This is a genomic window from Sedimenticola hydrogenitrophicus (assembly GCF_025175675.1).
In the GTDB taxonomy this organism is placed as follows: Bacteria; Pseudomonadota; Gammaproteobacteria; order Chromatiales; family Chromatiaceae; genus Sedimenticola; species Sedimenticola hydrogenitrophicus.
On record NZ_JANIOA010000014.1, the window covers coordinates 1 to 107,453 of the forward strand.

The window sequence follows — 107,453 nt, forward strand, 5'->3', positions numbered from 1 at the left end:
CGCATCCATGTACCACTCCTCACCGCGGCAATGGTGGATGCGCCTACCGGCTTATCCACCCTACGAAACTACTCCGGAGATGTTCAAGAACCATAGGGCGGGCCGTGCCCGCCTGCCGGTCTCCACATGCCCGGGTGGCTTCCCGACCTATTGCAATGACCGGCTGTAGGGTGCTGGTGAGGCACGAACCGCACCAATCATCACTGGAAGCGAAGCCTCCGTCTTGATGCGGTTCGTTCCACTCACCGCATCCTACAAAAAACCACTGTGGAAGAGCCGCCCCTGAGCGGGCTTTTGCGGTGCTAATTCCCCTCAGCGATCGAACTCCAGCCGCTGGCCACGCACCGCGTCGTTGACCCGGCCGTTGTGATAGGCGATCTGCCCGTTGACGAAGGTGGCAACGATGCGCGAACGCAGCCGCTCCCCCTCCATCGGTGACCAACCGCACTTGTAGAGCACGTCGCGACGCTCCACGCGGGTCGGATCGTTCAGGTCCACCAGCGCCAGGTCCGCCCAGTAGCCTTCACGCAGGTAACCGCGCTGACTGACATTGAACAGGCGCGCCGGGGCGTGGCTGGTCTTCTCCACCAGCTGTTCCAGCGTGATCAGGCGGTCGTGGTAGAGCTCGAACATCATCGGCAACGCCCACTGCACCAGCGGCAGACCGGCCGGTGACTTGAAATAGCTTTCGAGTTTTTCGTCCAGGGTGTGAGGGGCATGATCGGTGGCGACCACGTCGATGCGGCCGTCCGCCAGCGCCTTGCGCAGCGCGTCCCGGTCGGCCCGGGTCTTCACCGCCGGGTTGCACTTGATGAAACTCCCCTTGCGCGCGTAGTCCCGGTCGTCGAAATAGAGGTGATGCACGCAGGCCTCGGCGGTGATGCGCTTGCCGTCCGGCGGTCCCGGCTGGAACAGCTCGAGTTCCCGCGCCGTGGTCAGGTGCAGCACGTGCAGCCGGGTATCGTGTTTTTTGGCCAGCTCCACCGCCATGGATGAGGATAGGTAGCACGCCTCGGCGCTGCGAATCTGGGGGTGGCACTCCATCGGCACATCCTCCCCGTACTTCTCCCGGTAGCTCTCCTCCAGGTGCTGGATGGTCGGAGTATCCTCGCAGTGGGTGGCGATCAGGATAGGCGCATCCCGGAAGATCGACTCCAGCGCCTGTTCGCTGTTCACCAGCATGTTGCCGGTGGAGGCCCCCATGAACACCTTGATGCCGCAGGCCTGCTTCGGATCCAGGGCCACCAGCTCATCCAGATTATCGTTGGTGGCGCCCAGGTAGAAGGCATGATTGGCCAGCGCCCGGTCGGCCGCCAGGACATACTTCTCCTCCAGTGCCCGTCGGGTGGTGGTCTGCGGGTTGGTGTTTGGCATATCCATGAAACTGGTGATGCCGCCGGCAACCGCCGCCCGGGACTCGCTGTGCATATCCCCCTTGTGGGTGGCCCCCGGCTCCCGGAAGTGGACCTGATCATCGATCATGCCGGGAATCAGGGTGCGGCCTTCGGCGTCCAGCACCCGGGTCTGTGCGGATGCGGAGATCTCGGGAGATATCTGCTCGATCCGTCCGTTGCGGATCAGCAGATCGCCCTCCAGGATCCGTCCGTCATTCACCATGGATGCGTTTTTGATCAGGATTTGTTCGGCCATAGATTACTCGATTCAATAGTTGATACTATCGCTGGATCCCACGGGGTCGGAGTCAAATTGGTTCAGGTCTTACGGTCAATCTCGACCGATTAACTCAATTTGACTCCGACCCCTGTGCCCCACACCACGAAACTATCGTTGCATAAACGACAGGGGGATATTTAATCATACTCCCGGTCCTTCCAGCGGCGGATTGCGGTAAATACCTCGGCCCCACCGCCCAGGGCGTGGCCGACATAGCGCTCGGCCGCCGCCTGAACCGCCGGTGTGTCCACCCGCAGGAACGGATTGGTATCCAACTCGGTCTGCAAGATGGAGGGAACCGTGTTCTCCCCCTGCGCCAGCAGCGCCTTTACCTCCTGTTCCCGCCGCAGGATAGCCTCGCTGTCCGGTTCCACCCACTTGGCGAAGCCCAGATTGACCAAGGTGTACTCATGGGCGCAGTAGACCCGGGTATCGGCCGGCAGTGCCGCAATCCGTTGCAACGACGCGTGCATCTGCTCATGGGTGCCGCCGAATATCCCCCCGCAACCGGCCGAAAACAGGGTATCGCCACAGAACAGCAGCCCCTCGCCGAAGTAGGCGATATGGCCTTCGGTGTGGCCCGGCACCTCCAGCACGGTGAAGTCGGCCTGCAGCCCGGGTATCTCCGGGTGCTCGCCCTCTTTCACGCGCACCTTGATGCCCCGGATGGGCTCATTCGTCGGACCCAGAACGGCAATTCCGGGAAAGGCGAATTGCAGGTCCATCACCCCGCCGGTGTGATCGATATGCTTGTGGGTGATCAGGATCGCGCTCAGACGCAACCCGCGCTGTTCCAGCCAGGCCAGCACCGGGGCGCTCTCCCCCGGGTCCACGGCGACCGCCGTCTCGCTGCCTGGATTGTGCAGCATCCAGATAAAGTTGTCTTTGAATGCCTTGACGGGGGTGACTTCCAACATAGTCCGATTTTCCGTTGTTTAGGGCTCGCGCAAGAATAATGCCGTAGTACCGAGGGCGTTCCTGGGCCCCGCTGGCAAGGCACGCTTTGCAGGCAATGGCGGTTCCCTTGCTAAAAAGCGTAACGCCGCCAGCGGGGTCCAGGGGCGGCCGAATACAGGAACTTATTCTTGCGCGAGTCCTCATTTGCCGTAGAGTGTCTCCGGATCGATCAGCGGTTCGCTCACCACCTCAACCCGGTCGCCGCGTACCGCATTGTAGAAACAGGTGCGCCGTCCGGTATGACAGGCCGGACCGGTTTGATCGACCAGCAACAAAATGGTATCGCCGTCGCAGTCGAAACGCATATCCTTGAGGATCTGCACCTGACCGGACGATTCACCCTTACGCCAGAGCTTCTGGCGCGAGCGGGACCAGTAGCAGACCCGTCCCTTCTCCAGAGTCTCATCCAGCGACACGCGGTTCATCCAGGCCATCATCAGCACCTCGCCGGTATTGTGCTGCTGGGCGATCGCCGGGATCAGTCCTTCGCTGTTGTACGGCAGGCCATCCAGCACCTGTTGCAGCGGCAAGCTCTCGCCCAACTTGAACTTTTCACTCTCTTTCATGCGGCACATCCCTGTGCCGCACCCTGACGGGCGGCCTGCGGCCGTGAAAATTGTCTGTCCTGCCTATTTTTCATGCGCCAGGCACATCCCTGTGCCGCACCCTGACGGGCGGCCTGCGGCCGTGAAAATTGTCTGTCCTGCCTATTTTTCATGCGCCAGGCACATCCCTGTGCCGCACCCTGACGGGCGGCCTGCGGCCGTGAAAATTGTCTGTCCTGCCTATTTTTCATCATTCGATCCAATCACATTGCCTAGACATTATAGGGAAATCATACCACCGATGGGACACCATCATGTACTCCCCGGGAAAGAGCGTATGACGGATGCCTTAGGCGGAGACAGGGTGGTATACTTCAACGCAGGTAGTCCCCACCAGGAATCAGGGCCAGTGACCGAATACACATCAAAGCTGAAACAGGCCGGACTCAAGGTCACCCTGCCACGACTCAAGATCCTCGAGATCCTGAGTCAGGGCGACGGACAGCACGCCAGCGCCGAGGATATCTACAAGATTCTGCTGACCCAGGATGAGGACATCGGTGTTGCCACCATCTACCGCGTCCTGACCCAGTGCGAGCAGGCCGGGCTGGTGAAGCGCCATCAGTTCGAGGGTGGAAAGGCGGTATTCGAGATCGCCGAGGGCGACCACCACGATCACATCATCTGCGTGCGTTGCGGCCTAGTGAAGGAGTTCAACGACGACACCATTGAGGTGCGCCAGCGCCAGATCGCCGAGAAGGCGGGGTTCAGGCTGGCCGAACACAACATGACCCTGTACGGACTCTGCAAGGCGTGCCGGAAGCTAGCGGAGGAACGGTAGGTCGCCCCCCAAAATGCGTATATTCAGAATTTCCTTCATCAACCAGGGCAAGGTCTATCAGCTCTATGCCGAATCGGTAAAGCAGGCGGAGGTGTTCGGTTTCATCGAGATCCGCAAGCTGATATTCGGCGAGGCCAGCACCCTGGTGATCGACCCGTCGGAAGAGAAACTGAAGAACGAATTCAGCGGCGTGAGCCGCACCCTGGTCCCGATGCACGCCATCATTCGGGTGGACGAGGTGGAAAAGCGCGGCCAGTGCAAGATCATGGAGCTGGATGCAAACGCCAATATCACCCCTTTCCCCAACCCCTACCTTCGGCCCGACAAGGGCTCCGACAGTTAACCCGATCATTGCAAAATTCGGCCTGCAGGAGGCCCGCCCCCGGGCCGAAATCGCGCCGGGGCGCCGCCCTACGGGTGCAATAATGGACTTCACCAGCGACGCATTCCACTACACAGGGGTCGGAGTCAAGTCGCGCACCGACAGCGATAAATTCCTCCCGGTCCGAGCGACTTGACTCCGACCCCTTCGGCTATAACTCCGCCTCCGCCCACGGCAAGTCATCGGTGGATGCGCCTACCGGCTTATCCACCCTACAACACAGACGCAGTCGCCACTCTCATTCTATGCCCCGGCATTGAGAATAATCATTGCCGAAAAGCACACACCCGCTGCAGTATAAGATATTCATAATGTATGGTGATTCCAATGAAGGCGCCACACCCGCGGAGTGTCTATCTGTTGCTGTTACCGGCACTGCTGTTGCTGGCCGGTTGCTCGGCCGAGCAACCGGCAACCGCGGAAACCGATACCCCGGCGCTGATTGTGGCCGCCGAGGCGGGCGATACCCTCAGGATAGAGTCCCTCTTATCGGCGCATGATCCGGTCGACAGCCGCGACAGCTGCCAGTGGACCCCGCTGATGAAGGCGGCACTCAATGGCCACACCCAGGCGGCGGACCGGCTGATCAGGGCGGGTGCCGGGCTGGACCTGACCGACAATGGGGGCTATACGGCACTGATGCTGGCGGCATCGAACAATCACGCCGCACTGCTCAAGACCCTGCTCGCGCAGGGGGCCGATCCGAACCTGCAGGAGTCCACCAAAGGCTGGACGGCCCTGATCTGGGCCGCCAAGCGGGGGCATGCGGAGAGTGTCGCGGCCCTGCTCGCGGGTGGCGCGGCCATCGGCATCACCGATTTTGCGGGAGAAACCGCCCGCTCCTGGGCAGGTAAAAACCATCACCCTGAGGTGATTCGATTGTTGGACAGTTCTTGAGCCGGCGCCTCCATCCATTACGCATCGGCTCCGTTAACCTGACTGCCGAAGGCAAGGGAGATCCAAGATGAACATCAACAATGATCTGGAGCTTAAAAACACACTCAACGGACTATCCCGGGAACAGCAGCGCCGCCTCGGGGCATGCTACACCGAGGGAGTGATCGGGGCGGTGGACAATCCGCGCCTGATGAGCGCCTTGAAGGTGGCCTTGCTGCCGGAAAGCACCGACCAGGAGCTGAAGGATGCCTATAAGGTGGCCAAATCCATCGCCACCAAGACCTACACCGCCTGTGGCCGTGACGCCGACTGGGGCCTGCAGGCGGAACATTTCATCGCCGCCGCCTGTGCCGCCGCGCTGACCCCCGACGCCCTGACGGCGGAAAACCTCAATGTCGCCTGGAAGGCTGCCATCCACTCCCGCATGGCAAAGAACTGCCTGATGATCGAGAGCGATTCCATCGAAGCGGAGGGGGAGGCCGACCGGCAGTACCGGCTGACCGAGGCGTTTCTGGCCGGGTGATTGCCCGGAGCCAATCCCCCAGGATTCGCATTGAATATCTGACCGCCATCCGGCGTATTATTCCAGGTATCCACGCACCCGGACGGGCACTCGTTGAAAACGGCCTCTGACCCATCGACGATACCTGCCGGGGTTGCAGGAGCAGCGTGTAGGATGGGTGAAGACGCGGCACCATTGTAAACGGCTGTTCGCGGTGGTTGATCGCGCCGTAACCCATCTTCGGATGCGGATGCAGGTGCACGATGGGTTGCGCGCCGGAGACGGAGCCGGCGGAGAGTTCATGGGGCGCTCCACCCATCCTACGCCCGGATGCAGTCCAACCCATTTATGGGTAAAGGGCAGGCTAGGCGGGGCAAGGCAGCTTGTCCCACCCCGCGCTCAATGCCAGACGCCGACAAATTCAACCGAGTAGAGAGACCATGAAAGAGAAACTGACCAGCCTGATCGAGGATGCCCTGCATCCCGATTATCTTGAAGTTATCGATGAAAGCCATATGCACAACGTGCCCAAGGGTGCGCAATCCCACTTCAAGATCGTCGTCGTCAGCGATCGCTTCGAAGGCCTGCCCCTGGTAGGCCGGCATCGCCAGATCAACGGCCTGGTCAAACCGCTGTTTGCGGAGAGCCTGCATGCCCTGGCGCTGCATACCATGACCCCGGCGGAGTGGCAGGCACGGGGTGGCAGCTTCCCCAAGTCTCCCCAATGCATGGGGGGATCGAAGTAACGCCTGCCGGGGCCGCCCTCGCCTCCCATCCCGCTTGCACTTTCCTGGGTTTTTCCTTACTTTCAGCAGGACATAATAACTATCGGGCGGGGTGGATATGACGATCTGTTCGCAAATCAAGGGTTTTGCACGCAACCATGAGCGGCTGGCCGACCTCTCTTCACTCCTCGCGGTGGCCCTGCTGTTCTCCACCATCTGGGTCGTCATCGATTATCAGACCGCCATCTTCAGCTGGACCAGCCAGAGCATCCTGCTGCATGGCCCGGCGATCATACTGCTGCTGGTACTGGATGTCTTTTTCATCATCCTGCTGTTGAATATCGGCTCGACCCGCCTCGAAGACGCAGCAGCGCATCCCTCCGACCGCTGTTTCGGCACCTTCCGGGGACGACGCCATGGGGGATTCAATCTCGGCACCGCGTTCCGCAACTGGGTCCACCATATTGAACAGGTCAACAAGAAACACCGCTGACCCTGTGCTGGCGGAAACGCCGGACAGAACGGGGACGACCGCACCACTGTATCGCGTCCTCATCATCCTACTGACGCTGGCACTGCTGGCCGGCTGTGCCTCCGTGGCCAGGGAGCGGCTGGCCGACAACCTCGCCGGCGCCATGCTGAACCAGGATGACCCCGATACCGTTCGGGCCGGGGCGCCCGCCTACCTGCTGCTGCTCGACGGCATGATCCGTGACGCTCCGGATGACCAGGCCCTGCTGCTGGCCGGTTCCCGCCTCTATGGCGCCTTTGCCACCGGGCTGATCCGGGAACCGGGCCGGGTCAAGCGGCTCACCCAGCGCTCACGCGAATATGCCCGGTTGGCGTTTTGCGCCCGTTATGGGGCGATCTGCGAACAGGCCGGCGCCCCTTTTGCCGAGTTCTCGACCACCCTTGACCGGGTGGCACCGGAAGAGCTGGAACTGCTCTACGTCTACGCCACCAGTTGGGCCGGCTGGATCGCGGCGCACAGTGACGACTGGGGTGCCCTGGCCGACCTGCCCAAGGTGGAATACCTGCTGGAGCGGATCATCACCCTGGCGCCCGCTTATGAGCATGGCCGGGCCCAGCTCTATCTGGGGGTAATGCACTCGCAACTGCCGCCGGCCCTGGGTGGCAAACCGGAGATCGGCCGGGCGCACTTCGAACTGGCGATCCGCTACTCCGAGGGCCGCGATCTGATGGCCAAGGTGGAGTATGCCCGGCGCTATGCCCGCCTGGTGTTTGATCAGGCGTTGCATGACCGGTTGCTGAATGAAGTGCTGGCGGCCCCGGCGGAGGCACCCAACCTGACGCTGAGCAACATCCTGGCAAAACAGCAGGCGGAGCAGTTGCTGCAGGATGAGTACTTTTAATGCGAGATAACTACTCATCCGGTTCGTAGGTGATTGGCCTGCCTTGTTGGCCGATCTTGATGGCGCCTCGAATCCGGCCCCTTTTTCAGATTCAAGCCTGCCCTTGTTTGAGCGAAGCGAGTTTTGTCCATGGATGGACTTATGCCGCGGAGGCCATGAGGAGTGGTACAGGGATGTACCGTTTACGGAGCCGAGGATGCAATGGCCGGGAGCGGCTTGGGCAGGCGCTGAAAAAGGGGCCGGATTCGAGGATACAAGCCATCGTGTGAGGCCGGCAAGGCAGGCCAATCACCCCGTGAGTAGTTACAATGCGAGAATGAATTTGCCTGAAACTCTCTCAACCCGACAACAACGCCTGGATGCGCCATGCAAAAACGCCTGCTGATACTGCTGTTACTGCTGATCGCCAGCGCCCCGATCCACGCCGCCACGCTGAAGATCGCCACCCTGGCGCCGGACGGCAGCAACTGGATGAACCAACTGCGCTCCTGTGCCGCGGAGGTGGAACAGCGCACCGCAGGGCGGGTGAAGTTGCGCTATTACCCCGGCGGGGTGATGGGCAACGACAGCAGCGTACTCAGGAAGATCCGCATCGGACAGCTGCAAGGCGGGGCCCTCACCGCCGGCGGGCTGGCGGCCGTCTATCCCGACATTCAGCTCTACAGCCTGCCCTTTCTGTTCCGCTCATTTGCCGAAGTCGACTATGTGCGTGAACGTATGGACCCCCTGTTGATCGCCGGCCTGAAGCAGCAGGGATTCGCCAGCTATGGTATCAGCGAAGGGGGCTTCGCCTACCTGATGTCGCAACTGCCCCTGGACAGCGTGGCGCATCTGCGCCAGCAGAAGATCTGGAGCCCCGAAGGGGATCAGATCAGCCTCAGCGCCTTTCGCAGTATCGGTGTCTCGCCGGTGCCGCTGCCCCTGACCGACGTGCTGACCGGGCTGCAGACCGGCCTGATCGATACCGTCGGCGCCTCGCCGGTCGGGGCCATTGCCCTGCAGTGGCACACCCGCATCCGGCATGTCGCCGATATTCCACTGATCTATCTCTACGGCACCCTGGTGATCCACGAGAAGGCGCTGAATAAACTCTCCCCTGGCGACCGGGCGATCCTCCGGGAGGTCATGGAAGACCGCTTTCTCCAGATCAACCAACAGAACCGAAACGACAACCTGGGCGCCCGTGAGGCGCTGCAACAGCAGGGCATCCAGTTTCATCGGCCGCAGGATGGGGCGCGTGAAAGCTGGCAGCAGCTGATCGACAAGGTGGAGGCGAACCTCCGGGAGGAGCGCCGGCTCGATCCGCCGCTCATCCAGCAGCTGCAACGACTGCTGGACGATTTCAGAAGCACCCGGGGCTAGGCCGTGCGTACCCGCAACCTGCTGGCCGAGCTGCCGGACGGCGTACGGGAAGAGCAGTTTGAAACCCTGGCCGACAACCCCCATGCCAGGCTTCTGCGTATCATCAGCCCCCCGCACTTCCGCTCCGAGCCGTTTCTGCAGCAGGAGGACGAGTGGGTCATGGTGTTGCAGGGGGAGGGAATCCTGGAGGTGTGCGGAGAGCGTATCCGACTGGGCCGTGGCGACAGCCTGCTGATACCGGCCGGTACCCCCCATCGGGTGCTGGACACCTCTGCCGAGCCACACTGCATCTGGCTGGCACTGCACCTGCACGCAGGCGATCCAACGCCGGGAGCGGAAGGTTGAGGAGCCGACTGGGTCAGGCGGGAACGCTGCTGCGGCGACTCGAGGATCTGCTGCTGAGCCTGCTGCTGACCACCATGATCCTGCTCGCCACCGGGCAGATCCTGCTGCGCAACCTCTGGGACTACAGCCTCGCCTGGGGTGATCCGAGCCTGCGGCTGATGGTGCTCTGGCTCACCCTGCTGGGCGCCATGGTCGCCACCCGCGAACACAACCACATCCGCATCGACCTGCTCTCCCGCTACCTGCCGGAACGCGCCGGCAGGCGCGTGCGCCGCCTCACCGACGGTTTCACCGTCCTGGTCTGCGCCCTGCTGGCCTGGCATGCGGCCCGCTTCGTGCTGTTTGAATACGAGGTGGGCAGCCGCTTTCTCGACCTCCTGCCCCTCTGGCCGTTTCAGCTGATCATGCCGCTCGGCTTTGCCGTTATCGCCCTGCGTCTGCTGATCAGCAGCCTGTCGGGTTACCGCCGGGGGGACGGATGATCCTGGAATCCTCAGTTGGACGGCCGCCAGGGTGCGTGCAGCGTGGTGTCAGGCAAGGCATAACGAGGCGTAATAGTCAGTCTATTGCAACGAGTTATAACGCAGCCAGACGCCGCGCGGTGCGTGCACTGGCGGTCGTAGCGGCCTTCACCCGATGGGTGGATCGACGATTGCAGAGTAACTATTTGCATATTAATGGCTTACAGGTAGCTCGAAGCGGTCAACTGAGGAATCCAGGATGATCCTGGCCGGTCTGTTGCTGCTGTTGCTGGCGCTGCTGGGGGCGCCGCTGTTCAGTATCATCGCCGCCAGCGCCATGCTCGGCTTCTACCGCTCCGAGATCGATCTCTCGGTGGTGGCGATCGAGTTCTACCGCATCGCCGAGATGCCGGTGCTGCTGGCGATCCCGCTGTTCACCTTCGCCGGTTACCTGCTGAGCGAGAGCGGTGCCCCGCGCCGTCTGGTGCGCCTGACCCAGGCGCTGCTGGGCTGGATGCCGGGCGGCCTGGCGCTGGTCTCGCTGGTCGCCTGCGCCCTGTTCACCGCCTTCACCGGCGCCTCCGGCGTCACCATCGTCGCCCTCGGCGCCCTGCTCTACCCGGCCCTGACCCAGTCCGGTTACCGGGACAACTTCAGCCTCGGCCTGATCACCACCTCCGGCAGTCTCGGCCTGCTGTTCGCCCCGGCACTGCCGCTGATACTCTATGCGGTGATTGCCCAGCAGCTGGGCATCGCCCACAACATCACCGTGGATGCCATGTTCCTGGCCGGGATCCTGCCCGGCCTGCTGATGCTGGGCCTGCTGGCCGCCTGGTCGATCTACTCCAACCGCGGCCTGCCCCTGACCCCCTTCTCGCCTACCGAGGTACTGGCGGCCGTGAAAGACGCCATCTGGGAACTGCCGCTGCCGGTCTTTGTGCTGGGGGGTATCTACAGCGGCTACTTCGCCATCTCCGAAGCCGCCGCGGTGACCGCCTGTTACGTGCTGCTGGTGGAGGTGCTGATCCTGCGGGAGATCCCGCTCGGCAAACTGCCGCAGGTGATGCGCGAGTCCATGGTGCTGGTGGGCGGCATCCTGGTGATCCTCGGGCTGTCGCTGGCCTCCACCAACTACCTGATCGACGCCGGGGTACCTCGCCTGCTGTTCGACACCATCCGCGAGCTGGTCAGCGACAAGCTGACCTTCCTGATCCTGCTCAACATCTTCCTGCTGCTTCTCGGCACCATGCTGGATATCTTCTCCGCCCTGGTGCTGATGGTGCCGCTGCTACTGCCGATCGCCATCGGTTACGGCATCGACCCGGTGCACCTCGGCATCATCTTCCTGGCCAATATGCAGATCGGCTATTTCACCCCGCCGGTGGGGATGAACCTGTTCATCGCCAGCTACCGCTTCAACAAGCCGGTGCTGCAGCTCTACCTCGCCACCCTGCCCTGGTTCCTGATCCTGCTGGCGGCGCTGCTGATCATCACCTACTGGCCGTGGTTGTCGCTTGCCTTGCTGTAGTCAGATGGAATGATGCGGTTCGCAAGCTCACCCGCATCCTACGATTCTTTCGGCATACTCGTTGTAGGATGCGATGAGTGAAACGAACCGCATCGATCGCGATTGATGGGCGCACGTTAACGATGTCCCAGCTTGGTAGAGTGGGCACGCTTTTTGTGCCCACGCGGAAGGCGCGGCACAGGGCAAAAAGGTGGGCACAGACTACGTGCCCACCCTACGCGACCGTAATCGTAAGGGGTCGGAGTCAGGCCGCGCACAGGACGGGGATTAACGCACAGGCGCGGGCGGCCTGACTCCGACCCCATTGTGGTACACAGCAGGGCAGTGGAATTCAACGATGTCCCAGCAGCGCATCCAGATGCGCCAGCACGCTGCGCGCCAGGGAGCCGTGCTCATAGCCCCCCTCCAGGGTCGAGACGATGCGCCCCGCGGCATAGCGGTCGGCGATCTCCTTGAGCCGGGTGGTGACCCAGTCATAGTCCGCCTCGCGCAGCCGCAGGTGGCTCATGTCGTCCGAGATGTGGGCGTCGAAGCCGGCCGAGATCATCACCAGTTGCGGCTGGAAGTGGTGCAGCGCCGGCAGCCAGTGCGCTTCCACCTGCTTGCGGAACTCCTGGCCGTTGGCCCCGGCCGGCAGGGTGATGTTGACGATATGGTCGGTCTCGGTCTCGTGCCCGGTAAAGGGGTAGAACGGGTGCTGGAAGCTGGAGCAGAACAGCACCCGCGGATCGCTGGCGAAGATGTGTTCGGTGCCGTTGCCGTGGTGCACGTCGAAATCGATAATCGCCACCCGCTCCAGACCGTGCTGGGCAATCGCATAGGCCGCGCCCACGGCCACGTTATTGAAATAGCAGAAACCCATGGCGCGATCGCGCTCGGCATGATGGCCCGGCGGCCGGACGGCGCAGAACGCCGCGGTCACCTCTTTTTTCATCACCAGATCGACGCCCAGCACCACCGCGCCGGCCGCCCGTAACGCCGCATCCAGTGTTTTCGGCATCATGAAGGTATCGCCATCCAGCTCCAGGACCCCCTCGTGGGGGGCGTCGGTGAACAGCATGCTGATGTAATCGGGGTCGTGAGCCAGCTCCAGTTGTTCGCGTGTTACCCGCGGCGCTTCATAGCGGTTCAGTGCCATATCCATGCCGGTACTGATCAACAGATCCTGAATGGCGCGCAGGCGTCCCGGCTGCTCCGGATGATCTTGACCAACATCATGCAACAGGCAATCGGGATGGGAAATGTAGGCTATAGGCAAAACTCAACCCTCAAAAAATGTAAAATACACTTCACCTAGCTACTCTATGCTTTTCCCACGCAACAGGCAAAAAGACCATGGGCCCACACCACCTCGACTCGCTGTTCTCACCGGCGAGCATCGCCGTATTCGGCGCCAGCGAAAAACCCGACAGTGTCGGCACCCGCGTGTTCAAGAATCTGCTCCAGGCCGGTTTCAAGGGAGAACTCTATCCGATCAATCCGGGGCATAAATCGGTCCAGGGTCACGCCTGTTTCAAGGCGATCGGCGATATCGAGCATCCGGTGGATCTGGCGGTGATCGCCTCGCCCAGCAAAACCGTTCCCGGCATCATCCGCGAGTGCGGGGAACAGGGGGTGCGTGCCGCCGTGGTGCTGACCTCGGGTTTCCGTGAGACCGGACCGGCCGGCGCGCGCATCGAGCAGTCGATCCTGGAGACCGCGAAACACTACAACCTGCGCCTGGTCGGCCCCAACTGCCTGGGCCTGATGCGCCCCAGCGTGGGCCTGGACGCCACCTTCCTGGAGACCCCCGCCCCGGCCGGCGGCCTGGCGCTGGTCTCCCAGTCCGGCGCCCTCTGCACCGCCATCCTGGACTGGGCCAAACCCCACCAGCTCGGTTTCTCCACCGTGGTCTCCCTGGGCAATGCCAGCGATATCGATTTTGGCGATGTCCTGGATTACCTCGCCTCGGATTATAAGACCACGGCCATCCTGCTCTACATCGAGGGCATACATGACGCCCGGGCCTTCATGAGCGGGCTGCGCACGGCGGCTCGCTCCAAGCCGGTGATCGTGCTCAAGGTGGGCCGGCATGCCCGGGGATCGCAGGCAGCCAGCACCCACACCGGGGCCATGATCGGTTCCGACGACGTCTTTGACGCGGCGCTGGAGCGGGCCGGCGTGGTCCGGGCGATGACCTTCGGCCAGCTGTTCGCCGCCGCCGAGATCCTCTCGGCCGGGAAAAAGGTTAACGGCAACCGGCTGGCCATTATCACCAACGGTGGTGGGCCCGGCATCCTGGCAACCGACCGGGCGGAGGATCTGCGGGTCGAGATCGCCCAGCTCGGCGCCGAGACCGTGGTCGAACTGGACAAGCACCTGCCGGCCCACTGGTCCCACGGCAACCCCATCGACATCACCGGCGATGCCGGACCGGAGACCTATGGCGAGGCGGTCAAGGCGTGCCTCAAGGACCCGGGGGTGGACGGTATACTGACCCTGTTCACGCCGCTGCCCATGAGTAATCCACTGGACTCGGCCCAGGCGGTGATCGAGGCGGCCAAGGGGAGGAAGGGCAAGCCGGTACTCGCCTGCTGGATGGGCGAGACCCGCATCCGCAATGCCCGGGAACGGCTGTCGGCCAACCACCTGCCCAGCTTCATCACCCCGGAGCGGGCGGTGGAGGCGTTTGCCTACCTCTCCCGCCACTGCCAGAACCAGAAACTGCTGCTGCAGACGCCGGGGCCGCTCTCGGACCTGCGCGACCCCGACGTGGAGGGGGTGCGGCTGATCATGGAGGCGGCCCTGGCCGAGGGCCGGGAACTGCTCTCCGACCTGGAGTCCAAGGCGGTGTTGCGCGCCTTCCACATCCCCTGCACCCAGACCATCGAGGCCGCCACCCCGACCCAGGCCCTGGTAGCGGCGGAGACGGTCGGCTTCCCGGTGGTGCTGAAGATCAACTCCCCCGATATCACACACAAATCGGATGTGGGCGGGGTGCGGCTGAATATCAACAACGCCCCGGAAGTGCACAGCGCCTTCAAGTCGCTGGTGGAGTCGGTGCAGAAGCGCCACCCGGAGGTGAAGATACTCGGCGTCACGGTGGAGCCCATGTCCTCCAACCCCAACACCCGGGAACTGATGGTGGGGGTGAAGCGGGACCCGGTATTCGGCCCGGTGATCGCCTTCGGTTCCGGCGGCACCGCGGTGGAGATCCTGCGCGACAGCGCCGTGGCCCTGCCGCCGCTGAACAGCCTGCTGGCGCAGCGGCTGATCGCCCGCACCCGCGCCGCTAAACTGCTGGAGCCGTTCCGGCAGATGTCGGCGGTCGACCCGGAGGAGGTCGAGCATGTGCTGCTGCGGGTCTCGGACATGGTCTGCGAGCTGCCCCATATCAAGGAGATGGATATCAACCCGCTGCTGGCGGACGAGCACGGCGTGGTGGCGGCGGATGTGCGCATCCGCGTGGCCCGGCCGTCCACCGGCTCCATCCCCTACGCCCACATGGCCATCCACCCCTACCCCTCGCAACTGGTCAACCGCTTCCACCTGCCCGACGGCACCGAGCTGACCATCCGCCCGATCCGCCCGGAAGATGCCGACACGGAGCAGGAGTTCGTGCGCAACATGTCACCGGAGGCGAAGTATTTCCGCTTCATGCAGACCATCGACGAGCTCACCCCCGAGATGCTGGCGCGCTTCACCCAGCCCGACTACGACCGGGAGATGGCGCTGATCGCGGTGATCAACGAGAACGGCAAACGCACCCAACTAGGGGTGGCCCGCTACACCGTCAACCCCGACAGCCAGTCCTGCGAGTTTGCCCTGGCGGTGCTGGACACCAAGCGGCGTATGGGCATCGGCTCGAAACTGATGGAGGCGCTGATGGAGGCGGCCCGCACCCGGGGCATCCGCATGATCGAGGGCGAGGTGTTGTCGGACAACAACCGCATGCTCTCGCTGATGCGCCGGTTGGGCTTCGCCATCCGCAACTCGCCGGAGGACACCGGCATCCGCATTGTCGAACGCTGGTTGTAAGTTAAGTTTGAAGGTAACTACTCACGGGGTGATTGGCCTACCTTGTTGGCCGATCTCGATGGCGCCTCGAATCCGGCCCCTTTTTCAGATTCAAGCCTGCCCTTGTTTGAGCGAAGCGAGTTTGGGCAGGCGCTGAAAAAGGGGCCGGATTCGAGGATACAAGCCATCGTGTGAGGCCGGCAAGGCAGGCCAATCACTTACAGAGCGGGTGAGTAGTTACGTTTGAAGTTTGAAGCCCGAGGATGGGTTGGGAGCACCTTGCGCAGGAGGTAGCCGTTTGTATTGCACCACGCGCGCACCGTAACCCACCGTTTGGCGGGCCGGGGAAACGGTGGGCACGCGGAACTCCAGCCCGGATTTCTCACTGCCGTACCAGACACGCCGATCAAAGTTCGATGGCGTGTTTCTGGATACGATAGAGCAGGGTGTCGCGGGTCAGCCCCAGCAGGCGTGCCGCCTTGCTGCGGTTGCCACCGCTCATGCAGATCGCCTGGCGGATGATATCGCCCTCCAGGGCAAACAGGTCGACCCCGCCCTCGGGCAGGGAGAACAGCCCCGGCCGGGCGGCCGTGGCGTTGTCGCGCCGCATCTCCAGCGGCATGTCGGCCGGCTGCACGATGGCGCCCGGCATCAGGATCACCATGCGTTCGCAGAAGTTACGGAGTTCGCGCACGTTGCCCGGCCAGCGGTACTGTTTCACCAGATGGCGCGCGGTGACCGAGTAACGCGGGGCCTTGCGACCATGATGGCGGGCCAGGTCGGCGGTGAACTGTTTCAGCAGCAGCACGATATCATCTGCCCGTTCACGCAGCGGCGGCAGCGGCAGTGGCACCACGTGCAGCCGGTAGTAGAGGTCCTCGCGGAACTGCCCCGCCAGCTGCAAGGCGTGCAGATCCCGGCCGGTGGAGGCAAGCACCCGCACCATGGGAAACCTGCTATGCCGCGCCTCAACCGACTCGAGAAAATGCAGCAGCTTGGCCTGTGCCTCCAGCGACAGATCCGCCACCTCGTCCAGGTACAGGGTGGCACCGCTGGTGGTGGCCATCAGCTCTGTCCCAAACTGATGTTCCTCGATCCCGGCACAAGCGATTACCCGAAAGACGCCCTGGGAGCGCCGGCTCGCCGCGTGGATCTCCCGGGCCATCGACGCCTTGCCAGACCCCGGTTCGCCGGTGATCAGCACGGTAGCATCGGTACCCGCCACCATGCGCGCGGCATGCACTGCCCGGCTGAATACGGGTGAGCTGCCGTACATCTTCTCTGCAACACTGTTCATAACCGTATCACTCGCTGTCAATTTGGGGCTGTTGATAGGACGTGACATCCAGCAACTCCGGGAACCAGAGGGTCAACAGGCCGATCAGTATGATAACCAACCCGACAACCACCTTCAAATAGTGGTTATTGGCGTAGCGGTAGAGCCGCCCGGCCAGCAGACCGGTCGCCACCACCGCCGGCAGCGTGCCCAGGCCGAACGCCGCCATATAGAGCGCGCCGTTCAGCGGCCCCACCTTGGTGGCGGTGGAGATCAGCATGGTGTACACCAGCCCGCAGGGCAGCCAGCCCCACACCGCTCCATAGGCCAGCGCCTGCGGTATCGATTGCACCGGCATCAGTCGTCGGCCCAGCGGTTCGAGCCGACGCCATAAGGGCGTGCCGATCCGCTCCACCTGGGCCAGCCGCGGCAGCCAGCCGGCCACATGCAGGCCGATCAGCACCATGATCAGGGCGGCAATCCACTGCAGCCAGCGGTGTCCCTGTCCCGGGCCGAGTGCCTCCAGCAGGGCGCCACCCAGCAGACCGATCAGGGCACCGGCAGCGGCATAACTGAGCACCCGACCACTGTTGTAGGCCAACAGAAAAAGCAAAAACCGCAGGCTGTTCTGGCGCAGCTCGGGTGGCAAGCCATAGCTCAGCGCCCCCATGATGCCGCCACACATGCCGATGCAGTGCACGGCGCTGAACAATCCGACGGTAAAAGCCAGCGGCAATGACAGGTCCAAATCTATTCCACCCTCTCTCGATTGCACCACCCGGCACAACATCTCGTCGCCTCGCTATGATAAGCCATTCGGCGCCGATACGGATTGATCAATAACAATCCTGATTACCCATCTTACTCAGCCATCATGAAAAACCTTAGCCGCGAGGAGTGGTGCAAGGGTGCACCGTTTACGGACCCGAGGATGGAATGATGCGGTTCGCAAGCTCACCGGCATCCTACGTCCCCGGCAAGCACCGTAGCCTGGATAAAGCCGCTATTCCACCAACAGGATAAACCGCTCTATTTGCGTTGATTCGCGGCTTTATAAACGGTATCTGACCATAGCGGAGTCTAGTGGGTAATCAAGATAACAACTGCCCCTGGCGCGCCCCCAAGCGCCGCCACCGCATGCCCGGCTGCTGCGGCTGCCGGGAAAGGCTGATAAAGTAGCCTGGGCCACACCCGACATAGGATAACCGATGAAAGAACTGCACGATCTTGAGCTGATCCTGACCTCTCACACCCCGATCATCGTGATCGAGTCGCTGGAGGAGGTGCGGGTCAGCCAGATGCTGGCCCGGCTCGGCCTGCGGCTGAACCACCCCATGTTTCAGTGGACGGTCACCGAAGGGCTCAGGCGACTGGAGGCGGACTTTGGCGCCCAGCAATTTACCGCGGAACCACGGGAAGTGCTGAAGCATATCAAGGCGGTCTCACAGGCCGGCTACTATCTGCTGCTGGACTTCCACCCCTTCCTGGACGACCCGATCCATGTACGCCTGATCAAGGAGATCGCCCAGGAGCACGCACGCCTCGCCAAGACCCTGATCTTCCTCAGCCACGACCTGCCCCTGCCGGCCGAGATCAGGCACCTCACCGCGCGTTTCAATCTGCGGCTGCCGGACCGCGCCGGGATCAAGATGCTGATCAAGGAGGAGGCGCGGCGCTGGCAGTCGGAGAACCGTCGCCAGGTGCAGACCGATGCGCGAGCCGTCGACCGCCTGGCTGCCAATCTTACCGGCGTCACCACCACCGATGCCCGCCGCCTGATTCGCTCGGCCATCGAGAACGACGGCGCCATCAACCAGGACGACCTGCCCGGCCTGATGAAGACCAAGTACGAACTGATCAACCAGGACGGCGTCATCGCCTTCGAATACGACACCGCCAGCTTTGCGGAGGTGGCTGGCCTGACGCGCCTCAAGGAGTGGCTGAGCCATCGGCACAAGTCATTTGCCGGCAACAGCACCAGCCTCGACCAGCCGCGGGGCATCATGCTGCTGGGAGTGCAGGGGGCCGGCAAGAGCCTGGCCGCCAAGGCGGTCGCCGGTACCTTCGGCGTGCCGCTGCTGCGGCTCGATTTCGGCGTCCTCTACAACAAGTACATCGGCGAAACCGAGAACAACCTGCGCAGCGCCCTGGAGGTCGCCGAGAGCATGGCGCCCTGCGTGCTGTGGATGGACGAAATCGAGAAGGGGGTCTCACCCGGCCAGGCCGATGACGGGGTATCGCTGCGCATCCTCGGCACCCTGCTTACCTGGATGGCGGAAAAGCGCCACCAGGTATTCATTGTCGCCACCGCCAACGATATCCAGCGCCTGCCACCCGAACTGATCCGCAAGGGGCGGCTGGATGAGATCTTCTTTATCGATCTGCCGCAAGAGGCGGTACGCCGGGAGATCTTCGACATCCACCTGCGGCGGCGCAACCAGGCGCCCAGCGGCTTCGATCTGGAACTGCTGGCCGGCGCCAGCGAGGGTTTCACCGGCGCCGAGATAGAACAGGCGATCGTCTCCGCCCTGTACGCGGCGCAGGCGCAGGAGAGCCGGCTGGATACCCGGCATCTGCTGCAGGAGCTGGAACGTACCCGCCCGCTCTCGGTGGTGATGGCGGAGAAGATGACGCAATTGCGGGCGTGGGCTGCGGGCCGCACCGTGGCGGCAGACTGACCGCCGGAAACCCGCTACCATAACCCACCCGAAACGTACTCTGTCAAGGTGATATTGACTACGTCAATATCACCTTGACAGAGTACCAACAGCAACGGCGATAATCCATGCAAGCCATACCCCCACTTGGCCAGCTCAGCGCCCTGCAACAGATGATGACCCAGCTGATCGAGCCCCTGAGCGACAGCGACTGTCGCCGCTGTTTCCACGAATCGATGCCCCCCCTCGCCTGGCTTTACGGCCGCGCCGTCTATCTGGAGTGCCGGCTGCTGCGTCAACGGGTTCAGGGTGAACAAGACACCACTGACCGGGTGGCGGAGATCTTCACCCCGGGCGCCCTGGCGCCGGAGACCCAGTGGCAACGCCTGCCGCCAAAGGATCATCTGCTGAACTGGGCCCTGGAGCTACAGGACGAGAACCTGATGCGACTGGCCAACCTGGACCGGCTACCCGACCACCCGCTACTGGCGGACGGTCGCCTGATCCTGCTGATCAACCAGGCCCGCGCCGGCCTTTACGAACAGATGCTGCAGGTACTGGTGGAACGCCGGCTGCGGCAGGGGGAGGCCTATCGGGTGACCCAGCCGCTGAACGCTGCGTTGCCGACTGTCGATCTGGTGGGCGTCTCCCAGGGGCACTACCGGATCGGCGCCAAGGGCGATCCCGCCGCCTATGATAACGAGCAGCCGGCCCAGGTGGTGAACCTGAGCAACTTCCGCATCGACCGGCAACCGGTCGGCAACGCCGCCTGGCTCGCCTTCATGGAGGCAGGAGGTTATGCCAGCGAGGGCTACTGGAGCGAAGACGGCTGGCGCTGGCGCCAGGAGATCGCCGACCATCCCCACCACTGGCGCCGCGACCCCGAGGGGGAGTGGTACGGGGTGAGCCTGAATGGCCCGGCCGACCTGCCGCCGGGCGATCCGGTGATGGGCATCTCCCGGCACGAGGCCGAGGCGTATGCGTGCTGGGCCGCCTCTCTGGGCGGTGATCTGAGCGGCGCCGTGCTGCAGCACGAATACCAGTGGGAGGTGGCCAGGCGCACCCAGGTATTGACCACGTCGGGCCGGGTCTGGGAGTGGTGTGCCAACCCCTTCGAGCCCTACAGCGAGTTCCAGCCGGACCCCGAACCGGAGGGGGGCGCACAGCAGTTCAGCGCGGACCATCACGTGCTGCGGGGCGGCTGCCTGCACAGCCAGCCACCGCTCCGCCGCATCAGTTTCCGCCACCATGCCGCGGCCGGCGCCCGGCACCTGTTCTGCGGCGCCCGACTGGTGTTTCCACCCCGGGATCAGTAATCAAATGCTCATCTACGACATGCCGCTCTACAGGCCCCCCAGCGAGGGCAACAACCTGATCATCCAGGCCACCCTGGGGTGCCATTTCAACCAGTGTTCGTTCTGCTCCATGTACAAGCAGAAGCACTTCAGCGTGCGGCCGCTGGAGGTGGTGTTCCAGGATATCGAGCAGGCCGCCCGGGCCTGGCCGGAGGCCCAGCGGGTGTTTCTCGCCGACGGCGACGCCCTGACCCTGCCCACGGATCACCTGCTGGCGATCCTGGACCGGCTGGCCGTGGCGTTTCCCCGGCTAAGCCGGGTCTCCTGCTACGCCAACCCGAGCGACATCCTGCGCAAGCAGGGGGGCGAACTGGAACGGTTGCGGGAACGCAGGCTGAATCTGCTTTACGTGGGTATCGAGTCGGGTTCGGGGGTGATCCTGAAAAAGATCAGCAAGGGGGCCACTCCGCGCAGTATCCGCAGGGCCCTGGAGAAGGCGCATGGCGGCCGACTCAAGGTCTCGGCCACGGTTATCCTCGGCCTGGGCGGAGAGTCCCGCTCAGAGGAGCACATCCAGGGCACCATCGAACTGCTGAACAGCGCCCCGGTCACCTACCTGTCGACCCTGCAGCTGTTTCTGGAGACCGGCGCGCGGCAGCGCTTCCTGGAGAAGTTCGGTGAACCCTTTATCCCCCAGGACGATCAGGCCATCCTGCACGAGCAGCGCCGGCTGGTGGCGGGCCTTGAACCGCCCGCCCCGGTGATCTTCCGCTCCAACCACGCCTCCAATGCCCTGGCCCTGGCCGGCAACCTGCCCCGCGACCGGGAACCCTTGCTGGCACGCATTGATCATGCCCTGAACCATGGCGAACGGCTGCGCCCCCGGCAGCTGCGCGGTCTGTAGGGGCAAACCCCGTGGTTGCCCGCTCAGTAGCCGCGGATATGAGGCACTCCGCCATGATCCCACGGGGCGCCCTATGACAGAGCAGGCACCACAGATGAACACGGATATACACGGATTTTTGAATTGGAAAGCTGCTCGACGAGTGGTCGTCCGTGCGAAGGAGCCTGCACGTGCGCGGCTGGAAGTTGAACCCATCTGTGTCCATCCGTGTGGATCCGTGGTTCGATAAGGGCGGTCACGTAGCGCCCGTAAGGAGCCCTAGGAGCCTGTCGGATTTAACACTGACCTACTGCGGAAAAGCCGAATTTGGCCAGATTTTCCGATCTCTCTCGTTAAATAGGTCCACTATTCGCCTCGAAAGATCGAAAAATCTGGCTCAAATCGGCTTTCCCTCGCTGCGGTCGGTCAAACCCGACAGGCTCCTAGACCGAAACCGACCCGCCCATGCCGGGCGGGTCGGAATGCTCGATTGCCTTATTCGCCCTTCTTTTCTTCCTGGGACTCAGGCAGGGCCTTGGGTGCCTCGAAGGAGAGCAGTTCCACCTCGAAGATCAGGGTCTCGTTGGGGCCGATGGCGCCGGGTGCACCGGTCTTGCCATACCCCAGGCTGGCGGGGATAACCAGTTTCCACTTGGCGCCCTGGTTCATCTGGCTGATGCCCTCGCGGAAACCGGGGATCACGCCGTTCAGCGAGAAACTGGCGGGCTCGCCACGGGCGTAGGAGCTGTCGAACTCCTCACCGGAAATCAGGGTGCCGCGATAGTGTACCGTGACGGTGGACCCGGCCGCCGGTTTCTCGCCCGTGCCTGCCTGCAGCACCTGGTACTGCAACCCGCTGGGCAGGACCACCACGCCCTCCTGCTTGCTGTTGTCCGCCAGGAACTTTTCACCCGCCTGTTTGGCGGCGATCGATTCCTGCTCCTTGGCCTGGGTCATCGCCTCCTTGGTCTGCTGGAACGCCTCGGACATCTGCTGCGGGGTCAGCTGGGTGGTCTTGCCACCGAGCACATCATCCAGCGCGGCACCAAAGGCAGCCCCCTCGACCTTCACGCCTTGCTGCTTCAGCTGCTGGGCAAACTGATAACCCAGGGCATAGCTGAACCGTTGCTCCAGGCTGGTCAGTTCGGCCGCCTGGACGGAAAGGGCTGCAGTCGCCAGAACCGCCGCGGTGATGATTGGTTTGATAGACACAGACATTGAATTTCCTTCGTGTGATTAATAGTGGCCCTGTGGGCCTGTAGGGTAAAACCGCAAGTTCTCAGGCGAACTTTCCATAAAACACTTGGATAACCGCCAAGCGCGCAAAAACCGGGATCGACCTCCCTGTACCGTAGCGGGAATAGCCGAAATTAATAATTGGCCGCTTATATTGCGTCAATTAATTGCAAATAGTCACATTATTGACTATCTTATCCTTGGCAGGAATCGATTTGATCCCTATGCTGGGAACAGTTCTCTTTATCCGGATAACCACCATGGCCATCAGCCCCCTATCGGATACCGCCCTGCAGGGCATCCAGCGCGGCATGCGCCAGTTGCGCCGCAATGCGGCGGATATTGCCAGCGCCAACCAGCTGACCGCCAAGACTCCGACCAAGGACGCGGTCCGCGCCCTGGTGGAACTTCACCAAAGCAGTCTGCAGACCAGCGCCTCGGTCAAAGCATTCAAGACAGCCGACACCCTGATAGGTTCCCTGCTGGATGTGAAGGCCTGAAGGGAAGGCCCCGTCAAGGATCAAAAAAACGCATCGATAGATCCACCGCCCGCACATCCTTGGTCAGGGCACCGACCGAAATATCATCCACGCCGGTCTCGGCGATCTCCCGAATCGACTCCAGATTGACGCCGCCCGACGCCTCCAGCCGGGCCCGGCCGGCGACCCGCTTCACCGCCTGACGCAACTGCTCGACGGGGAAGTTGTCCAGCAGGATGCGCCGGGCATCGGCCGCCAGCGCCTCTTCCAACTCCGCCAGCGACTCCACTTCCACTTCGATCTCGATATCCGCCGCCAGCGCCTGGGCCGCCTTGACCGCTTCCGTCACCGAGCCGGCCGCCTTGATATGGTTCTCCTTGATCAACACGGCGTCGAAAAGGCCTATGCGGTGATTGTGGCAACCACCGCAGGTGACGGCATACTTCTGCTGCAGCCGCAGGCCCGGCACGGTCTTGCGGGTATCCAGGATCCGCACCCCGGTGCCCGCCACCGTATCCGCGTAGCGCTTCGCCAGGGTGGCGGTGCCGGAGAGGGTCTGCAGGTAGTTCAGCGCCGTCCGCTCACCGCTCAGCAGCGCCCGGGTATTGCCGTTCAGCTCACAGACCAGCCGGTCGGCGGCGATCATCTCGCCATCCTGGCAATGCCAGTCGATCACGATCCCCGGATCCAGCTGCCGGAACACCTCGGCAAACCAGGCGACCCCACAGACCACCGCCGCTTCCCGGCAGACCACCCTGACCCGGGAGCGGGCATCCGCGGGGATCAGCGCCGCCGTCCGGTCCCCCGTACCCAGGTCCTCCGCCAGTGCCAGACTCACCTGAGCCTGAATAGCTTGCGCGCTTGGCAGGGACAACTCAGCCGATCTCCAGCAGCTCGACCTCGAACACCAGGGTCGCATTGGGAGGAATCACCCCGCCGGCACCGCGCGCGCCATACCCCAACTGGGGCGGAATGGTCAGTTTGCGCTTGCCGCCAATCTTCATCCCCTGCACGCCCTCGTCCCACCCACGGATCACCTGCCCGGCGCCCAGGGCGAACGAGAACGGATCGTTGCGGTCGAGACTGGAATCAAACTTGCGGCCATCGGTAAGCCAGCCGGTGTAGTGCACCACCACCCGCTGCCCCGCGGCGGCAACCGCCCCTTCACCTTCAACCAGCTCATCATATTTGAGGCCGGAGTCGGTCATTTTTTCTGTCATTACAGTGCCCTCGAGTCTAATAAATTTTCCTATTGTATACCGCCGGTGAACCCTACCACCAGCCGGAGCCGGGGCACCAAAAAAGACCCCCGCGAGGCGGGGGCTGTAACGGCACAGTAATTCACTCACACATTCACTTTCACGGTTCCTTCCCACCACCTGGCTTTTTCGACCCGGGCTTGTTCAGGGTCTCCACCAATGAGTTCAACGCCCGATCCATCAGCGGCACACTGACCTCGGGCAGCAGTACGGCTTTACCACTGCGCAGCCAGGCACCCAGCCCCTGCCGCGTCACCTCCGCCACCTTCATCCCCCGGCGATTGACGAACAGGCAGCTGCCACTGATGTTGCTGCGCCAGGAGAGTTTGGCGCGAATCACCGCCCCGTCCTCTTCGTTCAGCTCCAGCCAGGTACCCACATCCAGCTTCGCGGCCTGGGCATCGAAGGCATCGGGCTCGCTCACTATCGGGGCACTGTGGGCATCTGCCGATTCCAGCACGATCTCCTCCATGACCTCACCGACCTCCTCGACATAGTCCTCTTCGTCCGCCTGCTGGGTATGGGTTTCATCCAGGGCGCGACCGCCGCGCAGACAGGCCAGATGACGTGCCTGCAGCCCCTTGAAGGCCCGGTTCATCTTGTGTTGGTTGTAGGAGATTCCGGAGAGACCGGCGCGCAACCCCTTGAGCAATTCGGGAATGGAACGCAACAGCTCCTGACGCTCGCTGTGGCTGGGTTTGGGCATCACGCTCCAGACCAGGCGCTCCATCAGGTTCACCGCATCCGACCACTCGTCACTCTCCCGCCCCTTGCGCAGATAGATTAGCAGCAGCACATCGTTCCAGCCGTCCCGTACCAGGTTCTGCACCACGTCGGGCACGTCGCCGTAGTTGGACAGACAGCGGCCGATCTCATCCGCCACCTGGCGCTTGGCCTCGACCAGCGCCTCCTTGCCCTGGGTCACCTGAGTGGCCCGCTCCTCGGCCACATGGGCGCCGCGCTGCTCACGCTCGAGGAAGGCGGCAAACTGATCATACAGCTCATCGAACAGCGCCAGGTCATCGTCGAACTTGGTAAGGATTCGGTTCACCGCCGATTCAATCCGGGCATACAGGCCGTCGCCGCTGCGGCCGGACTCCTCGGTCCAGCCGATCGCTGCCTGGGCCATGACATTGAGCAGGCGGCGTGCCGGATGCTCCTTGCGGCTGAAGAAGCTCTTGTCCAGGATGGCCACCTTGAGCATCGGGATCTGCAGCCTGGCCAGCAGGGCACGCATGGGGTCACTCAGACCGGGATCATCGAGAATGAACTCAAACAGCATGGAGATGACATCGATGGTGTCTTCATCCGCGCGGCCGATTGCCATCCTGCCGGAGGCCGCCTGGCCGATCTGCGGCATCTTCAGCAGCGCGGTGCGCATGCTCCGGGCATCCATCACCGACGCGTTGGCCGCTTCCGCGATATTCCCCTGATGCTGCAGCACCGAGAGCGCCGACAGCAGGTTCACCGAATCGACATAATGAACATTTCCAGTGGGGGCCGTGCGGGATACCGGGCGTCGCTGCAGCAGCAACTGCTGCAGGGTGGCGAACACCTCGGCCTGCATCTCGGGATTATCTCCCGGGGCGTAGTCCTGGGTATCGGCAGCCGCGCCGCGGCCCGTGCTCCCGGTCGCCGGACCCTGGTAGGGTGAATTGCGCCGCATGGTTGGCTTGATACCCGGAAGGATTCCCGCCTTGGCCAGGGTAGCGTTGATCTGATCATAGAACGGACCAAGATGACCGATCAGCTCTTTTTCAAACTGCTTGTAGACCACCAGCCGGACCGGTAGCGTCACCTCCAGGGTGGCGATGGATTGTTCGAACGCGGCACACAGCGCGGCCGGGGCGAGCGGATTGCCGTCCTTGCCCATGGACACCCCGTGCAGCAGATAGCTGAATCGCTCGTCCAGGGCATAGAGATCACGATAGTAGGTGTTGTTGCCCTTGGAGACCATGCCGCTGACGGCCAGCCCCTCTTCCAGTTCATCGCTCTCCACCAGGCCCAGCTGATCGCTGTCGAAGCCGGTATCCGGTGACCGGCTGGAGACGGCGGACGGTCCCTGGGTCCAGAATCGGTCGAAGCGGCCCAGCACGCCCTTGTTGAAGTTGCTCTGGATCGGCCCGCGTTCGCGCCGCAGAATGCGCATGGCTTCAAAATAGGCGGTCTGATTGTGATCGCTCCCGGCCTTGTCCGCCTGGGTATAGAGCACATCATCCAGCCGCTCGAACAGCGCGTCCATCCGTTGCGGCAGAAACTTGACCAGCAACTGCCGGCCCGCATTGATGGTGCCATGATAACCCGGTCTGAGGACGACCCCCTGCTCCCCCGAACGCTTACCTTCAAATGAAATTATCTTCCCGGCATTCATAACTGGATTCCAATCGCTGCGTGTCTCATTCAGAATCGGCGGTACCCGAGCAAGGGTACCTCTACAGCATGGAGTCTGGACCCCGCCCGCCTCAGCTGTCGTGAGAGGCGTCACAAATAGCCAAAAGTCAAATAATTGCCACACAAAAGCGTGACTTGGCTCGCAGCTAACACGGCGGTCACGCACATTCCGGACACTCCACCGGGTCGGTTCCGCCCCCAAGCCGCCCAAAACAGAATACATTTCTGGTTAACTTCAAATTGTCCGTCATGTATTGTTACGGCGTGAACAGGCTCATCCAACACTTCGGCAAGGCGCTGGCGGAAAGTATCCGCGATCTACTACCTATTGTAGTCGTAATTGGCTGTTTCCAACTGCTGGTCTTCCAGCAACCGATCCCCAATCTGGGCAAGCTGCTGCTGGGAACCGTGGAGGTGGTGGTCGGCCTGACACTGTTTGTGCAGGGACTGAAAATGGGCCTGTTCCCGATCGGCGAATCGATGGCCCATGATTTCGCCTCCAAGGGCAGCATCCTCTGGCTCACCCTGTTTGCCTTCGCCCTGGGATTTGGCACCACGGTCGCCGAGCCGGCGCTGATCGCCATCGCGGATGAGGCCGCCCGGGTGGCGGCGCTCGGCGGCATGATCAGTGAAGACGAAACGGCGATACGCCACTATGCCGACGGCCTGCGCCTGACCGTGGCCGTCTCCGTGGGACTGGCCATCGTCATCGGCGTGATCCGCATCATCAAGGGCTGGCCGATACAGTATCTGATCATGGGCGGCTATGCCGGCGTGGTCATCATGACCGCCTTTGCCCCAGCCGAGATTATCGGCATCGCCTACGATTCCGGTGGCGTCACCACCTCCACCATCACCGTGCCGCTGGTCACCGCGCTGGGGGTCGGCCTGGCCAGCAGTATCCGCGGCCGCAACCCGATGACCGACGGCTTCGGCCTGATCGCCTTTGCCTCCCTCACCCCGATGATATTCGTCATGGGCTATGGCATGCTGCTGTAATGAACTGGCTGTCTGATTTCTTCGGCACCCTCGCCGCGACCATTACCGACGTGCTGCCGATCGCGGCCATCCTGTTCGGCTTCCAGCTGTTTGTGTTGCGCAAGCAGGTACACCATCTGAAACAGGTGCTGACCGGTTTCCTGCTGGTGCTGCTCGGCCTCGCCCTGTTTCTGCAAGGTCTGGAGGGCGCGCTTTTCCCGCTGGGCAAACTGATGGCGGTACAGCTCACGGCGCCGGAGTTCCTCGGCATCAGCCAGACCGCGAACGAGCTCGGCAACAATTGGCAGCACTACCTCTGGGTCTACCTGTTCGCCTTCGCCATCGGCCTCACCACCACCATTGCCGAACCCTCGCTGATCGCGGTGGCGATCAAGGCCAACCAGGTCTCCGGCGGCGCGGTCGGCACCTGGGGACTGCGCATCGCCGTGGCCCTGGGCGTGGCGATCGGCATCGCCCTGGGCGCCTACCGCATTGTCACCGGCACGCCGCTACACTACTACATCATCGCCGGCTACATCGTGGTGCTGATCCAGACCCTGTACTGCCCGAAGGCGATCATCGCCCTGGCCTATGACTCGGGCGGCGTCACCACCTCCACGGTGACCGTGCCGCTGGTGGCGGCCCTGGGGCTGGGCCTCTCCAGCACCATCCCCGGGCGCAATCCCATGCTGGACGGATTCGGACTGATCGCCTTTGCCAGCCTTTTCCCCATTATGAGTGTAATGGGCTACGCACAACTCAGTGAATGGCTTGCCCGACGGGCAAGAGAGACCCGAGCGAGGGATTAACTATGCATTTCAAACTGATCATTGCCCTCATTGAGGACAGCAAGACCAATACCGTGGTGGATGCCGCCAAAAATGCCGGCGCCACCGGCTCCACCGTGATCAACCAGGCACGCGGCGAAGGGCTGCAGAAAAGCAAGACCTTCTTCGGCCTGAGCCTGGAGGTGCAGCGCGACATGGTGCTGTTCCTGGTGGAGGAGCACCTGAGCCGGACCATCCTCGAAACTATTGCCGAGGAGGGCGAGTTCGATGCCAAACCGGGCACCGGCATCGCCTTCCAGATCGATGTCGAGGACGCGGTCGGAGTCAGTCACCAGATCCGCCAGCTCACCAGTATCGTGGAGGACGAGTTGTGAACAGCCGGGAGATCATCCGCGTTAGGGATGTGATGAAAGCGAACGTCGATACCGTGGACGGCATGGACACGGTGGAGGCGGCATTGCGCAAGATGGATCATGTCGAGACCAAGGTGCTGGTGGTCAACAAGCGGGACGAGAACGACGCCTACGGCATAGTCATGTTCTCGGATATCGCCCGCAAGGTGCTGGCCAAGGATCGGCCGCCGTCCCGGGTCAACATCTATGAGGTAATGACCAAGCCGGTGATCTCGGTCGAGCCCGACATGGACATCCGCTACTGCGCCCGACTGTTCGACCGCCTGCACCTGTCGCGCGCCCCGGTGATCAGCCAGGGCGAGGTGCTGGGGGTGGTGAGTTTCTCGGACATGGTGGTGAAGGGTATAAAAAAATGAGCCGAACGGGATGGTCGGGCTGGCTGGACTCGGCACGCCACTGCCCCTCGCCCAACCAGGACGAGCGCCCGGAATCCTGCGCGGTGGATCTGCTGGTGATCCACAACATCAGCCTGCCGCCCGATGAGTACGGCGGTCCCTGGATCGACCGGCTGTTCCTCAATGACCTGCCGCCGGATGCCCACCCCTATTTTGCCGACATCCATCAGTTGCGGGTCTCCGCCCACCTGCTGATCCGCCGCGACGGCGAACGGGTGCAGTACGTGCCGCTGCAACGGCGCGCCTGGCATGCCGGCCACTCCTGTCACGCCGGGCGCGAGCACTGCAACGACTATTCCATCGGCATTGAGCTGGAGGGGAGTGACGACATACCCTATACCGAGGCCCAGTACCGGGTGCTGGCGGAGACGATCCGGGAGATCCAGCGACACTATCCGGCGATCAGCGACCAGCGGATCACCGGCCACTGCGACATCGCCCCGGGACGCAAGACCGATCCGGGACCGGCCTTCGACTGGGGGCGGCTGCGACGGCTGTTGGTGAAGTTTGAAGGTAACTACTCACCCGATTTATATACGTGATTGGCCTGCCTTGTTGGTCGATCTTGATGGCGCCTCGAATCCGGCCCCATTTTCAGATCAAGCCTGCCCTTGTTTGAGCGAAGCGAGTTTGGGCAGGCGCTGAAAAGGGGGCCGGATTCGAGGATACAAGCCATCATGTGAGGCCGGCAAGGCAGGCCAATCACTTACAGACCGGTGAGTAGTTACCCCTGTTGATGGGTTACGTCGTGCCTCCTCCACCCATCCTACTCGCTAAATCAGGGAGTTAAGCACTGGGGCTGGCGGCGTAATCCGGGGAGTGAGGCGGAGGCGGAGTGCCCTGGATTCCGCCCGTTCGGGGTTGAGTGTCTGTCGAGGTTTCGTGGGGCGGGCTTCATCCAGGCTACAGTGCTCGCAGGAGTTGATGGGTTACGTCGTGCCTCCTCCACCCAGCCTACTCGCTAGGGGTCGGTCTTACGCCCGACAAAGGCATCGACAAACATCAGCGCCACCCCCAGGGTGATAGCGATGTCCGCCACGTTGAACGCCGGCCAGTGGTAGGTCTGGTAATAGAAGTCGAGGAAATCGATGACGTGGCCGAACAGCAGCCGGTCCAGCAGGTTGCCCAGCGCCCCGCCGATTACCAGACTGAGGGATACCGCCAACAGCCGCTCGTGCCGCAACCGGGCGAGCCAGACGGTCAGGATCAGCACCACCACGGCCGCCACCAGGGCAAAGAACCAGCGCTGCCAGCCCCCCTGGTCGCTGAGGAAGCTGAACGCCGCCCCCTCGTTATAGGCCAGGGTCAGATTGAAAAAGGGCAGCACCGGGATGGTCTCATAGACCAGCAGACTGGACTCGATCAGCTGTTTGCTGATCTGGTCCAGCACCACGATCACTAACGATAACCAGAGCCAACGCTGCATGAGCCGATCCCTATTGTATGCTGTGGGTTGAACGAGACGGGGCGCCACGAATCAGGCAATCCGCCTGGTCTCGCCCGTGCCGTCCACATTTTCCACACAGCGTCCGCACAGGGTCGGATGGGCCGCATGGCTGCCCACATCCTCGCGGTGATGCCAACAGCGGCCGCACTTCCCGTGCGCCGAGGCCCGCGCCAGCAGATGGACACCGGGGAGATCGGTCGCCACCGCCTCGGCCGGCTTCTCCTCCAGGTCGTGCACCCGGGCATAGGAGGTGATCAACACGAAGCGCAGCTCATCCTCCAGCTTCTCCAGATCGGCGCGCGCCTGCGCATCGCAGTAGAGATCCAGTTCGGCGTCCAGGGAGGAACCGATCACCCCGCCGGCGCGCAGCTGCTCCAGCTGTTTGCCCACCGCGGTACGGATCGCGATCACCCGGCCCCAGAACTCACGGTCGAAGCTGGCGTCCCGCTCCATCGGGAACAGCCCCTCGTACCAGGTCTCGACAAACACGGTCTCGCCGCGCTCGCCGGGGATGTACTGCCAGATCTCGTCGGCGGTGAAGCTGAGGATCGGCGCCAGCCAGCGCACCATCGCCTCCATCACGTGATAGATGGCGGTCTGGCAGGAGCGGCGGGCGCGACTGTCGGCCCGGGTGGTGTACTGCCGGTCCTTGATGATATCCAGGTACAGCCCACCCATCTCCGGGCCGCAGAAATTGTGGATCTTCTGGATGATCAGATGGAACTGGTAGCCCTTGTAGGCCTCGATGATCTCGGTCTGCAACTGCAGTGCGCGATCCACCACCCAACGATCCAGCTCCACCATCTCGTCCGGCGCCACCCGGTCCCGAACCGGATCAAAGCCGCTGAGGTTGGCCAGCAGGAAACGGGAGGTGTTGCGGATGCGGCGATAGGCGTCGGCGGTCCGTTTCAGGATCTCTTCGGACACCGTCATCTCGCCGCGGTAATCGGTCGCCGCCACCCAGAGGCGGATGACATCGGCCCCCAGCTGTTTCATCACCTCCTGGGGGCTCACGGTATTGCCCAGGGACTTGGACATCTTGTGCCCCTTGGCGTCGACGGTGAAGCCGTGGGTCAGCACCCCGGCATAGGGCGCCCGGTTGTGGATCGCCACCGAGGTGAGCAACGAGGACTGGAACCAGCCGCGGTGCTGGTCGGAGCCCTCCAGGTAGAGATCGGCCGGATAGCGCAGCTCCGCGCGCGGCTCCAGCACCGCGAAGTGGGTGACACCGGAGTCGAACCAGACATCCAGGGTGTCATGCACCTTCTCGTAATCCTGCGCCTGCTCACCCAGCAGCTCCTCCGGCTTCAGGGCGAACCAGGCCTCGATGCCCTCCGCTTCGATCCGTTGCGCCACCGCCTCGATCAACTCCGCCGTATCCGGATGCAGCTCGCCGCTGGCCTTGTGCACGAACAGCGCGATCGGCACGCCCCAGGTTCGCTGCCGCGAGATGCACCAGTCGGGCCGGCCGGCCACCATGCCCTCGATGCGGGCACGTCCCCAGTCCGGGGTGAAGGTGACCTTGTCGATCTCCGTCAGCGCGGTCTGGCGCAGCCCCTGCTGTTCCATGCCGATGAACCACTGCGGGGTGGCGCGGAAGATGATCGGCGTCTTGTGGCGCCAGCAGTGGGGGTAGCTGTGGGCCAGCCGCTCCTCGTGCACCAGGGCGCCGCGCGCCTTCAGCACCTCGATCACCTTCTCGTTGGCACCAAACACGTGCTCGCCGGCAAACAGCGGGGTCCCCTCGACGAAGCGTCCGTCACTACCCACCGGGTTGTCCACCTCGAGGCCGTAGCGCCGGCCGACGATATAGTCATCCAGGCCGTGCCCCGGGGCGGTGTGCACCGCACCGGTACCGGCATCCAGGGTGACGTGCTCGCCCAGGATCACCGGCACCACCCGATCATAGAAACAGTGTTTCAGCTTCAGGCCTTCGAAGGCATCGCCGCGGCCGTAGGCGATCACCTTGTAATCCTCGATACCCCAGCGCAGCATGCTGTCCTTGAGCATTCCCTCGGCGACCACCAGGCGCTCCCGGCCGTGCGCCCCGTTGGCCTGCACCACGACATAATCCAGCCCCGGATTCAGCGCCACCGCCTGGTTGGCCGGCAGGGTCCAGGGCGTGGTGGTCCAGATCACCAGGGAGAGCGGGCCTTCGCCATGGCCGCCAGGCATCGAGTGACAGCTTGACATCAGGGTCTCGGGATCGAGTACCTGGAAGCGCACATCGATGGCGAACGACTCCTTGTCCTTGTACTCCACCTCGGCCTCGGCCAGCGCCGAGCGGCAGTCGGTACACCAGTGCACCGGCTTGGAGCCCTTGTGCACATGCCCATTCCCGACAATGCGCCCCAGCGCCCGCACGATGTCCGCCTCGGTCTGGAAGGCCATGGTCAGATAGGGATTCTCCCAGTCACCCACCACGCCCAGGCGCTTGAAATCGGTGCGCTGTTTGTCCACCTGCTTGTTCGCGTACTCACGGCAGGCGACGCGGAACTGGGCTGCCGTCACCTTGCCACCCGGCTTGCCGACCTTCTTTTCCACCTGCAGTTCGATCGGCAGACCGTGGCAGTCCCAGCCCGGCACGTAGGGGGAGTCGAGGCCATCCAGGCTGTGACTCTTGACAATGATGTCCTTCAGCACCTTGTTGACCGCGTGCCCGATATGGATCTCGCCGTTGGCATAGGGCGGGCCGTCATGCAGGATGAATTTGGGCCGGCCGGCGAAGACCTCGCGAATCTTGTGATACAGCCCCATCGCTTCCCAGCGCTTGAGCATCTCGGGCTCGCGATTGGCCAGGTTGGCCTTCATGGGAAATCCGGTACTGGGGAGGTTCAGGGTACTTTTGTAGTCAGTCACTCTATTGCCTTGTCGCCGCTGGATCCAGCTGTGCGATCTGTCTGGTCAAATTTGGATGGTTGCCGCCGCATGGCTCCGGTGCGAGGCTGCTGCGACAATTACACCACTGATTCAAATCCGATTCACTTATTTATCGATCCCGAAAAAGGCCCGGGCCTGGGTGGCATCCAGCACGATCTGCCGGCGCAGCGCCTCGAACGACTCGAAACGCCGTTCATCCCGCAGCCGTTTGCGGAACTCCACCTCTACATGCTCGCCGTAGATGGTGCGCGCGAAATCAAACAGGTGCACCTCCAGCAGGTAGCGGGAGTCCCCCGCCACCGTCGGCCGGTTGCCGATGTTGGCCACCCCGGGCAGCGGCCCCTCGGCCAGCCCGTGCACCATCACCGCGAACACCCCGTGCACCGGGCTCACCCTGCGATGCAGGTCGATATTGGCGGTGGGAAAACCGATAGTCCGGCCGCGGGCATCGCCATGGGCCACCCGGCCGCAGATCCTATAGGGGCGCCCCAGATTGCGCTCGGCCAGCGCCAGATCGCCCTGGGCCAGGGCCTCGCGGATGCGGGTACTGCTGACCCGAGCCTCACCGTCCATGAAGGTATTCATGTTGGCCACTTCAAAGCCCTGTGCCTCGCCCGTCTGGCGCAGCAGCTCGATATCGCCCACCCGGCCGCGGCCAAAGCGGAAATCGTCACCGACATAGAGAAACCGCACATCCAGCCCGCTTACCAATAGCTCCTGGACAAACTGTCGGGCCGACATGGCGGCAAGCTTCCGGCCGAATTCCAGCAACACCACCCGCTCGATCCCTGCATCCTTCAGGGCCTGCAGCTTTTCCCGCATCCGGGTCAGACGCGCCGGCGCGGCATCCGGGGCAAAGTACTCCATCGGCTGCGGTTCAAAGGTGACCACCGTGGTCGGCAGCCCGAACGCCGCGGCCCGCTCCCGCAGATGGAGGAACACCGCCTGATGACCGAGATGCACACCATCGAAATTACCGATGGTGGCCACACAGCCCCGGTGTTCAGCGCGCAGATTGTGGAGACCGCGGATAACCTGCATCTTAGCCCGTTCAATAGAATCCAAAGCGCTGCATTATAGGCAATGTTTTATCACAAGTCCCCGTTTCCGCAGCGCCCCCCTGTCCCGCTCAGGAGCGATGGGCACGGAAATGCCGCGGCCCGATGCCCTGCAGGGCCAACACAGCGAAGTAACTGCCTACCCCCGCCAGGACCCAGAGCGACAGGCGCCACACCTTGTCCGCGGCGGTCATCCCCAACCAGGAGGCGAGATCACCCACCCCCCAGTAGAGCAACGCGCCCATGATGGTGGAGGCCAGGACAGCCCGCAGAATCAGCAGCGGCCAGCCGGCCTCCGGACGATAGACACCGGCCTGGCGCAATCCCCGGAACAACAGAAATGCATTGAGCGTGGCGGAGAGCGAAGTGGCGAGCGCCAGCCCGGCATGGGCCAAGGGAAACACCAGCAGGATATTCAATACCATATTGGTGATCATGGCGATCACCGCGATGCGCACCGGGGTCCGGGTGTCCTGCCGGGAGTAGTAGCCAGGGGCTAGCACCTTGATCAGGATAAAGGACAACAGGCCCAAGGAATAGGCCATCAGGCTCTGCCGCGACATGGCCACGTCGGCCACATCAAACTGCGCCGACTGGAACAGGGTGGCGATCATCGGGCCGGCCAGCACAAACAGTCCGACCGCCGCCGGCAGTCCCAGCAGCAGGCCCCAGCGCAACGCCCAGTCGATCACCTGGGAGAAGCCCTCGGGTGACTCGGTGGCATGTTTTTTCGACAGATTGGGCAGGATCACCGTGGCCAGCCCCACCCCCAGTATGCCAAGGGGAAACTCCATCAGCCGGTCGGAGTAATAGAGCCAGGAGATACTGCCGGAGACCAGAAACGAGGCGATCAGGGTATCCAGCAGCAGATTCAGCTGGGTCACCGATACCCCGAACAGCGCCGGCAGCATCAGCCGGCCGATGCGCCGCACCCCCTCATCCTTCGGGGCAAAGACAAACCGCGGCAGCAACCGGATCTGACGCAGAAACGGGTACTGGAACAGCAGCTGCAGGATGCCGGCCAGCAACACCCCCCAGGCCAGCGCCATGATCGGCCGCTCCATCCGCGGCGCCAGCCAGATGGCACAGGAGATGAGCGAGATATTCAGCAGCACCGGGGTGAAGGCGGGAATGCCGAAGCGGCCGTGGGCATTGAGGATACCCCCGGCAAAGGCGGTCAGCGAGATGAACAGCAGATAGGGGAAGGTGAGCCGCAACATGTCCACGGCCAGATCCAGCTTGCCCTCCGAGCCGATAAAACCGGGTGCAAAGAGCATCGCCAGTACCGGCGCCCCCAGTACACCCGCCAGGGTGACCGCCAGCAGCACCGCCCCCAGGGTGCCGGCCACATGGTCGACAAAGCGCTGCAGCTCGGCAAAACTGCGCCGCTCCTTATATTCGGTGAGTACCGGGACAAAGGCCACGGCGAAGGCGCCCTCGGCAAACAGGCGACGCAGAAAATTGGGTATCTTGAAGGCGACAAAAAATGCGTCGGTTCCGGCATTCGCGCCAAAGGTATGCGCCACCACCAGATCCCGCACAAAACCGAGAATCCGCGACAGCAGGGTATTGGAGCCCACCTTGGCCAGTGATCTGAACATGCGTCTATGTGCTACCTGAAATGGGGGCCGCCGACGGCCGAAGGGCGGATTATAGGCTTTTTATACCCTTTTTTCAGAGGTATCGGGTAGAATCCGGCAATGCTGAATGCAAGTAATTACTCACGGGGTGATAGGCCTACCTTGCCGGCCTCACATGATGGCTTGTATCCTCGAAGGCGGGCCAATCACTTACAGACCAGGTGAGTAGTTACGAATGCAATAAGAACCGCTATTAAATAGCCCCTTTCGCGGCGGAACCAGCTCCCACGAGACTCAGCGTCATCCTGCGCCGGTGATGTTCGAGAACCATAGGGCTGGCCGCGCCCGCCGACGGCGCCCGCGGAGTGAGAATTGGCTGTTGACAAACCGCGGTCCAGCCTCCAGAATACCGCGCTCTTTAGCGAGATACTCAATTTACTGAATTTTTGGAGACAGACCTTGGCCAACTCACCACAAGCCCGCAAACGTGCGCGTCAGGCCGAACAGCATCGCCAGAACAATGCGTCGCGGCGCAGCAACATGCGCACCTACCTGAAAAACGTAGTGAAGGCGTTGGCGACTGGCGATAAGGAAAAGGCTACCGAGGCTTACAAACAGGCGGTACCGGTGATCGACCGTGCGGCAAACACCGGCCTTATCCACAAGAACAAGGCTGCCCGTCATAAAAGCCGCCTGAATGCACAGATCAAATCGCTGTAAACAGTAGCGCCTGTGCATCACGAAAAACCGGCCAAAAGCCGGTTTTTTTTCGCCCGCCAGATACTTGCCCCCCCTGCCTGCACCACGGAGACACAGAGAGCACAGAGGAGTCGTAAAATTCATCTACTGATGCGACTCACCCGGCCTGTAAGTGATTGGCCTGACTTGTTGGCCGATCCTGAGGGCACCTCGAATATGGTCTGTTTTGTCAAATACTGATGTCGTGTGGCAAGCATCCAGGCGAAAGCCACCGATAAGTGGGTAGGATGCGGTGAGTAAAACGAACCGCATCTCAAGCCTTACCTCGAGGAGTGGTACAGGGAGGTACCGTTAACGGATCCGAGGATGGAATGGCGCGGTTCGCAAGCTCACCGGCACCCTACACCCGAAAAGTGACGACGATATCAGGCTGGTATTGATAAGCCACAGCCCCGAACAGGTTTCCCCGCAGTGGGTTCGCGTTAAGTCCGACAGGCTCCCTGGGCAATCAGACCAGCACCAGATTGTCCCGGTGGATCAGCTCCTCCTCATCCACGTAACCCAGAATCTCCTGGATACGGCCGGAGGCGAACCCCTTGATCCGCGCGCTCTCCGCCGAATTGTAGTTGACCAGGCCGCGGGCGACCTCCCGTCCCTGCTCATCGACACAGACCACCATCTCGCCGCGGGAAAACTCCCCGATCACCTGCTTCACGCCCACCGCCAGCAGACTGCGCCCGGATTCGCGCAGCACCCGCACCGCACCCTCGTCCACCACCAGGCGGCCACGCACCTGCAGGTGTCCGGCCAGCCAGCGCTTGCGCGCCGCCTCGGCCTCCTGCACCGGCAGCAGCAGGGTGCCGACCGGCTCCCCGGCGGCAATCCGGGTCAGCACGGCCTCGCCTCTCCCCGGGGCAATAATGGTGGCGGTACCGGAGCGCGCGGCCAGCCGGGCGGCACGCACCTTGGTCACCATCCCGCCCTGCCCCAGCAGGCCGGAACTGCCGCCGGCCACCTGGTCCAACATCGGATCGTCGACCCGGCTCTCATTGATCAGCAGCGCATCGGGATTAGTGCGCGGATCGCTGTCATAGAGTCCCTGCTGGTCGGTCAACAACACCAGCAGATCCGCCTCCACCAGATTGGCCACCAGCGCCGCCAGGGTATCGTTGTCACCGAAGCGCAACTCCTGATTGGCCACCGTGTCGTTTTCGTTCACAACCGGCACCACACCGAGCGAAATCAGGGTGCGCAGGGTGCTGCGGGCATTCAGGTAGCGGCGCCGGTTGGTCAGGTCGTCATGGGTCAGCAACACCTGGGCGGTGTGCAGGTCGTGCTTCTGGAAACAGGTCTCATAGGCGCGCACCAGCCCCATCTGGCCAATGGCGGCGGCGGCCTGCAGCTCGTGCAGGGTGGTCGGGCGGGTGGTCCAGCCCATCCGGCTCATGCCTTCGGCCACGGCCCCCGACGAGACCAGGATCAACTCATTGCCGGCCAGCACCCAGCTGGCCATCTGCTCCACCCAGCCCGAGAGCGCCTCCCGCGCCAGGCCCTTGCCGTCGGCGGTCAACAGGGCACTGCCGATCTTGACCACCCAGCGATGGGCCGAGGTAAACCTTTCCCGGGACATCTTCATACGACCGCCCACTACTCCTGCAGGGGATCCCAGCCCCCTGGTTCCTCGCTGATATCCGCCGCCGGCGCCTCCAGCTCGCGCAACGCCTTCAGGCGCATCATCAGCGCCTGCATCAGTTCGCGGGTGCCCTCGCCACTCAGCGCCGAGATCGAGTAGACCGGTCCCTGCCACTCCAGCTCGGCCAGCACCGCCGCACGCTTTGCCGCGAACTCATCGGCGGGCATCAGATCCAGCTTGTTCAGCACCAGCCAGCGCTCCCGCTCGTACAGGTCATCGCTGTACTTCTCCAGCTCGGCGGCGATCAGCCGCACCTCTTCCGCCGGCGAGACCGCTTCATCCATCGGCACCATGTCCACCAGATGCAGCAGCAGGCGGGTACGGTTCAGGTGCTTGAGAAACTGCAGCCCCAGTCCCGCCCCCTCGGCTGCCCCCTCGATCACACCGGGGATGTCGGCAATCACGAAACTGTTGCCGGTGCCTAGGCTGACCACGCCAAGATTGGGGTGCAGGGTGGTGAAGGGGTAGTCCGCCACCTTCGGGGTGGCGCTTGACACCTTGCTGATCAGACTCGACTTGCCGGCGTTGGGCATGCCCAGTAGGCCGACATCCGCCAGCAGGATCAGCTCCAACAGGACATCCCGCTCCTCACCCATGGATCCGGGGGTGAACTGGCGTGGCGAGCGGTTGGTGCTGCTCTTGAAGCGGGCATTGCCGATGCCGTGAAAACCGCCCTTGGCGACCAGCAGCTGCTGGCCATTGGTCAACAGCTCGCCGATCAGCTCCTCGGTCTCCAGGTCGGTCACCCGGGTCCCTACCGGCACCTTGATATAGAGGTCCTCGGCACTGCGCCCGGTACAGTTCCTCCCCATCCCCTGCTGACCGCTCTGCGCCCGATGACGCCGCTGGTGCCGGAAGTCCACCAGCGTATTCAATCCGGAGTCAGCCACCAGATAGACACTGCCGCCGTCACCGCCGTCTCCGCCGTCCGGACCACCTCGGGGGATGTATTTCTCGCGCCGGAAACTGACGGCACCGTTGCCCCCCTTTCCGGCTTCTACGCGAATTGTGGCTTCATCAACAAATTTCATGGGCGTGCCCGTGACTGCTAAAATAGATCGTCATAACGTAAAAAGCCCCGTCATAAGACGAGGCCTTTTGTCGTTGTAAAGCGGTGGCGCGATCAGGCCGGAATCACGCTGACATAGCGACGATTTTTCGGGCCCTTGATCTCAAACTTCACCACGCCGTCCACCTTGGCGAACAGCGTATGGTCCCGGCCGCAACCGACATTCACGCCGTTATGTACTGCCGTACCACGCTGACGGATGATGATGCCGCCGGCATTGATGACCTGGCCGCCGAAAACCTTCACGCCCAGACGTTTTGACTCAGAATCGCGGCCGTTACGTGTACTACCGCCTGCTTTTTTATGTGCCATTGCCTAACCCTGCCCCTCAGCCAGCGCTGATTCCGGTAATCTCGAGTTCTGTGTACCACTGACGATGTCCCTGGCGCTTCAGGTGATGCTTGCGCCGCTTGAACTTCAGGATCGTCACTTTCTTGGCCCGCCCATGGGATTTGACCGTCACGGTGACCTTGCCACCGTCCACATAGGGTGTGCCAATCTTAATATCTTCGCCGTCGGCGACCATCAGGACCTTATCAAGGTCGAGCGAAGCGCCTTCTTCAGCACCCAGCTTTTCGACTCTTACTGTATCGCCCTCGGAAACCCGGTACTGCTTACCCCCGGTCTGAATTACGGCATACATACCAAATCTCCGCAAAAATCTGCTAATTCGGCGCGCAGACATGCAACGCGCCAACGAAAGAGGCGGAATTCTACCCGTGGCGGCAGCGCAGGTCAATCACCATGCGCAAAAAACCGGAAATCTCCTGCGTGCGCCACCGTCGGTTCCGCACCAGCGGCAGGCCCACGACATCTAAACGCGCAAATGCTTGAAAGAGAGGATCTGACTGCTTGCTTGACGGGTGTTCGCGGCCATGGGTGAGGCAAGCGCTTGCGAAGCGCAGCTTCGCGCGCAGCCGAACGCTGAAGCAGCTGTGCTGCGAGGCCGGAACGGCCGCGGCAAGCCCCCAGGGGTGAGCTGCGCAGCAGCGAACGCCCACCCAGGGATGGGTGGGCCGGGCTTTCATGCGAAGCAGGACGCGTAGCATGAAAGGGTTTATGGCGTCCCGGCGAGCAAGCAGGCAGGTCCTCGCCCCGCCCGAAGTTAAATGACATCGTCCAGGCTCCAGCGGGTCTCGCGCTTGACAGTATCCGGGCAGGCTCCTAGCATGCTTCACTCCCAAATCCCTGAAACCAACGCGTTAAGAACAGACCCCATGGAAATGAGCACAATCCGCGAGCTGGTTGCGGAAGACATGAAGGCGGTAGACGCCCTGATCCTGCAGCGGCTGCAGTCCGATGTGGTACTGATCAATCAGGTGGGACACTACATCGTCAACAGCGGCGGCAAACGGCTGCGGCCGATGATCGTGCTGCTGGCGGCTCGCGCGCTGAACTATCGGGGTGAGGGACATATCGATCTGGCGACAGTGATCGAGTTCATCCATACCGCCACCCTGTTGCACGACGATGTGGTGGACGAATCGGACATGCGGCGCAACCGGGATACCGCCAATGCCGTCTGGGGCAATGCCGCCAGCGTGCTGGTGGGCGATTTCCTCTACTCCCGCTCGTTCGAGATGATGGTGGAGATGGACACGATGCGGGTGATGGAGGTGCTCTCCCACGCCACCAACCGCATCGCCGAGGGCGAGGTGCTGCAGCTGCTCAACTGCAACGACCCCGACACCACCGAAGAGCAGTACCGCGAGGTGATCCTGCGCAAGACCGCCACCCTGTTCGAGGCCGGCGCCCGCCTCGGCGCGGTACTGGGCAACGCCACGCCGGCGCAGGAGCAGGCGATGGCCGATTACGGCCTGCACCTGGGCATCGCCTTCCAGATCATCGACGACGCCCTCGACTACAGCACCTCCAGCGACGAGATCGGCAAAAACATCGGCGACGACCTGGAAGAGGGCAAGCCGACCCTGCCGATCCTGCGGGCGATGCAGGTGGGCACCCCCGAACAGCGGGCCGCCCTGCGCGAGATTATAGAAAAAGGTGGCCGGGAACATATCGAAACCGTCATGGCGACCATTGAATCCACCGATGCGATCGAGTACACTGCGCGCCTTGCCGCGGAGGAAGCCGACAAGGCCAAGCAGGCGCTGAGCGCCCTGCCCGGGTCCCCCTTCCGCGACGCCCTCGCTGCCCTGGCCGATTTTTCCGTCCGGCGCAGGAGTTAGAAACAGAATTCGGGGTGTAGCTCAGCCTGGTAGAGCACTGCCTTCGGGAGGCAGGGGCCGGAGGTTCGAATCCTCTCACCCCGACCAAATTCTATAGCAAATTCAGGCATTTGCTGACTATATTCTTGTTCCATCATCGCCCTTCCTGGGCAATGTCAGGCAACGTGAAAGCGAAACGTGAAACTTAGTCCCCTTTCGGAAAACCGGGCTCGGGATAACAGTTTCAAGCACCGCTCCATACCCATCGATTGAAAGCTGGCCACACCGAACTAGACTGTCTATTCATCACCCGGCGAATCAGACAATGGCCACGTTGAGCTTCACCCCCAATCTACTGCGTCATGTGCCGACCCCATCGGCGCGGATAGCCGGCGCCACCGTGCATCAGGTACTGGATAACTATTTCCAGGGCAACCCTGAGGTACGCACCTACGTCCTGGACGATCAGGGCATGGTACGTGAACACGTTACCATTTTTGTGAATCAGGAGATGATCCGGGATCGTCACGGCCTGACGGATCAAGTCAACGAGCATGACGAGATCTTTGTCATGCAGGCACTCTCGGGAGGCTGACATGAGCGACCGCTTGCTAGTGGGGACCCGCAAGGGATTGTTCTCTATCGAACGTCACGCATCCGGTCGATGGCATATCGGGCAACACTGGTTTGCCGGCGACCCGGTGTCCATGCTGCTGGGGCACGACCAGAACCCGCGCTACCTCGCGGCACTCGATCTCGGGCACTTCGGGGTCAAATTACATCGTTCCAATGATGCCGGAACCAGCTGGTCTGAAATACCAACCCCGGCCTACCCGGCCAAACCTGACGAACTGGAAGACAAGGATCCCGTGCGCGGTGTCGACATCCCCTGGAACACCCGCCTGATCTGGTCACTCGAGTCGGGTGCAACACCGGATGAACTGTGGTGCGGGACCATTCCCGGCGGACTGTTTTATTCCCGCGACGGTGGCGACAACTGGGAACTGAACCGCTCGTTGTGGGATGACCCCCGGCGCGGAAAATGGATGGGTGGCGGTTATGATTTCGCCGGGATTCATTCGATTCTGGTCGATCCACGGGATCCACGGCATGTCACACTGGGCGTCTCCGTCGGCGGGGTCTGGACAACTAGGGATGCCGGCCATAATTGGCAGCTGCTTGGCAAGGGACTGCGCAATGTCTACATGCCCCCGGAACTGGCGGAGGACCCCGTCAGCCAGGATGCCCACCGTATCGTACAGTGCCCCGGCCGACCCGAACGGTTGTGGATGCAACACCATAACGGCATTTTTCGCAGCGATGACGCGGGAGAGAACTGGCAGGAACTGGTGGACGTGCCACCATCGAGTTTCGGCTTTGCGGTCGCCGTGCATCCCGGCGAACCGGACACGGCCTGGTTTGTCCCCGCCACCAAGGATGAGAAACGCTTCCCGGTCGATGCCCGATTGGTGGTTACGCGCACCCTTGACGGCGGCAAGAATTTCGATATCCTGCAGCGCGGTCTGCCCGACGAATCGGCCTACGACCTGGTCTATCGGCACGGCCTGGACGTGAGTCGGGATGGCGAACGCCTGGCCATGGGGAGTACCACCGGGTCACTCTGGATAAGTGAAGACCAGGGCGACTCCTGGCAGCTTGTCAGCAGCCACCTGCCACCGGTGCTGTGTGTCCGCTTCACCTGAATCAGCCGGGCGCGGCCCTGAGCATCCAGCCGATCATGGTAACTGTCCCGTAGCAGCTCGACGGTTAGCGGCGGGCCGCTCCGCCCTGCCCCCCACCCCCCACCCCCGCGCCACCGCGCTGACCCTTAACCAGATTCAAGCTTCCGCCCGAAGTGACGCTATACCCGGAGCACAGGCGGTTTTGTGGCCGCCTCATCGACGTGCGATGACGGGTCAGACTCGGGGCCAACAGAAGACAACAGGGGATAACCATTAAGGGGGGACAATTGCCAAACTCTCATGACCAAGCCAACGCAACCTACGCCGCCCCCTGCCGCATGAATGCAGAGACCGCCTCGAGTAATCGTGACGAGACCCACTCCGCGCCAGGCGGTGTACTGCCGATCGTGCTGGTCTATGCCGGACTTTCGGTGATCTACATCCTGTTTTCCGACCTGTTGGTCAGTCGCCTGTTCGAGGACGCCATCACCATCAATATCGTCAGCACCCTCAAGGGGTGGGGCTTCGTCGCCGTCACCTCGCTGCTGCTTTACTTTCTGATGAGCCGGCTGGCGGGGCAGATCGCCGGCGCGGTGTGGCGCGAGCAGCACCTGCAGGCGGAACAGCGGCGCACCCTGACGCTGCTCAACGCCATCACCCACAACACCACCGACGTGATTTTCATCAAGGACCGCGAAGGTCGCTATATCGTCGGCAACCCGGCCCTGGCGGAACTGCTGGGCAGACCGCTGGAGGAGATCATCGGTGCCGATGACTATGCGCTCTTCCCCGCCTCCCTGGCGAAGCAGTTGCGCGCGGATGACCGGCGCATCATGGCGGTGGGCCAGACCGAAACCTACCACGAAGCCATCATTGCCGGCGATAGCACCCTACCCTACCTCACCACCAAGGGCCCGCTGCTGATCGGGGATAAAGTTGAAGGCATTTTTGGTATCGCCCGGGATATCTCTCCGATCAAACAGACAGAGACGGATATCAGGAACACGCTGTCACGAACCGAGGAGCGCGAGGCCGAACTGGAGGCGGTGTTCCAGGCCCTGCCGGACCTGTTCTTCCGCATTGCCGGCGACGGCACCATCCTGGACTATCGCGCGCAATCCGCCTCCAACATCTACCTTCCGCCCGAGGAGTTCCTCGGCAGGCGTATGCAGGAGGTGCTGCCCGAACCGACCGGCGAGTTGTTCACGCGCAAACTGCAGGAGGCGCTGACCTCCGCGGAAATACAGGTATTTGACTACAGCCTCACCCTGGGGGGAGAGAACCACCGCTACGAGGCACGCCTGACCCGCTTCATGCAGCGCGAAGAACTGATCTGCGTGGTGCGCAACATCACCGAACAGTATCGGGCCGAGGCGGCACTGCGCGAGAACGAGCAGCGGCTGCGCACCCTGATCAACGCCACCCCGGATATCATCTGTTTCAAGGATGGCGCCGGACGCTGGCTTGAGGCCAACGAGGCGGACCTGGAACTGTTCGGCCTGGCCGGGGTGGATTACCGGGGCAAGACCGACTCGGAGCTGGCCGAGTTCACCCACGACCTCTACCGCGAGGCCTTCCTCGCCTGCGAGTGGAGCGACGAGCAGGCGTGGCAGGCCGGCGGGCTCTCTCGTGGCCAGGAGGCCATTCCGAAAATCGACGGCGGACGCAAGGTCTTCGATATCATCAAGGTGCCGCTGTTCGAGAGCGACGGCGCGCGCAAAGGCCTGATCGTACTGGGTCGGGACATCACCGAGCGGGTGGCGGCGGAGCTTAAGATCACCCGCGCCACCCACGAGTGGACCCAGGCCATGGACCAGTTCGACGACGTTATCTATTTGCTGGATATGGAGCGCCACCTGCTGCGGGCCAACAAGGCATTCTACGAGATGACCGGACTGTCCCCGGAGCAGAGCGTCGGCCGGCCCATCGCCGAGCTGATCCACCCGCAGGGCGAGAAGGAGCTGTGCCCGGTCTGTCGCGCTCAGGAGTCCCGGGCCGAGACGGTCTTCACCATGGAGCCGGGGGAGTTCTTCAACCCCAGCGGCCGGCCAATGGAGGTCAGCCTGAAGCTGCTGCGCGACGATGACGGCAGCGCCAGCGGCATGCTGATGAGCCTGCACGACCTGAGCCGCACCCGTCAGACCGAGGAGCGGCTGCGACTCGCCGCCAGCGTGTTCGAGAGCACCGACGAGGGGGTGGTCATCACCAATGCCGAGGGCAACATCCTGGAGGTCAACCGTGCCTTCAGCGATATCCAGGGCTACTCCCGCGAGGAGGTGATCGGAAAAAATCCGCGCATGTTCAAGTCCGGGCATCACGACCAGAGTTTCTACCGCGATCTATGGCGTGCCCTGACCGAAACCGGACACTGGAGCGGGGAGTTGTGGAACCGACGCAAGAACGGCGAGTTGTTCCCGAAATGGCAGACCATCAACCGGGTACTCGACAGCCACGGCAATCTGACCCATTACATCGGCATTTTCTCCGACATCACCCATATCAAACGCTCCAAGGAGCAATTGGACCACATGGGCCACCACGATGCCCTCACCGACCTGCCCAACCGCCTGCTGCTGAACGAGCGCCTGGAGCAGGCGATCAAGCATGCGGAACGCCACAACACCCAGTTGGCGGTGATCTTCCTGGACCTGGACAACTTCAAGCACATCAACGACAGCCTGGGCCATCCGGTAGGCGATCAGCTGCTGCAGGAGGTGGCGCGAAAACTGGTCCTGGCGGTACGCCAGGACGACACCGTGGCACGCATCGGCGGCGACGATTTTGTGCTGCTGCTGGAGGATATCGGCAAACCGGAGAACGCCGGCCTGGCGGCGCAGAAGTTGGCCGCGGTATTTGCCCAATCCTTCCAGCTCGAAGACCAGAGCATCCGCACCACCGCCAGCCTGGGCATCTGCATCTGTCCGCAGGACGGCAAGGATCCCGCCACCCTGCTGCGCAACGCCGATGCCGCCATGTACCGGGCCAAGGAGGAGGGACGCAACACCTATCAGTTCTATACCGAGGAGCTGACCCGCAACGCCTTCGAGCGGGTACTGCTGGAGAACAACCTGCGTCAGGCGATCGAGCAGGGACAGCTGCTGCTGCTGTATCAACTGCAGAAGGAGCTGCAGAGCGGCAAAATCATCGGTGTCGAGGCCCTGGTACGCTGGGTGCATCCGGAACTCGGGATGATCTCACCCGCCAAGTTCATCCCCATGGCGGAAGAGTCCGGCCTGATCCACCCAATCGGTGACTGGGTGTTGAAAACGGCCTGTCACCAGGGCAAACGGTGGCTGGACAAGGGGATCGACTTCGGCCGCATCTCGGTCAACATCGCCGGCCCGCAACTGCAGCGCGGCACCCTGGTGAACGAGGTGATCGCGGCACTGAAGGAGACCGGACTACCCACCCACCACCTGGAACTGGAGGTGACCGAGGGCTTTATCATGCAGCAGGCGGAATCGGCCATCACCCAGTTGCAGGCGCTGCGCGATCTCGGACTGACCCTGGCCATCGACGACTTCGGCACCGGCTACTCCTCGCTCAGCTACCTGAAACAACTACCCATCCATAAACTCAAGATCGACCAGTCCTTTGTGCGCGACATCCCCGACGACCACAACGACATGGCCATAGCGGACGCCATCATCGCCATGGGCCGCAGTCTCGGCCTGACTGTGATCGCCGAGGGGGTGGAGACCGAAGCCCAGGCCGAGTTCCTGAAACAGGCCGGCTGCCAGGAGGGCCAGGGCTACCTGTACAGCAAGCCGGTCACGGCGGAAGCGGTGGAGGCGCTGATCCTCGCGCAGGCCGGCTAGCCCTACCCGTTACCCACAACTGCCGATGAACACGCGTGATGGGTGGAGGCGCGCCACCCCTGTTGACGATTGTTCGTGCCGTAACCCATCTTCGGATGCGGATGTGCGTGCAGGCTGGGTTGCGCGCCGGCGCCGGCGGAGAGTTCATTGGGGCGCTCCACCCATCCGCCTGGACGCAGTTTCGGGCGGATAAGCTTGGGCATCCACCGGCATTCGTTTCATGGTGGATGCGCCTACCGGCTTATCCACCCTACAAGCACTGCGAACCCCGCAGCTTGAGTACTAAAAATGGATCACCTCGCCCAGGGTCGGGATCGAGGCATCCCAGTTGAACTCCTCGACAAAGCATTTCTGCAGGGCCAGCATACTTTCGGATTCGCCGTGCACCAGATAGAGCCGGGGCATGGCCTTGCGCATGTGCCCTGCCCATTCCAGCAGCTGCGATTGGCCGGCATGGGCGGAGAAGCCGCCCAGGGTGTGGATCTGCGCCTTGACGGCAATCTCGCTGCCGAGGATTTTCACTTTCTTCACCCCATCCACCAATAGTCGGCCCAGAGTGCCGCGGGCCTGGAACCCGGCGATGATCAGGTGGGTATTCTTGCGCCAGAGGTTGTATTTCAGGTGGTGCCTGATGCGCCCGCCGTGACACATGCCGCTGCCGGCGATGATAATGGCGCCGCCGCTGATCTTGTTCAGCGCCATCGACTCCTCGACACTGCGGGTAAAGCGCAGGATCGGCAGCCACTGCTGCCAGTCATGGGTCATGATCTCGCGGAACTCGGGATCATCCTTGTTGAACAACCGGGTGTTCTGCTCATAGATCTCGCTGATGCTGGTGGCCATCGGGCTGTCGATGAAGATGTTGTTCTGCCGCAGCTGCCCGGACTGATAGAGCTGCCCCAGGTGATAGATCAGATCCTGGGTCCGGCCCACGGCAAACGACGGAATCAGCACATTACCGCCACTTTGCGCCGCCGCGTCCAGCGCCGCACTGAACTCCGCCATGGTCTCCTCCAGCGGCTGATGATTCCGGTTACCGTAGGTCGACTCCAGCAGCAACAGATCCGCCTCGGAGATAATGGCCGGATCGCGCATCAGCGGGGCGCGGCTGTTACCCAGGTCACCGGAAAACACCAGCTTGCGGGTCTCCCCCTTGTCCTCGATCCACAACTCGACGATGGCCGATCCGAGGATATGCCCGGCCTCGCGAAAACAGAGCCGGACGCCGGGCAGAATCTCCGCCACGGCGCCATAGGTCATCCCCTGGCACAGCGCCAGCTCCCGTTCCACATCGTCGATATCATAGAGCGGCTCGATAGCCCTTTTTCCCGCACGGGCGCGCCGCTTGTTCTCCCATTCGGTATCCTTCTGCTGCAGGAATGCGGCATCCTTGTGCATGGTCGGCAGCAACGCCTCGGTCTGCAGGGTCATGTAGATCGGTCCACCGTAGCCCTGCTTCACCAACAGCGGCAGCATGCCCGAATGATCCAGGTGGGCGTGGGACAGGACCACCGCATCGATGTCGCCGACGGCGAACGGGAAGTGGACTTCGTTCGCCTCGTTGCCGTTCGATCCGCCACGCCGCCCCCCTTTCTTATTATTGTTCTCTCCCTGCAGCAGGCCGCACTCCAACAGTATCCGCTGCTGTCCGCTGCTGATCAGATAGCAGGAGCCGGTCACCCGTTGCGCCGCACCATAAAATGTCAATGTACTCACCCGTACCTCCCGCCAACGACAGAACCAAAACCACTCCCGGTAATCATAACCAGGATGCGGCCTCGCGTCCGACAACAAGGATTCTCCGTTGACCCGCGTCAAGGCGCCCGGTCGACAGCGGTAACAGGAATCAACTAGGCTGTGGATACATCGACACCCAATCCATCACCCCGCAACCCCAGGTCCGATGATGACTATCAACCACAGACGCCATCAGAAGAAGCACCGGCCGGACAGGCCCGCAAGCGCCTGGCACGCCATGGCGGCAGCGGCGGTTTTTGACTCCCTTTCCACTCACGAGGAGGGCTTGAGCGCGACGGAGGTGGAACGCCGCCTGGCCCTACATGGCCCCAACAGGCTCAACCCGCCGGCCGCCCGCAGTGCCCTGGCGCGATTTCTCGATCAGTTCCGCAACGTATTGATCTATGTCCTGCTGGTGGCGGGCGCGGTGACCACCGCCATGGGTCATCTGGTCGACTCCGGGGTGATATTTGGTGTGGTGATCATCAACGCGATTATCGGCTTCATCCAGGAAGGCAAGGCCGAACGGGCACTGGAGGCGGTACGCAATATGCTATCACCCCAGGCCATGGTGATCCGAGACGGCAAGAGATTCACCCTGCCGGCCGAGCAACTCGTCCCGGGTGACCTGGTGTTCATCCAGTCCGGGGACCGGGTGCCGGCGGATCTGCGCCTGTTCAATCTCCGCAACCTGCACATTGACGAGGCGATGCTCACCGGCGAATCGCTGGCGGCGGAAAAAAGCACCGATCCCGTGGAACCGCATGCCCCACTGGGGGACCGCGGCTGCATGGCTTACTCCGGCACACTGGTCACCTTCGGACAGGGCACCGGCCTGGTGGTCGCCACCGGCGAACAGAGCGAGATCGGCAGAATCAGCACCCTGCTGGCGCAGGTAGAGGTACTGAACACCCCCCTGACCCGACAGATGGCGCAGTTTGCCAGCCGGCTCTCCATGGCCATCCTGGCCATCGCCCTGTTTGCCGCCCTGTTCGGCATCCTGGTGCATGGCAACTCCCTGGAGGAGATGTTTCTCGCCGCTGTGGGACTGGCGGTAGCGGCGATTCCGGAGGGTCTCCCGGCCATTATCACCATCACCCTGGCGATCGGGGTGCAGCGGATGGCGGGCAGAAACGCCATTATCCGGCGCCTGCCGGCGGTGGAGACCCTCGGTTCGGTCAATGTGATCTGTTCCGACAAGACAGGCACCCTGACCCGCAACGAAATGATGGTGCAGTCGCTGGTGTTCGCCGACGCCTCCCTCGATGTTGAGGGCAGCGGCTATGACCCACGCGGGGGCTTTGTCGACCGGGAGGGCACCCCCTGGGATCCCGCCCACCCCCTGCTCAGCACCTGCTGCCGCGCCGCCATGCTCTGTAACGATGCCACGATGACGGAAAAGGAGGGGCGCTGGCAACTGCATGGTGATCCGATGGAAGGCGCCCTCGTGGTGCTGGGCATGAAGGGCGGTTATGACCCGAGCCAGCTGGCCGAGCAGATGCCGCGCACGGATGTGATCCCGTTCGAATCGGAGCACCGCTTCATGGCCACCCTGCACCATGACCACAGCGGACGGGGCTGTATCTACATCAAGGGGGCGAGCGAAACCATCCTGCCCCGCTGCACCAGCCAATACAGCGCCGACGGCCCGCAACCGATCGACCCACTGTTCTGGGACACGCAGACCGAGACCATCGCCGCCCGCGGACAGCGCACCCTGGCCATCGCCATGCGCCCGACCGATGCGCAGCAGCGGGTGCTGAATTTCCATGATGTCGAGGGCGACCTGACCCTGCTGGGGCTGATGGGTATAGTCGACCCGCCGCGTAGCGAGGCCATTGAGGCGATCGCGCGCTGCTACACGGCCGGCATCCAGGTCAAGATGATCACCGGCGACCACGCCACCACCGCCCGGGCCATCGCCAGAAGCATGGGTATCAGGGACGCCGGGAGTTCACTCACCGGCGCGGAACTGGAGTCGATGGACGAGGCGCGGCTCAGGGAGCGGGTCAGAGACAACAATATCTTTGCCCGCACCAGTCCGGAGCAGAAGCTGCGCCTGGTCAAGGCGCTGCAACAGAGTGGCCTGGTGGTGGCCATGACCGGTGACGGGGTGAATGACGCCCCCGCCCTGAAGCGGGCCGACATCGGCGTCGCCATGGGGATCAAGGGCAGTGAAACCGCCAAGGAATCTGCGGAAATGGTGCTGGCCGATGACAACTTCGCCTCCATCGTCAAGGCGATCGAGGAGGGCAGGACCGTCTATGACAATATCAAGAAGTCCATCCTGTTCATCCTGCCGACCAACGGCGGCGAGGCGCTGACCATTCTCGCCGCGATCGCCTTCGGGCAACTGTTGCCGGTGACGGCGGCCCAGATCCTCTGGGTCAACATGATCACCGCCGTGACCCTGGCCCTCTCCCTGGCCTTTGAACCGGCCGAGGCCAATATCATGCAGCGACGCCCGCGGGACACCCGGGACTCGCTGCTCTCGCCCTTCATGGCCTGGAGGATTCTGTATGTATCCGTGCTGATGGTGCTGGCCACTTTCGGGCTGTTTCTCTGGGAGCACAACGCCGGCGCCAGTATCGAGACCGCGCGTACCGTGGCCGTGAACACCCTGGTGGTGGCGGAGATATTCTATCTGCTCAACGCCCGCTATATCATTGCCTCGGTTCTCAACCGCGACGGTCTGCTGGGTAGCCGCTATGTTCTGCTGGCCATCCTCATCGTCTCATTGTTCCAAATGCTGTACACCTATCTGCCGTTGATGCAGCTGTTCTTCCACTCCGCACCGCTGCCGATCGAGGCCTGGCTGCGGATCATTGCCGCGGGCGTGCTGCTGTTCTTCCTGGTGGAGCTGGAAAAGCTGGTGGTGCGCCGATTCTTCCGGGGACCGCGGCGGCAAAGCGGCGCCTGACCGGTCACGCCGCAGCAGAACGGCGGGGCAGCCTACCGCAGCGGCAGGAGTCTGTCGGACTTGCCCGACAGACTCCTGATCCGATCAATAGTTATAACCGGTCTCTTCATGGCTGACGGTATCCAGGCCTTCCACCTCCTGCTCGTCAGTGACGCGCAATCCGCTGGTCAGCACGCCCACCAGCTTCAGGATCAGGTAGGTGCCCACGGCGGTAAACAGGACCCCGACCGCCACGCCGACCAGCTGGACCGAGAACTGCCCCCCCATGCTGTCGATGCCGTCGGCGAAGCCATAACCGCTGAAGACACCCAGCTCGGTCGAGGAGAGGACACCCGCCAGCAGGGTGCCCATGATGCCGCCAATGCCGTGCACCGGAAACACATCCAGCGAGTCATCGATCTTGAGCACCCGTTTGATGTACTGAGTCGCGGTGAAGCAGACGCCACCGGCCAGCAGGCCGATCAACAGCGCCCCGCCGGGGCCGACAAAGCCCGAGGCCGGGGTAATGGTACCCAGGCCCGCCACCATGCCGGTGACCGCGCCCAGCACGCTCGGCTTGCCGAAACGTTTCCACTCGATCACCGACCAGGTCATGGCGCCCGCCGCCGCTGAAATATGCGTGGCCAGCATGGCCATGGCGGCATCCCCATTGGCCGCCAGGGCACTGCCGCCGTTGAACCCGAACCAGCCCACCCAGAGCATGCCGGCACCGGTCACGGTCATGGGCAGGTTGTGAGGCGGCATCGCGGTAGTGGGAAAGCCGTTACGCGGTCCCAGCACTACCGCCGCCACCAGGGCTGCCACGCCCGCCGTGATATGCACCACCACACCGCCGGCAAAATCGAACAGCCCCATCTGCTGCAGCCAGCCACCGCCCCAGACCCAGTGGGTGATCGGCGCGTAGACCGCTACCAGCCAGATACAGCTGAACAGCAGCATGGCGGAGAATTTCATCCGTTCGGCGTAGCCGCCGATGATCAGTGCCGGGGTGATAATGGCAAAGGTCATCTGAAACAGCATGAACAGCGACTCGGGGATATCCCCGACCAGCGATTCCCGGCCAACCCCCGCCAGCATCACCTTGCTGAAATCGCCGATCCAGCCATTCCCCTCACCAAAGGCCAGGCTGTAGCCAAACACCAGCCAGATAATGGACGCCGCGCCGGCAATGGCAAAGCACTGCATCAGCACGGAGAGCACATTTTTGGTTCTGACCAGGCCACCATAAAACAGCGCCAGACCAGGCAGCGTCATAAACAGGACCAGGGCCGTTGCTGTGAGTATCCATGCGGTGTTGGCACTGTTCAGGGCTGCCTCCTCAGCCTGAACCAGTCCGGGCAGAAGCCCCGACAGGGACGCGATCAATAGAGGTTTTCTCATTACATTCTCCCAAGCATAAAAAAACGGCACCCACGATCAGTGCCCTTGCATAAAAAAGCGGAAACCATCAACCATAGCCGACAGATTGCCGCCAAATCATGCACAATTCGTGCCCATAGAATAATAATAATGATATCAATATGATAGGTAGTTAGCGCACTTAAAACAGGCAGGGCGTGCACGGTTAAGAGGCGAATACACCCCATTCACGCACTATTTTTGTGCGTCCATGTGTGCCACGCCGCTCGCGCACATCCCCGACCCTGGCTCCCGCTTCACGCTGCATCCTCGATCCCTGGACAAAAAAAACCGCCCAGGGAGAGGGCGGCGTTAAATCAGACTTACATGCCTGAAGGGGAGTCCTAAATGAACAAAAGTACACTTCATTCGCTGATGCCGACTAAAAACTGCCGACATCAGTACTAAAGACCGGTAATGACGGAAAAAGTTTCCACATTACAAAAAATAGTTGCTCCACCCCGGACCGGAGCGTTCCATGCTGCCACCTGCGTACAGCTTCCGACCCCGGTTCTGTGCTTAAATGGGGAGGAATAAAAAAACGACCCAGGATGATGATTTATGAATCGTAGAAGTTTCGCCACACTGTTTACCCTGATCACGCTCATCTTTCTGCCCTTGACCCAGCCGGCCAATGCCGGATGGAATCCGCGGGAGGATACCGGTGCCAGTAAAAGCAACACCGGCAATCGCTCCGTGGACGAGGCGATAACCCGGCTCAAGTCCAAGGATCCCGGACTGAAACTGTTTTTCAGCAAGGCCTATGGCTATGCCGTCTTCCCCACGGTCGGCAAGGCCGGTATAGGACTAGGGGGTGCCTACGGCGAAGGTGAAGTCTATCGGCAGGGGAGCTTCATCGGCACCTCGAGCCTCTCGCAGATCACCATCGGCTTCCAGCTGGGGGGTCAGGCCTACACCGAGATCATCTTCTTCAAGGACAAGCGTGCACTGGAGGATTTCACCAGCGGCAACTTTGAGTTCAACGCCCAGGCATCCGCCGTGGCGGTGACCGCGGGCGCGTCCGCGGATGCGGACTATGACAACGGGGTGGCCATCTTCACCATGCCCAAGGGCGGTCTGATGTATGAGGCGACGGTCGGCGGACAGAAATTCGGCTTCACACCGGCCCGCTGACTTTCCTGCGCCGGGGTGGGTGAGCTATCGAGACAGGTCTCGTTCCTAATCAATACACCCTGGCAACCTGTTTCTCTTGATTTGGTCTTCGACTCGTCATTTCTCTACGGTTTCCAGCACGTTCATCTGGAAACGTCCGGTTTGATCAGGGTCAGGCTGGGAAAATAGGTGGAGAAGCGCCGGGTATCCCGGGTCAATAAGGAATAGTTCGCTACAGCCGCATGTGCGCCAATGAAGAAATCGGCGAGAACATTGCCCTTCGCTCCTCCTTGTCGGCGATAGCGTACAAAGGCCTTTCCGGCAAGAAATAACGCCGGGCGTGGCAATTCGATCAGCGCCAGCCCCAGCTCCTCGATGGTCTGATCCAGTGCTTCCACCGTGGAGAAGGTTAGCGACAGTTCGGAATAGATGATCGGATTGATGGCCAGCCGGTGAATTTTTGAATGGGCACGTAACTGGCTGATTGACCAGTCAGCCCATTTCGGATCGTCTTCCAGGACATCGACCAGTACGCTGGTGTCGACCAGGAGCATCAGCCTTCGCCGCGTAGCAGGGCCATCAGATCATCCGTCCGCCATTTAATATCGGCCTTGCCACGGGCGGCCTCGAAGCGATCCGGCTTGCGGTCGGGCTGTGCGCCGACTTTGTGAATGACCACTTCACCTTCACTGTTGACCGCGAAATCCACGGAACAACCCGGCGCCAGATTCAAGGCATCACGAATCTGTTTGGGGATGGTAATCTGACCTTTGCTGGTGAGGGTGGTTGACATGGCATGCCTCCGCCGGTATTACGTTGCAAATCATTGTAATACCCTAAAGGCAGGGATGCAATCGGCACGAATTATATTCTCCCGAATGAAGTTGACTCCGGCTACTTGCGGACGACAGATTTGCCGGCGGCGCAATCGAAAAAAAAGCCCCAAGGCGCTGCCTTGGGGCTTTCATCTGGTGGCTACGGGTGGAATTGAACCACCGACCTACGGGTTATGAGTCCGTCGCTCTAACCAACTGAGCTACGTAGCCAGAAGGCGGGGAAATATACCGGGGCTACCTCCGCGTGTCAATTCAAAACATGCCGTCGACTGCGAAAACCCTGGAACAATCCGCTTATCCGCCTGATATTTCGTAACTATTCCCAGGGTGATTGGCCTGCCTTGTTGGCCGATCTTGATCCAGCCATCGCGTGAGGCCGGCAAGGCAGGTCAATCGCTTTCAGATCGGGTGAGTAGTCACGATATATCAATATTTCCGGCAAGCCATCTCAGACGTTGAAGCGGAAGTGGATCACGTCGCCGTCCTGGACCACGTAGTCCTTGCCCTCCAGCCGCAACTTGCCGGCCTCCTTGGCCCCCTGCTCCCCTTTACAGGCGATGAAATCCGCATAGGCGATCACCTCGGCGCGGATAAATCCGCGTTCAAAATCGCTGTGGATGACCCCGGCCGCCTGCGGCGCGGTAGCCCCCACGGGGATGGTCCAGGCGCGCACCTCCTTCACCCCGGCGGTAAAGTAGGTCTCCAGGCCAAGCAGGCGATAACCGGCCCGCACCACCCGGTCCAGGCCCGGCTCTTCCAGCCCCATGTCGGCGAGAAACTCCTGGCGTGCCTCGTCATCCAGCTCCGCCAGTTCCGCCTCGATCGCGGCACAGACCGCCACCACGCCCGCGCCTTCCCTTTCCGCCAGCGCCTCGACCGCCTGCAACAGTGGATTGTCGACAAACCCGTCGTCGGCCACGTTGGCGATATAGAGGGTCGGCTTGACGGTCAACAGGTGCAGGTCGCGCAGGGCCAGTTTCTGCTCACGGCTGAGGTCCATGGCACGCACCGGCTCCCCGGTATCCAGGTGCGCCTTGACCAGCTCCAGCAGCTCTTTCTGCACCAGTACCTGCTTGTCACCGGTCCTGGCCTGCTTGGCCGCCTTGAGCAGCGCCTTCTCCACCGACTCCATATCGGCCAGCGCCAGTTCGGTGTTGATGATCTCTATATCCGAGAGGGGATCGATCTTGCCCGCGACATGGACCACGTCGTCATCATGGAAACAGCGCACGACGTGACAGATGGCGTCGGTTTCACGGATATTGGCGAGAAACTTGTTACCCAGCCCCTCGCCCCGGGAGGCACCCTCCACCAGTCCGGCGATATCGACGAACTGCATGGTGGTGGGGATGATGTTCTGCGGCTTGACGATCTTCGCCAGTTCGTTTTGCCGGGGGTCCGCCACCGGGACCACGCCCACATTGGGATCAATGGTACAGAAGGGGTAGTTTTCCGCCGCGATGGTGGCGCGCGTCAGCGCATTGAAAAGAGTCGATTTGCCCACGTTCGGCAAGCCGACGATGCCACATTTAAAACCCATGCTGTAGTGCCCCGACAGAAAAAGGGCAAGGATAGGGTAATTGGCGGTCAGTTTCTAGCCTGCAGCGGCCTCTTTCACCGGTCGTGGACAAGAAATACCGGGCCGACCGGGCAAATCCCCACGATCCCGAGTGCCCGAACGGCGGAAGCCGCGCCAGCGTGGTGATTCAGGTGATGCTGAACAACTTGTCAAAGTTGGCAATCTGCAGGATCTCCCTGACCGCATCGTTGGCATTGATCAGGGAGACCGGCGTTTCACCGCTGGCATGCTCCTTCAGCTGCAACAGCATGCCCATGGAGGAGCTGTCCATATACTCGGTATCGGCCAGGTCGACCACGAATTGCCGGGTACCTTTCGGATACTGTTTGTAGGCGGTCGAGAACTCATAATGACTGGAGAAATCGAACCGCCCCGTCACCTTGAGCAGGATCTGCCGCTTGTCCGCTGACTCTACCGCCGTAATACTCATCCCGTTTCTCCGGATTACCCTGGATTGCACCGTTCAGGTGCATCATATTACACCGCACTAAAACCACCGGCACCACTCTTTTAATCAGCGTCGATGCGCTTCAGCAGCTCGGCGGCGAGTTGTCGAAAATCGCTGGTGGCGCGACCATTGGGACGATACTCAAACACGGTCCTGCCGATACCTCTGGCGACGCTGATCAGATCCGACTGGCAGATCACCGACTTTAAAAAATGTCCCGGCGCGAGACTGGAGAACCTGGATGCCGCCACCCCGGTCAGACGCCGCCGTACCGGGATGCGATTCATGAACAGGGTATATTCCAGCCCCTGCCCCCTGGCGGCGCCGAACCGCCTGACCGTCTCCAGCAGATGCGGCAGAGCGGCGGCGCCACTGTCGTCACCTGTCACCGGCAGCAACGCCATGTCGACCCCCAGCAGTGCGTTCGCCACCAACAGCCCGGAAGATGACGGGCAATCAATGAGCATGTATTCCTGCCCGGCCATGCCCCGGGAGAGCGCCCGCTGCAGCAACAGCCCGCGCTGCATACCGGACTGATCCCCCTGCTCAAGCTCCGCCAGTCTGGCACCGGCGGGGATCAGGCGCAACTCATCCCGGGTACTGATCGCCAGCGACTCCAAATCGGCCGCCTCAAGCAACGCCCGGTCTATCCCCTGGGTGGGCTGGCGGAACAGGCCCAGCCCCGTTGTCAGGTCGCCGGCGGGGTCCAGATCCACCAGGATCACCTGATGGCCGGCCAGGGCCAGGGCATGCCCGAGGTTGATGGTGACGGAGGTTTTTCCGACGCCCTGCTGGGGGTTGAAAACGGCAATGGTGTACATGGTCACACCACCCGCGCGCGGCTCGGATAACTCCCGGGATGCCCCGTTTCCCTGTTCCGTCCCCGCGCCACACCGATCCCCTTCGGCAGGGCGGGTCCGCTGGAGAACCCTCCGGTCAAACGCGGCCAGGCGCGCCGGGGAGAGGCGCCGCAGTGCCTCTGTTGCTCAGCGCTTTTCATTCAGCAGCTTCCGTACACCTTCCACCAGGACAGTAAGGTCATTCAGCGGCTTGAGGTAGACATGCTCGGTGGTGATACCCTGTTTTTTCAACGCCTCGGTCAGATGGAACTCGACCGAGCCGGTATGTATCAGGAAGCGCAGATCGCGCAGCAGCTGCGCCGCCTTGACGATAAACACATCACCACTTTCCCCGGGCAGGCGCATATCCACGATCGCCAGGTCAAAGCGCGTCCGCTGCAGCATCTCCAGTGCCTCTTCGGCGCTCTCGGCCGACTCCACGGCATAATCGTGGTCTTCGAGAAACGCGCAGAGACTCTCCCGGATGGACGCCTCATCATCGATGACCAGAATACGGAACGGCTCAGTTGACACCGGAGGCCTCCCTGCTACTGATCTGCTCCGCCAGGTAGCGCTCGAACTGCTCTACCGGCAGCGGCCTGCTGAAATAGTAGCCCTGATAGCGGCCGCACCCCTTCAGTTGGAGAAATTCCAGCTGACCCCGGGTCTCGACACCTTCGGCGATCACTTCCAGTCCCAGGTGATCGGCAATGGCAATGATGGTTTCAACGATTGCCGCGTTGCTCTCATCCTCCGTCACCTCTTCGACAAAACTCCGGTCGATCTTCAGGATATCCAGCGGCAGCTTCTTAAGGTAGGCGAGGGAGGAGTAGCCGGTACCGAAATCATCGATGGAGATCCTCACTCCCAGCGCCTTGAAGGAGGCCATCTTTTCCGCGGTATCGGCCACGTTGTCAATCACCACCCCCTCGGTCAGCTCCAGCCCCAGCCGCCTGGGGTCGGCGCCGGTCTCGGCCAAAATGCGCTCCACCTGACCCGGGAAGTCCGGCTGCCTGAACTGCCACGGGCTGACATTGACCGCGATATGCCGCAGCGACGCCCCCAGCTCGCTGGCGCTCCAGCGGGTGATCAGCCGACAAGCGGTCCGCAACACCCAGTCACCGATCGGCAGGATCAGCCCGGTCTCTTCGGCGACCGGGATAAACCGGTCCGGCGTGATCATCCCGTGTTGCGGATGCTCCCAACGCAGCAATCCCTCGGCGCCGCACACGGCTCCGCTCGCATCGATCTGCGGCTGGAAAAAGAGCTTCAGCTGGTTGTTGGCGACCGCCAGCCGCAGATCCTTCTCCAGAGCCAGCCGTTCGTCGGCCTCCACCTGCATTCCCGGGAGAAAAAAGCGAATGGCATTGCGCCCCGCCGCCTTGGCCTGATACATGGCGGTATCACCATGTCGCAGCACCGCATCCGCATCTTCCTGCTGCATCGGAAACAGGGTGATGCCGATACTCGGGGTGATGTAGAGTTCGTGATCCCGGATGCGTAGCGGATGGGAAAGCACCTGGCGGATCCGCTCGGCAATATCCTGCGCCCGTCTCGCCGTGGCCTGGGTATCACTGCCGATATCCGATATCAGCACGGCAAACTCATCGCCACCAATGCGCGCCACGCTATCCGCTTCGCCCAGCAACCCGGCCAATCGCCTGGAAACCTCACACAGCAGCTGATCGCCCACGCTGTGGCCGAGCGAATCATTGATGGTCTTGAAGCGATCAAGATCAATCAGCAGCAGCGCGCCTTCGTAGTCGTGGCGTTTGGCACGATTCAGCACCAGCTCCAGACGATCCAGCAGCAGGCTCCGGTTGGGTAACTGGGTCAGGCTGTCGTGATAGGCCTGATGCTCGATCTTCGCCTCCGCCTGCTTGCGCTCCGTCACGTCCCGGAACATCCCGTAGATGCGCCCCTTGCCGACCGGGGAGTGCTCACGGGTGGCGGTGATGGCACAGGGCCGCTTCGAGCCCTCACCGTCCACCAGCGACACCTCATAATCCGTCACCCTACCGGCCTGTTCAAGCCGCTCCAGCAGCATGTCGCCGTGCGCGGGATCGGCAACCAGATCCCACAGCCGGCGGCCCAGCATCTGCTCGCGCTGATAGTACAGGTTGCCGGCAATGGAGGGGGATATCTCTTCAACAAAGCCGTCGAGATCCACCTGGAAATAGACGTCGGTCAGGCTCTCGAAGATCGAGCGGTATTTCTCTTCACTCTGCTTCAGCTGCCGGTTCGCCTCATGCATCTCCTCATTGGCGAGCTGCAGCTGCTCGGTGCGTTTTTTGACCTGCTCCTCCAGATGCTGCTGGTAGGCCCGGTTCTCCCGGGTCAGCCGGCTACGCTCCAGGTTTTTTCTCACCGCGTGCAGCAGCACCGATAGATCCTGAACCGGCTTCAGCATGTAATCCCAGGCGCCCAGATGCAGCGCCTCGATGGCATCGTCGATGGCGCCGGTTCCCGACACCACGATAATCGGCGTGTCAGGGGCATGGCTGACCACATGCGCCAACACCTGCAGACCGTCCATCTCCGGCATCCGCAGATCCACCAGCACGAGATCCGGCTCCAGGGATTCGAACAGCTCTATGCCGGTCCTGCCGTTCTCCGCCTCCAGCACCGTATAGCCGTAATCCTCAAGATAGAGATGGAAGCTCTCCCTGATCGCCTGTTCATCATCGATCGTCAGAATGGTTTGATTGCCGCGCATATCGTCACTCATGCTGGAGTTCCCGGCAGTGCCGCCCGGCGGACTAAGCGTGCGGATAAGATGGCTGTACAGATCAAAATGCGCTTCCCCAAAGCTCCCCTGACTCAGGCATCATAGGCGAAAACCCGCGTGCATCAAAATCAACCGGTCCTGGCCTGTCACACCCCGACCGGGTCCGGCATGAATCGAAACCCGGGCCTGGGAATACTTCAATTTGATAAAGTACTTTCGCAGGGTGGATAAGCCGGTAGGCGCATCCACCATTGCTGCGGTGGACGCGCTGCCGCTTATCCACCCAACGAAACTGAAACAGCTTTACCCGGCAATATTAAATTGAAAGCTCCTGAATATCTCGGCCTGGGCAGTAAAATCTTTAGAGTCGCAAATCCCCTGGATTCGGAACACGCCCGGATCCGGAGGGTATTGAAGGGCGCCCTCGGCAACCGCTACTGCCTGAGAATAGTCGACCGGCACCGAAACCGGTAACCGCTGCTCGTCGCCGGGCGGGGAGGTGGTGGGAGGCTGGGATCGCGGAATAACATCCGCTCCCGCACTGCCCTGTGCTTCGTGGCATAAATCCGTCCCTGAATAAAAAAGGCCGGGCGACCAACGTCGCCCGGCCTTGATTGTACCGCTTATTTCTTTCTTTCCAGCGTCTCCTTGATCACCTCTTCAGCGACGTTCCTGGGACAAGGCAGGTAGTGGGAGAACTCCATCGAGAACTGGCCACGGCCGGAGGTCATGGTGCGCAGATCACCGATGTAGCCGAACATCTCGCTCAGCGGTGCCTCGGCCTTGATACGGATGCCGGTCGCCGCCGTATCCTGGGACTTGATCATGCCACGGCGACGGTTCAGGTCGCCGATCACGTCGCCCACATGATCTTCCGGGGTGTAGACGTCCACTTTCATGATCGGCTCGATCAGCTGCGGACCCGCCTTGGGAATGGTCTGACGATAGGCGCCGCGGGCCGCGATCTCGAACGCGATGGCCGAGGAGTCAACCGCATGGAAGCCACCATCCGTCAGGATCACCTTCACGTCCAGACAGGGGAAGCCGGCCAGGACACCCTTGTCCATACTGGTGGCAAAGCCCTTCTGGATGGCCGGCCAGTACTCTTTCGGCACGTTACCACCGACCACCACCGACTCGAACTGGAAACCGCTACCGGGTTCGCCCGGCTCGATGATGTAGTCGATCTTACCGAACTGACCGGAACCACCGGACTGTTTCTTGTGCGTGTAGCTGTCTTCCACCCGCTGGGTGATGGTCTCGCGGTAGGCCACCTGGGGCTTGCCGACGGTCACATCCACGCCATGGGTACGGCGCAGGATATCGATCTTGATATCCAGATGCAGCTCACCCATGCCCTTGAGGATGGTCTCGCCGCTGTCCTCGTCGGTCTCGACATAGAAGGAGGGATCCTCCTGCACCATCTTGTTCAGGGCGATACCCATCTTCTCGACGCCCGCCTTGTCCTTCGGCGCGATGGCGATGGCGATAACGGGGGCCGGGAACACCATAGGCTCCAGGGTGGCGGGATTTTTCGGATCGCACAGGGTGTGTCCGGTCTTGACATTCTTCATGCCGACGACGGCGACGATGTCACCGGCCTGGGCCCGGCTCAGCTCTTCACGGGAGTCGGCATGCATCTCAACGATACGCCCGATACGCTCGGTCTTGCCGGTGAAGGTATTGAGGACCGTCATGCCCTTTTCCAGCACGCCGGAATAGATGCGCACGAAGGTCAGTGCGCCGAAACGGTCGTCCATGATCTTGAACGCCAGGGCACGCAACGGCTTGGCCGGATCAACGATGGCGAACTTGCCGGTCTCGTTGCCTTCCAGGTCCACCTCGGGCTGCGGCTCCACTTCGGTAGGGTTTGGCAGGTAGTCGACCACCGCGTCCAGCACCAGCTGAATACCCTTGTTCTTGAACGCCGAACCACAGTAGGTGGGGAAGAAGTCCAGGTGGATGGTACCCTTGCGGATGCAGCGCTTCAGGTCCTCAATCGAGGGCACCTCGCCATCCAGATACTTCTCCATCAGGTCGTCATCCTGCTCGACGGCGGTCTCAACCAGCATCTCGCGATACTCTTCAACCTTATCGACCATATCGGCCGGCACATCCTGCAGGGTGTAGCCGGTGGGGTCGCCGGAATCATCCCAGACCCAGGCCTTGCGGGTCAGCAGGTCGACCACGCCGACAAACTCGTCCTCGGTCCCGATCGGCAGTACCATAACCAGCGGGGTGGCGCCCAGCACATCCTTGATCTGCTTGACCACCCGGTAGAAATCAGCGCCCAGGCGGTCCAGCTTGTTGACCAGGATGATCCGCGCCACCTCGGAGTCATTCGCATAGCGCCAGTTGGTCTCGGACTGGGGCTCCACGCCGCCGGATCCGCAGAACACGCCCACGCCGCCGTCGAGCACCTTCAGGGAACGGTAAACCTCGATGGTGAAGTCAACGTGTCCCGGGGTATCGATGATATTCAACCGGTGCTTGTTCCACTCACAGGAAGTGGCCGCCGACTGAATGGTGATGCCGCGCTCCTGCTCCTGCTCCATGAAGTCAGTTGTCGCTGCACCATCGTGCACCTCACCGATCTTATGGATCTTACCTGTCAATTTCAGGATGCGCTCGGTAGTGGTCGTTTTACCAGCATCTACGTGAGCGAAGATACCGATATTTCGGTAAAGGCTTAGATCTGTCATGTTCGTACTCTAGAGTTAGACATTAAATGTAAGTATCTGGCGACCACCAACACACATTACCCAGGAGGCGGGATAACGGGGCGATTCCCCCATCCACCGGACCTCCCCATCTGCGTCCCCGGTCCGGGCGATCTGCGGACCAGACGACAAAATATGATAAACGTGCCAGATGCTGGTGGCAGCACGAGATGGGCCGCCACGGCCTCCGTCAGAAAGCAGCGCCTAAGGCAACCCAGCCATAAATAGCCGGCTATTTTAACCTGAAACCCCGGCCTAGTGGTAAAGTTTCCTGCGTCTTTTTTAAAGATATTTCAACACCGTACCGCTCGCCAAAACCACGGCGATAGGATGGAAAACGCGGACGGCATCAGATCGCAGCGTTAAGCCATTGTTTGAAATGCACTATCTGCCTATTCGGGAAGGATAAGGGATATGGAGCTGGCGACAGGAGTCGAACCCGCGACCTGCTGATTACAAATCAGCTGCTCTACCAACTGAGCTACGCCAGCCAAAATTTGGAGGGCCTATTCTAGAAGATCCCACCGGATGTGACAACGCGCGGACAGGGGTATTGTTCATTTATTACCGCGTCCCGGCTTTCCCTTATCCTGGCCACGGCCTTGGCCACCCGGGCCTGGTCCGCGCGGTAATCCACCCAGTGGGCGGGAACCGTCACCAGCCGCGGTACCACGCTGGTTCTGTGCCCCTTGTCCGCTATCGCCTGCTGCCGGCTCTGGGCGTTTTTCTGGGTTGAGAACACCCCCAGGGAGATGCCGTTTACCTGGTCACCTTTAACAAAACGGCGCACGTCGTCGATGCCGCTGGCGCGCAGCTGTTCGACCTTCGCTATCGCCGCTTCGCGGCTCGGCAGTGGCGGGATCATCACCCAGTAGCCGGTCGGCTTCTCCATGGAGTCCCGGCGCAGCGAGGTTTCCATGCCCTGGCTGGCCAGGGATTCGGCCAGCGCCCGCGCCTCGGCGCCGCGCTCGAAGGGGCCGAAGGCACCACAGACCAGCACCACGGGTTCGGGTTTGGGTTCAAGTGGCGGCGCGGGGGCGGCCGGCGCGGCGGATTCCTGGTCGCCGGGGAGTTCCGCCGTGGGCTCGCTGTCGGCGATTTCCGGGACGGTGTCCGGGATATCCGTACCGAGCGGCGGCGGTTCCTGGTCAATCGCTGGCTGCTCGACCACCGGCGGCGGCGGGGATTGCACCTCCCGTGGCGGGATCTCTTGTTCCGGAAGTGTGGGGGCCTCGAACTCCGCTGCAGACGCCTCGGCGTCGACCGCCGCGGCCGCCGGCACGGCCGGCTTCGTATCCGCCTCGGATGGGGACACTTCCGCGAGCAACCGCAGGTTGCCGATGGCCGGTTTTTTCGCCAACGGCCGAACCACCATGGCCTGCGGATTGCGTTGCACGCCCCAACCCAGGATGACCAGGTTCGCTGACAGCAGTAGCATGAACAGCCATCTCATCGCACTTACCCTGCCGCCTCCGCGATGGCCACCAGCCCCTTCATCACCAGCTCATGATCGATCCGGAAGGGGATATCCAACTGCACCGAAATACGTGCCGCGTCGCTGCCGGTGAGGATCAGAGTGGCGGGCTCACCGCAATGCTCCGCCGCCTGGCGCATGCTCCTTTCGATCAGGGCGGCGGCCGCGTTGACCGCCGCCGAGGCCACCGCGGAGGCGGTATCCCGGGCGAACAGGGATTCCACCGGCACCTGGCCGACCCGGGGGATGCGCGTCTGCTGCAGGAGTGATTCCCGCATCAGGTCCAGCCCCGGCAGGATCAATCCCCCAAGATGACGGCCTTGACTGTCCATCAGGTCCAAGGTGATCGCGGTACCGCAGTCGACAACGCAGACCGCACCGGCCTCCTGCCGGCGTACCGCCAGCAGGGTCAGCCAGCGATCGACGCCCAGTTGGCCGGGCTCCCGATAGCCGTTGCTGACGCCCTGGGCCTGGGCCACGGGCCGCACCGGATGCGGGGTCCGGCCCCACCCGCCCTGCATCCAGCTTGTCAGGCCAGACTCCAGGTCGGCGCCGGCCACGTTGGCAAGGTAGATGGCATCGGGTGGCTGAAGGTCGCCCCAGCAGGTCGTCGCCAATTGATCGGGCGCGACGCCGTGATGCTTTTCCGCCTTGATTGGCGATAACCGCCCCGCCTCGAGCAGCGACCATTTCAGGTTGGTGTTACCGATATCGATGAGGAGTATGCGGGTGTTATTCATCAGGTAGCCGTTCGATGGACCTTAGACCGGTCGCAGCGAAACTTCCCCCCCATGGTAGGCGCGTATCCCTTCCGCCGTCTCCAGCAGCAGTGCGCCGCTCGGCTCCACCCCCCGGTGTATCCCCTCGATCTGCCGTGCGCCCAGCTGCAGGATCACCCGCTGGCCGTGATACAGGTCATACTGACGCCACTCCGGAATCATCGCCGCCAGGCCCTGCGCTTCGAACTGTGACAATACGGCTACCAGGTTATCCAGCAGCGCGGCGACTATCCGGTTGCGTGAGTGTGCCGCGCCACCGGGCAGCTGCGACAGGCTCACCCAGGGCTGATCGATCGACTCCCCTTCCGCCTCGCTGAGCCTTACATTCATACCCAGTCCCAGCACGACGCGGCTGGGGCCGGTCTGCTCGCCGACCACCTCCAGCAGCAGGCCCGCCAGCTTCCGGTTACCGTAGAGTATGTCATTCGGCCACTTCAGGCCGATTTCACTGATCCCGAGTTGGCGCAATGCCCGTATCACGGCCAGACCCGCCACCAGACTGAGGCCGGACAATGCTGCCGGCGCCAGCCCGTATTCCCAGAACAGCGACAGGTAGATGTTGCGGCCAAACGGGGAGACCCAGTGGCGCCCGCGCCTGCCGCGGCCGTCACTCTGCCTTTCCGCCAGGCAGACGTGACCGCTCTGCAACTGGCCGGGGTCCTGTGCCATCAGGTGGCTGTTGGTGGAGGCGATGCTGTCGTGTATCTCGATGTGGCTTATCCAGTCATGAGTCGAATCCGCCAAGGCATCGCGGATGTGCCCGGCTTCCAGCAACTCCAGTTTCTCCGGCAACCGGTAACCGCGGCCACGCACCGAATGGATATTCAGGCCCAGCTGGTCACGCAATAGGCCGAGCTGCTTCCATACGGCGGTCCGACTCAGGCCCAGCCGCCGGGCCAGGTCTTCCCCCGAATGCCACTGGCCATCCACCAGGAGCTGTAATAACTGTCGCCGACTGCTCATCATCTCACTCCGACGTCAATGCCTGTCATGCCGTCACCTGAACGGTGGACAACCAGGCCTGCCGACAATCAACGGTCTGCTTCTCCACTGACTCCCTGATCCAGAGTTCGCAGGTATCGGCGACGGCGGGTAACGGGGTCACCTCAAAGCGCATCAATTCATCGCGGCGGAAAACGTGGACCTCCAGCGGCGTGCCGTTGATCGCCCGGGTCATCAGATTATCCATATTGGCTTCCGTTGGGCGCAGGCCATCGATCGCGATCAAGACGTCACCCGCCGAAATCCCGGCAAGCTGCGCGGCGCCCTGGTCGAAGACATTGGCTATCACCACATCCCGGCCTTCGCTCCTGGTCGCCACGCCCAGCACCAGGCGCGGGGCGGCCGACTCCTTCTCCTGCGTAGTCTCCTTCACGCCGCCCTGATCCGCCGCTCCGCGCGCCGGCCGCAGGCTGAACCCGATACCCACCCGATCCAGCGCGGGCGCCAGCTCCAGCTCCTCACAACCGCGCACGGCGCGGTCGAAGAACCCCTTCAGGTCCAGGCCGGTCAGCTCCGCTGTCACTCGCTCCACCTCGTCCTCGCTCAGTCCGATGTCACGGCGCCCATAGCGCTGCCAGAGCGCCCGCATGATGTCATCCAGGGATTGCCTGCCGGCCGTGTCGCGCCGGATGAGCTGGTCCAGGAGCAGGGCGATCAGGGCGCCTTTGGTGTAATAGCTGACGATCGCGTTGGGGGCATTTTCGTCCTGTTTGTAAAACTTGGTCCAGGCGTCGAAACTGGAATCCGCGACCGACTGTTTGCGACGACCACCCGAGCGGTAGACCCGGGTGATGGTCTTCGCCAGCAACTCCAGATAGGCGCGCGGGTCGATACAGCCCGACCTTACCAGCGCCAGGTCATCATAATAGGAGGTCACCCCCTCGAAGAACCAGAGCAGTGTGGTGTAGGCCTCCTGCGTCAGATCCGCCTGCATCAGTTTTAACGGGCGGATGCGCTTTACATTCCATAGATGAAAATATTCGTGGCTGCAGAGCCCGAGAAACTGGCGATAACCGTCGCTCATCTCGGGTACCCGCTTCTGCGGCAGGTCATCGCGCTTGCAGATCAGCGAGGTGGAACTGCGGTGCTCCAGGCCGCCATAACCCTCACCCACCGCCATCACCAGAAACAGGTAACGCTCCATCTCCGGCAATTCACCAAAGAGTTGCACATGCTGGGAGCAGATCCGCTGCAGGTCGGCGCAGATGCGCTCCATGTCGGCGTAGTGTTTGCCGCTGATCACAATCTCGTGCGGCACGCCGGCCACCTCGAACGCGGTATGGCTGAAGCGTCCCATCTCCACCGGGTGGTCGATGAGTTCGTCGTAGTTGCCCGCCCCATACAGCCCGAAAGCCAGGTGTGGCGCGCCGCAGGAGGTCATGGTGGTGGCCAGGCGCCAGTCCGCATAGGCCTCCCCGTCCGGCGGCGCGATATCCACCAGGCACGCCTGCTCCTCCTGGCCATGCACCCTGAGGAACACACTGGTCCCATTGAAGAAACCATGGGTGGTATCCAGATGGGCGCCGCGCACCGACAAGTCCCAGGCATAGACTTGATAACTGATCTTCACCGGACCGCTACAGACCGGCAGCTGCCAGGTCTGTTTATCCAACTTCACCACCTCCAGGGGCGTCTCTCCACTGCGGGCACCGAGCGACAGGATGTTTTTGGCGAAGTCCCGGATCATGTAGCTGCCGGGTATCCAGGCGGGCAGCGATACCAGCTGACCGGCCGGATCGGGACTCTGGATGGTGACGTCAACCTGAAACTGATGGGCGCCCGGGGCAAGCGGTTTGATGGCGTAGTCGATCATAGGGCGTGGGCTCGTGGAATTCCTTGCAGCACTCTACCAAATTCAGCGGCCAAAGAAGAGTCGTTAATCAATAAATTCGCCCATAAAAAAACCCCAACCGGGTTAGCGGCTGGGGTTTTGGGTATAAAGCTTGGCAGTGACCTACTTTCACATGGGGAGGCCCCACACTATCATCGGCGATACACCGTTTCACTTCTGAGTTCGGGATGGGATCAGGTGGTTCCAGTGCTCTATGGCCGCCAAGCAAACTGTTGGCAAGCCGCTTGCGCGACTCTGCATGCATTCGGTATAGATTGTAAATAGTACATGGGTTGTTGCGTTCTTAACCAGCACCCAGCACAAAGTACTTGGGTGTTATATGGTCAAGCCTCACGGGCAATTAGTACTGGTTAGCTTCATACATTACTGCACTTCCACACCCAGCCTATCAACGTTGTAGTCTTCAACGGCCCTTTAGAGACCTTAAAGGTCTGGTGAGATCTAATCTTGGGAGGGGCTTCCCGCTTAGATGCTTTCAGCGGTTATCCTGTCCGAACATAGCTACCCGGCAATGCCACTGGCGTGACAACCGGAACACCAGAGGTTCGTCCACTCCGGTCCTCTCGTACTAGGAGCAGCTTCCCTCAAATCTCAAACGCCCACGGCAGATAGGGACCGAACTGTCTCACGACGTTCTAAACCCAGCTCGCGTACCACTTTAAATGGCGAACAGCCATACCCTTGGGACCGACTTCAGCCCCAGGATGTGATGAGCCGACATCGAGGTGCCAAACACCGCCGTCGATATGAACTCTTGGGCGGTATCAGCCTGTTATCCCCGGCGTACCTTTTATCCGTTGAGCGATGGCCCTTCCATACAGAGCCACCGGATCACTAGAACCTACTTTCGTACCTGCTCGACTTGTCTGTCTCGCAGTCAAGCACCCTTATGCTCTTGCACTCAATGCGCGATTTCCGACCGCGCTGAGGGTACCTTCGTGCTCCTCCGTTACTCTTTGGGAGGAGACCGCCCCAGTCAAACTACCCACCACACACTGTCCCCGACCCGGATAACGGGTCTGGGTTAGAACTCCAAACATACCAGGGTGGTATTTCAAGGTTGGCTCCACCAGGACTGGCGTCCCGGTTTCAAAGCCTCCCACCTATCCTACACAGATAGGCTCAAAGTCCAGTGTGAAGCTGTAGTAAAGGTGCACGGGGTCTTTCCGTCTAGCCGCGGGTACGCTGCATCTTAACAGCGAGTTCAATTTCACTGAGTCTCTGGTGGAGACAGTGTGGCCATCATTACGCCATTCGTGCAGGTCGGAACTTACCCGACAAGGAATTTCGCTACCTTAGGACCGTTATAGTTACGGCCGCCGTTTACCGGGGCTTCGATCAAGAGCTTCTCCGAAGATAACCCCATCAATTAACCTTCCGGCACCGGGCAGGCGTCACACCCTATACGTCCTCTTTCGAGTTTGCAGAGTGCTATGTTTTTAATAAACAGTTGCAGCCACCATTTTATTGCAACCTTCAACAGCTTAAAGAGTAAATCTTATCACCGTCAAAGGCGTACCTTCTCCCGAAGTTACGGTACCATTTTGCCTAGTTCCTTCACCAGAGTTCTCTCAAGCGCCTTGGAATTCTCATCCAGCCCACCTGTGTCGGTTTGGAGTACGGTCTCTTATTACCTGAAGCTTAGAAGATTTTCCTGGAAGCATGGCATCAACCACTTCACATCCAAAGATGCTTCGTCGTCACGTCTCAGGATTGTGAGTCCGGATTTGCCTAAACTCACTCCCTACTCGCTTAAACCGGGACAACCAACGCCCGGATGGCCTAGCCTTCTCCGTCTCTCCATCGCAGTAATAAGAGGTGCAGGAATATTAACCTGCTTCCCATCGATTACGCATTTCTGCCTCACCTTAGGGGCCGACTAACCCTGCGCCGATTAGCGTTGCGCAGGAAACCTTGGGCTTTCGGCGAGGGGGCCTCTCACCCCCTTTATCGTTACTCATGTCAGCATTCGCACTTCTGATACGTCCAGCATGCCTTACGACACACCTTCAACCGCTTACAGAACGCTCCTCTACCATGCGTGTAAACACGCATCCGCAGCTTCGGTACACATCTTAAGCCCCGTTAAATCTTCCGCGCAGGCCGACTCGACTAGTGAGCTATTACGCTTTCTTTAAAGGATGGCTGCTTCTAAGCCAACCTCCTAGCTGTCTGTGCCTTCCCACATCGTTTCCCACTGAGATGTGATTTTGGGACCTTAGCTGGCGGTCTGGGTTGTTTCCCTTTTGACGACGGACGTTAGCACCCGCCGTCTGTCTCCCATGATTGCACTTCGCGGTATTCGGAGTTTGCATCGGTTTGGTAAGTCGGGATGACCCCCTAGCCGAAACAGTGCTCTACCCCCGCGAGTGATACATGAGGCGCTACCTAAATAGCTTTCGAGGAGAACCAGCTATCTCCGAGCTTGATTAGCCTTTCACTCCGATCCACAGCTCATCCGAATCTTTTTCAACAGATCCCGGTTCGGGCCTCCAGTAGATGTTACTCCACCTTCACCCTGGCCATGGATAGATCGCCCGGTTTCGGGTCTACTCCCAGCAACTAAACGCCCTATTAAGACTCGGTTTCCCTACGCCTCCCCTATTCGGTTAAGCTTGCTACTGAGAAGTAAGTCGCTGACCCATTATACAAAAGGTACGCAGTCACCCCGAAGGGCTCCTACTGCTTGTACGCATACGGTTTCAGGTTCTATTTCACTCCCTTAAAAAGGGTTCTTTTCGCCTTTCCCTCACGGTACTGGTTCACTATCGGTCGGTAAGGAGTATTTAGCCTTGGAGGATGGTCCCCCCATGTTCAGACAGGATACCACGTGTCCCGCCCTACTCGATTTCACTGTTGAATAGTTTTCGTGTACGGGGCTATCACCCTGTATCGCCAAACTTTCCAGATTGTTCCACTAACAACATCAACAGCTTAAGGGCTAATCCCCGTTCGCTCGCCGCTACTAAGGGAATCTCGGTTGATTTCTTTTCCTCCGGGTACTTAGATGTTTCAGTTCCCCGGGTTCGCCTCTTACACCTATGTATTCAGTGCAAGATAACCCGCTTATACGGGCTGGGTTTCCCCATTCGGAAATCCTCGGATCAAAGTCTGTTTGCTGACTCCCCGAGGCTTATCGCAAGCTACAACGTCCTTCATCGCCTCTTACCGCCTAGGCATCCACCATATGCGCTTATTCACTTGACCATATAACCCCAAAAACTCTGGAGCCATGGTGCTGGTTTATAAACTTGTTTGTTACGAATGCAACATACCCAAGTAACTAATTTTTCATGAGAAAAAATTAGTACTTATTGTTAGATAGATTCTTCCGTCACTCGCGTGACTTCAAAATCATCACCTATCTACAATCTATATCCGAATTGTTAAAGAGCATGCACTTCGTATAAATACAAAGTGGCGAACATTACTGCTCGACACTTGATACTCATACCGGACACAAAGTTGGTGGAGCCAGGGAGGATCGAACTCCCGACCTCCTGCGTGCAAGGCAGGCGCTCTCCCAGCTGAGCTATGGCCCCGATAACCTCATTCTCCATCCTTCTCAGAACAGAAAACTGGTGGGTCTGGGTGGATTCGAACCACCGACCTCACCCTTATCAGGGGTGCGCTCTAACCAACTGAGCTACAGACCCGTGTCCGTGCTACTTGATCAGGTAATTTGTGTGGGGGCTCCGACAGCGCTTAATCCGCTATCTTAAAGGAGGTGATCCAGCCCCAGGTTCCCCTAGGGCTACCTTGTTACGACTTCACCCCAGTCATGAATCACAAAGTGGTAAGCGTCCTCCCGAAGGTTAGACTACCTACTTCTTTTGCAACCCACTCCCATGGTGTGACGGGCGGTGTGTACAAGGCCCGGGAACGTATTCACCGCGACATTCTGATTCGCGATTACTAGCGATTCCAACTTCACGCAGTCGAGTTGCAGACTGCGATCCGGACTACGACCGGTTTTGTGAGATTTGCTCCCCCTCGCGGGTTTGCGGCCCTCTGTACCGGCCATTGTAGCACGTGTGTAGCCCAGCCCATAAGGGCCATGATGACTTGACGTCATCCCCACCTTCCTCCGGTTTATCACCGGCAGTCCCCCTAGAGTTCCCACCATTACGTGCTGGCAACTAAGGGCAAGGGTTGCGCTCGTTACGGGACTTAACCCAACATCTCACGACACGAGCTGACGACAGCCATGCAGCACCTGTCTCTGCGTTCCCGAAGGCACCAATCTATCTCTAGAAAGTTCGCAGGATGTCAAGGGCTGGTAAGGTTCTTCGCGTTGCATCGAATTAAACCACATGCTCCACCGCTTGTGCGGGCCCCCGTCAATTCCTTTGAGTTTTAACCTTGCGGCCGTACTCCCCAGGCGGTCAACTTATCGCGTTAGCTACGTTACTAAGAGCCAAGATGCTCCCAACAACTAGTTGACATCGTTTACGGCGTGGACTACCAGGGTATCTAATCCTGTTTGCTACCCACGCTTTCGTACCTCAGCGTCAGTGTTGGTCCAGGAAGTCGCCTTCGCCACTGGTGTTCCTCCGGATATCTACGCATTTCACCGCTACACCCGGAATTCCACTTCCCTCTACCACACTCTAGTTCAGCAGTTTCAAATGCAGTTCCCAGGTTAAGCCCAGGGCTTTCACATCTGACTTACTAAACCGCCTACGCACGCTTTACGCCCAGTAATTCCGATTAACGCTCGCACCCTCTGTATTACCGCGGCTGCTGGCACAGAGTTAGCCGGTGCTTCTTCTAAAGTTAACGTCAAGACTCGGAGTTATTAGCCCCAAGCTTTTCTTCACAATTGAAAGTGCTTTACAACCCGCAGGCCTTCTTCACACACGCGGTATTGCTGGATCAGGCTTGCGCCCATTGTCCAATATTCCCCACTGCTGCCTCCCGTAGGAGTCTGGGCCGTGTCTCAGTCCCAGTGTGGCTGATCGTCCTCTCAGACCAGCTATGGATCGTCGCCTTGGTAGGCCATTACCCTACCAACTAGCTAATCCAACGCAAGCTCATCTAATAGCGTGAGGCCCGAAGGTCCCCCACTTTCCCCCGTAGGGCGTATGCGGTATTAGCTCGAGTTTCCCCGAGTTATCCCCCACTACCAGGCAGATTCTTACGCGTTACTCACCCGTCCGCCACTCGCCACCCAGAGAGCAAGCTCTCTTGTGCTGCCGTTCGACTTGCATGTGTTAAGCATACCGCCAGCGTTCAATCTGAGCCAGGATCAAACTCTTCACTTGAAGTGTTTTAGTCACTTTATGGGTGACAAATCCGTGCTCGACATTACGTCTAAAAAAAGGAATTTCTTTTAGATGCTTCGTCGAAATAATTGGCTTCATAAGCCACCGACGGAGCACCCACACAAATTACCTAACCTGATTGTTAAAGAGCGGGTCAAACTTTCATCTGACCGAGACAGTCAATTATGAATGCCTCCAATTTTTAAGTCAATAACTACTCGCTATCAACTCACCACCCAGACCGAATCACTACCGCATTCGCCCCAAGCGAGGCGCGTATTCTACGCCTCATTCCGAACAGGTCAAGCACTAATTTCAACCCGTTCGAATCGCCGCTTCCCTGGCTTTCCGCCCGCCGGATCCGCGGCCTTACCGGCCAACTTCTCCTGCGAACGAGCGGCGCATTATACGCACTCGCCTTCCCCGCGCAAGCCCTATTTTTAACTTTTCATGAATCAGTCGGGCTGTTGCCGAAACGGCCGGAAAATAGCCCCACTCCCCGGCAAGCGGGAATAATGTCAACCGGTCTGAGCACGTAATAGCAATAATTCTCTCGGGAATATAAAGTTACATCTCCCCCGGTTTTTACTGAGGAGCAACGCGATGGCGATTCAACCATTACCTGTTTATCCGGCTAACCTGGAGGCACTCCGAAAAAATATGAGCCACGGGTGATGCGCTTGCGAGCCCACCGACATCCCGTATCGCCGGCAAGCAAGGACGCGGTGCAAAACCAACCGCATCGACGCTCCCATCCCCCGGTTCTTTGCCCATAGCATGGCCCAGTCGGCTTGCCACTCCCTGGCCTGCGCGGCCTGGGGAAACTCCACTGAGGTGAACCTCGGCGTGGCGATCGCCTGGCGTTGCGTGCGGAACAGCCGCATGCGCTGATTCAGGGGCCGCCCTGACAACGACTCGATGCCGAGGGCGTGATTACGGCGCTGCAGGTATCCTGTGGCAAAGTACAGTCCGATACGGGGACCACCGCCATACATGCCGACCACCTGGCGCTGTACCGCCAGGAACGCATCTTCGGGCGGGACGGACTCACCATCCAGGGCTCAACCCTGGCCCTGTGAATCGACACCTGCGGGGTGCAGTTGCAGCCCCTGCTGGAGGCACCGCGAGACGCCATGCTCCCGCATCCGCAAATGCATGCGGATGAAACACCGGTTGCCGCGCCGGCAGTGGGAAAGAAGTAACCCCGCCGGGCCTACCGCACCACACCCTTCGCGGACCTCAGAGCGGTGGCCTACGACTTCACAGCGAGCCGAGCGAGCAGCATGCCGTGCCTTCCTCGGCGACTGATTCCTACACCCACCTCAATGAGGTACTGGCTCGTCTGCCGACGCAGAAGCACAACGCCATCACTGGCGTCCCGTGTGATTTGCAGGCCTCGAACAATCCTCGCCTTGAATCCAGGAGCATGCCGGCGACGTTTCCGCTACGGTCGGAGTACGCTTAAGGTGCTCATAACAAGTGTCCAATAAAAATTAAGTGGGCACTATCCTGGCGATGTCAGCATTCGGCACAATATGGGTTTACCGGACGGTTACACGAAAAAGAAGAGTCGTTAATCAATAAATTCGCCCATAAAAAAACCCCAACCGGGTTAGCGGCTGGGGTTTTGGGTATAAAGCTTGGCAGTGACCTACTTTCACATGGGGAGGCCCCACACTATCATCGGCGATACACCGTTTCACTTCTGAGTTCGGGATGGGATCAGGTGGTTCCAGTGCTCTATGGCCGCCAAGCAAACTGTTGGCAAGCCGCTTGCGCGACTCTGCATGCATTCGGTATAGATTGTAAATAGTACATGGGTTGTTGCGTTCTTAACCAGCACCCAGCACAAAGTACTTGGGTGTTATATGGTCAAGCCTCACGGGCAATTAGTACTGGTTAGCTTCATACATTACTGCACTTCCACACCCAGCCTATCAACGTTGTAGTCTTCAACGGCCCTTTAGAGACCTTAAAGGTCTGGTGAGATCTAATCTTGGGAGGGGCTTCCCGCTTAGATGCTTTCAGCGGTTATCCTGTCCGAACATAGCTACCCGGCAATGCCACTGGCGTGACAACCGGAACACCAGAGGTTCGTCCACTCCGGTCCTCTCGTACTAGGAGCAGCTTCCCTCAAATCTCAAACGCCCACGGCAGATAGGGACCGAACTGTCTCACGACGTTCTAAACCCAGCTCGCGTACCACTTTAAATGGCGAACAGCCATACCCTTGGGACCGACTTCAGCCCCAGGATGTGATGAGCCGACATCGAGGTGCCAAACACCGCCGTCGATATGAACTCTTGGGCGGTATCAGCCTGTTATCCCCGGCGTACCTTTTATCCGTTGAGCGATGGCCCTTCCATACAGAGCCACCGGATCACTAGAACCTACTTTCGTACCTGCTCGACTTGTCTGTCTCGCAGTCAAGCACCCTTATGCTCTTGCACTCAATGCGCGATTTCCGACCGCGCTGAGGGTACCTTCGTGCTCCTCCGTTACTCTTTGGGAGGAGACCGCCCCAGTCAAACTACCCACCACACACTGTCCCCGACCCGGATAACGGGTCTGGGTTAGAACTCCAAACATACCAGGGTGGTATTTCAAGGTTGGCTCCACCAGGACTGGCGTCCCGGTTTCAAAGCCTCCCACCTATCCTACACAGATAGGCTCAAAGTCCAGTGTGAAGCTGTAGTAAAGGTGCACGGGGTCTTTCCGTCTAGCCGCGGGTACGCTGCATCTTAACAGCGAGTTCAATTTCACTGAGTCTCTGGTGGAGACAGTGTGGCCATCATTACGCCATTCGTGCAGGTCGGAACTTACCCGACAAGGAATTTCGCTACCTTAGGACCGTTATAGTTACGGCCGCCGTTTACCGGGGCTTCGATCAAGAGCTTCTCCGAAGATAACCCCATCAATTAACCTTCCGGCACCGGGCAGGCGTCACACCCTATACGTCCTCTTTCGAGTTTGCAGAGTGCTATGTTTTTAATAAACAGTTGCAGCCACCATTTTATTGCAACCTTCAACAGCTTAAAGAGTAAATCTTATCACCGTCAAAGGCGTACCTTCTCCCGAAGTTACGGTACCATTTTGCCTAGTTCCTTCACCAGAGTTCTCTCAAGCGCCTTGGAATTCTCATCCAGCCCACCTGTGTCGGTTTGGAGTACGGTCTCTTATTACCTGAAGCTTAGAAGATTTTCCTGGAAGCATGGCATCAACCACTTCACATCCAAAGATGCTTCGTCGTCACGTCTCAGGATTGTGAGTCCGGATTTGCCTAAACTCACTCCCTACTCGCTTAAACCGGGACAACCAACGCCCGGATGGCCTAGCCTTCTCCGTCTCTCCATCGCAGTAATAAGAGGTGCAGGAATATTAACCTGCTTCCCATCGATTACGCATTTCTGCCTCACCTTAGGGGCCGACTAACCCTGCGCCGATTAGCGTTGCGCAGGAAACCTTGGGCTTTCGGCGAGGGGGCCTCTCACCCCCTTTATCGTTACTCATGTCAGCATTCGCACTTCTGATACGTCCAGCATGCCTTACGACACACCTTCAACCGCTTACAGAACGCTCCTCTACCATGCGTGTAAACACGCATCCGCAGCTTCGGTACACATCTTAAGCCCCGTTAAATCTTCCGCGCAGGCCGACTCGACTAGTGAGCTATTACGCTTTCTTTAAAGGATGGCTGCTTCTAAGCCAACCTCCTAGCTGTCTGTGCCTTCCCACATCGTTTCCCACTGAGATGTGATTTTGGGACCTTAGCTGGCGGTCTGGGTTGTTTCCCTTTTGACGACGGACGTTAGCACCCGCCGTCTGTCTCCCATGATTGCACTTCGCGGTATTCGGAGTTTGCATCGGTTTGGTAAGTCGGGATGACCCCCTAGCCGAAACAGTGCTCTACCCCCGCGAGTGATACATGAGGCGCTACCTAAATAGCTTTCGAGGAGAACCAGCTATCTCCGAGCTTGATTAGCCTTTCACTCCGATCCACAGCTCATCCGAATCTTTTTCAACAGATCCCGGTTCGGGCCTCCAGTAGATGTTACTCCACCTTCACCCTGGCCATGGATAGATCGCCCGGTTTCGGGTCTACTCCCAGCAACTAAACGCCCTATTAAGACTCGGTTTCCCTACGCCTCCCCTATTCGGTTAAGCTTGCTACTGAGAAGTAAGTCGCTGACCCATTATACAAAAGGTACGCAGTCACCCCGAAGGGCTCCTACTGCTTGTACGCATACGGTTTCAGGTTCTATTTCACTCCCTTAAAAAGGGTTCTTTTCGCCTTTCCCTCACGGTACTGGTTCACTATCGGTCGGTAAGGAGTATTTAGCCTTGGAGGATGGTCCCCCCATGTTCAGACAGGATACCACGTGTCCCGCCCTACTCGATTTCACTGTTGAATAGTTTTCGTGTACGGGGCTATCACCCTGTATCGCCAAACTTTCCAGATTGTTCCACTAACAACATCAACAGCTTAAGGGCTAATCCCCGTTCGCTCGCCGCTACTAAGGGAATCTCGGTTGATTTCTTTTCCTCCGGGTACTTAGATGTTTCAGTTCCCCGGGTTCGCCTCTTACACCTATGTATTCAGTGCAAGATAACCCGCTTATACGGGCTGGGTTTCCCCATTCGGAAATCCTCGGATCAAAGTCTGTTTGCTGACTCCCCGAGGCTTATCGCAAGCTACAACGTCCTTCATCGCCTCTTACCGCCTAGGCATCCACCATATGCGCTTATTCACTTGACCATATAACCCCAAAAACTCTGGAGCCATGGTGCTGGTTTATAAACTTGTTTGTTACGAATGCAACATACCCAAGTAACTAATTTTTCATGAGAAAAAATTAGTACTTATTGTTAGATAGATTCTTCCGTCACTCGCGTGACTTCAAAATCATCACCTATCTACAATCTATATCCGAATTGTTAAAGAGCATGCACTTCGTATAAATACAAAGTGGCGAACATTACTGCTCGACACTTGATACTCATACCGGACACAAAGTTGGTGGAGCCAGGGAGGATCGAACTCCCGACCTCCTGCGTGCAAGGCAGGCGCTCTCCCAGCTGAGCTATGGCCCCGATAACCTCATTCTCCATCCTTCTCAGAACAGAAAACTGGTGGGTCTGGGTGGATTCGAACCACCGACCTCACCCTTATCAGGGGTGCGCTCTAACCAACTGAGCTACAGACCCGTGTCCGTGCTACTTGATCAGGTAATTTGTGTGGGGGCTCCGACAGCGCTTAATCCGCTATCTTAAAGGAGGTGATCCAGCCCCAGGTTCCCCTAGGGCTACCTTGTTACGACTTCACCCCAGTCATGAATCACAAAGTGGTAAGCGTCCTCCCGAAGGTTAGACTACCTACTTCTTTTGCAACCCACTCCCATGGTGTGACGGGCGGTGTGTACAAGGCCCGGGAACGTATTCACCGCGACATTCTGATTCGCGATTACTAGCGATTCCAACTTCACGCAGTCGAGTTGCAGACTGCGATCCGGACTACGACCGGTTTTGTGAGATTTGCTCCCCCTCGCGGGTTTGCGGCCCTCTGTACCGGCCATTGTAGCACGTGTGTAGCCCAGCCCATAAGGGCCATGATGACTTGACGTCATCCCCACCTTCCTCCGGTTTATCACCGGCAGTCCCCCTAGAGTTCCCACCATTACGTGCTGGCAACTAAGGGCAAGGGTTGCGCTCGTTACGGGACTTAACCCAACATCTCACGACACGAGCTGACGACAGCCATGCAGCACCTGTCTCTGCGTTCCCGAAGGCACCAATCTATCTCTAGAAAGTTCGCAGGATGTCAAGGGCTGGTAAGGTTCTTCGCGTTGCATCGAATTAAACCACATGCTCCACCGCTTGTGCGGGCCCCCGTCAATTCCTTTGAGTTTTAACCTTGCGGCCGTACTCCCCAGGCGGTCAACTTATCGCGTTAGCTACGTTACTAAGAGCCAAGATGCTCCCAACAACTAGTTGACATCGTTTACGGCGTGGACTACCAGGGTATCTAATCCTGTTTGCTACCCACGCTTTCGTACCTCAGCGTCAGTGTTGGTCCAGGAAGTCGCCTTCGCCACTGGTGTTCCTCCGGATATCTACGCATTTCACCGCTACACCCGGAATTCCACTTCCCTCTACCACACTCTAGTTCAGCAGTTTCAAATGCAGTTCCCAGGTTAAGCCCAGGGCTTTCACATCTGACTTACTAAACCGCCTACGCACGCTTTACGCCCAGTAATTCCGATTAACGCTCGCACCCTCTGTATTACCGCGGCTGCTGGCACAGAGTTAGCCGGTGCTTCTTCTAAAGTTAACGTCAAGACTCGGAGTTATTAGCCCCAAGCTTTTCTTCACAATTGAAAGTGCTTTACAACCCGCAGGCCTTCTTCACACACGCGGTATTGCTGGATCAGGCTTGCGCCCATTGTCCAATATTCCCCACTGCTGCCTCCCGTAGGAGTCTGGGCCGTGTCTCAGTCCCAGTGTGGCTGATCGTCCTCTCAGACCAGCTATGGATCGTCGCCTTGGTAGGCCATTACCCTACCAACTAGCTAATCCAACGCAAGCTCATCTAATAGCGTGAGGCCCGAAGGTCCCCCACTTTCCCCCGTAGGGCGTATGCGGTATTAGCTCGAGTTTCCCCGAGTTATCCCCCACTACCAGGCAGATTCTTACGCGTTACTCACCCGTCCGCCACTCGCCACCCAGAGAGCAAGCTCTCTTGTGCTGCCGTTCGACTTGCATGTGTTAAGCATACCGCCAGCGTTCAATCTGAGCCAGGATCAAACTCTTCACTTGAAGTGTTTTAGTCACTTTATGGGTGACAAATCCGTGCTCGACATTACGTCTAAAAAAAGGAATTTCTTTTAGATGCTTCGTCGAAATAATTGGCTTCATAAGCCACCGACGGAGCACCCACACAAATTACCTAACCTGATTGTTAAAGAGCGGGTCAAACTTTCATCTGACCGAGACAGTCAATTATGAATGCCTCCAATTTTTAAGTCAATAACTACTCGCTATCAACTCACCACCCGGACCGAATCACTACCGCATTCGCCCCAAGCGAGGCGCGTATTCTACGCCTCATTCCGAGCAGGTCAAGCACTAATTTCAACCTGTTCGAATCGCCACTTCCCTGGCTTTCCACCCACCGGATCCGCGGCCTTACCGGCCAACTTCTCCTGCGAACGAGCGGCGCATTATACGCACTCGCCCTCCCCGCGCAAGCCCTATTGTTAACTTTTTATGACAACACCCCGAGCGCGCTTTTCAGGCCGGGAATTCACACCAGCTTTACCCTGGCGAAACGCCGCTTGCCCACTTGATAGACACCGTCCGAACCCTGCCGGCAGACCAGGTCGCGCTCCTCCACCTTCTCGCCATCGATCTTCACCGCCCCCTGCTTGATCATGCGCAGCGCCTCCGATGTCGAGGCGACCAATCCCGCCTCTTTCAACAGATTGGCAATCAACAGCCCACCATCCGCGTGCAGGGTTTTTTCCGGCATGTCATCCGGCATGGCCCCTTGCCGGAATCTGGCGACGAAATTCTCATTGGCCCTGACCGCCGCGGTCTTGTCGTGGAACCGCTCAATCAACTCCTCGGCCAGCAGGACTTTCACATCCCGGGGATTCAGACCGTCATCGACCTGCTGTTGCAGTCGACTGATCTCGGCCATGGATCTGAAGCTGAGCAGTTCATAGTAGCGCCACATCAGCTCATCCGAGATGGACATGATCTTTCCGAACATGTCATCGGGTTGATCCGCAATGCCGATATAGTTATTGAGTGACTTGGACATCTTCTGGACGCCGTCCAGCCCCTCCAGGATCGGCATGGTGAGCACCACCTGGGGCTCCTGGCCATAGAGCTCCTGCAGCTGCCGCCCCACCAGAAGATTGAATTTCTGATCGGTGCCGCCCAGTTCCACATCCGATTGCAGCGCGACCGAGTCATACCCCTGCACCAGGGGGTAGAGAAATTCATGGATCGCGATGGGCTGGCCGTTCTTGTAGCGCTTGCTGAAATCATCCCGCTCCAGCATACGCGCCACCGTGTGCTTGGCCGCCAGCTGTATCAGGCCCGCCGAGCCCATGGGGATCATCCATTCGGAGTTGAAGCGGATCACCGTGCGCTCGCGGTCGAGGATCTTGAAAATCTGCTCCTGGTAAGTTTCGGCATTTTTCAGCACCTCTTCCCGGGACAGCGCCTTGCGGGTGACATTCTTGCCGGTGGGATCACCGATCATCCCGGTAAAGTCACCGATCAGGAATGTGACCTCATGCCCCAGATCCTGGAACTGGCGCAGCTTGTTGATCAACACCGTGTGCCCCAGATGGAGATCGGGAGCCGTGGGATCAAAGCCCGCCTTGATCTTGAGCGGCTTTCCCCGCCCCAGTTTCTTGATCAGCGACTCCTCCAGCAGAATCTCATCCGCTCCTCGCCTGATCAGCTCCATCGACTCTGCGACTGACGCCATTACCCACCTCAAAAAAACAAGAACATGTCGGGGCGCACAATTTACAGGATGAAGCAAGAAAAAGTAACCATTTCACTATATATTGGCCCCTTCCTGACGCTAACTATCTTTGCCGGCCGGCCACGCAGGGCATCAGCGCCCTGAAAAGGCTGGGAATAACCGAAGTTTTAGGCAATAATTATCTGAATTTTCCGGAAATTAGCGCACCAACATGATAAACGACTATAAATTCAGAAACGAATTCCTGACCCCCAGCGCGCAGCAAAGCCGTCGGCGCTTGGGACGTCTGGCCGTTATTGGGCTGATAGTTGGCGCATCCGGCCTCTACGCCGCCCTCGGCAATTTCGAAGAGGCGCCCCAGACCACGACCGTGGAGCTTGACCGCGCATCCGCCCCCGCCGTGGCGGCCACGGCGGCGGAACAGACCGCCCAACCGCTGGCGCAGGTGCCGCTGATCCTTCCCGGGCAATCCCGTGATGGAAAGAAGCTGACGGAAGCGCCGGCGGTCGCTGTCACTTCCGTTTCCACGCGTGAGGAGACCGCACCCGCACTTGCGGCCCCCGCCACCCCGTCCGGCACACCCGACTTGAGTCTGCCGAAGTATGAAGCGCCGGAGATATCCGAACTCGGCGCCGACGTGGCGTCGTCGACCGCCCCGGCGACCGGGGATGAAGCCACACCCGACGCCTCCATACCGGCAGAGGATCAGGAGGTGCTGGTCTCCATGGACCACGGTACCTGGCAGGAGGAGCGGGTGAAGCCGGGCGACTCCCTGGCGCTGATTTTTTCCCGCCTCAAGCTCTCTCCAAATCTCCTGCATCGCATTGTCAACAGTAGCAAGGAGGCCAAGACACTGGCCAATATCCGTCCGGGAGAGGCGATCAAGGTCCGCCTCGACCAGCAGGGAGAGCTGCTTGAACTGGTCCACAAGCAGAGCGAAATCCGCAGCTTGCAAATCCTTCCGACAGACGATTCCTTCGCCGCGCAGATTAACGACCGGAGCCTTGAGAAACGCATCGCATCGGCCTCCGGCACCATCACCAGCTCACTCTATATAGGTGCACAACGGGCGGGCCTGTCGGACGCGCTCACCATGGAGCTGGCCAATATATTCGGCTGGGATATCGATTTCGCCCTGGAGATACGCGCCGGCGATCAGTTCAGCCTGATCTATGAAGAGGAGTACCTGGACGGTAAAAAATACCGCAACGGTCCCATCCTGGCGGCCGAATTCGTCAATCAGGGAAAGGTATTCCGCGCCATACGCTTCGAGGATGATGAAGGCTACAGCAGCTACTATTCCCCGGAAGGCGAGAGCATGCGCAAGGCCTTCCTGCGTGCCCCGGTGGATTTCCGCCGCATCTCCTCCCGTTTTACCAAGGCTCGCTATCACCCGGTGCTGGGTAAGAAACGCCCGCACATGGGGGTCGATTATGCCGCCGCCACCGGTACGCCAATCAAGGCGTCCGGCGATGGACGGGTGATATTCAAGGGCACCAAGGGCGGCTACGGACGCACGGTGATGATCAAGCACGGAAGCCAATACACCACGCTCTATGCCCATATGTCGAAATACCGCGGCAATGTAAATAATGGCTCCCGGGTACGCCAGGGGCAGGTTATCGGTTATGTCGGAAAAAGCGGTCTGGCCACCGGCCCACACCTGCACTATGAGTTCCGCGTGAACGGGGTCCACCGTAACCCGCTGACCATCAAGCTGCCGGCGGCAGAACCGCTGGCGAAAGACCACCGGGCGAAATTCGCCCAGATCAGTTCCCAACTGCTGGCCGAGCTGGACCTGATCGCAAAAACCATGGTGGCCGATGCCCGCTAGCCCGGATTTCTCACCACCGTGCGTCGCGAGGGCGTCGATGCGCCGTTGTGACGGGGCGCACGGACCGGAGGGCGGCGCCGGCGTAGCCAACACTACTTCAAGCCGGCTGGAGGGAGTACGCCCCGTCATAACGAGCGAATCGGCGTCCGCAGTAGCAGGGTGGTGAGAAATGCGGGCTAGGCAGCCGCCGGTCTCGGCCGATCTCTATATCGGCCTGATGTCGGGCACCAGTATTGACGGCATCGATGCGGCCCTGGTGGATTTCGCCCCGCCCGGGCCCAAACTGCTCGGCCACTATCACCAACCCTGGCCGCCGGCGGTCCGGGACCTCCTGAAACAGCTTTCACAGCCGGGCGACAACGAGATCGAGCAGCTGGGTGTGGCGGATATTTCGGTTGCCAGCCACTTTGCCGAGGCGGTCGCCGGCCTGCTGTGTCAGACAGGTACCCAGGCGCGGCAGGTCCGCGCCATCGGCTCCCATGGCCAGACGATCCGCCATCGACCCGACGCGGCACACCCCTTCACCCTGCAGCTTGGCGACCCCAATCACCTGGCGGAAAAAACCGGCATCACCGTGGTCGCGGACTTCCGGCGCCGCGACATGGCCGCCGGAGGGGAGGGCGCCCCACTCGCCCCGGGATTTCATGCGGCATGCTGGCGCAACGCCGCCGAGTTCCGCGTGATCCTGAACCTGGGCGGCATTGCCAATATCACCCTTCTCCCCGCGAATGCGGCGACTCCGGTTACCGGTTTTGATACCGGGCCGGCCAATACCCTGATGGATGGCTGGGTGGGCTGTGTACAAAAGCGCCCGTTTGATGAGCAGGGGGCTTGGGCTGCCAGTGGACAGGTGATAGATGAATTGCTCGATCGGCTGCTCGGTGACGCCTACTTCAAACGCCCGCCACCCAAGAGTACCGGCCCGGAGCTGTTCAATCTCGACTGGCTGCGGCGCCACTTGCTCGAACCCTCACACCACCGCGCCGAAGATATCCAGGCCAGTTTATGCGCGCTGTCCAGCCGCTCGATCATCCAGGCGATCAAGCAATATGCCCCGGGCTGCGAACGGGTGATCTGCTGCGGCGGGGGCACCAAGAATCCCACCCTGATGAACCAGCTCCGGCAGGGGCTCGACGCCCCCGTTGAGACCAGCGCCGAGTATGGAATCGACCCGGACCATATTGAGGCGATGGCCTTCGCCTGGCTTGCCAGGCAGACCCTGCAACAGCTGCCAGGCAATCTGCCCGAGGTGACCGGGGCGCGACACCCGGTCATCCTGGGCGGGATCTACCAGGCCTGAGCCGAAGTCCGGGCCGTCAGGATCGAGACTCACCCGCGATGCCGGCCGCCGGCCTTGATTGATATCAAAGCGCCAGATCCCATAGCGGTTAAGCTATCGCATCTCATTGTCCTGTAACGGAAAAAACCATACAAATTATGTTGAAAGTCCATTCAGAACCCCCCAAGCCGGAGTTGAAGCAGGCGGGTCCGGTGATCCTGGCCCTGGGCTTCCGGCCCTTTTTCATCTCCGCCGCGCTTTCAGCCCTGATCCTGATGCTGATCTGGCTTGGCGCCTGGTCCGGCGCCTACCCGCTGCCGACCTATTACGGCGCCATCGGCTGGCATAGCCATGAGATGCTGTTCGGTTATGCCGTCGCGATCATTGCCGGCTTCCTGCTGACCGCGGTCCGAAACTGGACCGGCATCACGCCACCAACCGGCACGCCCCTGGGTCTGCTGTTCCTGCTCTGGTTGGCGGGCCGGGTTGCCCCATTCCTGTCCGGGGCCATTCCGGGGCCGCTGATCGCGGTCATCGACCTAGCCTTCCTGCCCGCGGTTGCGCTTGCCATCCAGCCGGCCCTGTGGAAGGGCCAACAGAAGATGAACCGGATTTTCGTGCCCCTGTTGCTGGTGATGGCGGTGGCCAATCTCTACATCCACCTCCAGTCACTCGGGTTGGCCAATAGCGCCCTGCGCGGCGCTGATGCCATGCTCTATCTGATCGCCTTTCTTATCACCCTGCTGGGTGGACGGGTGATCCCTTTCTTCACCGAAGCCGTGATACCGGGCCACGCCTCCAAACGCAACAGCCGGGTCGAGCTGGCGACCGTCATCTCCCTGGGTGGCCTGATTGCCGTTCAGTTTATCTATCCAAACGCCTGGCTCAGCGGTGTGCTGGCCTTTGCCGTGGCGGTGACACAGATCATCCGGGTCGTCGGCTGGTATAACCGGCAAATCTGGCAGATACCGATCCTCTGGGTGCTGTTCAGCGGCATGTTCTGGTTGATCATCGGCTTTACCCTGGCCGGCCTGGCCTATTTTGGTTTTACCGGACTCAATCTGGCCAAACATGCCATTACCGTCGGCGGCATCGGCGCGCTTACCTACGGCATGATGGCGCGGGTCGCATTAGGGCATACCGGACGTGAAATACAGTCCCATCCCCTGATCAATGGCTGCTTCATTCTGATGAATCTTGCCGCGCTGTTCCGGGTATTCGGACCGCTGGTGCTGCCGCAGCAATATACCCTGTGGGTCCACCTCTCCGGCGGCCTGTGGATCGTCAGTTTCCTGCTCTTCGGGGCGATCTATGTGCCGATGCTGACCCAACCCCGTGTCGATGGCAAACCGGGATAATCGGCTAGTGCACTTCCCGGTGCTTCGCGGAATCAATTCTCCTCTGAACGTAACTACTCACGGGGGTGATTGGCCTGCCTTGCTGGCCGATCTTGATGGCGCCTCGAATCCGGCCCCTTTTTCAGATTCAAGCCTGCCCTTGTCTGAGCGAAGCGAGTTTGGGCAGGCGCTGGAAAAGGGGCCGGATTCGAGGAGGCAAGCCATCGTGTGAGGCCGGCGAGGCAGGCCAATCACTCACAATCCGGGTTAGTAGTTACCTCTGAACAAACACCCATGCAATGCATGGGTTTTTTTGGCAGAAGCCCTGGGTAAACGTCAGAACGGGATATCGTCATCGAACCCATCATCCGGCATCGGTGCGGCCGATGACGCGGAATCACGCGATGGGCGTGAGCCCGATTCCGAGCGGCCGGAGTCGAACGAGGCACTGCTGCCTTTGCTGTCCAGCATCTGCATCTCGTCGGCCACGATCTCGGTGGTATAGCGGTCCTGGCCGCCCTGATCCTGCCATTTACGCGTCTGCAGGCGCCCTTCGACATAGATCTTCGAGCCCTTTTTCACGTACTCGCCGACGACCTCTGCCAGGCGGCGGAAAAACACCACCCGATGCCACTCGGTCTTCTCCTGGGTTTCACCACTGTTTTTATCCTTCCAGGATTCGGATGTCGCCAGGGTGACATTGGCCACAGCGTTACCATTGGGCATATAACGAACATCCGGGTCCTTCCCAACATTACCGATCAAGATTACTTTATTGACCCCTCTGGCCATATCTCCTCCAATTCAATTTAAGTTGCTCCCTGGCCCTGCGGCCTGAACACCTGATTCTACGTCTCCGCGACCGAGAATTCATCCAGCAATGCAAAATCCACACACTGCGTATCCACTTTAAGGTAGGCGATGCCCTCTTCCGCCATGACCACGGCCTCGCCCACACCGGGCAGACCGCTCAGCCTCGCCTGCAGCTGATGCGCGCTCGCCGGCTCAAGCACCCCCACCTTGATAAGATAGCTGCTCAGGTATCCCGGTTGGCGCATCCCGCTGGCCAGTGCCAGCCAGAGCAGTGCGGCCACCGCCCCAAACAGAAATACCCCCGTCAGCTGGTACTGTCCATACACCCAGCCGCCGAGCGTCCCGCCCAGGAAGGCCCCGATAAACTGGGATGTGGAGTAGACCCCCATGGCGGTACCCTTGCTTTCGGCCGGCGCCATTTTGGAGATCAGCGACGGCAGCGAGGCCTCGAGCAGATTGAAGGCGACGAAAAACAGCAGCAGCGCCAGGCCGAAGCCCAGGAGTGTCGACTTGAACAGAATAAACCCGATCTGGGCCATCCCGATAGCCAGGATAGCCAACAGGAAGACCTGCTTCATCTTGCGGCGTTTCTCCGCGATCACAATAAACGGCACCATCAGCGCCATGGCCAGCAGCACCACCGGCAGATAGACCATCCAGTGGTTTTCCACGGCAACCCCGGTCACGTCCCTGAGGGTCAGGGGAACGGCGATAAACACCGCCGTCAGCATCATGTGCAACAGCAGGATCCCGATATCCAGGCGCAGCAGGTCGGCGTTGCGCAACACCCGGGAGAACTGATCCCGCACCGGGCTGGTATCCCGATGGGTGGCGGTTTTATCCGGATTGGGGACCAGAAAAATCACCACCAGGATACCCGCCAGCGCCAGCAAGGCGGTCAGCCAGAAGATGCCCGGCACACCGATCCAGGTATTCAGCAACGGCCCCAACACCAAGGATACGGCAAACGCGAGCCCGATGCTCATGCCGATCACCGCCATCGCCTTGGTTCTGTTCTGCTCCCGGGTCAGGTCGGCTGCCAGCGCCATCACCGCGGCGGCAATGGCACCGCTGCCCTGCAGCGCGCGCCCGGCGATCACACCCCAGATGGAGTCCGCACGAGCCGCCACCACGCTGCCCAGGGCGAAGATCAGCAGCCCGGCAATAATCACCGGCTTTCGACCGATGCGGTCGGAGATCATACCGAAGGGGATCTGCAGCAGCGCCTGGGTCAGGCCATAGGCGCCTATGGCCACGCCGATCAATAGCGGGGTGACACCGACCAGCTGTTCCGCGTAGAGGGCGAACACCGGCAGAATCAGAAACAGCCCGAGCATGCGCAGGGAAAAAATGCCGGCGAGCGAGAACGCCGCCCTGATTTCGATCGCTGTCAGTCGATGGAGTTGTTGCGTTTTTTTGTTCAATTACCCGATCACTTTACCAATGGCCAACCCCAGCCATGCCAGGGGAAAAGCCCGCGTCCAGCCATTGCCGGGGAGCCTGCCCCAGACCATGTTCACTCGCTGTATTACCACGGTTTGTTTGGCCCGAAACCGCAAGACAGCGTATAGTAACAGGTTCGCTTATTCGCTGGTATGTAGATGGATACGATACGTATACGTGGGGCACGCACCCACAATCTGAAAAACATTGACCTGGATCTTCCCCGCGACAAATTGATCGTCTTCACCGGTCTTTCCGGCTCCGGGAAGTCCTCACTGGCCTTCGATACCATCTATGCCGAGGGGCAACGGCGCTACGTCGAGTCGCTCTCGGCCTATGCACGGCAGTTCCTGTCGATAATGGAGAAACCCGATATCGACCATATCGAGGGGCTCTCTCCGGCCATCTCCATCGAGCAGAAGACCACCTCCCACAACCCACGTTCCACCGTCGGCACCATCACCGAGATCTACGACTACCTGCGGCTGCTGTATGCCCGCGCCGGCACCCCGCGCTGCCCCACCCACGGCCAGGCACTGGAGGCCCAGACCATCAACCAGATGGTGGATCAGGTCCTGAGCCTGCCCGAGGGCAGGAAATTGATGCTGCTCGCCCCGGTGGTGTCGGAGCGCAAGGGGGAACATCACAAGCTGCTTCGGGAACTGAATGCGCAGGGTTTTATCCGCGCGCGCATCGATGGCGAAATCTTCGAACTCGATCAGCCGCCGGAACTGGAACTGCACAAGAAACACACCATCGAGGCGGTGGTGGATCGCTTCAAGGTCCGCGAAGGACTCGAACTGCGTCTCGCGGAATCCTTTGAAACCGCGCTCGCCCTCTCCGGCGGTCTGGCCCGCATCGCCTCCATGGAACAGGACAACCCGCAGGAAGAGCTGGTGTTCTCGGCCAATTTCGCCTGTCCGCAATGCGGCTACAGCCTGCCGGAACTGGAACCCCGACTGTTCTCGTTCAACAACCCGGTGGGCGCCTGCCCAACCTGCGACGGGCTCGGTATCGAACAGTTTTTTGACCCGGAGCGGGTGGTTGCCCATCCCCACCTGAGCCTCGCCGCCGGCGCGGTCAGAGGCTGGGATCGCAGGAACGCCTACTATTTCCAGCTGATCAGTTCCCTGGGGAAGCACTTCGCCTTTGACGTGGAGACCAGCTGGGATGAACTGCCCAAGAAGGTCCGCGACACCATCCTGAACGGCAGTGGCAAGGAGAAGATCAAGTTCACCTATTTCAATGAACGCGGGCGCAGCAGCAGCAACACCCATCCGTTCGAAGGGATCATCCGCAACATGGAGCGGCGCTACCGGGAGACCGAATCCAGCGCGGTGCGCGAAGAGCTGGCCCGCTATATCTCCACCCACCCCTGCCCGGAGTGCGGCGGTACCCGCCTGAACGAGGCGGCGCGCCATGTCTTTGTGGATGAGCAAAACCTGCCAGCCATCACCACCCTGCCGGTCGGGAACTGCCTCGAGTTCTTCAGCCGGTTACAGCTCCCCGGCAAGCAAGGCAAGATCGCCGATAAAGTGGTGAACGAAATCTCCCAACGGCTGCAGTTCCTGGTCAATGTGGGTCTCGACTACCTGACCCTGGACCGCAGCGCGGAAACCCTGTCCGGCGGTGAGGCCCAGCGAATCCGCCTGGCAAGCCAGATCGGTGCCGGCCTGGTGGGCGTCATGTATATTCTGGATGAGCCCTCCATCGGGCTGCACCAGCGGGACAACGACCGGCTGCTGAAAACCCTGACCTACCTGCGCGATCTGGGCAATACCGTGATCGTCGTCGAACACGATGAAGAGGCCATCCTGTCCGCCGACCATGTGGTGGATATCGGCCCCGGCGCCGGCGTTCACGGCGGCCGCATCATCGCCCAGGGCAGCGCCGCCGAGATCGCATCGAACCCGGATTCCTTGACCGGCCGGTATCTCTCCCGCAGTCTGAGCATTGCGATACCGCAACAACGGCACAAAGCCGATGAGGCCAAACTGCTGACCATCTCCGGGGCACGCGGCAACAATCTCAAGTCGATTGAGCTGAACCTGCCTGCCGGCCTGTTTACCTGCGTGACCGGGGTGTCCGGCTCCGGCAAGTCCACACTGATCAACGACACGCTCTATCCCCTTGCCGCCACCCAGTTGAACCGCGCCTCCCTGGATGCGGCCCCGTTCGACCGGATCGACGGGCTGGAGCATTTCGACAAGGTGGTGGATATCGATCAGAGCCCGATCGGCCGCACCCCCCGTTCCAATCCCGCTACCTACACCGGCATATTCACCCCGGTGCGCGAGCTGTTTGCCGGCACTCACGAGTCCCGCTCACGCGGCTACACGCCGGGTCGCTTCAGTTTCAACGTCAAGGGCGGACGCTGCGAGGCCTGCCGCGGGGATGGCGTGATCAAGGTCGAGATGCATTTCCTGCCGGACATCTATGTCCAGTGCGACGTCTGCAAGGGTAGCCGCTATAACCGCGAGACCCAGGAGATCAAGTACAAGGGAAAAAGCATCAACCAGGTGCTGGAGATGACCATTGAAGAGGCCCTGGAGTTTTTCGATGCCATCCCGGCGCTGAAGCGTAAATTGCAGACCCTGATGGATGTCGGACTCTCCTATATCACACTGGGACAGAACGCCACCACGCTCTCGGGCGGTGAGGCACAGCGCGTCAAGCTCTCGCGCGAACTGTCCAAGCGCGACACCGGGAACACCCTCTATATTCTGGACGAGCCGACCACGGGGCTGCATTTTCACGACGTGAAACACCTGCTCGAGGTGCTGCACCGGCTACGCGATCACGGCAACACCGTGGTGGTGATTGAGCACAACCTGGATGTCATCAAGACCGCGGACTGGATTGTCGACCTGGGTCCGGAGGGCGGCAACCGCGGCGGCGAGATCGTTGCCCAGGGCACCCCGGAGATGGTCAGCGAGGTAGCCCAATCCCATACCGGCCAGTACCTGAAAAAGGTCCTGCAGGCGGGTCAATAGGTGGACGTGGGTACACGGTGTTTCGCTAATCGGTCTGCCGGCTCACCGGCGAGCCGACGCGGAGCCCGAGCTTGGCGGCGGCGCTCCCCCGGTTGACCGCCAGCTCCACCAGCCCATTGGCATTCACGTACCAAAACGGACAGCCGGTCGCCACAGCGGAGAAGGTTTCGGCATATGCCACAAGATTCCCGTTTACCGTCAGTGTCAGCTCGCGGGACAACCCGTCACCCGACAGGCCGCTGACCGCATTTCCATAAGCGTCGATATAGATTATCTCGGCCAGCTCCTCCGGCCAGTCACAGCCAACCAGACTGTCCGGGAGCAACGACTCACCTGGGACGCTGCCACCTCGACAGATAACCGCAGCGGCAGGCGCAAACAGATCCCTGCCGTCGAAGGTTTTCGACCGCCGGTGAAGATCCGGCAGGTCTATGGTCTGTACCCTGACGGGTCCGGGAGCACCCACCACCCGGGACAACAGGCCATTGTCAGGGGCGACGAACCAGAACCGTTCTGTGGTCACCATGATCGCCCGCCGGGAGCTGCCGACACCGGGATCCACCACCGCCATGAACAGCGTCCCATCCGGCATGGCGGGGAGAAACGAGGCCAGCAGGTAGGCGGCGGCACGGGGATTGAACGCGGGGGCATCCGCACACAGATCGATTACCGGCTGGGATATACCTCCCGCCAGCAGGCGCGCCTTCACCTGCCCCAGATAATGACTGCCGACGCCGAAGTCGGTGAACAGCGCTACCAGTTCAGGTGTGTCGCCCATATCGATACCGTACCGGTCCTCTAGTTGAATTAAAGCAAAAAACTGGCTCGGTCGCTCTCGCACATCCCTGTGCTTCGCGACATAAGCCCTTCTCTGGGCGTAACTACTCACGGGGTGATTGGCTTGCCTTGCCGGCCTCACACGATGGCTTGTCCCCTCGAATCTGGCCCCATTTTCAGCGCCTGCCCAAACTCGCTTCGCTCAAACAAGGGCAGGCTTGAATCTGAAAATGGGGCCGGATTCGAGGCGCCATCAAGATCGGCCAACAAGGCAAGCCAATCACTTACAGACCGGGTGAGTGGTTATCCCTGGGCAAAAAAAACCGGGCCATGACCCGGTTTTTTTCCAAACAATCACGCTGTCGCTGTACTTATTCAGCCTCGACCGCTTCCATCTCCACATCCGGACGATCGACCAGCTCGACAAAGGCCATCGGCGCCTTGTCACCCGGACGAAAACCGCATTTCAGAATGCGCAGATAGCCACCGGGGCGCTCCTTGTAACGCGGGCCCAGTTCGGTGAACAGCTTCCCGACAACCTCATCATCACGAAGACGATCAAAGGCCAGACGGCGCTTTGCAACGCTGTCGCTCTTTGCCAGTGTAATCATCGGCTCTGCTACGCGACGCAGCTCTTTTGCCTTGGGTAGTGTGGTTTTGATCAGCTCATGACGCAACAGTGAGCAGGCCATGTTACGGAACATTGCCTTGCGGTGTGAACTGTTGCGGTTCAGTTGCCGTCCTGATTTGCGATGACGCATGGATCGACTTCCCTAAACTTAGGTTAATACTATAGATATACGATTCAGGGCCGAGATTATCGACCGCTATCTTCCATACCTTCTGGCGGCCAGTTTTCCAGCCGCATACCCAGGGACAAGCCCCTGGTAGCAAGTACATCTTTGATCTCGGTGAGCGACTTTTTACCCAGATTCGGGGTCTTCAGCAGCTCCACTTCGGTACGCTGAATCAGATCACCAATCATGAAGATGTTTTCTGCCTTCAAACAGTTGGCCGAACGCACGGTCAGCTCGAGGTCGTCGACAGGCCGCAGCAGGATGGGATCGATCGCCGGGCGATCTTCTTCCACCTCTTTCTCGGTTGTCGCTGTCTCGTCCAGCTTCACGAATGCGGACAGCTGATCCTGCAGGATGGTCGCCGCCCTTCTGATGGCCTCTTCCGGATCAATGGTGCCGTTGGTCTCCAGATCAATCACCAAACGATCAAGATCCGTTCTCTGTTCGACACGGGTCGCCTCGACCGCATACGCCACGCGACGTACCGGCGAGAAGCTGGCATCCAGCTGCAGGCGACCGATAGGACGGTCTTCCATTGCATCCGCCAGCCGGTTGGCCGCCGGCTGATAGCCGATACCGCGAGCCACTTTCAACGTCATGTTGATCTGGCCATCCTTGGTCAGGTTGGCGATAACATGATCCGGGTTGGCAATCTCAACATCGTGGTCAAGCGTGATATCGCTGGCCAGAATGGGACCGGGCCCCTTCTTTTTCAGCGTCAGCGTCGCCTCATCACGGGAATGCATGATAATGGCCAGATCTTTCAGATTCAGCAGAATCTCCAGGACATCTTCCTGCACACCTTCAATACTGGTGTACTCGTGAAGAACCCCTTCGATCTCGGCCTCAACCACTGCACTTCCGGGCATGGAGGAGAGCAGTATTCTGCGCAATGAGTTGCCAAGTGTATGACCAAAGCCACGCTCCATCGGTTCAAGCGAAACCTTGGCGTGCAACTCGCTTAACGGCTGAACACTCACTAATCGCGGCTTGAGAAAATCGCTAACAAACTCCGGCATTTCGACCTCTTGAAGGTAATCCTTACTTGGAGTACAGCTCTACTACCAGCTGTTCATTAATTTCCGCAGGCAGTTCGGAGCGGTCCGGCAGACGTTTAAAGGTACCCGTCATGCCCTTCGCATCGACCTCGATCCAGTCGACGGTGCCGAACTGTTCCGCGAGAGCCAGAGAACTTTGAATGCGCAGCTGGTTTTTTGATTTCTCGCGAACACTCACCACATCATCGACCTGGATATGGTAGGAGGGGATATTGACCACCTTACCGTTAACCTCGATGGATTTATGGCTTACGAGCTGCCGTGATTCAGAACGCGTGCTTCCGAAGCCCATCCGATAAACCACGTTATCCAGACGGGTCTCGAGCAGACGCAACAGGTTATCACCTGTGGCACCCTTGCTCTGGGCCGCATTCTTGTAGTAGTTGCTGAACTGCTTCTCCATAATTCCATACATACGGCGCATCTTCTGCTTCTCACGAAGCTGCATACCGTAATCAGAGAGGCGGCGGCGCCGGTCAGTCGTCTGACCAGGCTGCTTTTCCATATTACATTTTGATTCCAGGGAGCGAGCGCGGCTCTTCAGAAACAGGTCAGTGCCTTCTCTCCGGCTCAGCTTACACTTGGGACCGATATATCTTGCCATGATTATCTATAACTCCAGATTAAACGCGACGCTTTTTAGGCGGGCGACAACCATTGTGCGGGATTGGGGTAACATCACAAATACTGGTGATCTTGAATCCTGCATTATTCAGTGCGCGAACCGCAGACTCGCGTCCCGGGCCCGGGCCCTTGACATTGACATCAAGGTTTTTCACGCCGTAATCCTTGGCCCGCTCGCCAGCGCGATCGGCCGCGACCTGCGCAGCGAATGGCGTGCTCTTGCGCGAGCCACGGAATCCTGAACCACCCGCAGTTGCCCAGGACAAGACATTACCCTGACGATCGGAAATGGTGACGATCGTATTGTTAAAGGAAGCGTGAATGTGGGCGACACCATCGGTGACGCTCTTTTTTACCTTCTTCCGCACGCTGCTCGGCTTTGCCATCTTTAATGTTCCTGTGAACTATATCGCTGTAAACAACCCGGTGACCGGATTGCTATTATCTCTTGATCGGACGCCGCGGGCCTTTGCGGGTACGCGCATTCGTTTTGGTACGCTGGCCACGCAGCGGCAGGCCGCGACGGTGACGAATTCCACGATTGCAACCAAGGTCCATCAGACGCTTGATGTTCATGGACACTTCACGACGAAGGTCGCCCTCGACCATAAACTTGGCGACTTCGGCACGAAGCGCCTCTACTTCACCTTCGGTCAGGTTTTGAATCTTTGCATCTTTTGCCACACCCGCGGCCTCGCAGATACGAGCAGCACGGGTAGAACCGACTCCATAGATCTCGGTCAACGCGATGACCGCGTGCTTACGATCGGGAATGTTGACGCCTGCAATACGGGCCATCAGGTAACTCCTAAAAATACAATTATCAGCTCACGTTGGGCGCGGTGAACGCGCAACTTTAACTGGATTTCTTCAACAAATCAAGCGAAAAGCTTAGCCTTGTCTCTGTTTATGCCTGGCTTCTTTGCAGATAACCCGCACCACGCCATTGCGCCGGACAATCTTGCAGTTCCTGCAAATCTTCTTTACAGACGCCCTTACTTTCATGACTCAATCTCCAAAAATACCGTGGAATCTTATCGGCGTTAACGCAGCAAGCCTGCGCCGCCACCCTTCAGATTCGCCTTCTTCATCAACCCTTCATACTGGTGAGACATCATGTGTGCCTGCACCTGTGCCATGAAGTCCATGACGACAACAACGATGATCAACAAGGACGTTCCGCCAAAGTAGAAAGGAACATTCCAACCGACAATCAAAAATTCCGGCAGCAGACACACCGCCGTTATATAAATCGCACCTGCAAACGTCAGGCGGGACATCACCTTATCGATATAGCGTGCCGTCTGCTCTCCCGGGCGATAACCTGGAATAAATGCCCCGGAACGCTTCAGGTTATCCGCCGTATCCTTCGAGTTGAATACCAGCGCCGTATAAAAGAAACAGAAAAACACTATAGCCAGGGCATAGAGCAGCACGTACAGCGGCTCGCCCGGGGAGATTTTGCCGACGATATCCTGCAGCCAGCGCATGTTCTCCTGGGTACCCAGCCACTGCCCCAGCGTCGATGGGAACAGGATGATGCTGGAGGCGAAGATCGGCGGAATAACGCCCGCCATATTCAGCTTCAGCGGCAGATGGCTGCTCTGCGCGGCAAACATCTTCCGACCCTGCTGACGCTTGGCATAGTTCACCGTGATCCGGCGCTGCCCCCGCTCTACGAAGACAACGAAGGCGGTGACCGCGATCGCCAGGGCAAACAGGATCAAGACCGTCAGGGCGTTCATCTCACCGGTACGAACCAGTTCCAGGGTGCCGCCAATGGCCGACGGCAATCCGGCAACAATGCCTGCGAAAATGATCAGCGAGATCCCGTTACCGAGACCGCGTTCAGTGATCTGCTCACCCAACCACATCAAAAACAGCGTTCCTGTGACCAGCGAAACTGCCGCGGTCAGGATAAACCCGGGCCCTTGGTGCGAGACCACCGCTATGCCACCCGCCTGCTGTGATTGCAACGCAATCGCGATACCCACCGCCTGGAAGGTCGCCAGCACCACGGTACCATAACGGGTGTACTGGGTAATCGTACGCCGCCCCTGTTCACCCTCTTTTTTCAGCTGCTCCAGCTTGGGAATCACCGCGGACATCAGCTGCATGATAATCGATGCCGAGATGTACGGCATGATTCCCAGGGCAAACAGACTTGCCCTTTCCAGCGCGCCCCCGGAAAACATGTTGAACATGTCGAGGATGCCACCCTGCTGCTGGTCAAACAGGACCGCCACAGCCGCGGGATTCACCCCGGGTACCGGAATAAATGTACCAATCCGGAATACCAACAGGGCGCCGATGACGAACAAAAGCCGCTGGCGTAGCTCGGTGAACTTACCTGCCGCGGCAAGGCCGCCGGCTTTTGTGCCCTGTCCAGCCATTTATTCCTCTATCTTCCCGCCAGCCGCCTCGATGGCAGCCCGCGCGCCTTTGGTGACGCCCAATCCACGAACGGTTACCGCCTTTTCGATGGTACCGGAAAGAATGATCTTGGCGCGCTTCATGATGGAAGGCAGTACGTTGGCCTGGTAAAGCGCCTTCATATCGACCACCTCACCGTCCACCTTGGCCAGTTCGCTCAGCCTCACCTCGGCAGTGATCCTGCCTTTCCGGGAGGTAAACCCAACCTTCGGCAAGCGGCGCTGCAGCGGCATCTGGCCGCCCTCGAAACCCACTCTATGAAAACCGCCGGACCGCGATTTTTGGCCCTTATGACCACGACCGGCCGTTTTTCCAAGACCGCTGCCGATGCCGCGACCAACGCGCTTGGCATCGGTTGTCGCGCCTTCTGCAGGCTTAATGGTATTCAGACGCATTTCAAGCCTCCTCTACCTGAACCATGTAGCTGACTTTATTCACCATGCCACGGGTCGCAGGAGTATCTTCCACCAGTACACTGTGACGAATACGCCGAAGCCCCAAACCGCGGACACAGGCCTTATGACTCTCAAGCCGGCCATGCGCACTGCGGACCAGGGTCACTTTCATCATCTTTTTTTCACTCATGACCTACCCCAGGATCTCTTTGACCGATTTGCCACGCTTGGCGGCCACGGTCTCAGGATCAGTCATCTCGGTCAGCGCATTTACCGTCGCGCGGACCACGTTGATCGGATTGTTTGTGCCTATGCACTTGGCCAGAACATTGTGCACGCCTACCGCCTCACAGACGGCACGCATGGCGCCGCCGGCGATGATACCGGTACCTTCTGACGCCGGCTGCATATAGACCTTGGCCGCGCCATGTCGACCGATCAGCGGATACTGCAGCGTATCGCCATTCAGTTTCGCAGTGCGCAGATTCTGGCGCGCGTTTTCCATCGCTTTTTGAATGGCGATAGGCACTTCACGCGCCTTGCCGCTACCGAAGCCGACCTTGCCATTACCATCACCCACAACCGCGAGTGCCGCGAATCCAAAAACACGACCACCCTTGACCACTTTCGCGACTCGGTTGACGTTGATCAGTTTTTCAATCAGATCGTCACCTTCCGGCCTTTCATTGAATTTCGACATAGCCTGCCCCTTAGAACTTAAGACCGTTTTCGCGGGCAGCGTCAGCCAACGCCTTTACCCGGCCGTGATATTTAAAACCGGCACGATCGAACGCAACACTTTCGACACCAGCAGCCTTGGCTCGCTCCGCAATGGCCTTGCCGACAATCGCTGCGGCAGTGCTATTACCAGACGCCCCTTCCAGTTGCGCCCTTACATCTTTTTCCACGGTTGATGCGCTGGCGATCACTTGGGATCCGTTGGGCGCAATCACCTGGGCATACATATGTCTCGGAGTACGAAAGATGGTCAGACGATTGACCGCCAGTTCGCGAATCTTTGCACGAGCTCTGCGAGCGCGGCGTAAACGTGTAGTTTTCTTGTCCATCTCAGTATGACCTATTTTTTCTTGGCTTCTTTACGGGCAACATGCTCATCGGCATACCGCACACCCTTGCCTTTATAAGGCTCGGGTGGACGGTAGGCGCGAATCTCCGCGGAGACCTGGCCGACACGTTGCTTGTCGCACCCAGACACTACAATTTCGGTCTGGCTGGGGGTTTCGATTGTGATTCCCTCAGGGATCGGATAATCCACAGGATGAGAGAAACCAAGATTCATATTCAGAACATCACCTTTGGCCTGCGCACGATAACCGACGCCGATCAATTGCAACTTCTTCTGAAAACCGGTGCTGACACCAGTCACCATATTTCCGACCAGCGCCCTGAAGGTACCGGCCATTGCCCACTCGTTGCGGCCTTCCTGTACAGGAACAACGCGAAGCGTGTCGCCATCATTCTTGATGGTGACAAATGCATGCAGGCCGAGTGTCATGGTTCCCTTGCTACCTTTCACGGTCAGTTCGCTGCCGTTCAGGTTAACATCCACGCCGGCAGGCAGGGGTATCGGATTCTTTGCTACACGAGACATTTCAATCCCTCCGATTAAGCCACGTAAGCGACGACTTCGCCGCCTTGACCAGTGGAACGGGCCGCGCGATCCGTCATCAAACCCTGCGAGGTTGAAATGATGGCGACGCCGAGTCCGCCGCGTACTTTCGGGAGCTCTTTGCTACCCTTATAGATACGCAGGCCAGGACGGCTTACGCGCTGGACCATCTCGATTACCGGTTTACCCTGGAAGTATTTAAGGTCTATCTGGAGTGTAGACTTATTGTCCTTGGCCTCGACATTGAAACCGGCAATATAGCCTTCATCGAGAAGCAGCTGCGCTACGGCAACCTTCTTCTTGGAAGATGGCATGGACACAGCCACCTTGGAAACTTGTTGACCATTACGAATACGCGTCAGCATATCCGCGATCGGATCAGACATACTCATTTTTTAAATCCCCAGGGTCAGCCGCCTTAATCAGACGCGATACCCAAACGATTGACAGAAACCCGCCTGCCGGCGGGTGCACCCTGAAAAGGGTGGTGTATTCTACATCACCAGCTGGCTTTTACAAGCCCTGGAACATCACCACGCATGGCCGCTTCACGGAGCTTGTTTCGACACAGGCCAAACTTGCGGTAAACACCGTGCGGACGCCCGGTCACCCGACAGCGATTACGCTGACGCGAACGGCTGGCATCCCTTGGCATCTTCTGCAGTTTCTGCACCGCCTCATCGACCTGCTCATGACTGCTAGCAGGGTTGCTGATGGTAGCCTTGAGTTGTTTACGCTTTTCCGCGTACTTCTCAACAATCTTTGCCCGCTTTACTTCACGCGCGATCATGCTCTTTTTTGCCATGCGATTCTGCTCTGTTTCAGTTCTTGAAAGGAAAATTGAACGCTTCAAGAAGCGCGCGACCTTCCGCATCATTCTTTGCAGTGGTGGTAATTACGATATCCAGTCCACGCAGCGTGTCGATCTTATCAAAATCGATCTCCGGGAACATGATCTGCTCCTTCACACCCATGCTGTAATTGCCCCGCCCATCGAACGACTTCGGATTCAGTCCGCGGAAATCCCGGATACGGGGAATCGCCACGTTGATCAGCCGATCGAGGAATTCATACATCCGATCACTGCGCAGGGTCACCTTGCAGCCAATCGGCCAGCCTTCACGGACCTTGAAGCCTGCCACGGATTTGCGCGCCATGGTAACGACTGCCTTCTGACCGGCAATCTTCTCCATATCGCTGACCGCGAACTCGAGGACTTTCTTGTCGCCCAGTGCCTCGCCGACACCCATATTCAGGGTGATCTTGGTTATCCGCGGAACTTCCATCACGCTCTTGAAGCTAAACTGATCTTTCAGCTTACCCACGAGTTCGTCGCGGTAGACCTGTTGTAATCTTGCCATCTTTCTATCCGCCTCAGATATCCACGACTTCGCCATTAGACTTGAAGTAGCGCACCTTGCGCCCATCTTCCAGCGTCTTTATACCCACCCGATCGGCCTTGCCGGTATTGGGGTTGTATACGGCAACATTGGAAGCGTCGATGGGCATCTCTTTATCCAGTATGCCGCCTTGCTCACCCTTTGCCGGATTGGCCTTGGTGTGTTTTTTAACAATGTTGATATTTTCAACAACGACCTTTTCGTCAATCACCCGCAGTACAGTTCCCTGCTTGCCTTTATCCTTTCCGGCGAGGACGACCACCTGGTCACCTTTCTTGATCTTACGCATAGCCATGATTCACCCCTTAGAGTACTTCAGGCGCGAGCGAGATGATCTTCATGAATCGCTCGCTGCGCAGTTCACGGGTAACCGGTCCAAAAATACGGGTTCCGATCGGCTGCAGTTGCGTGTTCAACAGGACAGCGGCATTGCCGTCAAAACGGATCAAGGATCCATCCGGACGTCTTACGCCTTTCCTGGTACGCACAACTACCGCATTGTATACATCACCTTTCTTCACTTTGCCGCGGGGAATGGCGTCTTTGACGCTCACTTTGATAATGTCCCCGATACCAGCATAGCGACGGTGTGATCCGCCCAGCACCTTTATGCACTGAACTCGCTTTGCGCCACTGTTATCGGCGACGTTAAGCATTGTCTGCATCTGGATCATTGGTCTATCCCAATTAAATTATCACTAAACCGAAATCGTACGATTTACCGGTGTCTACCTCAGGTCGCCTTTGTGACAACCTTGACCAGACGCCAAGCCTTGCTCTTGGAGAGCGGGCGGCACTGCTCGACCACCACCATATCGCCGATACCACACTCATTGGCTTCATCATGGGCATGCACCTTGGTGGACCGACGAATGAACTTGCCATAAATCGGGTGCTTCACCGTGCGTTCGACCAGGACGGTAATGCTCTTGTCCATCTTATCGCTGACCACGCGGCCTTCGAGTGTGCGATTGCTGTTGCTCTGATCGCTCATGATGCTTCACCTACACCTTTCTCATTCAGCAATGTCTTCACCCGGGCAATCTCTTTCCTTACCCGTCGCATCTCCGACGGGCGCGACAACTGACCAGTGCCCTGCTGCATACGCAGATTGAACTGCTCTTTACGCAGCTCCAGTAATGCCCCCTCAAGCTCAGCAGGGCTCTTTTGACGAAGTTCACTCGCGCTCATCACATTACCGTCCGTTTGATGAAGGCGGTCTTGAACGGCAGTTTGGCAGCTGCAAGCTGGAACGCATCACGCGCCATCTCTTCAGAAACACCTTCAATTTCATAAAGTACGCGGCCGGGCTGAATCAAGGCAACCCAGTACTCGACACTACCTTTACCCTTACCCTGACGCACTTCCAAAGGCTTCTTGGTAATTGGCTTGTCGGGAAAAACGCGTATCCACATTTTCCCGCCACGCTTCACGGTACGGGTGATGGTACGCCGGGCAGCCTCGATCTGACGCGAGGTCATACGACCGCGATCAACGGCCTGCAGGCCGTATTCACCGAAGCTAACCTTGTTGCCCCGGTTCGCCAGGCCGCGATTGCGGCCCTTCATCTGTTTACGGAATTTAGTCCGCTTTGGCAATAACATGACTTAATCCTTCTTACGCGGTGCTTTACGACGCGCAGGTTTTGGTGCAGCTTCGTCCTGAACCGCGTCACCAAAGACTTCGCCTTTGAAAATCCAAACCTTCACACCGATGATTCCATAGGTGGTCTTGGCTTCCGCAAAACCGTAATCGATGTCAGCACGCAGTGTGTGAAGTGGTACCCGGCCTTCCCGATACCATTCGTTACGGGCAATTTCAGCACCATTCAACCGGCCTGAAATATTCACCTTGATCCCGCCCGCGCCCAGGCGCATCGCTGTCTGCACAGAACGTTTCATCGCCCGGCGGAACATGACACGACGCTCCAGCTGCTGGGTGATGCCCTCGGCGACCAGCTGCGCATCCAGTTCCGGCTTACGAATCTCTTCTACGCTGATATGTGCCGGGATACCCATGCGCCTGGATACCTCTTCGCGCAGGGTGTTGATATCCTCGCCCTTCTTGCCGATCACGATACCCGGGCGCGCCGAGTGAATGGTCACGTGGGCATTTTTCGCGGGGCGATCGATCTGGATACGGCTCACCGAGGCCTGGGAAAGACGTTTTTTCAAATAGTCTCTCACCGCAAGGTCGGTATTCAGCATATCGGCATAATCTTTGGAGTCGGCATACCATTTCGACGTCCACTGCTTGACGATGCCAAGACGAATTCCTATTGGATGTACTTTCTGACCCATAACTCTGCCTTACCTGTCCGACACAATCACGGTGAAGTGACTGGTACGCTTTAAAATACGAGCCGCACGGCCCTTTGCACGCGCCCTGATCCGCTTCATCGTCGGACCCTCATCGACCATCACCGAGGCAACCTTCAACTCGTCGATATCCGCGCCTTCATTGTTCTCTGCATTCGCAATCGCAGAATCCAGCAATTTTTTCATAAGGTCCGCGCCCTTCTTATTGCTGAAGGAGAGGATATTCAGAGCCTGCTCCACAGGCAGACCCCTGATCTGATCGGCGACCAGACGACCCTTCTGGGCCGAAATACGCGCAAAACGCAATTTAGCAGCAGCCTGCATGGTTCCTACCCCGATTATCGTTTCGATTTCTTGTCAGCCGCATGACCACGGAACGTCCGGGTCAGTGCAAACTCACCAAGCTTATGGCCAATCATGTTCTCGGTGACAAGCACTGGAATATGCTGGCGCCCGTTATATACGGCAATTGTCAGACCAATCATATCTGGCAGCACCATTGAACGGCGGGACCATGTCTTAATCGGACGTTTGCTGTTACTCGCCACTGCTTCGTCCACTTTTTTCATCAAATGATGATCGACGAAGGGGCCTTTCTTAATTGAACGTGGCACGTTAAATTACCTCGGTTCCATTTACTTACGATTGCGCTGACGCACAATCATTGCATCAGTACGCTTATTGGTACGTGTCTTGTAACCCTTTGTAGGCACGCCCCAGGGACTGCACGGATGACGTCCGCCGGAGGTCCGGCCTTCACCACCACCATGCGGGTGATCCACCGGGTTCATGGCCACGCCGCGCACGGTTGGCCTGACTCCACGCCACCTGGACGCACCGGCCTTACCCAGCTTGCGCAGGCTGTGCTCGCTGTTGCCCACTTCGCCAATGGTTGCGCGACATTCGCTGCGAATCTTGCGCATCTCGCCGGAGCGGAGGCGCAGAGTAGCATATTCTCCCTCGCGTGCAACCAATTGCGCGGAAGTTCCGGCAGAACGGGCGATTTGCGCGCCCTTGCCAAGCTTCATTTCAATGCAGTGCACGTTGGTTCCGACCGGGATATTCCGCAGCGGCAGGCAGTTGCCCGGCTTGATGCCGGAATCCTCGCCTGACAGGACGGGGTCACCGGCAAGCAGACCCTTGGGCGCGATGATGTAGCGGCGCTCACCATCCGCGTACTTGATCAGTGCGATATTCGCGGTACGGTTCGGATCGTACTCCAGGCGTTCCACAACACCCGGGATACCGTCCTTGTCCCGCTTGAAATCAATCAAACGGTAACGCTGCTTATGACCGCCACCCTGGTGCCGAGCAGTGATGCGACCGTTATTGTTGCGACCGCCATTCTTGCTCTTCTGCTCCAGCAGCGGCCCGTGCGGGGCCCCTTTATGCAGCTCAGGATTTACCACCTTAACCACAAACCGGCGACCTGCTGATGTTGGTCTGGTTTTTACAATAGCCATACTCTTAATTCCGCTCTATTCGTTGCGCTAAAGGGCCGATCAGGCACCCGCACCGAAGTCGATATCACTGCCCTCGGCCAGCCTGACATAGGCTTTTCGAACACCGTTACGACGACCTTTAATCTGACCGAAACGCTTGCTTTTGCCCTTGATGTTGACAACGCGCACGTTATCAACCGTGACATCGAACATCATTTCGACAGCCCGTTTAATCTCAGGCTTTTTGGCATCCGGCACAACCTTGAAGACAAACTGGCGGCTGACATCCGCAGCAATCGTACTTTTCTCGGAAATGACCGGTCCCAACAACACCTGCATCAGACGTTCTTTATTCATGACAGGCTCGCCTCCAGCTGCTTCAGTGACTCGGAGGTTATGAGCACCTTGTCGAATCCGATCAAACTGACCGGGTCGAGCTCACGCACGTCACAGACATCAACCCCATACAGATTCCGTGCCGCCAGGTAAAGGTTCTCATCCGGCTGTACGGCTACAATCAACACTTCTTTCATGCCGAGGTCATTCAGTTTCGAGACCAGTCCCTTGGTCTTCGGCGCTTCCACGGCGAAGTCCGAGACCACCACCATGCGCTCGGCGCGCAGCAGTTCGGACAGGATGGAGCGAATCGCGCCACGGTACATCTTGCGATTGACCTTCTGCGAATAGTCCCGCGGACGGGCCGCGAAGGTCACGCCACCGGTACGCCAGATCGGGCTCCTGCTGGTGCCCGCACGCGCACGACCGGTACCTTTCTGACGAAAAGGCTTGATACCGCCACCGCTCACATCAGAGCGGCTTTTTCCTGCCTTGGTGCCGGACCGTGCCGCCGCCATATACGCAGTGACCACCTGATGGATCAGTGCTTCGTTATAATCGGCCGCAAATACCGCATCCGAAACCTGGATAGTCTCGGTGCCGCCATTGCCAGCCTGTACATTGAGGTCCATTTTTTATTACCCCTTGTTCAGCATCTTGATCGCGGGCGTGATGATCACATCACCGCCACGGGAACCTGGCACAGCCCCTCTCACCAGCAACAGGTTACGCTCGGCATCGACTCTCACTACCTGGAGATTCTGAATGGAGCGTTTCACGTTGCCCATATGGCCTGCCATCTTTTTACCTTTGAATACGCGGCCCGGCGTCTGACACTGTCCGATCGAGCCTGGCGCCCGGTGGGACAGTGAGTTGCCATGCGTGGCATCCTGCATCCGGAAACCATAACGCTTGACCGCGCCCTGGAATCCCTTACCGATAGTGATACCGCGCACGTCGACAATCTGGCCGGCCTCGAACATGTCGACCTTGATTTCACCGCCGACTTCAAAGCCATCGACCTCACCTGTGGAGAGACGGAACTCCCACATGCCGCGTCCGGCCTCGACTCCCGCTTTCGCCAGGTGTCCGGCTTCCGGCTTGGATACCCTGGAGGCCTTGCGGCTTCCGGTGGTCACCTGAACCGCGCTGTATCCATCGTTTTCGATAGTACGCAACTGGGTAACACGATTGGGCTCTACTTCAATGACCGTCACCGGTACTGAAACGCCTTCCTCGGTGAACACCCGAGTCATGCCGACTTTTCGTCCTACTATTCCTAACATCGTCATCACCTCAGTTCAGCTTGATCTGAACGTCAACACCCGCCGCCAGATCCAACTTCATCAGCGCATCTACCGTTTTGTCGGTAGGATCAACGATATCCATCAGCCGTTTGTGAGTACGGATCTCGTACTGATCACGCGCGTCTTTGTTTACGTGTGGCGAAATCAGCACCGTGAACCGCTCCTTCTTGGTGGGCAGCGGAATAGGTCCGTGAACCTGCGCCCCGGTACGCTTGGCGGTATCGACAATCTCACGTGCGGACTGATCGATCAGACGATGATCGAATGCCTTCAGTCGAATACGAATTCTCTGGTTGGCCATATTTATTACTCTATGATCTTA

General features: G+C 59.9%; 94 protein-coding genes, 7 tRNA genes, 6 rRNA genes and 2 pseudogenes. 33 read left to right on the forward strand and 76 right to left on the reverse strand.

The annotated features are described in order from the left end of the window. Nucleotides 1-312: 312 nt before the first annotated feature. From NPX02_RS09320 to hisI, 3 genes are all read right to left on the reverse strand, one after another. Nucleotides 313-1,650: a dihydroorotase gene (locus NPX02_RS09320; RefSeq protein ID WP_260293263.1), complete on the reverse strand. Its 1,338-nt coding sequence runs from the start codon at nt 1,648-1,650 to the stop codon at nt 313-315. A 161-nt stretch (nt 1,651-1,811) separates the two neighbouring features. Continuing rightward, nucleotides 1,812-2,591 carry a hydroxyacylglutathione hydrolase gene (gene gloB, locus NPX02_RS09325; RefSeq protein WP_260293264.1) on the reverse strand — a complete coding sequence of 260 codons (780 nt, stop codon included), beginning with the start codon at nt 2,589-2,591 and terminating at the stop codon, nt 1,812-1,814. A gap of 180 nt (nt 2,592-2,771) precedes the next feature. Further along, on the reverse strand, nt 2,772-3,197 hold the full coding sequence (gene hisI, locus NPX02_RS09330) for a phosphoribosyl-AMP cyclohydrolase (protein ID WP_260293266.1): 426 nt from the start codon (nt 3,195-3,197) through the stop codon (nt 2,772-2,774). Nucleotides 3,198-3,585: 388 nt separating this feature from the next. Between hisI and fur the strand changes: the two genes are divergently transcribed. From fur to NPX02_RS09385, 11 genes are all read left to right on the forward strand, one after another. After that, nucleotides 3,586-4,017 (forward strand): ferric iron uptake transcriptional regulator, encoded by a 432-nt coding sequence (gene fur, locus NPX02_RS09335; RefSeq protein WP_260293267.1) that lies wholly within the window; start codon nt 3,586-3,588, stop codon nt 4,015-4,017. Between the two features lie 13 nt (nt 4,018-4,030). Next, entirely contained in the window at nt 4,031-4,360 is a 330-nt protein-coding gene (locus NPX02_RS09340) for a DUF1820 family protein (protein ID WP_260293269.1), read from the forward strand. 366 nt (nt 4,361-4,726) lie between these two features. Beyond that, nucleotides 4,727-5,296, forward strand: a complete 570-nt coding sequence (locus tag NPX02_RS09345) for an ankyrin repeat domain-containing protein (protein WP_260293270.1) — start codon at nt 4,727-4,729, stop codon at nt 5,294-5,296. Nucleotides 5,297-5,363: 67 nt separating this feature from the next. Then, on the forward strand, nt 5,364-5,819 hold the full coding sequence (locus tag NPX02_RS09350; RefSeq protein ID WP_260293271.1) for a hypothetical protein: 456 nt from the start codon (nt 5,364-5,366) through the stop codon (nt 5,817-5,819). 419 nt (nt 5,820-6,238) lie between these two features. After that, a complete protein-coding gene (locus NPX02_RS09355) occupies nt 6,239-6,544 on the forward strand; it encodes a BolA family protein (protein WP_260293272.1) in 306 nt (101 codons plus the stop codon). 97 nt (nt 6,545-6,641) lie between these two features. Beyond that, on the forward strand, nt 6,642-7,016 hold the full coding sequence (locus NPX02_RS09360) for a cell division protein BolA (RefSeq protein WP_260293273.1): 375 nt from the start codon (nt 6,642-6,644) through the stop codon (nt 7,014-7,016). After that, nucleotides 6,988-7,896 (forward strand): TRAP transporter TatT component family protein, encoded by a 909-nt coding sequence (locus NPX02_RS09365; RefSeq protein WP_260293274.1) that lies wholly within the window; start codon nt 6,988-6,990, stop codon nt 7,894-7,896. The genes NPX02_RS09360 and NPX02_RS09365 overlap by 29 nt, the downstream gene beginning before the upstream one ends. Before the next feature lie 366 nt (nt 7,897-8,262). After that, a complete protein-coding gene (locus tag NPX02_RS09370) occupies nt 8,263-9,258 on the forward strand; it encodes a TRAP transporter substrate-binding protein (RefSeq protein WP_260293275.1) in 996 nt (331 codons plus the stop codon). Between the two features lie 3 nt (nt 9,259-9,261). Beyond that, complete coding sequence (locus NPX02_RS09375; protein ID WP_260293276.1) at nt 9,262-9,603, forward strand: cupin domain-containing protein; 342 nt, start codon at nt 9,262-9,264, stop codon at nt 9,601-9,603. After that, the gene (locus NPX02_RS09380; protein ID WP_260293277.1) at nt 9,600-10,085 is read left to right on the forward strand and encodes a TRAP transporter small permease; all 486 of its coding nucleotides are present in this window, start codon (nt 9,600-9,602) and stop codon (nt 10,083-10,085) included. Before NPX02_RS09375 ends, NPX02_RS09380 begins: the two co-directional genes overlap by 4 nt. 238 nt (nt 10,086-10,323) lie before the next feature. Next, a complete protein-coding gene (locus NPX02_RS09385; protein ID WP_260293279.1) occupies nt 10,324-11,592 on the forward strand; it encodes a TRAP transporter large permease in 1,269 nt (422 codons plus the stop codon). A gap of 331 nt (nt 11,593-11,923) precedes the next feature. On the opposite strand, the gene NPX02_RS09390 is transcribed toward NPX02_RS09385, so the two are convergent. Then, a complete protein-coding gene (locus NPX02_RS09390) occupies nt 11,924-12,850 on the reverse strand; it encodes a histone deacetylase family protein (RefSeq protein WP_260293281.1) in 927 nt (308 codons plus the stop codon). Nucleotides 12,851-12,927: 77 nt separating this feature from the next. Between NPX02_RS09390 and NPX02_RS09395 the strand changes: the two genes are divergently transcribed. Further along, nucleotides 12,928-15,609 (forward strand): bifunctional acetate--CoA ligase family protein/GNAT family N-acetyltransferase, encoded by a 2,682-nt coding sequence (locus NPX02_RS09395; RefSeq protein WP_260293284.1) that lies wholly within the window; start codon nt 12,928-12,930, stop codon nt 15,607-15,609. Nucleotides 15,610-15,994: 385 nt separating this feature from the next. Here NPX02_RS09395 and NPX02_RS09400 read toward each other — a convergent pair whose 3' ends face one another. Next, nucleotides 15,995-16,885 (reverse strand): sigma 54-interacting transcriptional regulator, encoded by an 891-nt coding sequence (locus NPX02_RS09400; protein ID WP_260293285.1) that lies wholly within the window; start codon nt 16,883-16,885, stop codon nt 15,995-15,997. Between the two features lie 7 nt (nt 16,886-16,892). Beyond that, entirely contained in the window at nt 16,893-17,612 is a 720-nt protein-coding gene (locus tag NPX02_RS09405) for a sulfite exporter TauE/SafE family protein (RefSeq protein WP_260293286.1), read from the reverse strand. Nucleotides 17,613-18,072: 460 nt separating this feature from the next. On the opposite strand from NPX02_RS09405, the gene NPX02_RS09410 reads away from it, so the two are divergent. The 3 genes from NPX02_RS09410 (at nt 18,073) to NPX02_RS09420 (ending at nt 21,720) form a co-directional block, all read left to right on the forward strand. Then, entirely contained in the window at nt 18,073-19,542 is a 1,470-nt protein-coding gene (locus NPX02_RS09410; protein ID WP_260293287.1) for an AAA family ATPase, read from the forward strand. Nucleotides 19,543-19,649: 107 nt separating this feature from the next. Beyond that, on the forward strand, nt 19,650-20,837 hold the full coding sequence (locus NPX02_RS09415; RefSeq protein ID WP_260293288.1) for an SUMF1/EgtB/PvdO family nonheme iron enzyme: 1,188 nt from the start codon (nt 19,650-19,652) through the stop codon (nt 20,835-20,837). Between the two features lie 4 nt (nt 20,838-20,841). Beyond that, nucleotides 20,842-21,720 carry a radical SAM protein gene (locus tag NPX02_RS09420; protein ID WP_260293289.1) on the forward strand — a complete coding sequence of 293 codons (879 nt, stop codon included), beginning with the start codon at nt 20,842-20,844 and terminating at the stop codon, nt 21,718-21,720. A gap of 474 nt (nt 21,721-22,194) precedes the next feature. On the opposite strand, the gene NPX02_RS09425 is transcribed toward NPX02_RS09420, so the two are convergent. Next, nucleotides 22,195-22,911, reverse strand: coding sequence for an FKBP-type peptidyl-prolyl cis-trans isomerase (locus NPX02_RS09425; RefSeq protein ID WP_260293290.1), 717 nt, complete (start codon nt 22,909-22,911; stop codon nt 22,195-22,197). 284 nt (nt 22,912-23,195) lie between these two features. On the opposite strand from NPX02_RS09425, the gene NPX02_RS09430 reads away from it, so the two are divergent. Continuing rightward, complete coding sequence (locus tag NPX02_RS09430) at nt 23,196-23,435, forward strand: hypothetical protein (protein ID WP_260293291.1); 240 nt, start codon at nt 23,196-23,198, stop codon at nt 23,433-23,435. 13 nt (nt 23,436-23,448) lie between these two features. On the opposite strand, the gene nadC is transcribed toward NPX02_RS09430, so the two are convergent. From nadC to NPX02_RS09445, 3 genes are all read right to left on the reverse strand, one after another. Next, complete coding sequence (nadC, locus tag NPX02_RS09435; protein WP_260293292.1) at nt 23,449-24,333, reverse strand: carboxylating nicotinate-nucleotide diphosphorylase; 885 nt, start codon at nt 24,331-24,333, stop codon at nt 23,449-23,451. Then, on the reverse strand, nt 24,290-24,634 hold the full coding sequence (locus NPX02_RS09440) for an FKBP-type peptidyl-prolyl cis-trans isomerase (RefSeq protein WP_260293293.1): 345 nt from the start codon (nt 24,632-24,634) through the stop codon (nt 24,290-24,292). Before NPX02_RS09440 ends, nadC begins: the two co-directional genes overlap by 44 nt. A gap of 139 nt (nt 24,635-24,773) precedes the next feature. Beyond that, nucleotides 24,774-27,044 carry a DUF1631 domain-containing protein gene (locus tag NPX02_RS09445; RefSeq protein ID WP_260293294.1) on the reverse strand — a complete coding sequence of 757 codons (2,271 nt, stop codon included), beginning with the start codon at nt 27,042-27,044 and terminating at the stop codon, nt 24,774-24,776. A gap of 269 nt (nt 27,045-27,313) precedes the next feature. Here NPX02_RS09445 and NPX02_RS21610 point away from each other — a divergent pair. The 4 genes and pseudogenes from NPX02_RS21610 to ampD all read left to right on the forward strand — a co-directional run bounded on the left by NPX02_RS21610 (nt 27,314) and on the right by ampD (nt 30,180). Next, a pseudogene (locus tag NPX02_RS21610) lies at nt 27,314-28,851 on the forward strand (DUF1538 domain-containing protein). Between the two features lie 2 nt (nt 28,852-28,853). Then, entirely contained in the window at nt 28,854-29,204 is a 351-nt protein-coding gene (locus NPX02_RS09460; RefSeq protein WP_260293297.1) for a P-II family nitrogen regulator, read from the forward strand. Beyond that, nucleotides 29,201-29,599 (forward strand): CBS domain-containing protein, encoded by a 399-nt coding sequence (locus tag NPX02_RS09465; protein ID WP_260293298.1) that lies wholly within the window; start codon nt 29,201-29,203, stop codon nt 29,597-29,599. Before NPX02_RS09460 ends, NPX02_RS09465 begins: the two co-directional genes overlap by 4 nt. After that, nucleotides 29,596-30,180: a 1,6-anhydro-N-acetylmuramyl-L-alanine amidase AmpD gene (gene ampD / locus NPX02_RS09470; RefSeq protein ID WP_260293299.1), complete on the forward strand. Its 585-nt coding sequence runs from the start codon at nt 29,596-29,598 to the stop codon at nt 30,178-30,180. Before NPX02_RS09465 ends, ampD begins: the two co-directional genes overlap by 4 nt. Before the next feature lie 419 nt (nt 30,181-30,599). On the opposite strand, the gene lspA is transcribed toward ampD, so the two are convergent. The 4 genes from lspA to murJ all read right to left on the reverse strand — a co-directional run bounded on the left by lspA (nt 30,600) and on the right by murJ (nt 36,624). After that, nucleotides 30,600-31,064, reverse strand: a complete 465-nt coding sequence (gene lspA, locus NPX02_RS09475) for a signal peptidase II (RefSeq protein WP_260293300.1) — start codon at nt 31,062-31,064, stop codon at nt 30,600-30,602. Between the two features lie 51 nt (nt 31,065-31,115). After that, entirely contained in the window at nt 31,116-33,944 is a 2,829-nt protein-coding gene (gene ileS, locus NPX02_RS09480) for an isoleucine--tRNA ligase (protein ID WP_260293301.1), read from the reverse strand. 126 nt (nt 33,945-34,070) lie between these two features. Further along, a complete protein-coding gene (gene ribF / locus NPX02_RS09485; protein WP_260293302.1) occupies nt 34,071-35,006 on the reverse strand; it encodes a bifunctional riboflavin kinase/FAD synthetase in 936 nt (311 codons plus the stop codon). 88 nt (nt 35,007-35,094) lie between these two features. Then, the gene (murJ, locus tag NPX02_RS09490) at nt 35,095-36,624 is read right to left on the reverse strand and encodes a murein biosynthesis integral membrane protein MurJ (protein ID WP_260293303.1); all 1,530 of its coding nucleotides are present in this window, start codon (nt 36,622-36,624) and stop codon (nt 35,095-35,097) included. A gap of 438 nt (nt 36,625-37,062) precedes the next feature. Here murJ and rpsT point away from each other — a divergent pair, with 438 nt between their 5' ends. Beyond that, nucleotides 37,063-37,323, forward strand: a complete 261-nt coding sequence (gene rpsT, locus NPX02_RS09495; RefSeq protein ID WP_260293365.1) for a 30S ribosomal protein S20 — start codon at nt 37,063-37,065, stop codon at nt 37,321-37,323. 487 nt (nt 37,324-37,810) lie between these two features. On the opposite strand, the gene proB is transcribed toward rpsT, so the two are convergent. From proB to rplU, 4 genes are all read right to left on the reverse strand, one after another. Then, nucleotides 37,811-38,938 carry a glutamate 5-kinase gene (proB, locus tag NPX02_RS09500; RefSeq protein WP_335342546.1) on the reverse strand — a complete coding sequence of 376 codons (1,128 nt, stop codon included), beginning with the start codon at nt 38,936-38,938 and terminating at the stop codon, nt 37,811-37,813. 11 nt (nt 38,939-38,949) lie between these two features. Beyond that, nucleotides 38,950-40,026, reverse strand: a complete 1,077-nt coding sequence (cgtA, locus tag NPX02_RS09505) for an Obg family GTPase CgtA (protein WP_260293304.1) — start codon at nt 40,024-40,026, stop codon at nt 38,950-38,952. Between the two features lie 92 nt (nt 40,027-40,118). Next, nucleotides 40,119-40,376, reverse strand: coding sequence for a 50S ribosomal protein L27 (gene rpmA / locus NPX02_RS09510; RefSeq protein WP_260293305.1), 258 nt, complete (start codon nt 40,374-40,376; stop codon nt 40,119-40,121). 16 nt (nt 40,377-40,392) lie between these two features. After that, a complete protein-coding gene (gene rplU, locus NPX02_RS09515; protein WP_260293306.1) occupies nt 40,393-40,707 on the reverse strand; it encodes a 50S ribosomal protein L21 in 315 nt (104 codons plus the stop codon). A gap of 574 nt (nt 40,708-41,281) precedes the next feature. Here rplU and ispB point away from each other — a divergent pair. From ispB to NPX02_RS09540, 5 genes are all read left to right on the forward strand, one after another. Beyond that, on the forward strand, nt 41,282-42,250 hold the full coding sequence (gene ispB, locus NPX02_RS09520; protein ID WP_260293307.1) for an octaprenyl diphosphate synthase: 969 nt from the start codon (nt 41,282-41,284) through the stop codon (nt 42,248-42,250). Between the two features lie 10 nt (nt 42,251-42,260). Next, nucleotides 42,261-42,337, forward strand: a tRNA-Pro gene (locus NPX02_RS09525). A 217-nt stretch (nt 42,338-42,554) separates the two neighbouring features. Further along, nucleotides 42,555-42,824, forward strand: a complete 270-nt coding sequence (locus NPX02_RS09530) for a MoaD/ThiS family protein (protein WP_260293308.1) — start codon at nt 42,555-42,557, stop codon at nt 42,822-42,824. Between the two features lies 1 nt (nt 42,825). Continuing rightward, nucleotides 42,826-43,932: a sialidase family protein gene (locus NPX02_RS09535; RefSeq protein WP_260293309.1), complete on the forward strand. Its 1,107-nt coding sequence runs from the start codon at nt 42,826-42,828 to the stop codon at nt 43,930-43,932. 266 nt (nt 43,933-44,198) lie between these two features. Further along, nucleotides 44,199-47,729 (forward strand): EAL domain-containing protein, encoded by a 3,531-nt coding sequence (locus NPX02_RS09540; RefSeq protein ID WP_260293310.1) that lies wholly within the window; start codon nt 44,199-44,201, stop codon nt 47,727-47,729. Between the two features lie 282 nt (nt 47,730-48,011). Here the strand turns inward: NPX02_RS09540 and NPX02_RS09545 are convergent, their stop codons facing one another. Then, nucleotides 48,012-49,445: an MBL fold metallo-hydrolase RNA specificity domain-containing protein gene (locus NPX02_RS09545; protein WP_260293311.1), complete on the reverse strand. Its 1,434-nt coding sequence runs from the start codon at nt 49,443-49,445 to the stop codon at nt 48,012-48,014. Nucleotides 49,446-49,635: 190 nt separating this feature from the next. On the opposite strand from NPX02_RS09545, the gene NPX02_RS09550 reads away from it, so the two are divergent. Next, the gene (locus NPX02_RS09550; protein ID WP_260293312.1) at nt 49,636-52,386 is read left to right on the forward strand and encodes a cation-transporting P-type ATPase; all 2,751 of its coding nucleotides are present in this window, start codon (nt 49,636-49,638) and stop codon (nt 52,384-52,386) included. A gap of 84 nt (nt 52,387-52,470) precedes the next feature. Here NPX02_RS09550 and NPX02_RS09555 read toward each other — a convergent pair whose 3' ends face one another. Then, nucleotides 52,471-53,766 carry an ammonium transporter gene (locus NPX02_RS09555; RefSeq protein WP_260293313.1) on the reverse strand — a complete coding sequence of 432 codons (1,296 nt, stop codon included), beginning with the start codon at nt 53,764-53,766 and terminating at the stop codon, nt 52,471-52,473. A gap of 579 nt (nt 53,767-54,345) precedes the next feature. On the opposite strand from NPX02_RS09555, the gene NPX02_RS09560 reads away from it, so the two are divergent. Beyond that, nucleotides 54,346-54,918 carry a lipid-binding SYLF domain-containing protein gene (locus NPX02_RS09560; RefSeq protein WP_260293315.1) on the forward strand — a complete coding sequence of 191 codons (573 nt, stop codon included), beginning with the start codon at nt 54,346-54,348 and terminating at the stop codon, nt 54,916-54,918. A gap of 122 nt (nt 54,919-55,040) precedes the next feature. Here the strand turns inward: NPX02_RS09560 and NPX02_RS09565 are convergent, their stop codons facing one another. From NPX02_RS09565 to NPX02_RS09655, 19 genes are all read right to left on the reverse strand, one after another. Continuing rightward, on the reverse strand, nt 55,041-55,451 hold the full coding sequence (locus NPX02_RS09565; protein WP_260293317.1) for a type II toxin-antitoxin system VapC family toxin: 411 nt from the start codon (nt 55,449-55,451) through the stop codon (nt 55,041-55,043). Further along, nucleotides 55,451-55,690: an AbrB/MazE/SpoVT family DNA-binding domain-containing protein gene (locus NPX02_RS09570; RefSeq protein WP_260293318.1), complete on the reverse strand. Its 240-nt coding sequence runs from the start codon at nt 55,688-55,690 to the stop codon at nt 55,451-55,453. Before NPX02_RS09570 ends, NPX02_RS09565 begins: the two co-directional genes overlap by 1 nt. A gap of 176 nt (nt 55,691-55,866) precedes the next feature. After that, nucleotides 55,867-55,943 (reverse strand) — tRNA-Met (locus tag NPX02_RS09575). Between the two features lie 238 nt (nt 55,944-56,181). Beyond that, nucleotides 56,182-57,273, reverse strand: a complete 1,092-nt coding sequence (gene ychF, locus NPX02_RS09580; protein ID WP_260293320.1) for a redox-regulated ATPase YchF — start codon at nt 57,271-57,273, stop codon at nt 56,182-56,184. Between the two features lie 166 nt (nt 57,274-57,439). Continuing rightward, complete coding sequence (locus NPX02_RS09585; RefSeq protein ID WP_260293321.1) at nt 57,440-57,742, reverse strand: STAS domain-containing protein; 303 nt, start codon at nt 57,740-57,742, stop codon at nt 57,440-57,442. An 80-nt stretch (nt 57,743-57,822) separates the two neighbouring features. Further along, nucleotides 57,823-58,581, reverse strand: coding sequence for a ParA family protein (locus NPX02_RS09590; protein ID WP_260293322.1), 759 nt, complete (start codon nt 58,579-58,581; stop codon nt 57,823-57,825). A 165-nt stretch (nt 58,582-58,746) separates the two neighbouring features. After that, entirely contained in the window at nt 58,747-59,133 is a 387-nt protein-coding gene (locus tag NPX02_RS09595) for a response regulator (protein WP_260293323.1), read from the reverse strand. Continuing rightward, complete coding sequence (locus NPX02_RS09600; protein WP_260293324.1) at nt 59,123-61,327, reverse strand: EAL domain-containing response regulator; 2,205 nt, start codon at nt 61,325-61,327, stop codon at nt 59,123-59,125. Before NPX02_RS09600 ends, NPX02_RS09595 begins: the two co-directional genes overlap by 11 nt. Before the next feature lie 623 nt (nt 61,328-61,950). Further along, nucleotides 61,951-64,029 carry an elongation factor G gene (gene fusA / locus NPX02_RS09605; protein WP_260293325.1) on the reverse strand — a complete coding sequence of 693 codons (2,079 nt, stop codon included), beginning with the start codon at nt 64,027-64,029 and terminating at the stop codon, nt 61,951-61,953. Between the two features lie 433 nt (nt 64,030-64,462). Beyond that, nucleotides 64,463-64,538, reverse strand: a tRNA-Thr gene (locus tag NPX02_RS09610). Between the two features lie 20 nt (nt 64,539-64,558). Further along, nucleotides 64,559-65,500, reverse strand: a complete 942-nt coding sequence (locus NPX02_RS09615; RefSeq protein WP_260293326.1) for an SPOR domain-containing protein — start codon at nt 65,498-65,500, stop codon at nt 64,559-64,561. A 5-nt stretch (nt 65,501-65,505) separates the two neighbouring features. Then, nucleotides 65,506-66,261 (reverse strand): type III pantothenate kinase, encoded by a 756-nt coding sequence (locus NPX02_RS09620; protein ID WP_260293327.1) that lies wholly within the window; start codon nt 66,259-66,261, stop codon nt 65,506-65,508. Between the two features lie 21 nt (nt 66,262-66,282). Continuing rightward, complete coding sequence (birA, locus tag NPX02_RS09625) at nt 66,283-67,263, reverse strand: bifunctional biotin--[acetyl-CoA-carboxylase] ligase/biotin operon repressor BirA (protein WP_260293328.1); 981 nt, start codon at nt 67,261-67,263, stop codon at nt 66,283-66,285. A 25-nt stretch (nt 67,264-67,288) separates the two neighbouring features. After that, complete coding sequence (locus NPX02_RS09630) at nt 67,289-69,115, reverse strand: M61 family metallopeptidase (RefSeq protein WP_260293329.1); 1,827 nt, start codon at nt 69,113-69,115, stop codon at nt 67,289-67,291. A gap of 128 nt (nt 69,116-69,243) precedes the next feature. After that, nucleotides 69,244-69,359, reverse strand: a 5S ribosomal RNA gene (rrf, locus tag NPX02_RS09635). Nucleotides 69,360-69,473: 114 nt separating this feature from the next. Next, nucleotides 69,474-72,361, reverse strand: a 23S ribosomal RNA gene (locus NPX02_RS09640). A 259-nt stretch (nt 72,362-72,620) separates the two neighbouring features. Beyond that, nucleotides 72,621-72,696: transfer RNA gene (locus tag NPX02_RS09645), tRNA-Ala, on the reverse strand. A gap of 37 nt (nt 72,697-72,733) precedes the next feature. After that, nucleotides 72,734-72,810: transfer RNA gene (locus NPX02_RS09650), tRNA-Ile, on the reverse strand. Nucleotides 72,811-72,874: 64 nt separating this feature from the next. Then, a 16S ribosomal RNA gene (locus tag NPX02_RS09655) occupies nt 72,875-74,418 on the reverse strand. 986 nt (nt 74,419-75,404) lie between these two features. Here NPX02_RS09655 and NPX02_RS09660 point away from each other — a divergent pair. Then, nucleotides 75,405-75,695: pseudogene (locus NPX02_RS09660) on the forward strand (IS66 family transposase); the annotation flags it as partial. A gap of 361 nt (nt 75,696-76,056) precedes the next feature. Here the strand turns inward: NPX02_RS09660 and rrf (NPX02_RS09665) are convergent. From rrf (NPX02_RS09665) to tyrS, 6 genes are all read right to left on the reverse strand, one after another. After that, nucleotides 76,057-76,172: ribosomal RNA gene (gene rrf, locus NPX02_RS09665) — 5S ribosomal RNA — on the reverse strand. Nucleotides 76,173-76,286: 114 nt separating this feature from the next. Continuing rightward, nucleotides 76,287-79,174: ribosomal RNA gene (locus NPX02_RS09670) — 23S ribosomal RNA — on the reverse strand. 259 nt (nt 79,175-79,433) lie between these two features. Further along, a tRNA-Ala gene (locus tag NPX02_RS09675) sits at nt 79,434-79,509 on the reverse strand. 37 nt (nt 79,510-79,546) lie between these two features. After that, nucleotides 79,547-79,623, reverse strand: a tRNA-Ile gene (locus tag NPX02_RS09680). Between the two features lie 64 nt (nt 79,624-79,687). After that, nucleotides 79,688-81,231, reverse strand: a 16S ribosomal RNA gene (locus NPX02_RS09685). Together the 16S, 23S and 5S rRNA genes with 4 tRNA genes alongside form the textbook arrangement of a ribosomal RNA operon. A gap of 487 nt (nt 81,232-81,718) precedes the next feature. Then, entirely contained in the window at nt 81,719-82,915 is a 1,197-nt protein-coding gene (tyrS, locus tag NPX02_RS09690) for a tyrosine--tRNA ligase (protein WP_260293330.1), read from the reverse strand. 211 nt (nt 82,916-83,126) lie between these two features. Between tyrS and NPX02_RS09695 the strand changes: the two genes are divergently transcribed. The 3 genes from NPX02_RS09695 (at nt 83,127) to NPX02_RS09705 (ending at nt 87,386) form a co-directional block, all read left to right on the forward strand. Next, complete coding sequence (locus NPX02_RS09695) at nt 83,127-84,749, forward strand: OapA family protein (protein WP_260293331.1); 1,623 nt, start codon at nt 83,127-83,129, stop codon at nt 84,747-84,749. Between the two features lie 169 nt (nt 84,750-84,918). After that, complete coding sequence (locus tag NPX02_RS09700; RefSeq protein ID WP_260293332.1) at nt 84,919-86,049, forward strand: anhydro-N-acetylmuramic acid kinase; 1,131 nt, start codon at nt 84,919-84,921, stop codon at nt 86,047-86,049. A gap of 137 nt (nt 86,050-86,186) precedes the next feature. Then, on the forward strand, nt 86,187-87,386 hold the full coding sequence (locus NPX02_RS09705; RefSeq protein WP_260293333.1) for an NnrS family protein: 1,200 nt from the start codon (nt 86,187-86,189) through the stop codon (nt 87,384-87,386). A gap of 315 nt (nt 87,387-87,701) precedes the next feature. Here NPX02_RS09705 and ssb read toward each other — a convergent pair whose 3' ends face one another. Further along, nucleotides 87,702-88,157 carry a single-stranded DNA-binding protein gene (ssb, locus tag NPX02_RS09710; protein WP_260293334.1) on the reverse strand — a complete coding sequence of 152 codons (456 nt, stop codon included), beginning with the start codon at nt 88,155-88,157 and terminating at the stop codon, nt 87,702-87,704. Nucleotides 88,158-88,213: 56 nt separating this feature from the next. Then, complete coding sequence (locus NPX02_RS09715) at nt 88,214-89,602, reverse strand: MFS transporter (RefSeq protein WP_260293335.1); 1,389 nt, start codon at nt 89,600-89,602, stop codon at nt 88,214-88,216. Between the two features lie 177 nt (nt 89,603-89,779). Here NPX02_RS09715 and uvrA point away from each other — a divergent pair, with 177 nt between their 5' ends. Next, nucleotides 89,780-92,614 (forward strand): excinuclease ABC subunit UvrA, encoded by a 2,835-nt coding sequence (gene uvrA, locus NPX02_RS09720; protein ID WP_260293336.1) that lies wholly within the window; start codon nt 89,780-89,782, stop codon nt 92,612-92,614. A gap of 25 nt (nt 92,615-92,639) precedes the next feature. Here the strand turns inward: uvrA and NPX02_RS09725 are convergent, their stop codons facing one another. The 29 genes from NPX02_RS09725 to rpsJ all read right to left on the reverse strand — a co-directional run bounded on the left by NPX02_RS09725 (nt 92,640) and on the right by rpsJ (nt 107,432). Further along, nucleotides 92,640-93,392 carry an SAM hydrolase/SAM-dependent halogenase family protein gene (locus NPX02_RS09725; RefSeq protein ID WP_260293338.1) on the reverse strand — a complete coding sequence of 251 codons (753 nt, stop codon included), beginning with the start codon at nt 93,390-93,392 and terminating at the stop codon, nt 92,640-92,642. A gap of 370 nt (nt 93,393-93,762) precedes the next feature. Continuing rightward, complete coding sequence (rplQ, locus tag NPX02_RS09730; RefSeq protein ID WP_260293340.1) at nt 93,763-94,152, reverse strand: 50S ribosomal protein L17; 390 nt, start codon at nt 94,150-94,152, stop codon at nt 93,763-93,765. Nucleotides 94,153-94,208: 56 nt separating this feature from the next. Next, complete coding sequence (locus NPX02_RS09735; RefSeq protein ID WP_260293341.1) at nt 94,209-95,207, reverse strand: DNA-directed RNA polymerase subunit alpha; 999 nt, start codon at nt 95,205-95,207, stop codon at nt 94,209-94,211. A gap of 22 nt (nt 95,208-95,229) precedes the next feature. Continuing rightward, entirely contained in the window at nt 95,230-95,850 is a 621-nt protein-coding gene (gene rpsD, locus NPX02_RS09740; RefSeq protein ID WP_260293342.1) for a 30S ribosomal protein S4, read from the reverse strand. Between the two features lie 19 nt (nt 95,851-95,869). Next, the gene (gene rpsK / locus NPX02_RS09745; RefSeq protein WP_144357154.1) at nt 95,870-96,256 is read right to left on the reverse strand and encodes a 30S ribosomal protein S11; all 387 of its coding nucleotides are present in this window, start codon (nt 96,254-96,256) and stop codon (nt 95,870-95,872) included. 55 nt (nt 96,257-96,311) lie between these two features. Next, nucleotides 96,312-96,668 (reverse strand): 30S ribosomal protein S13, encoded by a 357-nt coding sequence (gene rpsM, locus NPX02_RS09750; protein WP_260293344.1) that lies wholly within the window; start codon nt 96,666-96,668, stop codon nt 96,312-96,314. Nucleotides 96,669-96,761: 93 nt separating this feature from the next. Next, the gene (gene rpmJ, locus NPX02_RS09755) at nt 96,762-96,875 is read right to left on the reverse strand and encodes a 50S ribosomal protein L36 (RefSeq protein ID WP_082117165.1); all 114 of its coding nucleotides are present in this window, start codon (nt 96,873-96,875) and stop codon (nt 96,762-96,764) included. Between the two features lie 38 nt (nt 96,876-96,913). Then, the gene (gene secY / locus NPX02_RS09760) at nt 96,914-98,263 is read right to left on the reverse strand and encodes a preprotein translocase subunit SecY (RefSeq protein ID WP_260293345.1); all 1,350 of its coding nucleotides are present in this window, start codon (nt 98,261-98,263) and stop codon (nt 96,914-96,916) included. Next, nucleotides 98,264-98,698, reverse strand: a complete 435-nt coding sequence (rplO, locus tag NPX02_RS09765; RefSeq protein ID WP_260293346.1) for a 50S ribosomal protein L15 — start codon at nt 98,696-98,698, stop codon at nt 98,264-98,266. A 1-nt stretch (nt 98,699) separates the two neighbouring features. Then, nucleotides 98,700-98,888 carry a 50S ribosomal protein L30 gene (gene rpmD / locus NPX02_RS09770; RefSeq protein WP_260293347.1) on the reverse strand — a complete coding sequence of 63 codons (189 nt, stop codon included), beginning with the start codon at nt 98,886-98,888 and terminating at the stop codon, nt 98,700-98,702. Between the two features lie 3 nt (nt 98,889-98,891). Further along, the gene (gene rpsE, locus NPX02_RS09775; protein WP_260293348.1) at nt 98,892-99,398 is read right to left on the reverse strand and encodes a 30S ribosomal protein S5; all 507 of its coding nucleotides are present in this window, start codon (nt 99,396-99,398) and stop codon (nt 98,892-98,894) included. A gap of 10 nt (nt 99,399-99,408) precedes the next feature. Then, a complete protein-coding gene (gene rplR / locus NPX02_RS09780) occupies nt 99,409-99,765 on the reverse strand; it encodes a 50S ribosomal protein L18 (protein WP_260293349.1) in 357 nt (118 codons plus the stop codon). 11 nt (nt 99,766-99,776) lie between these two features. Next, entirely contained in the window at nt 99,777-100,310 is a 534-nt protein-coding gene (gene rplF / locus NPX02_RS09785) for a 50S ribosomal protein L6 (protein ID WP_260293351.1), read from the reverse strand. A gap of 14 nt (nt 100,311-100,324) precedes the next feature. Then, complete coding sequence (gene rpsH / locus NPX02_RS09790) at nt 100,325-100,720, reverse strand: 30S ribosomal protein S8 (protein WP_260293352.1); 396 nt, start codon at nt 100,718-100,720, stop codon at nt 100,325-100,327. A gap of 107 nt (nt 100,721-100,827) precedes the next feature. Then, a complete protein-coding gene (gene rpsN, locus NPX02_RS09795; RefSeq protein WP_260293353.1) occupies nt 100,828-101,133 on the reverse strand; it encodes a 30S ribosomal protein S14 in 306 nt (101 codons plus the stop codon). Nucleotides 101,134-101,149: 16 nt separating this feature from the next. Then, nucleotides 101,150-101,689: a 50S ribosomal protein L5 gene (rplE, locus tag NPX02_RS09800; RefSeq protein WP_260293354.1), complete on the reverse strand. Its 540-nt coding sequence runs from the start codon at nt 101,687-101,689 to the stop codon at nt 101,150-101,152. Between the two features lie 13 nt (nt 101,690-101,702). Continuing rightward, nucleotides 101,703-102,017, reverse strand: coding sequence for a 50S ribosomal protein L24 (gene rplX, locus NPX02_RS09805; protein WP_260293355.1), 315 nt, complete (start codon nt 102,015-102,017; stop codon nt 101,703-101,705). A 16-nt stretch (nt 102,018-102,033) separates the two neighbouring features. Beyond that, nucleotides 102,034-102,402, reverse strand: a complete 369-nt coding sequence (gene rplN, locus NPX02_RS09810) for a 50S ribosomal protein L14 (RefSeq protein WP_029134304.1) — start codon at nt 102,400-102,402, stop codon at nt 102,034-102,036. A 59-nt stretch (nt 102,403-102,461) separates the two neighbouring features. After that, nucleotides 102,462-102,722, reverse strand: coding sequence for a 30S ribosomal protein S17 (gene rpsQ / locus NPX02_RS09815; RefSeq protein WP_260293356.1), 261 nt, complete (start codon nt 102,720-102,722; stop codon nt 102,462-102,464). Then, complete coding sequence (gene rpmC, locus NPX02_RS09820; protein ID WP_260293357.1) at nt 102,719-102,919, reverse strand: 50S ribosomal protein L29; 201 nt, start codon at nt 102,917-102,919, stop codon at nt 102,719-102,721. Before rpmC ends, rpsQ begins: the two co-directional genes overlap by 4 nt. After that, the gene (gene rplP / locus NPX02_RS09825; RefSeq protein WP_260293358.1) at nt 102,919-103,332 is read right to left on the reverse strand and encodes a 50S ribosomal protein L16; all 414 of its coding nucleotides are present in this window, start codon (nt 103,330-103,332) and stop codon (nt 102,919-102,921) included. Before rplP ends, rpmC begins: the two co-directional genes overlap by 1 nt. A gap of 3 nt (nt 103,333-103,335) precedes the next feature. After that, a complete protein-coding gene (rpsC, locus tag NPX02_RS09830) occupies nt 103,336-104,028 on the reverse strand; it encodes a 30S ribosomal protein S3 (protein WP_260293359.1) in 693 nt (230 codons plus the stop codon). A gap of 9 nt (nt 104,029-104,037) precedes the next feature. Continuing rightward, nucleotides 104,038-104,370, reverse strand: a complete 333-nt coding sequence (rplV, locus tag NPX02_RS09835; RefSeq protein WP_260293360.1) for a 50S ribosomal protein L22 — start codon at nt 104,368-104,370, stop codon at nt 104,038-104,040. A 14-nt stretch (nt 104,371-104,384) separates the two neighbouring features. After that, nucleotides 104,385-104,660 carry a 30S ribosomal protein S19 gene (gene rpsS / locus NPX02_RS09840; protein WP_029134310.1) on the reverse strand — a complete coding sequence of 92 codons (276 nt, stop codon included), beginning with the start codon at nt 104,658-104,660 and terminating at the stop codon, nt 104,385-104,387. A gap of 21 nt (nt 104,661-104,681) precedes the next feature. Further along, complete coding sequence (gene rplB, locus NPX02_RS09845) at nt 104,682-105,509, reverse strand: 50S ribosomal protein L2 (protein ID WP_260293361.1); 828 nt, start codon at nt 105,507-105,509, stop codon at nt 104,682-104,684. A 39-nt stretch (nt 105,510-105,548) separates the two neighbouring features. Further along, nucleotides 105,549-105,845: a 50S ribosomal protein L23 gene (gene rplW / locus NPX02_RS09850; RefSeq protein ID WP_260293362.1), complete on the reverse strand. Its 297-nt coding sequence runs from the start codon at nt 105,843-105,845 to the stop codon at nt 105,549-105,551. After that, entirely contained in the window at nt 105,842-106,456 is a 615-nt protein-coding gene (rplD, locus tag NPX02_RS09855) for a 50S ribosomal protein L4 (RefSeq protein WP_260293363.1), read from the reverse strand. Before rplD ends, rplW begins: the two co-directional genes overlap by 4 nt. 6 nt (nt 106,457-106,462) lie before the next feature. Continuing rightward, entirely contained in the window at nt 106,463-107,110 is a 648-nt protein-coding gene (gene rplC, locus NPX02_RS09860) for a 50S ribosomal protein L3 (RefSeq protein ID WP_260293364.1), read from the reverse strand. A 10-nt stretch (nt 107,111-107,120) separates the two neighbouring features. Beyond that, nucleotides 107,121-107,432 carry a 30S ribosomal protein S10 gene (gene rpsJ, locus NPX02_RS09865; RefSeq protein ID WP_029134315.1) on the reverse strand — a complete coding sequence of 104 codons (312 nt, stop codon included), beginning with the start codon at nt 107,430-107,432 and terminating at the stop codon, nt 107,121-107,123. Nucleotides 107,433-107,453: the final 21 nt, after the last annotated feature.

Coding starts and splice junctions, on each gene's coding strand:
- NPX02_RS09320 (WP_260293263.1), bottom strand. CDS start 1,650: ATGGCCGAACAAATCCTGATCAAAAACGCATCCATGGTGAATGACGGA.
- gloB (WP_260293264.1), bottom strand. CDS start 2,591: ATGTTGGAAGTCACCCCCGTCAAGGCATTCAAAGACAACTTTATCTGG.
- hisI (WP_260293266.1), bottom strand. CDS start 3,197: ATGAAAGAGAGTGAAAAGTTCAAGTTGGGCGAGAGCTTGCCGCTGCAA.
- NPX02_RS09340 (WP_260293269.1), top strand. CDS start 4,031: ATGCGTATATTCAGAATTTCCTTCATCAACCAGGGCAAGGTCTATCAG.
- NPX02_RS09345 (WP_260293270.1), top strand. CDS start 4,727: ATGAAGGCGCCACACCCGCGGAGTGTCTATCTGTTGCTGTTACCGGCA.
- NPX02_RS09350 (WP_260293271.1), top strand. CDS start 5,364: ATGAACATCAACAATGATCTGGAGCTTAAAAACACACTCAACGGACTA.
- NPX02_RS09355 (WP_260293272.1), top strand. CDS start 6,239: ATGAAAGAGAAACTGACCAGCCTGATCGAGGATGCCCTGCATCCCGAT.
- NPX02_RS09360 (WP_260293273.1), top strand. CDS start 6,642: ATGACGATCTGTTCGCAAATCAAGGGTTTTGCACGCAACCATGAGCGG.
- NPX02_RS09370 (WP_260293275.1), top strand. CDS start 8,263: ATGCAAAAACGCCTGCTGATACTGCTGTTACTGCTGATCGCCAGCGCC.
- NPX02_RS09385 (WP_260293279.1), top strand. CDS start 10,324: ATGATCCTGGCCGGTCTGTTGCTGCTGTTGCTGGCGCTGCTGGGGGCG.
- NPX02_RS09395 (WP_260293284.1), top strand. CDS start 12,928: ATGGGCCCACACCACCTCGACTCGCTGTTCTCACCGGCGAGCATCGCC.
- NPX02_RS09400 (WP_260293285.1), bottom strand. CDS start 16,885: ATGAACAGTGTTGCAGAGAAGATGTACGGCAGCTCACCCGTATTCAGC.
- NPX02_RS09410 (WP_260293287.1), top strand. CDS start 18,073: ATGAAAGAACTGCACGATCTTGAGCTGATCCTGACCTCTCACACCCCG.
- NPX02_RS09415 (WP_260293288.1), top strand. CDS start 19,650: ATGCAAGCCATACCCCCACTTGGCCAGCTCAGCGCCCTGCAACAGATG.
- NPX02_RS09420 (WP_260293289.1), top strand. CDS start 20,842: ATGCTCATCTACGACATGCCGCTCTACAGGCCCCCCAGCGAGGGCAAC.
- NPX02_RS09430 (WP_260293291.1), top strand. CDS start 23,196: ATGGCCATCAGCCCCCTATCGGATACCGCCCTGCAGGGCATCCAGCGC.
- nadC (WP_260293292.1), bottom strand. CDS start 24,333: ATGCGACCCTGGTGTTCGAGGTCGAGCTGCTGGAGATCGGCTGAGTTG.
- NPX02_RS09440 (WP_260293293.1), bottom strand. CDS start 24,634: ATGACAGAAAAAATGACCGACTCCGGCCTCAAATATGATGAGCTGGTT.
- NPX02_RS09445 (WP_260293294.1), bottom strand. CDS start 27,044: ATGAATGCCGGGAAGATAATTTCATTTGAAGGTAAGCGTTCGGGGGAG.
- NPX02_RS09460 (WP_260293297.1), top strand. CDS start 28,854: ATGCATTTCAAACTGATCATTGCCCTCATTGAGGACAGCAAGACCAAT.
- ampD (WP_260293299.1), top strand. CDS start 29,596: ATGAGCCGAACGGGATGGTCGGGCTGGCTGGACTCGGCACGCCACTGC.
- lspA (WP_260293300.1), bottom strand. CDS start 31,064: ATGCAGCGTTGGCTCTGGTTATCGTTAGTGATCGTGGTGCTGGACCAG.
- ribF (WP_260293302.1), bottom strand. CDS start 35,006: ATGCAGGTTATCCGCGGTCTCCACAATCTGCGCGCTGAACACCGGGGC.
- murJ (WP_260293303.1), bottom strand. CDS start 36,624: ATGTTCAGATCACTGGCCAAGGTGGGCTCCAATACCCTGCTGTCGCGG.
- proB (WP_335342546.1), bottom strand. CDS start 38,938: ATGAAGATGTCCCGGGAAAGGTTTACCTCGGCCCATCGCTGGGTGGTC.
- cgtA (WP_260293304.1), bottom strand. CDS start 40,026: ATGAAATTTGTTGATGAAGCCACAATTCGCGTAGAAGCCGGAAAGGGG.
- rpmA (WP_260293305.1), bottom strand. CDS start 40,376: ATGGCACATAAAAAAGCAGGCGGTAGTACACGTAACGGCCGCGATTCT.
- rplU (WP_260293306.1), bottom strand. CDS start 40,707: ATGTATGCCGTAATTCAGACCGGGGGTAAGCAGTACCGGGTTTCCGAG.
- ispB (WP_260293307.1), top strand. CDS start 41,282: ATGGAAATGAGCACAATCCGCGAGCTGGTTGCGGAAGACATGAAGGCG.
- NPX02_RS09530 (WP_260293308.1), top strand. CDS start 42,555: ATGGCCACGTTGAGCTTCACCCCCAATCTACTGCGTCATGTGCCGACC.
- NPX02_RS09535 (WP_260293309.1), top strand. CDS start 42,826: ATGAGCGACCGCTTGCTAGTGGGGACCCGCAAGGGATTGTTCTCTATC.
- NPX02_RS09550 (WP_260293312.1), top strand. CDS start 49,636: ATGACTATCAACCACAGACGCCATCAGAAGAAGCACCGGCCGGACAGG.
- NPX02_RS09555 (WP_260293313.1), bottom strand. CDS start 53,766: ATGAGAAAACCTCTATTGATCGCGTCCCTGTCGGGGCTTCTGCCCGGA.
- NPX02_RS09560 (WP_260293315.1), top strand. CDS start 54,346: ATGAATCGTAGAAGTTTCGCCACACTGTTTACCCTGATCACGCTCATC.
- NPX02_RS09565 (WP_260293317.1), bottom strand. CDS start 55,451: ATGCTCCTGGTCGACACCAGCGTACTGGTCGATGTCCTGGAAGACGAT.
- NPX02_RS09570 (WP_260293318.1), bottom strand. CDS start 55,690: ATGTCAACCACCCTCACCAGCAAAGGTCAGATTACCATCCCCAAACAG.
- ychF (WP_260293320.1), bottom strand. CDS start 57,273: ATGGGTTTTAAATGTGGCATCGTCGGCTTGCCGAACGTGGGCAAATCG.
- NPX02_RS09585 (WP_260293321.1), bottom strand. CDS start 57,742: ATGAGTATTACGGCGGTAGAGTCAGCGGACAAGCGGCAGATCCTGCTC.
- NPX02_RS09590 (WP_260293322.1), bottom strand. CDS start 58,581: ATGTACACCATTGCCGTTTTCAACCCCCAGCAGGGCGTCGGAAAAACC.
- NPX02_RS09600 (WP_260293324.1), bottom strand. CDS start 61,327: ATGAGTGACGATATGCGCGGCAATCAAACCATTCTGACGATCGATGAT.
- fusA (WP_260293325.1), bottom strand. CDS start 64,029: ATGACAGATCTAAGCCTTTACCGAAATATCGGTATCTTCGCTCACGTA.
- NPX02_RS09615 (WP_260293326.1), bottom strand. CDS start 65,500: ATGAGATGGCTGTTCATGCTACTGCTGTCAGCGAACCTGGTCATCCTG.
- NPX02_RS09620 (WP_260293327.1), bottom strand. CDS start 66,261: ATGAATAACACCCGCATACTCCTCATCGATATCGGTAACACCAACCTG.
- birA (WP_260293328.1), bottom strand. CDS start 67,263: ATGAGCAGTCGGCGACAGTTATTACAGCTCCTGGTGGATGGCCAGTGG.
- NPX02_RS09630 (WP_260293329.1), bottom strand. CDS start 69,115: ATGATCGACTACGCCATCAAACCGCTTGCCCCGGGCGCCCATCAGTTT.
- tyrS (WP_260293330.1), bottom strand. CDS start 82,915: ATGGCGTCAGTCGCAGAGTCGATGGAGCTGATCAGGCGAGGAGCGGAT.
- NPX02_RS09695 (WP_260293331.1), top strand. CDS start 83,127: ATGATAAACGACTATAAATTCAGAAACGAATTCCTGACCCCCAGCGCG.
- NPX02_RS09700 (WP_260293332.1), top strand. CDS start 84,919: ATGCGGGCTAGGCAGCCGCCGGTCTCGGCCGATCTCTATATCGGCCTG.
- NPX02_RS09705 (WP_260293333.1), top strand. CDS start 86,187: ATGTTGAAAGTCCATTCAGAACCCCCCAAGCCGGAGTTGAAGCAGGCG.
- ssb (WP_260293334.1), bottom strand. CDS start 88,157: ATGGCCAGAGGGGTCAATAAAGTAATCTTGATCGGTAATGTTGGGAAG.
- uvrA (WP_260293336.1), top strand. CDS start 89,780: ATGGATACGATACGTATACGTGGGGCACGCACCCACAATCTGAAAAAC.
- NPX02_RS09725 (WP_260293338.1), bottom strand. CDS start 93,392: ATGGGCGACACACCTGAACTGGTAGCGCTGTTCACCGACTTCGGCGTC.
- rplQ (WP_260293340.1), bottom strand. CDS start 94,152: ATGCGTCATCGCAAATCAGGACGGCAACTGAACCGCAACAGTTCACAC.
- NPX02_RS09735 (WP_260293341.1), bottom strand. CDS start 95,207: ATGCCGGAGTTTGTTAGCGATTTTCTCAAGCCGCGATTAGTGAGTGTT.
- rpsD (WP_260293342.1), bottom strand. CDS start 95,850: ATGGCAAGATATATCGGTCCCAAGTGTAAGCTGAGCCGGAGAGAAGGC.
- rpsK (WP_144357154.1), bottom strand. CDS start 96,256: ATGGCAAAGCCGAGCAGCGTGCGGAAGAAGGTAAAAAAGAGCGTCACC.
- rpsM (WP_260293344.1), bottom strand. CDS start 96,668: ATGGCCCGTATTGCAGGCGTCAACATTCCCGATCGTAAGCACGCGGTC.
- rpmJ (WP_082117165.1), bottom strand. CDS start 96,875: ATGAAAGTAAGGGCGTCTGTAAAGAAGATTTGCAGGAACTGCAAGATT.
- secY (WP_260293345.1), bottom strand. CDS start 98,263: ATGGCTGGACAGGGCACAAAAGCCGGCGGCCTTGCCGCGGCAGGTAAG.
- rplO (WP_260293346.1), bottom strand. CDS start 98,698: ATGCGTCTGAATACCATTAAGCCTGCAGAAGGCGCGACAACCGATGCC.
- rpmD (WP_260293347.1), bottom strand. CDS start 98,888: ATGAGTGAAAAAAAGATGATGAAAGTGACCCTGGTCCGCAGTGCGCAT.
- rpsE (WP_260293348.1), bottom strand. CDS start 99,398: ATGTCGAAATTCAATGAAAGGCCGGAAGGTGACGATCTGATTGAAAAA.
- rplR (WP_260293349.1), bottom strand. CDS start 99,765: ATGGACAAGAAAACTACACGTTTACGCCGCGCTCGCAGAGCTCGTGCA.
- rplF (WP_260293351.1), bottom strand. CDS start 100,310: ATGTCTCGTGTAGCAAAGAATCCGATACCCCTGCCTGCCGGCGTGGAT.
- rpsH (WP_260293352.1), bottom strand. CDS start 100,720: ATGAGTATGTCTGATCCGATCGCGGATATGCTGACGCGTATTCGTAAT.
- rpsN (WP_260293353.1), bottom strand. CDS start 101,133: ATGGCAAAAAAGAGCATGATCGCGCGTGAAGTAAAGCGGGCAAAGATT.
- rplE (WP_260293354.1), bottom strand. CDS start 101,689: ATGGCAAGATTACAACAGGTCTACCGCGACGAACTCGTGGGTAAGCTG.
- rplX (WP_260293355.1), bottom strand. CDS start 102,017: ATGCGTAAGATCAAGAAAGGTGACCAGGTGGTCGTCCTCGCCGGAAAG.
- rplN (WP_029134304.1), bottom strand. CDS start 102,402: ATGATCCAGATGCAGACAATGCTTAACGTCGCCGATAACAGTGGCGCA.
- rpsQ (WP_260293356.1), bottom strand. CDS start 102,722: ATGAGCGATCAGAGCAACAGCAATCGCACACTCGAAGGCCGCGTGGTC.
- rpmC (WP_260293357.1), bottom strand. CDS start 102,919: ATGAGCGCGAGTGAACTTCGTCAAAAGAGCCCTGCTGAGCTTGAGGGG.
- rplP (WP_260293358.1), bottom strand. CDS start 103,332: ATGTTATTGCCAAAGCGGACTAAATTCCGTAAACAGATGAAGGGCCGC.
- rpsC (WP_260293359.1), bottom strand. CDS start 104,028: ATGGGTCAGAAAGTACATCCAATAGGAATTCGTCTTGGCATCGTCAAG.
- rplV (WP_260293360.1), bottom strand. CDS start 104,370: ATGCAGGCTGCTGCTAAATTGCGTTTTGCGCGTATTTCGGCCCAGAAG.
- rplB (WP_260293361.1), bottom strand. CDS start 105,509: ATGGCTATTGTAAAAACCAGACCAACATCAGCAGGTCGCCGGTTTGTG.
- rplW (WP_260293362.1), bottom strand. CDS start 105,845: ATGAATAAAGAACGTCTGATGCAGGTGTTGTTGGGACCGGTCATTTCC.
- rplD (WP_260293363.1), bottom strand. CDS start 106,456: ATGGACCTCAATGTACAGGCTGGCAATGGCGGCACCGAGACTATCCAG.
- rplC (WP_260293364.1), bottom strand. CDS start 107,110: ATGTTAGGAATAGTAGGACGAAAAGTCGGCATGACTCGGGTGTTCACC.
- rpsJ (WP_029134315.1), bottom strand. CDS start 107,432: ATGGCCAACCAGAGAATTCGTATTCGACTGAAGGCATTCGATCATCGT.